This is a genomic window from Actinomadura scrupuli (genome assembly GCF_050971785.1).
Classification (GTDB): domain Bacteria; phylum Actinomycetota; class Actinomycetes; order Streptosporangiales; family Streptosporangiaceae; genus Actinomadura_E; species Actinomadura_E scrupuli.
This window is the reverse complement of the sequence record NZ_JBPCCU010000012.1, coordinates 1-112216: the sequence shown is the minus strand read 5'-3', so window position 1 is coordinate 112216 and position 112216 is coordinate 1. Positions and strand designations below refer to the sequence as shown.

The 112216-nt window shown below is 69.6% G+C and carries 102 protein-coding genes, 2 tRNA genes and 1 pseudogene; 49 read left to right on the top strand and 56 right to left on the bottom strand.

The window, feature by feature from the left end; genetic code table 11:
* The first annotated feature begins 19 nt into the window (after nucleotides 1-19).
* On the top strand, nucleotides 20-418 hold the full coding sequence (locus ACRYCC_RS38295; RefSeq protein ID WP_433818972.1) for a hypothetical protein: 399 nt from the start codon (nucleotides 20-22) through the stop codon (nucleotides 416-418).
* A gap of 181 nt (nucleotides 419-599) precedes the next feature.
* On the opposite strand, the gene ACRYCC_RS38290 is transcribed toward ACRYCC_RS38295, so the two are convergent.
* Nucleotides 600-1562, bottom strand: a complete 963-nt coding sequence (locus tag ACRYCC_RS38290; RefSeq protein ID WP_433818971.1) for an NAD(P)H-dependent flavin oxidoreductase — start codon at nucleotides 1560-1562, stop codon at nucleotides 600-602.
* Between the two features lie 265 nt (nucleotides 1563-1827).
* Here ACRYCC_RS38290 and ACRYCC_RS38285 point away from each other — a divergent pair, with 265 nt between their 5' ends.
* A complete protein-coding gene (locus ACRYCC_RS38285) occupies nucleotides 1828-3495 on the top strand; it encodes a serine/threonine-protein kinase (protein ID WP_433818970.1) in 1668 nt (555 codons plus the stop codon).
* 337 nt (nucleotides 3496-3832) lie between these two features.
* On the opposite strand, the gene ACRYCC_RS38280 is transcribed toward ACRYCC_RS38285, so the two are convergent.
* From ACRYCC_RS38280 to ACRYCC_RS38270, 3 genes are all read right to left on the bottom strand, one after another.
* A complete protein-coding gene (locus ACRYCC_RS38280; RefSeq protein WP_433818969.1) occupies nucleotides 3833-4285 on the bottom strand; it encodes a hypothetical protein in 453 nt (150 codons plus the stop codon).
* A gap of 739 nt (nucleotides 4286-5024) precedes the next feature.
* Entirely contained in the window at nucleotides 5025-5642 is a 618-nt protein-coding gene (locus ACRYCC_RS38275) for a TIGR03086 family metal-binding protein (protein ID WP_433818968.1), read from the bottom strand.
* A 175-nt stretch (nucleotides 5643-5817) separates the two neighbouring features.
* Nucleotides 5818-6420 (bottom strand): TetR/AcrR family transcriptional regulator, encoded by a 603-nt coding sequence (locus tag ACRYCC_RS38270; RefSeq protein ID WP_433818967.1) that lies wholly within the window; start codon nucleotides 6418-6420, stop codon nucleotides 5818-5820.
* Between the two features lie 27 nt (nucleotides 6421-6447).
* On the opposite strand from ACRYCC_RS38270, the gene ACRYCC_RS38265 reads away from it, so the two are divergent.
* Together ACRYCC_RS38265 and ACRYCC_RS38260 are read left to right on the top strand one after the other, a co-directional pair.
* Nucleotides 6448-7188: an SDR family oxidoreductase gene (locus ACRYCC_RS38265; RefSeq protein WP_433818966.1), complete on the top strand. Its 741-nt coding sequence runs from the start codon at nucleotides 6448-6450 to the stop codon at nucleotides 7186-7188.
* A gap of 69 nt (nucleotides 7189-7257) precedes the next feature.
* Nucleotides 7258-7683, top strand: coding sequence for a pentapeptide repeat-containing protein (locus tag ACRYCC_RS38260; protein WP_433818965.1), 426 nt, complete (start codon nucleotides 7258-7260; stop codon nucleotides 7681-7683).
* Nucleotides 7684-7823: 140 nt separating this feature from the next.
* Here ACRYCC_RS38260 and ACRYCC_RS38255 read toward each other — a convergent pair whose 3' ends face one another.
* The 4 genes from ACRYCC_RS38255 to ACRYCC_RS38240 all read right to left on the bottom strand — a co-directional run bounded on the left by ACRYCC_RS38255 (nucleotide 7824) and on the right by ACRYCC_RS38240 (nucleotide 10476).
* Nucleotides 7824-8345, bottom strand: a complete 522-nt coding sequence (locus ACRYCC_RS38255; protein ID WP_433818964.1) for a YcxB family protein — start codon at nucleotides 8343-8345, stop codon at nucleotides 7824-7826.
* A gap of 66 nt (nucleotides 8346-8411) precedes the next feature.
* Nucleotides 8412-8534: a hypothetical protein gene (locus ACRYCC_RS38250; RefSeq protein ID WP_433818963.1), complete on the bottom strand. Its 123-nt coding sequence runs from the start codon at nucleotides 8532-8534 to the stop codon at nucleotides 8412-8414.
* A gap of 58 nt (nucleotides 8535-8592) precedes the next feature.
* Nucleotides 8593-8665 (bottom strand) — tRNA-Glu (locus ACRYCC_RS38245).
* Nucleotides 8666-8751: 86 nt separating this feature from the next.
* A complete protein-coding gene (locus ACRYCC_RS38240) occupies nucleotides 8752-10476 on the bottom strand; it encodes a metallophosphoesterase family protein (RefSeq protein ID WP_433818962.1) in 1725 nt (574 codons plus the stop codon).
* 34 nt (nucleotides 10477-10510) lie between these two features.
* Here ACRYCC_RS38240 and ACRYCC_RS38235 point away from each other — a divergent pair, with 34 nt between their 5' ends.
* Together ACRYCC_RS38235 and ACRYCC_RS38230 are read left to right on the top strand one after the other, a co-directional pair.
* On the top strand, nucleotides 10511-10861 hold the full coding sequence (locus ACRYCC_RS38235) for a metallopeptidase family protein (RefSeq protein ID WP_433818961.1): 351 nt from the start codon (nucleotides 10511-10513) through the stop codon (nucleotides 10859-10861).
* 88 nt (nucleotides 10862-10949) lie between these two features.
* On the top strand, nucleotides 10950-12269 hold the full coding sequence (locus tag ACRYCC_RS38230; RefSeq protein WP_433818960.1) for an MFS transporter: 1320 nt from the start codon (nucleotides 10950-10952) through the stop codon (nucleotides 12267-12269).
* On the opposite strand, the gene ACRYCC_RS38225 is transcribed toward ACRYCC_RS38230, so the two are convergent.
* Complete coding sequence (locus ACRYCC_RS38225) at nucleotides 12229-12498, bottom strand: PspC domain-containing protein (protein ID WP_433818959.1); 270 nt, start codon at nucleotides 12496-12498, stop codon at nucleotides 12229-12231. The two genes, ACRYCC_RS38230 and ACRYCC_RS38225, sit on opposite strands and share 41 nt — an antisense overlap.
* Before the next feature lie 213 nt (nucleotides 12499-12711).
* Here ACRYCC_RS38225 and ACRYCC_RS38220 point away from each other — a divergent pair, with 213 nt between their 5' ends.
* Nucleotides 12712-13863, top strand: coding sequence for an acyl-CoA dehydrogenase family protein (locus ACRYCC_RS38220; RefSeq protein WP_433818958.1), 1152 nt, complete (start codon nucleotides 12712-12714; stop codon nucleotides 13861-13863).
* A 71-nt stretch (nucleotides 13864-13934) separates the two neighbouring features.
* Nucleotides 13935-14984 (top strand): NAD(P)H-dependent flavin oxidoreductase, encoded by a 1050-nt coding sequence (locus tag ACRYCC_RS38215; RefSeq protein ID WP_433818957.1) that lies wholly within the window; start codon nucleotides 13935-13937, stop codon nucleotides 14982-14984.
* Nucleotides 14985-15040: 56 nt separating this feature from the next.
* Here ACRYCC_RS38215 and ACRYCC_RS38210 read toward each other — a convergent pair whose 3' ends face one another.
* The 5 genes from ACRYCC_RS38210 to ACRYCC_RS38190 form a co-directional block, all read right to left on the bottom strand.
* Nucleotides 15041-15589, bottom strand: coding sequence for an HdeD family acid-resistance protein (locus ACRYCC_RS38210; RefSeq protein ID WP_433818956.1), 549 nt, complete (start codon nucleotides 15587-15589; stop codon nucleotides 15041-15043).
* Nucleotides 15590-15715: 126 nt separating this feature from the next.
* The gene (locus tag ACRYCC_RS38205) at nucleotides 15716-20806 is read right to left on the bottom strand and encodes a DNA repair ATPase (RefSeq protein ID WP_433819149.1); all 5091 of its coding nucleotides are present in this window, start codon (nucleotides 20804-20806) and stop codon (nucleotides 15716-15718) included.
* Between the two features lie 324 nt (nucleotides 20807-21130).
* Nucleotides 21131-23206, bottom strand: a complete 2076-nt coding sequence (locus tag ACRYCC_RS38200; RefSeq protein WP_433818955.1) for a flotillin family protein — start codon at nucleotides 23204-23206, stop codon at nucleotides 21131-21133.
* A gap of 32 nt (nucleotides 23207-23238) precedes the next feature.
* Nucleotides 23239-23925 (bottom strand): hypothetical protein, encoded by a 687-nt coding sequence (locus ACRYCC_RS38195; protein WP_433818954.1) that lies wholly within the window; start codon nucleotides 23923-23925, stop codon nucleotides 23239-23241.
* A 298-nt stretch (nucleotides 23926-24223) separates the two neighbouring features.
* Nucleotides 24224-24667: an SRPBCC family protein gene (locus ACRYCC_RS38190; protein ID WP_433818953.1), complete on the bottom strand. Its 444-nt coding sequence runs from the start codon at nucleotides 24665-24667 to the stop codon at nucleotides 24224-24226.
* A 162-nt stretch (nucleotides 24668-24829) separates the two neighbouring features.
* Here ACRYCC_RS38190 and ACRYCC_RS38185 point away from each other — a divergent pair, with 162 nt between their 5' ends.
* A complete protein-coding gene (locus tag ACRYCC_RS38185) occupies nucleotides 24830-25186 on the top strand; it encodes a VOC family protein (RefSeq protein ID WP_433818952.1) in 357 nt (118 codons plus the stop codon).
* Nucleotides 25187-25219: 33 nt separating this feature from the next.
* On the opposite strand, the gene ACRYCC_RS38180 is transcribed toward ACRYCC_RS38185, so the two are convergent.
* From ACRYCC_RS38180 to ACRYCC_RS38155, 6 genes are all read right to left on the bottom strand, one after another.
* Nucleotides 25220-26704 (bottom strand): HNH endonuclease signature motif containing protein, encoded by a 1485-nt coding sequence (locus tag ACRYCC_RS38180; RefSeq protein WP_433818951.1) that lies wholly within the window; start codon nucleotides 26702-26704, stop codon nucleotides 25220-25222.
* 76 nt (nucleotides 26705-26780) lie between these two features.
* Entirely contained in the window at nucleotides 26781-28421 is a 1641-nt protein-coding gene (locus tag ACRYCC_RS38175; RefSeq protein ID WP_433818950.1) for an ABC-F family ATP-binding cassette domain-containing protein, read from the bottom strand.
* A gap of 59 nt (nucleotides 28422-28480) precedes the next feature.
* On the bottom strand, nucleotides 28481-29887 hold the full coding sequence (locus ACRYCC_RS38170) for an NAD(P)(+) transhydrogenase (Re/Si-specific) subunit beta (RefSeq protein ID WP_433818949.1): 1407 nt from the start codon (nucleotides 29885-29887) through the stop codon (nucleotides 28481-28483).
* A gap of 5 nt (nucleotides 29888-29892) precedes the next feature.
* Nucleotides 29893-30240, bottom strand: coding sequence for an NAD(P) transhydrogenase subunit alpha part 2 (locus ACRYCC_RS38165; protein ID WP_433818948.1), 348 nt, complete (start codon nucleotides 30238-30240; stop codon nucleotides 29893-29895).
* Nucleotides 30237-31424, bottom strand: coding sequence for an NAD(P) transhydrogenase subunit alpha (locus ACRYCC_RS38160; protein ID WP_433818947.1), 1188 nt, complete (start codon nucleotides 31422-31424; stop codon nucleotides 30237-30239). Before ACRYCC_RS38160 ends, ACRYCC_RS38165 begins: the two co-directional genes overlap by 4 nt.
* A 45-nt stretch (nucleotides 31425-31469) precedes the next feature.
* The gene (locus tag ACRYCC_RS38155) at nucleotides 31470-32156 is read right to left on the bottom strand and encodes a CBS domain-containing protein (protein WP_433818946.1); all 687 of its coding nucleotides are present in this window, start codon (nucleotides 32154-32156) and stop codon (nucleotides 31470-31472) included.
* Nucleotides 32157-32477: 321 nt separating this feature from the next.
* On the opposite strand from ACRYCC_RS38155, the gene ACRYCC_RS38150 reads away from it, so the two are divergent.
* Genes ACRYCC_RS38150 through ACRYCC_RS38135 form a run of 4 tightly spaced genes read left to right on the top strand, consistent with a single transcriptional unit; the run spans nucleotide 32478 to nucleotide 36952 of the window.
* On the top strand, nucleotides 32478-33059 hold the full coding sequence (locus ACRYCC_RS38150; RefSeq protein WP_433818945.1) for a 2-oxoacid:acceptor oxidoreductase family protein: 582 nt from the start codon (nucleotides 32478-32480) through the stop codon (nucleotides 33057-33059).
* Complete coding sequence (locus tag ACRYCC_RS38145) at nucleotides 33052-34305, top strand: transketolase C-terminal domain-containing protein (protein ID WP_433818944.1); 1254 nt, start codon at nucleotides 33052-33054, stop codon at nucleotides 34303-34305. The genes ACRYCC_RS38150 and ACRYCC_RS38145 overlap by 8 nt, the downstream gene beginning before the upstream one ends.
* Before the next feature lie 5 nt (nucleotides 34306-34310).
* Entirely contained in the window at nucleotides 34311-35327 is a 1017-nt protein-coding gene (locus ACRYCC_RS38140; protein WP_433818943.1) for a thiamine pyrophosphate-dependent enzyme, read from the top strand.
* Complete coding sequence (locus ACRYCC_RS38135) at nucleotides 35324-36952, top strand: NAD(P)-binding protein (protein ID WP_433818942.1); 1629 nt, start codon at nucleotides 35324-35326, stop codon at nucleotides 36950-36952. The genes ACRYCC_RS38140 and ACRYCC_RS38135 overlap by 4 nt, the downstream gene beginning before the upstream one ends.
* A 40-nt stretch (nucleotides 36953-36992) precedes the next feature.
* Here the strand turns inward: ACRYCC_RS38135 and ACRYCC_RS38130 are convergent, their stop codons facing one another.
* The 5 genes and pseudogenes from ACRYCC_RS38130 to ACRYCC_RS38110 all read right to left on the bottom strand — a co-directional run.
* Nucleotides 36993-40484 (bottom strand): FG-GAP-like repeat-containing protein, encoded by a 3492-nt coding sequence (locus ACRYCC_RS38130; RefSeq protein WP_433818941.1) that lies wholly within the window; start codon nucleotides 40482-40484, stop codon nucleotides 36993-36995.
* A gap of 288 nt (nucleotides 40485-40772) precedes the next feature.
* Nucleotides 40773-41954, bottom strand: a complete 1182-nt coding sequence (tuf, locus tag ACRYCC_RS38125) for an elongation factor Tu (RefSeq protein ID WP_433818940.1) — start codon at nucleotides 41952-41954, stop codon at nucleotides 40773-40775.
* 281 nt (nucleotides 41955-42235) lie between these two features.
* On the bottom strand, nucleotides 42236-42532 hold the full coding sequence (locus ACRYCC_RS38120; RefSeq protein ID WP_433818939.1) for a YiaA/YiaB family inner membrane protein: 297 nt from the start codon (nucleotides 42530-42532) through the stop codon (nucleotides 42236-42238).
* 472 nt (nucleotides 42533-43004) lie between these two features.
* On the bottom strand, nucleotides 43005-43133 hold the full coding sequence (locus ACRYCC_RS38115) for a DUF397 domain-containing protein (RefSeq protein ID WP_433818938.1): 129 nt from the start codon (nucleotides 43131-43133) through the stop codon (nucleotides 43005-43007).
* 68 nt (nucleotides 43134-43201) lie between these two features.
* Nucleotides 43202-43429: pseudogene (locus ACRYCC_RS38110) on the bottom strand (Scr1 family TA system antitoxin-like transcriptional regulator); the annotation flags it as partial.
* Between the two features lie 308 nt (nucleotides 43430-43737).
* Here ACRYCC_RS38110 and ACRYCC_RS38100 point away from each other — a divergent pair.
* The 3 genes from ACRYCC_RS38100 (at nucleotide 43738) to ACRYCC_RS38090 (ending at nucleotide 45964) form a co-directional block, all read left to right on the top strand.
* The gene (locus tag ACRYCC_RS38100; RefSeq protein WP_433818937.1) at nucleotides 43738-44496 is read left to right on the top strand and encodes an ATP-binding protein; all 759 of its coding nucleotides are present in this window, start codon (nucleotides 43738-43740) and stop codon (nucleotides 44494-44496) included.
* A gap of 83 nt (nucleotides 44497-44579) precedes the next feature.
* A complete protein-coding gene (locus ACRYCC_RS38095) occupies nucleotides 44580-44741 on the top strand; it encodes a hypothetical protein (protein ID WP_433818936.1) in 162 nt (53 codons plus the stop codon).
* A gap of 107 nt (nucleotides 44742-44848) precedes the next feature.
* Nucleotides 44849-45964: a PQQ-dependent sugar dehydrogenase gene (locus ACRYCC_RS38090; RefSeq protein WP_433818935.1), complete on the top strand. Its 1116-nt coding sequence runs from the start codon at nucleotides 44849-44851 to the stop codon at nucleotides 45962-45964.
* A gap of 109 nt (nucleotides 45965-46073) precedes the next feature.
* On the opposite strand, the gene ACRYCC_RS38085 is transcribed toward ACRYCC_RS38090, so the two are convergent.
* Nucleotides 46074-46925, bottom strand: a complete 852-nt coding sequence (locus ACRYCC_RS38085; RefSeq protein WP_433818934.1) for a DUF6939 family protein — start codon at nucleotides 46923-46925, stop codon at nucleotides 46074-46076.
* Nucleotides 46926-47135: 210 nt separating this feature from the next.
* Between ACRYCC_RS38085 and ACRYCC_RS38080 the strand changes: the two genes are divergently transcribed.
* The 3 genes from ACRYCC_RS38080 (at nucleotide 47136) to ACRYCC_RS38070 (ending at nucleotide 49399) form a co-directional block, all read left to right on the top strand.
* Nucleotides 47136-47831, top strand: a complete 696-nt coding sequence (locus ACRYCC_RS38080) for a hypothetical protein (RefSeq protein WP_433818933.1) — start codon at nucleotides 47136-47138, stop codon at nucleotides 47829-47831.
* Nucleotides 47831-48658, top strand: coding sequence for a transporter substrate-binding domain-containing protein (locus ACRYCC_RS38075; protein WP_433818932.1), 828 nt, complete (start codon nucleotides 47831-47833; stop codon nucleotides 48656-48658). The genes ACRYCC_RS38080 and ACRYCC_RS38075 overlap by 1 nt, the downstream gene beginning before the upstream one ends.
* A gap of 225 nt (nucleotides 48659-48883) precedes the next feature.
* The gene (locus ACRYCC_RS38070; protein WP_433818931.1) at nucleotides 48884-49399 is read left to right on the top strand and encodes a hypothetical protein; all 516 of its coding nucleotides are present in this window, start codon (nucleotides 48884-48886) and stop codon (nucleotides 49397-49399) included.
* A gap of 22 nt (nucleotides 49400-49421) precedes the next feature.
* On the opposite strand, the gene ACRYCC_RS38065 is transcribed toward ACRYCC_RS38070, so the two are convergent.
* Nucleotides 49422-51725 carry a molybdopterin-dependent oxidoreductase gene (locus ACRYCC_RS38065; protein WP_433818930.1) on the bottom strand — a complete coding sequence of 768 codons (2304 nt, stop codon included), beginning with the start codon at nucleotides 51723-51725 and terminating at the stop codon, nucleotides 49422-49424.
* 223 nt (nucleotides 51726-51948) lie between these two features.
* Here ACRYCC_RS38065 and ACRYCC_RS38060 point away from each other — a divergent pair, with 223 nt between their 5' ends.
* A complete protein-coding gene (locus ACRYCC_RS38060; RefSeq protein WP_433818929.1) occupies nucleotides 51949-52560 on the top strand; it encodes a DUF1349 domain-containing protein in 612 nt (203 codons plus the stop codon).
* A 162-nt stretch (nucleotides 52561-52722) separates the two neighbouring features.
* Here ACRYCC_RS38060 and ACRYCC_RS38055 read toward each other — a convergent pair whose 3' ends face one another.
* The 3 genes from ACRYCC_RS38055 to ACRYCC_RS38045 all read right to left on the bottom strand — a co-directional run bounded on the left by ACRYCC_RS38055 (nucleotide 52723) and on the right by ACRYCC_RS38045 (nucleotide 55941).
* Nucleotides 52723-54210, bottom strand: coding sequence for a hypothetical protein (locus tag ACRYCC_RS38055; RefSeq protein ID WP_433818928.1), 1488 nt, complete (start codon nucleotides 54208-54210; stop codon nucleotides 52723-52725).
* 464 nt (nucleotides 54211-54674) lie between these two features.
* On the bottom strand, nucleotides 54675-55397 hold the full coding sequence (locus ACRYCC_RS38050) for a hypothetical protein (protein ID WP_433818927.1): 723 nt from the start codon (nucleotides 55395-55397) through the stop codon (nucleotides 54675-54677).
* Nucleotides 55398-55524: 127 nt separating this feature from the next.
* Nucleotides 55525-55941 carry a VOC family protein gene (locus ACRYCC_RS38045; RefSeq protein WP_433818926.1) on the bottom strand — a complete coding sequence of 139 codons (417 nt, stop codon included), beginning with the start codon at nucleotides 55939-55941 and terminating at the stop codon, nucleotides 55525-55527.
* Between the two features lie 224 nt (nucleotides 55942-56165).
* Between ACRYCC_RS38045 and ACRYCC_RS38040 the strand changes: the two genes are divergently transcribed.
* Nucleotides 56166-56753 (top strand): dihydrofolate reductase family protein, encoded by a 588-nt coding sequence (locus tag ACRYCC_RS38040; RefSeq protein ID WP_433818925.1) that lies wholly within the window; start codon nucleotides 56166-56168, stop codon nucleotides 56751-56753.
* A 139-nt stretch (nucleotides 56754-56892) separates the two neighbouring features.
* Here the strand turns inward: ACRYCC_RS38040 and pdxR are convergent, their stop codons facing one another.
* Nucleotides 56893-58293: a MocR-like pyridoxine biosynthesis transcription factor PdxR gene (gene pdxR / locus ACRYCC_RS38035; RefSeq protein WP_433818924.1), complete on the bottom strand. Its 1401-nt coding sequence runs from the start codon at nucleotides 58291-58293 to the stop codon at nucleotides 56893-56895.
* A 415-nt stretch (nucleotides 58294-58708) separates the two neighbouring features.
* Here pdxR and ACRYCC_RS38030 point away from each other — a divergent pair, with 415 nt between their 5' ends.
* From ACRYCC_RS38030 to ACRYCC_RS38020, 3 genes are all read left to right on the top strand, one after another.
* Nucleotides 58709-59404, top strand: coding sequence for a hypothetical protein (locus ACRYCC_RS38030; protein WP_433818923.1), 696 nt, complete (start codon nucleotides 58709-58711; stop codon nucleotides 59402-59404).
* A 94-nt stretch (nucleotides 59405-59498) separates the two neighbouring features.
* A complete protein-coding gene (locus ACRYCC_RS38025; protein WP_433818922.1) occupies nucleotides 59499-60407 on the top strand; it encodes a hypothetical protein in 909 nt (302 codons plus the stop codon).
* 53 nt (nucleotides 60408-60460) lie between these two features.
* A complete protein-coding gene (locus ACRYCC_RS38020; RefSeq protein WP_433818921.1) occupies nucleotides 60461-61360 on the top strand; it encodes a hypothetical protein in 900 nt (299 codons plus the stop codon).
* 78 nt (nucleotides 61361-61438) lie between these two features.
* Here ACRYCC_RS38020 and ACRYCC_RS38015 read toward each other — a convergent pair whose 3' ends face one another.
* Nucleotides 61439-61852 carry a winged helix-turn-helix transcriptional regulator gene (locus ACRYCC_RS38015; RefSeq protein ID WP_433818920.1) on the bottom strand — a complete coding sequence of 138 codons (414 nt, stop codon included), beginning with the start codon at nucleotides 61850-61852 and terminating at the stop codon, nucleotides 61439-61441.
* Nucleotides 61853-61937: 85 nt separating this feature from the next.
* Here ACRYCC_RS38015 and ACRYCC_RS38010 point away from each other — a divergent pair, with 85 nt between their 5' ends.
* Nucleotides 61938-62750 carry an NAD(P)H-binding protein gene (locus ACRYCC_RS38010; protein ID WP_433818919.1) on the top strand — a complete coding sequence of 271 codons (813 nt, stop codon included), beginning with the start codon at nucleotides 61938-61940 and terminating at the stop codon, nucleotides 62748-62750.
* Between the two features lie 175 nt (nucleotides 62751-62925).
* Here ACRYCC_RS38010 and ACRYCC_RS38005 read toward each other — a convergent pair whose 3' ends face one another.
* On the bottom strand, nucleotides 62926-63495 hold the full coding sequence (locus tag ACRYCC_RS38005; protein WP_433818918.1) for a TetR/AcrR family transcriptional regulator: 570 nt from the start codon (nucleotides 63493-63495) through the stop codon (nucleotides 62926-62928).
* A gap of 85 nt (nucleotides 63496-63580) precedes the next feature.
* On the opposite strand from ACRYCC_RS38005, the gene ACRYCC_RS38000 reads away from it, so the two are divergent.
* The 6 genes from ACRYCC_RS38000 to ACRYCC_RS37975 all read left to right on the top strand — a co-directional run bounded on the left by ACRYCC_RS38000 (nucleotide 63581) and on the right by ACRYCC_RS37975 (nucleotide 71046).
* Nucleotides 63581-64000, top strand: coding sequence for a nuclear transport factor 2 family protein (locus ACRYCC_RS38000; protein WP_433818917.1), 420 nt, complete (start codon nucleotides 63581-63583; stop codon nucleotides 63998-64000).
* 306 nt (nucleotides 64001-64306) lie between these two features.
* Nucleotides 64307-66067 (top strand): alpha/beta hydrolase, encoded by a 1761-nt coding sequence (locus tag ACRYCC_RS37995; protein ID WP_433818916.1) that lies wholly within the window; start codon nucleotides 64307-64309, stop codon nucleotides 66065-66067.
* Nucleotides 66024-66656 (top strand): hypothetical protein, encoded by a 633-nt coding sequence (locus ACRYCC_RS37990; RefSeq protein WP_433818915.1) that lies wholly within the window; start codon nucleotides 66024-66026, stop codon nucleotides 66654-66656. Before ACRYCC_RS37995 ends, ACRYCC_RS37990 begins: the two co-directional genes overlap by 44 nt.
* A gap of 214 nt (nucleotides 66657-66870) precedes the next feature.
* A complete protein-coding gene (locus ACRYCC_RS37985; protein WP_433818914.1) occupies nucleotides 66871-67422 on the top strand; it encodes a DUF4240 domain-containing protein in 552 nt (183 codons plus the stop codon).
* Between the two features lie 477 nt (nucleotides 67423-67899).
* Nucleotides 67900-70101: a serine/threonine-protein kinase gene (locus tag ACRYCC_RS37980; protein ID WP_433818913.1), complete on the top strand. Its 2202-nt coding sequence runs from the start codon at nucleotides 67900-67902 to the stop codon at nucleotides 70099-70101.
* 57 nt (nucleotides 70102-70158) lie between these two features.
* Complete coding sequence (locus ACRYCC_RS37975) at nucleotides 70159-71046, top strand: hypothetical protein (RefSeq protein WP_433818912.1); 888 nt, start codon at nucleotides 70159-70161, stop codon at nucleotides 71044-71046.
* Nucleotides 71047-71114: 68 nt separating this feature from the next.
* Here ACRYCC_RS37975 and ACRYCC_RS37970 read toward each other — a convergent pair whose 3' ends face one another.
* The 5 genes from ACRYCC_RS37970 to ACRYCC_RS37950 are packed head-to-tail and all read right to left on the bottom strand — an operon-like array spanning nucleotide 71115 to nucleotide 77564.
* Entirely contained in the window at nucleotides 71115-72086 is a 972-nt protein-coding gene (locus ACRYCC_RS37970) for a 3-hydroxyacyl-CoA dehydrogenase (protein ID WP_433818911.1), read from the bottom strand.
* Nucleotides 72083-73648 (bottom strand): aminomethyl-transferring glycine dehydrogenase subunit GcvPB, encoded by a 1566-nt coding sequence (gcvPB, locus tag ACRYCC_RS37965; protein WP_433818910.1) that lies wholly within the window; start codon nucleotides 73646-73648, stop codon nucleotides 72083-72085. Before gcvPB ends, ACRYCC_RS37970 begins: the two co-directional genes overlap by 4 nt.
* A complete protein-coding gene (gcvPA, locus tag ACRYCC_RS37960) occupies nucleotides 73645-75039 on the bottom strand; it encodes an aminomethyl-transferring glycine dehydrogenase subunit GcvPA (protein ID WP_433818909.1) in 1395 nt (464 codons plus the stop codon). Before gcvPA ends, gcvPB begins: the two co-directional genes overlap by 4 nt.
* A 45-nt stretch (nucleotides 75040-75084) precedes the next feature.
* The gene (locus ACRYCC_RS37955; RefSeq protein WP_433818908.1) at nucleotides 75085-76197 is read right to left on the bottom strand and encodes an ATP-NAD kinase family protein; all 1113 of its coding nucleotides are present in this window, start codon (nucleotides 76195-76197) and stop codon (nucleotides 75085-75087) included.
* Nucleotides 76194-77564 carry an aminotransferase gene (locus ACRYCC_RS37950; protein ID WP_433818907.1) on the bottom strand — a complete coding sequence of 457 codons (1371 nt, stop codon included), beginning with the start codon at nucleotides 77562-77564 and terminating at the stop codon, nucleotides 76194-76196. Before ACRYCC_RS37950 ends, ACRYCC_RS37955 begins: the two co-directional genes overlap by 4 nt.
* A gap of 182 nt (nucleotides 77565-77746) precedes the next feature.
* Here ACRYCC_RS37950 and ACRYCC_RS37945 point away from each other — a divergent pair, with 182 nt between their 5' ends.
* Entirely contained in the window at nucleotides 77747-79225 is a 1479-nt protein-coding gene (locus ACRYCC_RS37945; protein ID WP_433818906.1) for an NAD-dependent succinate-semialdehyde dehydrogenase, read from the top strand.
* A 13-nt stretch (nucleotides 79226-79238) separates the two neighbouring features.
* Here the strand turns inward: ACRYCC_RS37945 and ACRYCC_RS37940 are convergent, their stop codons facing one another.
* The 8 genes from ACRYCC_RS37940 to ACRYCC_RS37905 form a co-directional block, all read right to left on the bottom strand.
* On the bottom strand, nucleotides 79239-79598 hold the full coding sequence (locus tag ACRYCC_RS37940; RefSeq protein WP_433818905.1) for a (2Fe-2S)-binding protein: 360 nt from the start codon (nucleotides 79596-79598) through the stop codon (nucleotides 79239-79241).
* Nucleotides 79595-80536, bottom strand: a complete 942-nt coding sequence (locus tag ACRYCC_RS37935) for a dihydrodipicolinate synthase family protein (protein WP_433818904.1) — start codon at nucleotides 80534-80536, stop codon at nucleotides 79595-79597. Before ACRYCC_RS37935 ends, ACRYCC_RS37940 begins: the two co-directional genes overlap by 4 nt.
* A 42-nt stretch (nucleotides 80537-80578) precedes the next feature.
* Nucleotides 80579-81799, bottom strand: coding sequence for an NAD(P)/FAD-dependent oxidoreductase (locus tag ACRYCC_RS37930; protein WP_433818903.1), 1221 nt, complete (start codon nucleotides 81797-81799; stop codon nucleotides 80579-80581).
* Nucleotides 81796-83265 carry an FAD-dependent oxidoreductase gene (locus ACRYCC_RS37925; protein ID WP_433818902.1) on the bottom strand — a complete coding sequence of 490 codons (1470 nt, stop codon included), beginning with the start codon at nucleotides 83263-83265 and terminating at the stop codon, nucleotides 81796-81798. Before ACRYCC_RS37925 ends, ACRYCC_RS37930 begins: the two co-directional genes overlap by 4 nt.
* A 3-nt stretch (nucleotides 83266-83268) precedes the next feature.
* Nucleotides 83269-84120 (bottom strand): ABC transporter substrate-binding protein, encoded by an 852-nt coding sequence (locus ACRYCC_RS37920; RefSeq protein WP_433818901.1) that lies wholly within the window; start codon nucleotides 84118-84120, stop codon nucleotides 83269-83271.
* 58 nt (nucleotides 84121-84178) lie between these two features.
* Complete coding sequence (locus tag ACRYCC_RS37915) at nucleotides 84179-84907, bottom strand: amino acid ABC transporter permease (protein WP_433818900.1); 729 nt, start codon at nucleotides 84905-84907, stop codon at nucleotides 84179-84181.
* A complete protein-coding gene (locus ACRYCC_RS37910; RefSeq protein ID WP_433818899.1) occupies nucleotides 84907-85677 on the bottom strand; it encodes an amino acid ABC transporter ATP-binding protein in 771 nt (256 codons plus the stop codon). Before ACRYCC_RS37910 ends, ACRYCC_RS37915 begins: the two co-directional genes overlap by 1 nt.
* A 67-nt stretch (nucleotides 85678-85744) precedes the next feature.
* Complete coding sequence (locus ACRYCC_RS37905) at nucleotides 85745-86701, bottom strand: VOC family protein (RefSeq protein ID WP_433818898.1); 957 nt, start codon at nucleotides 86699-86701, stop codon at nucleotides 85745-85747.
* 310 nt (nucleotides 86702-87011) lie between these two features.
* On the opposite strand from ACRYCC_RS37905, the gene ACRYCC_RS37900 reads away from it, so the two are divergent.
* From ACRYCC_RS37900 to ACRYCC_RS37880, 5 genes are all read left to right on the top strand, one after another.
* Complete coding sequence (locus tag ACRYCC_RS37900) at nucleotides 87012-87902, top strand: TIGR03619 family F420-dependent LLM class oxidoreductase (RefSeq protein WP_433818897.1); 891 nt, start codon at nucleotides 87012-87014, stop codon at nucleotides 87900-87902.
* The gene (locus ACRYCC_RS37895) at nucleotides 87899-88654 is read left to right on the top strand and encodes an SDR family NAD(P)-dependent oxidoreductase (protein ID WP_433818896.1); all 756 of its coding nucleotides are present in this window, start codon (nucleotides 87899-87901) and stop codon (nucleotides 88652-88654) included. The genes ACRYCC_RS37900 and ACRYCC_RS37895 overlap by 4 nt, the downstream gene beginning before the upstream one ends.
* Before the next feature lie 7 nt (nucleotides 88655-88661).
* A complete protein-coding gene (locus ACRYCC_RS37890; protein WP_433818895.1) occupies nucleotides 88662-89435 on the top strand; it encodes an SDR family NAD(P)-dependent oxidoreductase in 774 nt (257 codons plus the stop codon).
* A 50-nt stretch (nucleotides 89436-89485) separates the two neighbouring features.
* The gene (locus ACRYCC_RS37885) at nucleotides 89486-90331 is read left to right on the top strand and encodes an IclR family transcriptional regulator domain-containing protein (protein WP_433818894.1); all 846 of its coding nucleotides are present in this window, start codon (nucleotides 89486-89488) and stop codon (nucleotides 90329-90331) included.
* 239 nt (nucleotides 90332-90570) lie between these two features.
* Nucleotides 90571-90642: transfer RNA gene (locus tag ACRYCC_RS37880), tRNA-Lys, on the top strand.
* Between the two features lie 298 nt (nucleotides 90643-90940).
* On the opposite strand, the gene ACRYCC_RS37875 is transcribed toward ACRYCC_RS37880, so the two are convergent.
* From ACRYCC_RS37875 to ACRYCC_RS37865, 3 genes are all read right to left on the bottom strand, one after another.
* Entirely contained in the window at nucleotides 90941-91120 is a 180-nt protein-coding gene (locus tag ACRYCC_RS37875; RefSeq protein ID WP_433818893.1) for a hypothetical protein, read from the bottom strand.
* 56 nt (nucleotides 91121-91176) lie between these two features.
* Nucleotides 91177-91410 (bottom strand): hypothetical protein, encoded by a 234-nt coding sequence (locus ACRYCC_RS37870; protein WP_433818892.1) that lies wholly within the window; start codon nucleotides 91408-91410, stop codon nucleotides 91177-91179.
* A 177-nt stretch (nucleotides 91411-91587) separates the two neighbouring features.
* Complete coding sequence (locus tag ACRYCC_RS37865) at nucleotides 91588-91761, bottom strand: hypothetical protein (protein ID WP_433818891.1); 174 nt, start codon at nucleotides 91759-91761, stop codon at nucleotides 91588-91590.
* A 115-nt stretch (nucleotides 91762-91876) separates the two neighbouring features.
* On the opposite strand from ACRYCC_RS37865, the gene ACRYCC_RS37860 reads away from it, so the two are divergent.
* Both ACRYCC_RS37860 and ACRYCC_RS37855 read left to right on the top strand, forming a co-directional pair.
* On the top strand, nucleotides 91877-92656 hold the full coding sequence (locus ACRYCC_RS37860) for an aminotransferase class IV family protein (protein WP_433818890.1): 780 nt from the start codon (nucleotides 91877-91879) through the stop codon (nucleotides 92654-92656).
* A gap of 42 nt (nucleotides 92657-92698) precedes the next feature.
* Complete coding sequence (locus ACRYCC_RS37855) at nucleotides 92699-93676, top strand: SUMF1/EgtB/PvdO family nonheme iron enzyme (RefSeq protein WP_433818889.1); 978 nt, start codon at nucleotides 92699-92701, stop codon at nucleotides 93674-93676.
* 696 nt (nucleotides 93677-94372) lie between these two features.
* On the opposite strand, the gene ACRYCC_RS37850 is transcribed toward ACRYCC_RS37855, so the two are convergent.
* The 3 genes from ACRYCC_RS37850 to ACRYCC_RS37840 all read right to left on the bottom strand — a co-directional run bounded on the left by ACRYCC_RS37850 (nucleotide 94373) and on the right by ACRYCC_RS37840 (nucleotide 99007).
* Nucleotides 94373-94819 (bottom strand): DUF2750 domain-containing protein, encoded by a 447-nt coding sequence (locus ACRYCC_RS37850; protein WP_433818888.1) that lies wholly within the window; start codon nucleotides 94817-94819, stop codon nucleotides 94373-94375.
* Nucleotides 94820-94859: 40 nt separating this feature from the next.
* Nucleotides 94860-95585 (bottom strand): hypothetical protein, encoded by a 726-nt coding sequence (locus ACRYCC_RS37845; protein ID WP_433818887.1) that lies wholly within the window; start codon nucleotides 95583-95585, stop codon nucleotides 94860-94862.
* Nucleotides 95586-96013: 428 nt separating this feature from the next.
* Nucleotides 96014-99007, bottom strand: a complete 2994-nt coding sequence (locus ACRYCC_RS37840) for a tetratricopeptide repeat protein (RefSeq protein ID WP_433818886.1) — start codon at nucleotides 99005-99007, stop codon at nucleotides 96014-96016.
* A gap of 440 nt (nucleotides 99008-99447) precedes the next feature.
* On the opposite strand from ACRYCC_RS37840, the gene ACRYCC_RS37835 reads away from it, so the two are divergent.
* Both ACRYCC_RS37835 and ACRYCC_RS37830 read left to right on the top strand, forming a co-directional pair.
* Complete coding sequence (locus ACRYCC_RS37835) at nucleotides 99448-99576, top strand: hypothetical protein (protein ID WP_433818885.1); 129 nt, start codon at nucleotides 99448-99450, stop codon at nucleotides 99574-99576.
* A gap of 188 nt (nucleotides 99577-99764) precedes the next feature.
* Nucleotides 99765-100292, top strand: coding sequence for a hypothetical protein (locus ACRYCC_RS37830; RefSeq protein ID WP_433818884.1), 528 nt, complete (start codon nucleotides 99765-99767; stop codon nucleotides 100290-100292).
* Between the two features lie 41 nt (nucleotides 100293-100333).
* Here the strand turns inward: ACRYCC_RS37830 and ACRYCC_RS37825 are convergent, their stop codons facing one another.
* Complete coding sequence (locus ACRYCC_RS37825; RefSeq protein WP_433818883.1) at nucleotides 100334-101176, bottom strand: SAM-dependent methyltransferase; 843 nt, start codon at nucleotides 101174-101176, stop codon at nucleotides 100334-100336.
* 117 nt (nucleotides 101177-101293) lie between these two features.
* On the opposite strand from ACRYCC_RS37825, the gene ACRYCC_RS37820 reads away from it, so the two are divergent.
* Nucleotides 101294-103855, top strand: a complete 2562-nt coding sequence (locus ACRYCC_RS37820) for a molybdopterin-dependent oxidoreductase (RefSeq protein ID WP_433818882.1) — start codon at nucleotides 101294-101296, stop codon at nucleotides 103853-103855.
* Nucleotides 103852-104793, top strand: a complete 942-nt coding sequence (locus ACRYCC_RS37815; RefSeq protein ID WP_433818881.1) for an FAD binding domain-containing protein — start codon at nucleotides 103852-103854, stop codon at nucleotides 104791-104793. Before ACRYCC_RS37820 ends, ACRYCC_RS37815 begins: the two co-directional genes overlap by 4 nt.
* A gap of 377 nt (nucleotides 104794-105170) precedes the next feature.
* On the opposite strand, the gene ACRYCC_RS37810 is transcribed toward ACRYCC_RS37815, so the two are convergent.
* A complete protein-coding gene (locus tag ACRYCC_RS37810) occupies nucleotides 105171-106331 on the bottom strand; it encodes a hypothetical protein (protein WP_433818880.1) in 1161 nt (386 codons plus the stop codon).
* Between the two features lie 673 nt (nucleotides 106332-107004).
* Nucleotides 107005-107244, bottom strand: a complete 240-nt coding sequence (locus ACRYCC_RS37805) for a hypothetical protein (RefSeq protein ID WP_433818879.1) — start codon at nucleotides 107242-107244, stop codon at nucleotides 107005-107007.
* Nucleotides 107245-107704: 460 nt separating this feature from the next.
* Between ACRYCC_RS37805 and ACRYCC_RS37800 the strand changes: the two genes are divergently transcribed.
* On the top strand, nucleotides 107705-108652 hold the full coding sequence (locus ACRYCC_RS37800; protein WP_433818878.1) for an alpha/beta fold hydrolase: 948 nt from the start codon (nucleotides 107705-107707) through the stop codon (nucleotides 108650-108652).
* An 85-nt stretch (nucleotides 108653-108737) separates the two neighbouring features.
* On the opposite strand, the gene ACRYCC_RS37795 is transcribed toward ACRYCC_RS37800, so the two are convergent.
* Nucleotides 108738-109334 carry a TetR/AcrR family transcriptional regulator gene (locus ACRYCC_RS37795; RefSeq protein ID WP_433818877.1) on the bottom strand — a complete coding sequence of 199 codons (597 nt, stop codon included), beginning with the start codon at nucleotides 109332-109334 and terminating at the stop codon, nucleotides 108738-108740.
* Nucleotides 109335-109509: 175 nt separating this feature from the next.
* Between ACRYCC_RS37795 and ACRYCC_RS37790 the strand changes: the two genes are divergently transcribed.
* The 5 genes from ACRYCC_RS37790 to ACRYCC_RS37770 all read left to right on the top strand — a co-directional run.
* Nucleotides 109510-110253, top strand: coding sequence for a hypothetical protein (locus tag ACRYCC_RS37790; RefSeq protein WP_433818876.1), 744 nt, complete (start codon nucleotides 109510-109512; stop codon nucleotides 110251-110253).
* Nucleotides 110250-111029 carry a hypothetical protein gene (locus ACRYCC_RS37785; protein ID WP_433818875.1) on the top strand — a complete coding sequence of 260 codons (780 nt, stop codon included), beginning with the start codon at nucleotides 110250-110252 and terminating at the stop codon, nucleotides 111027-111029. Before ACRYCC_RS37790 ends, ACRYCC_RS37785 begins: the two co-directional genes overlap by 4 nt.
* Nucleotides 111026-111625 (top strand): cytochrome c oxidase subunit 3, encoded by a 600-nt coding sequence (locus tag ACRYCC_RS37780; protein ID WP_433818874.1) that lies wholly within the window; start codon nucleotides 111026-111028, stop codon nucleotides 111623-111625. The genes ACRYCC_RS37785 and ACRYCC_RS37780 overlap by 4 nt, the downstream gene beginning before the upstream one ends.
* 3 nt (nucleotides 111626-111628) lie before the next feature.
* On the top strand, nucleotides 111629-111937 hold the full coding sequence (locus ACRYCC_RS37775) for a cytochrome C oxidase subunit IV family protein (RefSeq protein ID WP_433818873.1): 309 nt from the start codon (nucleotides 111629-111631) through the stop codon (nucleotides 111935-111937).
* A 78-nt stretch (nucleotides 111938-112015) separates the two neighbouring features.
* Nucleotides 112016-112216 (top strand): PucR-like N-terminal domain-containing protein (locus ACRYCC_RS37770; protein WP_490885260.1); only part of this gene is annotated, 201 nt, incomplete at its 3' end.

Below are 112216 nucleotides of genomic sequence, written 5' to 3'. Positions count from 1 at the left end.
CGGCAAGGAGTCGATTTTAGTGCGTACACCCCTGATGAGGATCGTCGGCGTCGGTGCCCTCACCGCGGCGCTGGCACTGTCCGCCACCGCGTGTTCAGGCGGCGGAGATAAGAAGGCGGCCTGCGACAAGTTGCAGAAGACGATCGCGGATGTCGGTCGTAAGGGCATGACCCAGATCAATGATCCGGCTGGACTGGCTCAGACGTATGCAGAGGCAGCCGGCACCTTGCGGCAGGAGGGCAAGGAGGCCGGCGACGGTGACGTCGAGAAGGCGGCGAACCACGCCGCGACGGCGCTCGAGACGATCGGCCAGCAGGTGAAGACGGCGGCGAGCGGTGGCAGCACCACACCACAGATGCCGAATTCGTCGGGTCTGATCAGTGCCGGTATTGAACTGAAGTCCGCCTGCGGAGGCTGACCGCGCGGCCAGGGCCGGTACCTTCCGGTACCGGCCCTGTTCATGCACCAATGCCCACCTGGATCGGGGCTCAGTTCATTGAGTCAGGAGCTATGAACTCGAGCGGAAGCTGGAGCCCGAGCCGGGTGTAGATCTGCAGTTGGTCGTAGTGGACGCGCTGACTCCTGATCGACCGTTCGGGTCATCGCCTTCCCGCTCGGGCCAGCGCGTCCTCGGCCTGGGCGGCGAGGGTGCCGACGAGATCGGCTGCGGAAGGCCGGTCGTTGATGAGATCGATGGCTTCGCCGGCCCACACCGGCAGCGGGGGTATCTCGCCTTGCGTCACGCCCTCTTGGTAGGCCTGCTTGGCCTGGGGATCGGCGGCGAGTTCGGCTTCCCTGCCGCGCCATTGATCAAGGAAGGGGTGGCCGAGGGTGCGGGCGGTGTATCTCGACGGCCACGCCGAGCCTCGGGCGATATCGAGCACACGGCTGCGCTCGGTGTCCTCCCCGCGTCCCTCGACGATCGCCGTGGCGGTCGAGGGGGCGACCAGGGCCTCGGTCGTGGACAGAAAACGGGTACCGATGAGCGCTCCGGCGGCCCCCAGAGCCAGGACGGCGGCCACGCCGCGGCCATCGGCGATCCCGCCGGCCGCCAGCACCGGCACCGGGGCGGCCAGGTCCACCACGACCGGCACGAACGGCAACGTCGACCGCCCATGCCGAGCGCCATGCCCACCGCTTTCGGTCCCCTGCGCCACGATGACATCGGCGCCCAGGTCCACCGCCCGTCTGGCCTCCTCCAGATCGGTGACCTGAACGATCAGCGCCGCACCCGCCCGGCGGATGCGTGCAGCGAACGGGCTCGGGTCTCCAAAGGACAGCATCACCGCCCCGGGGCCGTACTCCAGCGCACGCTCGACCACCTCGACATCGATCGCCCAGGTCAGGAAGCCGATACCCCAGGGCCTCCCGGTGCACTCGGCAACGATTGGCAGCTCGCGGGCCAGCCAGTCCCGATCCCCGTTTCCGCCGCCCAGCAGCCCGAGCCCTCCGCCGCGCGAAACAGCCGCCGCCAGCGCACCACCGGCCGACCCGCCCATCGGCGCCAGGACTATCGGGTGCCGCACACCGAACAACTCCGTGAATGCCGTCGACAACGCCATGACCGCAATCATCACCCCTTGCCGGCGTACGCGGCCATCAGACAGGTCAACAGGCCACCGACGCCGAGTGGCACGGAGATCTGCCGGCCTCCCTGGAAGGGACGCGGATCAGCCGGTGCCTCTCAGCGGCGATCTCGGCCCTTCGATCACCAGCCGGTGCCGTAATACGCCGCCCCTATGTACCCGAAGTGTGTCGGAACGTGACGTCTCTCTGCAAAGCTGCGCTATGTGGGGTGAAACGGTTGGCACGGGGCGAGGGAGAACAATGGCTGAATGGCGGGTGCCGGGGTTCGTCGAGCTTCGGGAGCTCGGTGCGGGGGGTCAGGGCCGAGCGGTGTTGGTGCGGGAGGAGCGGTCCGACCGCCCCGCCGTGCTGAAGTACGTGCGGTACGCCGGTGATCGAGATGCTCTGGACCGGTTCCGTCAGGAGTCGGTGTTGCTCAAGCGGGTGCGGTCTCCGTACGTCGCCCAGTGGTTCGGGCACTTCGAGGACACGGCGGACGCGGCGATCCTGATGGAGGCCGTGGACGGTGTCTCGTTGCGCGACGTACTGGCCGAGAAGACGAGCCTGACACCCGAGGCGGCGTTGGCGATCCTCAAAGGGTCGTTGCTGGGGCTCGCCGCGGCCCACGCCGTAGGGGTGGTGCACCACGACTACAAGCCCGCCAACGTCGTCGTCACCGGCGACGGCCACAGCAAGCTCATCGACTTCGGGATCGCCGCGCTGGCCGGCAGTTCGGCGGGCGGCTCGGGTACCCCGCCTTACATGGCGCCCGAGCAGTGGGAGTCCAACGTCGCGACCCCGGCCACCGACGTGTACGCGGCGACCTGCGTGTTCTTCGAATGCGTCACCGGCCGCCAGCCGTACCTCGCACCCAGTCAGCCGATGCTCAGGTACGCGCACGCCAGCGCCCCGATACCCGTGGAGACCGTGGACGAGGCGCTGCGCCCGCTCCTCACCCACGGCCTGGCCAAGGCGCCGGAGGAGCGTCCCGCGAGCGCGGCGGAGTTCGTGGCCGAGTTGGAAACGGTGGCCACCGCCGCCTACGGCACCGACTGGGAGGACCGCGGGATTCGAGCGCTGGCCATCTCCGCCGCCGCGCTGGCCGCGTTGTTCCCACTCGCCGCCCTCACGCTCTCGATCGGGGGTGCGGCATCCGGAGGCGCGGGTGCCGCCGGGGTGGGCGCCGTGAGTGCCGCGGGCGCGGGCACCGCGGGTTCGGGAGCGGCAAGCGCGGGCGGCACCGTCGCCGGCAAGTCGTTGCTGGGCAAACTCACAGGCGTGAAAGCCGCCGTCGCCGCGGGGACCACGGCCGTCGGCGCCGCCGCAGTGATCGCCGCCGTCGTCGTCGCGGCCCCCACCAAGAAGGCTTCCGCTCCCGCGCCGACCCCGGCGGCGTCGATAGTGCTGCAGTCCTTCAGCTACCAGACCATGAAGCTCCGGCTGCCCCAGACCTGGAAGACGACGACGCTCACGACCGGCACCACCATCGACGACCAGGTCGGCATCAGCCCCGGCAACGGCTGCCGGATCGTTCACTACTGGCAGACGGGCTGCCCCCATGTGAGGATCATGGGATCCAAGAGCATCGACTTCTACTTCGGCGACGGCACCCCGTACGACACCACGCGCGGCGGCTACTTCCCCGCAGGCGGCATCATGCAGTGCCCGGGGACCAAGCTGTGGATGTACGGGTCGTCCCTCATCAACGGACGCTCGACCTGGAAGGCGGTACAGGTCGGTGGCCGCGAGGCGCGCTACTGGGAGTTCCAGGTCCCCTGCGGGCCGAAGATGCCCACCGGGACCGAGGACAAGGCCACCCTCACCTTCACCCAGCGCGAGTGGTATCTCCCGCAAGCCAAGATCCTCGTCATCACCAACGGCCCGATACCCGGCTGGGACGCCATCCTGACCGCCGCCCAGTGGACCTGACTCGCCACCCGAAAACCCGCCACATCTGCGTCCGGTCTGGGCCATCGGCCCGTGTCAGACGGTGGCGAGTGCTTCGGTGGGGGTGAGGCGAGCGGCGCGGCGGGCGGGGTACAGGCCCGCCAGGGCGCCGATGGCGACGGGGGCGAGTGCGCCGCCGGCGATGGCCTGGCCGGGCAGCGCGAGTGGCCAGCCGCGGTAGGTGGCGAAGCCGAGGCAGACGGCCAGGCCGACGAGTACCTCTCATGAAGGTCGTCTAAAGGCGGGCGCCGCGCGGCAGAGGGATAACCCGTGATCCCGGCCGCCGCACGGCACATTCCGCCTGAGCGGATGAGTGACTTCAGAAGGTCCAGCACGCCGAGTAGGGGCCTGGGAGGATGTTCGCCGGAATGAAAAGGATCCACTCCCAGGGCAGGAAGTAGTGGATCCTGCAGTACGGGGCCCACCCGTCGACGTACGGGCCGAGCACGTCCCAGCCGAAGGTCGGGCCCGACGCGGCGAGCGAGGAGATCGCAGCCTCCGGCGCCCCCTTCGCGCGGAGCTGGGCGGTGATCTGCTCACGCTGCGCCGGCGAGAGCTTCGTGCACGTCTTGTGCACCGTGACGGTACAGACCGGTTCGGACTTGACTGCTGCCTCGGCCGGGACGGCGCTCAGCGTGAGCGCCCCGGTCAGCGTGAAGGCCGCAGCGATCGAGGCCACTCGTGAGATCACCTTGCCGCGATGGCAGGCCGCGAAGGACATCCGAATCTTGTCGGTGGTCATGAGGGTGATCAGGAATGCTTTCAGTCGCACGTGGTCTCCTACGAGATCGTTTCCTACGGCTCATCGGGGGTGCGCCAGGTTCGGCCTTGCTGTCGTGGGGGTGGGACCGCCGTCTCGCGAAGGACGGTCAGGATGGGGGTGCGCACCGTCTGGGTGGGATTTCGGCTCTTCGGGTGTTCGGGAGACACCCAATGATGAACACTAGCGTTCTTGGATCTCGAAGGCCAGTGTAAGAGCGGCCTCTGGAACTCAGGTGACGGTGGATGCGGTGGGGACCGAGTGAACCGCCCGCCCTGACCACACCGATGTGGTGATCTCTCCTGGCCCCTATGAAGCACCGCGACTGGGCCCCGTTTTCGACAGGTGGCCATCGGAGATTGCGGAGATTCAACCGTTCCGGAGCGCCGTGGCCAGCCGCGCCTCGGCACGTTCCCGCTGCTTGTAGAGCGTCTTCGCAGGAGTCGCGCAGCCGCGGGCGCAGTCGGCCATCGGTACGCCCTCCAGCCGGGTCGCTTTGATCAGGCAGCGACGGAGGCGTCGGAACCATCCTCAACTCACGCATGACGGCGACTTGCGGCTACCGGCGTTCGATCCGCAGTGCCCTGTCCGACCCGTCAGTTGGCCATCTGCCGTTGGCGGCGTTCCCGACTCCCGGGTGCCCACCGTTTGAGCATCCTTCAATTCGGCACGAGTACGCGTCGCTCACCCCTGAAAGACCGCCGACCGATCGGCACTCTTACTGCGGCATGAGATGACGTGGGTTGCGCTCTCACCGGCCGCGTTCGGGTGTCCTGCCCATGCGGTGCAGCAGTCGTTGCTGTTCGGACGCCTCGTCGGTGGGCACGCCCTGCGGGGCGGCGAAGAACCGGTGAGTCGTGTCGACGTCGGTAGGGGTTTCGGCCAGGCCGGCGTAGATCTCCTCGAGATGGTCGTTGATCCAGGTGATCAAGCTGAGGTCGAGGCGGTCATCGGCACCGATGGCTCGTGCGAGATCCCACGTGTGAACGGTGCTGTCAGTTGTCCTCACGGCCAGCGCCTGCCGCCCGGCCACCTTGCCCAGGGGGTAATCGAGGACTCTGTCCAGAGCACCCGGCTCGGCGAACGCCGCGGCGCACACTCGCACCGAACGTTCGTACGCACCGACCGGGTCGGTGCCGAGCGCGTCGGCCTCCCGCAGCCGTAGGAACTCCGTCCTCGCGCCACCGTGCAGCAGGCTCACGTAGTTGAGATTCCCGCGCGCCATGTGGTTGACCAACTGCCGCACGTTCCACTCCGTACACGGAGTCGGCCAAGCCCATTGCTCGGACCGCACCGCCCGTAGTCTCCGCTCGAACTCCGCACTGGCCAGCACGAACCGATCAACGAGCCCTTCGAGAAAGTCACCCATGCAACGCAGCGTGCCCGTCACCGGCACCCAGGGCTGGCGGAAACCGGACATCACATAACGTTCATCCGCACCTCGGCACGGGCGATACCGCCTAGACGATCAAGACTGTCGGAGGCCGGTCGCGCGATCTGCGACATGACCGTGCCGCACGGACGGCGCCCGCGGCGCATTCGCTTCAGGGGCGGTGTGCGCGGAGACCGTCGACGAGGATCGACAGCAACCGCGGCCCTCGCGCGTCGAGTTCGGCGTCGTCCAGCCGCGACAACCAGCTGATGAGCACGATGACGTCGCGGGCTTCGGCGTCAGCGCGGACGCTGCCGACCGAGCGACCGGCGGCCAGCAGCAGTTCCACCGCCTCGCCGATCGGGCCGAGGCTGTGGGCGGCGAGGTCACGCCACGTCGCCGCCTCGATGGCGGCGAACACGTCGCGTTTGATCCGGGCGTAGGCGGCCACGCGGTCGAACCACGCCGCCAACGCATCCAGCGGCTGGTGAGTTGCCAGCAGACGCGGAGTCGCGGCAACCAGATCTTCCACCTCACGGCGGTACACCTCGGCGAGGAGGTCCTCACGTGTCGGGAAGTGCCGGTACAGCGTGCCCTGCCCGATACCGCAGGCCTTGGCGACCGCGTTGAGCTTCAGCTCTCCCGGCTCGTGCATGAGATCGCGTGCCGCTTGAAGGATCCGTTCGCGGTTGCGCTGTGCGTCCGCACGCCGCGTTCCGCCGCTTTTGACAGAACCGGACACGTGTCCGCTAAGGTCGTCGGTATAACCGGACATGTGTCCCATTCTAGCTGGAGGTTCTGCATGACCATTCACGGCAAGGTCGTCGCCATCACCGGCGCCAGCAGCGGAATCGGTGAAGCAACAGCTCGCCACCTGGCCTCACTCGGTGCGACCGTCGTCCTCGGAGCCCGTCGCACCGAGCGGCTGGACCGGCTCGTCGCCGAGATCGAAGCCGCCGGCGGCACGGCGGCCGCCACGCGCGTGGACGTCACCCATCCCGACGACCTCCACTCACTCGTCACCATCGCGGTCGAGCGCTTCGGCCGGCTGGACGTCCTGGTGGGCAACGCCGGGATCAGCAGGATCAGCTCCATCGCCGACCTGGACGTCGAGGGGTGGTCGGCGATGGTCGACGTGAACGTCAAGGGGATCCTGCACGGGATCGCCGCGGCCCTACCGGTGTTCCGCCGTCAGGGCAGTGGTCACCTCGTCACCGTCGTCTCGACCTCCGGCCTGAAGATCGTCCCCACCCAGGCGGTGTACGCCGGGACGAAGAACGCGGTACGCACCCTCCTGGAGGGCCTGCGACAGGAGAGCACCGACGGGGTCCTGCGGACGACGTCGATCTCCCCGGGCTACGTCCGCACCGAGCTCATCGACAACGCCGTCGACGATCCGACCGTGCGCGAGCAGGCCAGGCAGAACATGGCCGAACTCGGCATCGACCCCACGGCGGTGGCTCGGGCGATCGCATTCGTGATCGACCAACCCGACGACGTCGAAATCGGGGACCTGACCATTCGACCGACTCGCCAGGGCTGAGTGACCCACTCATCGGCATGCGAGGGCGCCTCCAGTCGAGACGATTCTCGGGATGAGGAGCCTGGCACGATGGCGGTCATGTCCCACGAGGCGACGCCGAAGCAGATACTGGGCTTGCTTCCTTACGGCGCGGCCGTCAAGCGGCAGGTGTTCGATGGGCAGGATCTGGCGTCGGTCCGGACGCGGCAGTTGCGGTTCGACCGCTGCTCCTTCGTTGGAGCCGACCTGCGCCACGCGACTCTCGATGGATGCTCGTTCAAAATGTGCGATTTCCGAGGAGCCGACCTGCAGGGGGCGTCGTTGCGAGGTGTGAGCCTCGCCGGCTGCGATCTTCGTGAGGCTGATCTGCGCGACGCTGACCTCACTGGGGGACGTCTCGGATTCGTCAACACCGGCGTCCACCCGTATGGCCTGACCGACGTCACCGGTGCCGATCTCGGGGGTGCTGTCCTGCATGGTGTCCAGGTCGACCAGGTCATCGGATGGGCCGAGTAGAAGAACGACCTGCCACCTGGCTTGCCAGGGCTTTCCTGAGCGGCTGTCGAAAACCGGGGTGCCGGGCGGTGTTTCAAGGATGCATGGGATCGGGTGACCCCCCGTCGGAGGGTGTTCGATCTAGGCCTGATTGCTCTGGGTCACGCTCGGGTGGAGTTCCGGTCGAGGACGGCTTGCAATCGGTCGAGGTCCGCCGGTGTTGCGGCGCCGCGCTTGGGAAGGACGACGAAGCCGATGCCGTGCTTGTCGGGCGTCATCAGTACGAACAGCTCATCCGTCTCTGCATACCGGGTGAGCATCGGCCACTGGTACCTCGTCTCGGTATCCCGTGAGGTCACCCGCACCCCGCTGGTGTCCACGATGGCCTGGAATTCCCCCTGTGTGGCGACCATCCTGTATACGCGCCGCCCTCGGAGCGTAGGAAGCAGCACATACATACCGATGAGCAGGGCCAACCCCGCGAGGCAGCGCACGGTCGAGCCGGGCTCCCTCGACCCCGTAAGGTTCGTGACAAGAACGCCCAGCACAATGATCGCGCCGGCCAGGAGAATCCCGTTCTGTAGCCGTCCAGACGGGGTGGCTCGCATCCGCGCGCGGATCGCCCCCACCGCGTCCGCGGTCGTCGGCAGGTAAGCCAACTCCACTGCGCTCGTTTCCTGCACGGACACTCTCCCGGTTTGTCGCGCTGCCGAGCCGCGATTGTAACGGGACCATTGGACGGGCCCGCGCTACGCCTTGTTGAGCCGTCCGATCGGCACGCCCGAAGGGACCGGCACCCACGCCGCACGCCCGTAGGGCGCGCCGGAGCGGGCGGCTGCCTCGGCGCGCAGCGCCGTCGCCTTGATCTGCATTTGAACAAAGCAGAGGCCCAGGCAGAGAACATTCTCTGACCTGGGCCTTCGTAAGCCGTGCCCCCAACGGGATTCGAACCCGTGCTACCGCCTTGAAAGGGCGGTGTCCTAGGCCGCTAGACGATGGGGACCTTGGCACTGACCCTCGGAAAGCCTCCCTGAGGGCGCCTGACAAGCATAGGGGACAACCGGCGCGGGTACGAAAGCGATTTGCCGTCTATCGGCGAGACAGCGCTGACGAGAGGGACGAGCTGACCGGCGGGAGCGACGCACCCGCCGGCGCCCCCGGCACAGGAGCAGCAGGCGCAGGAGAGCCAGGCGCAGGCGAGCCGGACGCACCCGGCGAGCCGGAGCCGGGAGAGACAAGGCCAGGGGAGCCGGAGCCCGGCGAGCCGGAGCCGGGAGAGGGCGAGGACGGGGTGGGGGTCGGGGGAGGCCCCAAGGTCCGGTCGGGTTGCTTCTCCAGGGTCCGCTCGATCTGGGCCGAGGTGAGGCCCAGGCCGCCCAGGCGGAAGTCGTCCCAGCCTTGCAGGCGGTGGGTGGACCGGTTGAAGTAGAGGATCGACAGCTCGATGGGGGTCGGCTGCTCGCCTTCGAGGCCGCGCAGGCCCGCACCGCCGGTGGAGCCCTGCACGAAGAGCCGGGTGCCGGAGGGCAGCAGCCGGGTGGAGCGCTGGTGGGTGTGGCCGGAGAGCACCAGCGGGGCGATCCCGTCGAACGCCTGCCCCTCGGACGGGTCGTGGGTGAGGACGACGTCCGGGGTGACGCGGGCGGCGTGCAGGCCCGCGGCCAGCCGGGAGCCGGTCTGCGCCATGGTGGAGGCCGCCACGCCGTCGTCTCGGGTGGTCTTGTCGGGGGTGAATCGCGGGTCGCCGACGCCCCAGATGCGGAGCCCGCCGACCTCCTTCATCGTGCCGTCCAGGACGACCGCGTTCTTCTGCTGCCCCACGGCGGCCTGGATCGAGCGGGAGTCGTGGTTGCCGCGGATGAAGACGTACGGGACCTTGAGCGAGGCGATGTCGTCGGCGAACCGCTCTTCCGGTTTGGAGCCGTGGTCGCTGAGGTCGCCGGTGTCGATGACGACCTGGATCTGGAACTGTGCGGCGATCGAGCGGATGATGCTCCACGCCACCGGGTTGAGGTGGATGTCGGAGACGTGCAGGACCCGGAGGGTCGTCGGATCGGGCTCGTACGTCGGGAGCGTGGAGGTGGCGGCGTACAGCCGGGAGACGTTGCCAACCAGCTGGGCGAGCTGCACCCGGTACTCGGAGAACTTCCGGACGATCGTCTTGGCGTCGCCGACGACCTGCGGGGCGTTGGCCAGGAGGCCCGTGTAGCGCGGCTCCACGACGGACTGGGGGTTGAAGGTGGCCCCGGCCAGCCCGCCGACGATCACCATGCCGAGCAGCGCCGATCCGCCGGAGAGCAGGGCGGCCCGCCAGGAGCGGAACATGACCATTCCGGCGAACAGGGCGCAGACCACCCCGAAGAGCGCGGCCCGGAGGGTGAGCAGGATCAGGCCGTGCCGGACCTGCCCGGCGACCGTGTCGGTGAGCCGGTCGAGTTCACCCGGGTTCTCGATCAGCCGGCGGGACGGCTCGGGGCGCAGCTGGGCGACCTGGGCCTGGAGCCGCAGCGGTCCCCAGTGGCTGTTGAGCCGCAGCGTGCCCAGCGGCGGGATCTCGATGACCGTGCCGCCGTTCCAGGACGGCCGTACGGACATCGCCACGTCGGCCGGTCCCACCGGGGTCTGCACATGGCCGCCGAGCAGCATGCCCACCCAGCCGCCCAGCAGGCCGACCACCATCACGGTCAGCATGCGCAGCGACCGCACACCGGACAGCCTCGTCCACACCCGGCGCGGTACCCGGCAGACCGCCCGGAGCCAGGCCGGTAGCCGGATACGACCGCGGATCCACTCTCGGGTCCGTCCGAACGCCACAGGGCCTCTCCTTCTTGATTGGCGGTAAGTAAGAATGTCTACCGTGATCGACGTGGATCGGCAGGAGTTCGAGGACCTTGTCGCCGAGGCCCTCGACACGATTCCGCCCGAGCTCGCCTCCCATATGAACAACGTGGTCGTGGTGGTCGAGGACGAGTCTCCCGAACCCGGCTTGCTCGGGCTCTACCGCGGGGTGCCGCTCACCGAGCGCGGCGACTGGTACGCGGGGGTACTGCCCGATCAGATCACCATCTACCGCAACGAGATCCTGAAGGTCTGCGAGACGTTGGACGACGTCGTGGCGGAGGTGCGCGTCACCGTCGTGCATGAGGTCGGGCACCACTTCGGGATCGACGACGATCGGCTACATGAGCTGGGTTGGTAACTCCAGAAGGTCACGTTACTGCCACTGAGCGTGATTTCATTGAGGGGAGACCGCCCGATGCCGGGCGGACGTGCCGAGTGGAGCATGCGTGATCAGTGGAAGGCATCGGCGGCCCCCCGAGGAACAGGCGACCTATCGCGAGGTCTTCGCCGTCCGTGAGTTCCGTTCCCTCTGGCTGGCGCAGGCGCTCTCCTACATCGGTGACCAGCTGGCCCAGGTGGCTCTCGCGGTCCTGGTCTACCACCGTACGGGCTCGGCGCTGCTGACCGCGATCACGTATGCGCTGACCTACCTGCCGCCCATCCTCGGCGGACCGGTGCTGTCGGGGCTGGCCGACCTGCTGCCGCGCCGCCGGGTCATGATCGTGTGCGACCTGCTGCGTGCGGTGCTGGTCGCGCTCATGGCGCTGAAGGCCATGCCGTTCTGGGCGCTGTGCGGGCTGGTGTTCCTCACGGTGCTGCTGGGCGCGCCGTTCACCGCCGCCCGTGCGGCGCTGATGCCGGACATACTCCACGGTGACAAGTACGTTGCCGGTTCGGCCATCAACAACATCACCCACCAGGCCACCCAGATGCTGGGCTTCCTGGTGGGGGGAGCGCTGGTGGGCGCCGTCGGCACCTACGAGGCGCTGGGCATCGACGCGGTCACCTTCGCGCTGTCGGCGGTGATCCTCATGCTCGGGCTGCGTCGGCGGCCGGCGCCCGCGGAGTCCGGCGGGGAGATGATGTCGCTGTGGCGCAACACCCGTGACGGAGCCCGGCTGGTCTTCGGGGATCCGCTGCTGCGGTCACTGGTGTGCTTCGCCTGGCTGTGCACGTTCTACGTGCTGCCCGAGGGGATCGCCGCGCCGTACGCCGCCACCTTCGACAACGACCCGGTGACGGTCGGGTTACTGATGTCGGCGATGCCCACCGGGATGGTGATCGGGGCTTTTCTGTTCAGCCGGTTCGTCCGGCCCTCGAACCGCATCCGGGCGATGGGCTGGATGTCGATGCTGGCCTGTGCCCCGCTGATCGGGGCGGCGCTGCACCCCCCGCTGTGGGGGGTGGTGGCGCTGTGGGCGATCTCGGGAGCCGGCAGTGCCTACCAGCTCGCGGCCAATGCGGCCTTCGTGGCGGCCGTGCCCCCGTCCGGCCGGGGGCAGGCGTTCGGTCTCGCCCAGTCCGGCATCCTGGCCGGTCAGGGACTGGGCATCCTCGTGGGGGGAGCGGCCGCGCAGGTTCTGGGCCCGGAGCCGGTCGTCGCACTGGCGGGGGTGACCGGGCTGTCGGTGGCGGCCATGCTCTCCATGACCTGGACCCAGGTGCGCGGCGGTCTCATCGTCTCGATGTACGAACCGACTTCGAAACAGGAGACGGAGGCAGAGGTCAGGGGGTCTTCTGCGGGGTCTTCTGCTGCTGCTTGTTGATCAGCTCCTGGACGATCGAGGTGTCCTTGCCCTCTTCCGGGACGAGCAGCCAGCCCAGGGCGTAGACCAGGATGCCGGAACCGCCGAGGAGGGTGAAGACGGCCAGCGCCAGGCGCACGATGTTGGGATCGATGCCGAGGTACTCCCCGGTGCCGGAGCAGACCCCGGCGACCATGCGGCCTTCGTGGGTGCGGACGAGTTGCTTGCTGGGGCCAGATGTGGTGTTCATGCCTTTGATCCTGCCCTGGCCGGGTCCGCTCCACCATCGGGATTCCCCCTGAGCCGCCCCTGAGAACCGCCCCTGAGACCCGGCCGCGACCACCCTGAGCGGCTCCGAGCCGGGCCGTACGGCGTGGAAGCGGCCGGGGGCAGGCGCCTGAATCGCGGCACGGTACGAAGTCGTACCCTGTCACCGAACCGCCCCGGCGCGAAGGGAACCCGCATGGACGTGCTGCGTATCGACGACCGGCTCACCGACGAGGAGCGGATGATCCGCGACACGGTGCGCGCCTTCGTGACCGACAAGGTGGATCCGCACGTCGCGGACTGGTTCGAGACCGGCGCCTTCCCGGCCCGCGAGATCGGCCTGGAGCTGGGCCGGCTGGGCCTGCTCGGCATGCACCTGGAGGGGTACGGCTGCGCCGGGATGGGCCCGGTGGCGTACGGGGTCGCCTGCCGCGAGCTGGAGGCCGCCGACTCCGGGCTGCGCAGTTTCGTCTCCGTACAGGGCTCGCTCGCGATGACGGCGCTCTACAAGTACGGCTCGGAGGAGCAGAAGCAGGAGTGGCTGCCCCGGATGGCCACGGGCGAGGCCCTCGGCTGCTTCGGGCTGACCGAGCCCGACCACGGCTCCGACCCCGGCTCGATGCGCACCCACGCCAAGCGCGACGGCGGCGACTGGGTGCTCAACGGCGCCAAGATGTGGATCACCAACGGCTCGGTCGCCGACGTGGCGATCGTGTGGGCCCGCACCGACGATCGCATCCGGGGCTTCGTGGTGCCCACCGACACCCCCGGCTTCTCCGCGCCGGAGATCCACAAGAAGCTGTCGCTGCGCGCCTCGGTGACCTCGGAGCTGATCCTGGAGGACGTGCGGGTGCCCGGCTCCGCGCTGCTGCCGGAGGCGGAGGGGCTGCGCGGGCCGCTCGGCTGCCTGGCCGAGGCGCGGTACGGGATCGTCTGGGGCGCGATCGGGGCCGGCCGGTCCTGCTACGAGGCGGCGGTGTCGTACGCGAAGACGCGTGAGCAGTTCGGCAAGCCGCTCGGCGCCTTCCAGCTCACCCAGGAGAAGCTCGCCTGGATGGAGGTCGCGCTCGGCCAGGCCGGGCTGGTGGCCCTGCACATCGGGCGGATCAAGGAGAGCGGGAAGGTGACGCCGCAGCAGGTCTCCTTCGGCAAGCTCGCCAACGTACGGGCGGCCCTGGACGTGGCGCGGCAGGCCCGTACGATCCTCGGCGCCAACGGGATCACCCTGGAGTACCCGGTGATCCGGCACATGAACAACCTGGAGAGCGTGCTGACCTATGAGGGAACCCAGGAGGTCCATCTCCTGACGCTCGGACAGGAGATCACCGGCGTCTCCGCCTACCGGTAGACGACCGATCCGGGGCGCCGTACGGCCTGCGATCGCCGTTCCGGCTGGTGCGGCGGGCTATCGTGAGTCGCATGACCGATCTACGCGACCTGTTCGGGGTACCGATCATTCAAGCCCCGATGGCGGGCGGCGCGTCCCGGCCGGTGCTGGCCGCGGCGGTGTCGGCGGCGGGCGGGCTCGGCTTCCTGGCCGCCGGTTACAAGCGGGCCGAGCAGGTACGCGCCGAGATCACGCAGACGCGGGCGCTGACCGACCGGCCCTTCGGGGTCAACCTCTTCGTGCCGGCCGGCGCCACCGCCGCCGCACCGGCCGTGGATCTGGCGGCGGTGGGCGCCTACCAGGACCGGCTGGCCCCCGAGGCCGCCCGGCTGGGCGTGCCCCTGGGGACGCCGACCGGGGACGACGACGACTGGGACGCCAAGCTGGCCGACCTTCTCGCGGATCCGCCGGCCGTGGTGAGCTTCGTCTTCGGCTGCCCGTCCAAAGAGGTGATCGAGGCCTTCCAGGCCAAGGGCGTCTTCGTCATCGTCACCGTCACGTCGGCGGCCGAGGCCGTCCAGTCGGCGGCGGCCGACGCCCTGTGCGTGCAGGGCATCGAGGCGGGCGCGCACAGGGGCACCTTCACCAACGACCCCGAGACGGTCGATGAGGGCACCGACCTGCTCAAGCTCCTCGCCGAGGTGCGCCAGGTCAGTGACCTTCCGCTGATCGCGGCCGGCGGGCTGGTGCGGGGCGCCGACCTCGCCGGGGCCCTGGCGGGCGGCGCCACCGCCGCTCAGCTGGGCACGGCCTTCCTGCGCTCGCCGGAGAGCGGCGCCAGCCCGGCGCACAAGGCCGCGCTGGCCGACCCTCGTTTCACGGCCACCGCGCTGACCCGGGCGTTCACCGGCCGGCCCGCCCGGGGGCTGGTGAACCGTTTCCTGGCCGAGTACTCACCGCTCGCCCCCGCGGCCTACCCGCACATTCACCACCTGACGTCGCCGTTGCGGCGGGCCGCCGCTCAGCGCGAGGACCCCGACACCATGGCCCTGTGGGCGGGGCAGGGCTTCCGGCACGTCACGGCCGATCCCGCCGCCGTCACCGTCGCACGGCTGGCCGGGGAACTGGCCGCCGCCCGCTGAGGCCGCCCGCTCGCTGATGCTCCCGTCCGCCTGCTGAGGCCGCCCGCGGGTCGTGCCTAGACGGGCTGGGCGACCTGGCCGAGCTTGCGGAGGCGGATCGCGGCGGCGATCAGCGTCGCGCCGAAGAGGATGGAGAACAGACCGATCAGCCAGACGATGGCGAGGGCCCCGGTGGCGGGCCAGACCAGGACCAGCACACCGAAGATCACCGAGACGGCGCCGCTCACGATGTAGAGCCACTCGCCCTCGATCTCCTTGCGCATCCGGATCGCCGCGACGATCTCGAACGCGCCGGTCACGATGGCCCACCAGGCGATCAGCAACAGCAGGACCAGCCCGGTGATGTGCGGCCAGAACAGGGTCACCAGACCGAGCAGGACACCGGCCACGCCCACGACCGCCAGCCAGACGCGGGACCGGCCGCCCTCGCTCTTGAAGGCCGCGCCGAGGGCCAGGACGCCGTCGACGAACGCGTACGCCCCGAAGAGGATCACCAGCACCAGCAGGGTGATCCCGGGCCAGATCCAGGCCAGCAGACCGAAGATGATCGCGCACACGCCGCGTACGGCGAGCATCCACCAGTGGCGGCTCAGCTGTTCCAACATATGTCTGTCCTTGCCCCATCCGTCCCGGGGCAAGACCAAGCCACCGCACCGGCTCCGTAAAGCGGCTATATCGCCCGAGGCGGCGCCGCATGCACGGAAGACCGCTGTTCCGGGGGTGGAGGACGGTCATCTGTCGGACGCCAGCCGGCCGGCGGCACGGGTGATGGCGGTCTCGACCGACCCGACCCGGTCGGCGAGCAGCCCGACGGCACCGACCGCCCGGCTCACCGGGTCGTCCTGCGCACCGCCGAGGGCCTGCGCCCGGACGAAACCGGCCTTCACCTCGGCCCACCGCCCGGCCTGGCCGGGAGTCAGCGTGCCCCGCAGCTCGGCCAGCTTGAGCAGGTTGGCCTCGGCGCCGGAGGTGAGGGTCTGCGCCTCGCCCAGATAGTGATCGTCGATCATGGCTTCGAGCTCGGCGTCGTTCATCACCGGGACGATCCGTTCGGCCAGCTTGTTCATGTTGCGGTAGGAGCCCTGCAGCTGGAAGGGCGGCTCGGTCCGGGACGCCTCCGCCTGTGCCGCGGAGGCGATGTAGGCGCGGTTGGTGGCGAGGACGATCTGCTGGACCCGCAGCAGCTTGCGCAGCACGGCCAAGATCTGGTCGAGCTCGACGGCCGAGTAGGGGTGCGCGAGCTGGTCGGGCCGCACGGTCTGGTCGCCCCCGGCCAGCCGGACCAGCAGCTCGATGTCGCCGCGCTCCCGGGTCGACAGCGGGGCCAGGACGGGATTGGAGGTCAGCGCGTTCTCGACGTAGCTCAGCGAGAACAGCTCCTCCTTGCCGGACAGCACGTCGCCGAGGTTCCACACGTCGGCGCGGTTGGCGAGCATGTCCGGGATGCGGAAGCGATGACCCGACTCGGTGTAGGGGTTGCCTGCCATGCAGACGGCGAACCGCTTGCCGCGCAGGTCGTAGGTCCGGGTGCGGCCCTCCCACACGCCCTCCATCCGGCGCTGGGCGTCGCACAGCGAGATGAACTTCTGCAGCAGCTCGGGTGAGGTGTGCTGGATGTCGTCGAGGTAGAGCAGGACGTTGTTGCCCATCTCCAGCGCGAACGAGATCTTCTCGATCTCCTGGCGGGCCGTGGCGTTCGGTGCCTCCGCGGGGTCCAGCGAGGTGACGCCGTGGCCGAGCGCCGGTCCGTTGACCTTCACCAGCACCAGGCCCAGGCGGCTGGCGACGTACTCCATCAGAGTGGTCTTGCCGTAGCCGGGCGGGGAGATGAGCAGCAGCAGGCCCATCTGGTCGGTGCGCTTGGCGGTGCCGGCGGCACCGAGCTGCTTGGCCAGGTTGTCGCCGATCAGTGGCAGGTACACCTCGTCGAGGAGCCGGTTCCGCACGAACGCGCTCATGACCTTCGGCCGGAACTCCTCGAGGCCGAGGCGCCGCCGCTCGCGGTCGACGAGCTCGGTGCGCTGCCGCTGGTAGGCCCGGAAGGCGGGCACCCGCTCGGTCCGGAACCGCCGGGTCCGGGCCAGCAACTCGTCGATCCGCAGCTCCAGGCGGCGCTGGACGATACGCGGATGGACGCCGAGGAGCCCGTCGGCGGTGGCGGTGAGGGTGGCCGGCGACTCGTACCGGGGCAGGCCGCCCCCGCACAGCTCGATCGCCACCGCCTCGGGCAGGTCCGCGGACGACGGCCGTACGCTCCCGTCCCCGGGGCCGCTCGCGGCGAGGTAGGAGCCGAGGTAGGAGCCGAGCCAGGCCTCGACCAGCTGGTGCCGGGCGGCCAGATCGTCGCCGAGCGCCCGCAGGTCGTCGTCGAACCGCCGGCGGGACTCGGCCTGCGGGCCGCCCAGCGCGCGGTCGAACCCCTGGAGCAGGGCCCTGGCTCCGGCACTGGTCACGAACCCGGGCCGGTCGCCGGCCAGCTCCTCGAACAGGTACTCCCCGGCGAGCCCCGCCTGACCCGCGAGCCCCGCCTGACCCGCGAGCTCACCGGGCCGCAGGCCGGAGTCGCGGAGGAAGGCGGTGACGTCGGAGCCGAGCTCGGCGCACAGGGCGTCGACCGTGCTGGAACGGCCGAACGCGGAGCGGGCCCGGGCCAGCGAACCGGCCCGCGTGGTCCAGGAGGCCCGGGCCGCCTCGTCGGTCCCGTACATCCAGAACAGCTGAGCCGCGGCGCGCGCGTCAGGGGGGTAGCGCAGCAGCCCCGCGCCGGTGTGCAGGCGCAGCAGCACGGCGAGGATCACGGCCGCGTCATGGTCGTGTACGCCGCGCTCGTATCCCTCGTCGTACCGGGCCTCGGCGGCGCGGCGGACGATGCCCTGCAGGCCGCCGTCCTCGGCCGCGGCCGCGCGCAGCGCGTCCAGCGAGGGGGCGGCCTCACCGGTGCCGGTGCGGGCGTCTGCTTGCGTCTCGGCTTGGGTTTCGGCCTGTGTCTCGGCTTCGGCGAGGATCGAGGCGGCGAGGTGCTCGGCGCGGTAGACCTCGGCGGACTCGGAGATGAGCAGCTGGTCCCAGTACGGCCGGGTGGCCTCGAACGCCTCGTCGAGGACCGGCGCGCGGTAGTCGGTGCCGGTGAGCGCGAAGGCCATCCGGCCGTCGTGCGGGACCAGCGTGAGGTCGACGGGCTGGGTGTTGACCGCGAAACGGTGCCTGCCCAGCCGGATCGTCCCGCCGCCGTCGTCGTAGAGATCGACCTGGTCGCGCAGCGTCCGGCCGGCCTCCTGGCGGGCGGTCTTGACCTTCCCTTCGAGCTCCTCGGCCCGGACCACGTCGCCCAGCGAGCGCAGCTGGTCGGCGACGGCGCGCAGCTTGACCACCATCGGGTCGGCGGCGAAGTAGGTGTTGACCTCGTCGAGCGAGCGCAGGCCGGCGACCCGGCGCTGCAGGCCCGCCAGGATCCGGGTCGCGGAGGCGGCCAGCCGGTCGGCCTTGCGCGCCCGCTCATCCAGCAGGGCCTGCTTGCGCGCCGAGAACGCGTCGTAGATGCTCTCCCGCTTGGCCGTGAGCTCGGCCAGCCGGTCGCCGCCGGGGCCGGCCCCGGCCTGCGGGTCCTCGGCGTCGAAGAAGCGGGTCTCGAGGTTCTCCAGTTGCAGCATGAGCCGGGCCAGCTGCTCGTCGCAGTGGTCGGGGGTGTCGGCCAGCGCCAGCGCGCCGGTGACGGACTGCCCGAGCAGGGCGAACTCGGCCGCGAACTGGGCCTGGCCCTCCCGCGCGAGCAGTTCGCGCCGCCTGACGTCCAGGATGGCGCGGGCCCGGTTGACGCCGCCGAGCACCTCGCCGATCCGCTCCAGGATGCCGGTGCGCACGGTGGCGTCCGCGATCTCCACCGATCCGACGATCTCGGTGACCAGCTCCAGCCCGGACGCCTGCTCGGTGAGCCTGGTCACGATCGGGGTGGCGTCGGCGACGGTGCCGATGGCCTCCGCCTCGGCGACCAGCCGGTCGACCTCCGCACGGTAACCGGCGAAGGCGTCCTCGCCCCGCAGGAAGGCGATCGCGCGCTGGGCGGCGGCGTCCAGCTCCGTGCCCAGCTCGGTGGCGAGCGCGTCGATCCGGGCCTCGTCGGCGTACCGCAGCTCCCGCAGCGTCACCAGGCGGCCCTGGGCGCGGCGCAGCTCGGCCAGCTGGGTCACCCACGCGTCGGCGGTCGCCGGAGCCTCGGCCCGGGCCAGCCGGATCATCGAGGTGATCCGGGCGTCGGCCTCGTCCACGGCGGCCGCCGCCTGGGCGGTGAGCGACTGGACCTTCTCGAACTCGTCCAGCATCTGCTCGGCGGTGGACCGCACCGCCGACAGCGGCGTACGGAGGTCGTCGAGGTCTCGCTCGCCCAGCCAGTGGTAGTGGTCGAACACCCGCGACGCGCTCGAGATGAGGGACTCGCAGTACCTGCCCTGATGCGCGGTGCTCAGGGTGCCCATCTCGTCGACCATCCGGGTCACCGACAGGGCGTCGGAGATGCCGCGCACCAGGTCGGCGTTGCCGATCCGCTCCAGCGGTCCGGTGCCGGTCGGCTGGGCGGCGGCGTGGGCACCGGAGACGTACGGGGTCTGCCACACCTGCATGGGGTGCACCCGGGTGGGCTCCCCGGCGTCGGCGCGGAAGGCCACCATCGTGCCGTCGTCGAACAGCGAGTAGCCGTGGCAGGTGATCGGGTTGGTGATCTCCTTGCGGATCAGGTTGTAGGGCAGCAGCAGGTACCGCCCGGCCTCCCGGGCATGGAAGACGTAGAGCACGTCCTCGCCGTTGACGGAACGGATGACCTGCTCGTACTCGAGCCTGTCCACGTCGGCGTCGAAGGTCTTCACCGTGCCGGTGGCCAGGTAGTAGCCGCCGGGGAAGATGATCCCGTGGTCCTCCGGCAGGCGCTGGCAGGCCTGCCCGATGCCGTCCAGCCGGACGACGCTCTTGGTCCGCGTGTTGAACACCAGGTGGCGGCGCTCGGTCTCCTTGTACGGCAGGATCCGCAGCAGGATGAGCGAGCCGACCCGGGCGTACTGCACCTCGGCGTCCGCGAGGCTCTGCAGCGGCTCGGCCACGGGCTCGGCGTAGATGCCCTCACCGGTCTCGGTGTTGTTCTCCACCTTGATGGTGAGGTCGCCGCCGATCGTCTCGACGAACAGCTCGTCCTCGATCGAGATGTGCGGGTGCCGGCCCAGGACGTGGTCGTCCCGGGTGGTCTCGGTCCACACGAAGTCGTGCGACGGCGGGAAGACATGGTCCTCCTCACCCCGCGCGTCCTGGTACGTCACCGAACCGTCGGTGGCGATGGCCCAGCGCAGCACCTTGGCGTCCTCGGCCAGCAGGCCGGTCTGGAAGACGGCCAGCAACTTGCCGTCGGTCCGCCGTAGCTGCAGGAGCCGGGTGTCCTGGTAGTAGCGGTAGAGCTCGGCGAAGTCCCGCTGGAACTGGGCGTCGCGCAGCAGCCCCGGCAGCTCCCCGTCGACGGCGTCCTCGAACCGGAAGGCGTCCGCCTCCCTGCTGAACCGGTGCAGGGAGAACACGTCGTCCACGGTGGTCTCGGGCTTGAGCCCGATGAAGACGTTGTAGCCGAACAGCATCAACCCGCCGACCGACACCACGTCGCGGGGGACGCAGTTGTGCTCGGTGCGGATCCGCTCGGTGCCGATCAGGCGCAGCTCGGCGCTGCCGAAGACCTCCAGGCGCCGGGCGTTCAGCGTCCCGGCCCGGCGGGCCAGCTCGGCGGCCTGCTCCGCCAGCCGTGCCCGCAGCACCTCGTAGGTGCCCGCGTCCAGCCCGGCGCCGGCCACCCCGCCCGTCTCGCTCTCCGCCGCCCCGCTCCCTGCCGTCTCGCTTCCTGCTGCCCGGCTCTCTGCCGCCCCGTTCCCGCCGGTCACGGTGCCGCCCGCCGCGGTCTCGCCCTTGCGTGCCGCGGTGCCGCCCGCCCCGCTCCCGGTCGCGCCATCGCGTGCCGCGGTGTCCCCCGTACCGGCTCCGGCTCCGGTCTTCGCGGTGTCCGTCACGTGCGCTCCTCGTCCAGCCCCACCCCTCCGTGATCATGCAATCGTTCGACGATTGATTGCGTGATCACGGAGGGTGGACGGGGGTGGTGGGGGTGGGGGGTCAATGCTCGGTCACTTCTCGATGACGGCGAGGGACGAGACGGCCGAGTCGGCGACGCCCAGGCGCTCGGCCGTGTCCAGCAGCTCCTGCATCTTGCCCGCCTCGGAGCCGCCCGCCTTGATCCGCTGCAGCAGCAGCGCGGACAGGGTCAGGTTCTTGACGTCGTCGGTGTTCACCGCGCCGAGCAGATGCGACAGGTCGTCGGGGAAGCTCCGCGACCCGTTCAGCCACGGCCCGGCCAGCGTCTGCCCGACCTCGGAGTGCTCCATGAACCCGTCGACGCTCTTGCCCATCCCGATGGCGCCGACGACGCGGTCGAAGAACATGGTGTCGCCGCCGACGATGTCGATGTCGGCCTTCTCCAGTCCGGAGGCCAGCACGTTCGCCTGGGCCTCGGCGACCTTGCGCTGCGTGTCGAGGCCGGCCATCCGGATGTCCTTCTCGGCCTCCAGCCGCAGCCGGTACTCCTCGTGCAGCCGGGTCGCGTCGCCCATCGCGGCCATGGCCTCGGCCTTCGCGGTGAGGCCCTCGGCCTCGCCCTTCAGCTTCTCGCGCAGCGCGTCGGCGCCCGCGAGCGCCATCTCCCGGCTGACGATGGCCTCGGCGCGGCCGACCTTCTCCGTGGCCTCGGCGGAGGCCAGCCCCTTCTCCCGGTTCACGACGGCCTCGGCCCGGCCGAGCTTCTCGACGGCGTCGGCGTTGCGCTCGCGTACCTGCACGTCGGCCAGCCCGGCGGCGGCCGCCTCGGCCTGCACGCCCTCGGCCAGCCGCAGCTTGGCCTGGGTGTCGAGCTCGGCGGTCTGCTGACGCGCCTCCGCCAGCAGCAGCGACTCGCGGGCCTTGAACTTGGCCGCCTCCTCGGCCGCCTCGGCTGCCTTGATGTCCTTGACCAGGTGCTCCTGTGCCTCGGCCTCGGCCTGGATCACGATGGACTGGCGCATCCGCTCGGCCTCTTCGACCGTCCGCAGGCGCTTGATGCTCTCCTCCTGCTCGGCGACCGTCTTCTCCACCGCGATGCGCTCGCGGATCACCTCGGCGATCGACCGCTTCTCGCCCTCGACCTCCTTGTCCTTGGAGATGCTCGCCAGCTGGGTCTCCCGCTCGCGGGCGATCACCTCGAGCATGCGGTCCTTCTCGATCCGCTCGGTCTCGACGGCGATGACGCGTTCCTTGTTCTTCTCCGCGACGGCGATCTCACGGTTGCGGTTCTCGGTCTGGATGCCGAGCTGCTCATCGGTCTTGATGTGCGCGGTCTGCGACTTGAGCCGCTCCTCCGCCTGGACCCGGGCGATCTCCGCCTCCTCGCGGGCCCGTACGGTCTCGATCTCGCGCTTCTTCTTGTTCTCGGCGTCGGCCTGCCGGCGTTCCAGTTCGAGGATGGCCTCCCGCGCGTCGACGTTCTGGCGGGTGATCTCCTTCTCCTCGGTCCGCTGGAACTCGTTGGTGCGGACGTGCTCGATCGCCGTCAGCTCAGTGATCTTGCGGATGCCCTGCGCGTCGAGGATGTTGGACGGGTCCAGGCTCGACAGCGGGGTCTGCTCGAGGAAGTCGATGGCGGCGTCCTCGAGGTGGTAACCGTTGAGGTCGGTGCCGATGATCTGGATGATCCGGTCACGGAACTCGTGCCGGTGGGTGTAGAGGTCGACGAAGTCGAGCTGCTTGCCCACGGTCTTGAGGGCCTCGGCGAACTTGGCGGCGAACAGCACCTGCAGCGTGTCCTCGTGGCTGGCCCGGTCGGTGCCGATGGCCTGCGCCACCTGGATCACGTCCTCGACGGTCTTGTTGACCCGGACGAAGAACGTGATGCGGATGTCGGCGCGAATGTTGTCCTGGCAGATCAGACCCTCTTTGCCGGTCCGGTGGATCTCGATGGTCTTCACCGAGATGTCCATCACCTCGGCCTTGTGCAGCACCGGCAGCACGATCGCCCCGGTGAAGGTGACGTCCACCTTCTTGATCTTGGAGACGATCAGGACCTTGCCCTGCTCGACCTTGCGGAAGAGCCGGGTGAGGGTGAAGAACGTGCCCAGAACGATGAGCAGCACGACGGCGAGGAGTACACCGATCCCGGTGGTGATGGCATCCATCAAAGGTCTCTCTGTCTGTGGGCAAACATTGATCAGGGGGTCGGACGGCGGTCGGGGTCGAGTTCGGCGTCGTACGGCGTCACCCAGAAGAATCGGCCGTCGGCGTCATATTCAAAGATCAGAGCCGTACTGCCTGATTTGAGAGGAGAACCGGCGATCTGGTTCCCGTCCTTCTCGGCGGAGGGGGCCATCTGCCGGACCTGGATCACGGCCGTCGAGCCATCCGCCGCCCGGACCTCGGCCTGGCCGAAGTTCAGGTCGACCCGCCCGGTCCGGATCACGCACATGCGGCCGATGAAGTCGTTGCGGGAGGGCTGCTTCTCGTCCGGCATCATGTAGCGCAGCGGCCGTACCAGCTGACGGGTGGCCAGCCAGGCGACGATCGTGGCCACCACGAGCACCGCGACGGACAGCCCGGTGCGTACGTCCGCGGCCGATCCGAAGTGTTCGAGCAGCGCGTTGCCCAGGAGCCGCCGGTCGATGAGCACGCCGCCGACCAGGCTCAGGAACCACGCCAGGGCGATCAGCGGTGAGAACGCGACGATGAACGGAACACCGCCCAGCCCCAGCCCCGCCAGCAGCCCGGTGCCGGGGTCTCCGTCGGCGTCGAGATCGGTGCCCCCGAGCAGGACGAGCAGCCAGTACCCGATGACCACGATGAGGAGGAAACTGAAGATCACGGCCGGAAAGCCGAGTGCGGTATGGAGGAACTCGTGCATCGCCCCGTACAGCCCTCCCCGTATCGGCCCGGGTCTCCCCGTGAGGCCGAAATTGGATACTACTCTCCTATATCTCCCTTAGAACAAGGGGATCGGATCCTGGTTCCGTCCTAGCAGCGAAAGCCGAACGGCGTCGGTTCCACGGGGTGGCGCACCGTTGCTCATGGTGTGACTTCCGCCGGCAGCGGGGACGGCCGGCGCCTTTCAACGCCGTTGTTCGGCGGCAGGTCGTCCGTTCACCACTGGGTTCATCGCCGGGTCCCGGGTCGGGCGGTACGACACCGGTACGTGCCTTCGATCAGGGGCGGGATTTGCAGCGTCGTTTGAGGCCTTCGGCCTCCAGGGTGACGTACCGGCGAGCGAGCCGGCCGGCGAGCAGCCCGGCGAGCGGTGCGAGCACGCCGGTCTGGTCGAGGACGAGCCGTACGGTGGAGTGACCGTCCGCACGCGCGATGATCTGGTGGTCGCCGGTGGTCGTCAGACCCGGTGCCGTCGCCGCCCAGGCGAACGACCGGCCCGGCTCGTACTCGGTGACGGTGTAGACGGCCGGCGGGAGCCTGGGCTGCCGCACGCGCACTGTGCTGCCGACGCCGAACGGCCCGTCCTCCAGGCGGCGCACCAGGGTCATCGACGGTGTCCAGTCCGGCCAGTGCTCCACGTTGGCCAGCACCGCCCACACCGCGTCCGGCGCCGCGTCGATGCCCACCTCGATCTCGTACCGCACGGACACCTCCGGAGCCACCGCCGATCTTCCTCACCGTCCTATCAGCCCCGCTCCGGCGGCACCACCCTTCGACCGTCCGCGCGCGGACGGAAGAGCTGTCGTAGCCTGCAGATCAGTATTCGCGAGTCAGCCCTTCTGAGGGTCGAACCTGACATTTCGTCGGCGAACGATAGAGGGAATATGATCAACGGCACGCATGTGATCATTTACAGTCGGGATGCGGATGCCGACCGGCAGTTCATCCGCGACGTGCTCGGCTTCGCCGGCGTCGACGCCGGCGGAGGCTGGCTGATCTTCAAGCTGCCGCCCGCCGAGGTGGGAGTGCACCCCACCGACGGGGAGGGGAAGCACGAGTTCTACCTGATGTGCGACGACCTCGAGTCCACGCTGGCAACGCTGACCGCGAAGGGAGTCGAGGTCTCCCAGCCGATCAGCGACGCGGGCTGGGGTGTGCTGGCGTCGATCAGGCTGCCGAGCGGGTCCGAACTCTCTCTCTACCAGCCACGTCACCCGGTGGCATACGACCTCGATGACTGAAACGCCCGCGGTGGGTACCGTGAACGCCGGTGATCACGGACCACGGGCGCGGTCGCGTCCTGCCCAGCGGGGACGGGGTCTGCGGATGGAGTAGCGCCACCGGCCGGTCCTGTCACGAGTCACCGTCACCCACTCGGAATGGGCGTATTTCAGCCGGTTATGGAAGGCGCATGCCGGGGCTAAAAGGTCGATATCGGTTGTTCCGCCATCGACCCAGTTGAGTACGTGATCGAGCTGGCAGAACCGCACCGGGATGTCGCACTCATCACTGGCACAGGTCTCGTACAGCGCCTCCAGTGCCATTCGCTGGCCGGAGGTCACGAGCCGCACCCGGCGCCCGAGGTAGAGCGGAATTCCGTCCGGTCCGAGGATCAATGTCGAGATGCCAGCGTTGAGAGCGATGATCCGGGCCTGCTCAGGTCGTATCGGCGTGCCGTCCGCCAGCCGTGCCGACACTCGCGCGTCCTCCAGCGGCCATCTCGGACAAGGCACGGCACCGGCCGACCGGGAGAGCGGTGGCTCCCCGCCGTTACCGGCGCACGCGTCAGCACCGGCGGCCCACCGCGGCAAACCGGCTGCCTCTCCGCCACCGGTGCCCGAGCTCAGGTCGAAGACGGGGGCGATGGCCTCAGCGCCGTCCGGGGCCGCAGTTCGAGGGGCGACCGGGCCGGCACCACAGTGGGCGCCCGGAGCCCCAGCAGAGCCGTGGCCGGAGCGGGAGCTCTGACCACGGCCCCCGGTGAGCTTGATGACAAGGGTGGCGTTCCAGTTGGAACCGCCGCCGGAGAGCATCATGCGCAGCGCGTCCGCCATCCGCTGGGCGTGATCGCGGTCGTCCTCGGGACCCGAGGGCTTCGCCAGCGGGCCGAGCCGGTCGTTGACGAGTGCGAGCAACTCGGGGTCGAACCAGCCCTTGACCGCTCCGGCGCCGCTCAGCGACTTCGACAGCCGCCACCAGGAGCGATCGCCGCGCCGGGCGTCTTCGCCGGGGTCCTCCGTGCCGTCCCGTTCAGCGATCACGTCCTTGATCCGTGCGCCGAGCTTGGCGACCTTGGTGGCCGAGAACCCCTCGGCGACCATGCCGAGTAACAACTCCTCGGCCTTCGCACAGTCGGAATCGGACAGGTGGGCGACCGCGTCGGCGATCGTCGCCGCATGGCCGAAGGACAGCTTCTCTGCGGCGAGCATCTCGGTGACCCGGGGCAGCCGGGGTAACTGCCGGGCCAGCGTCAGCCGCTCGTCGGCGCGGCCGTTGCGCATTCCGAGCGCGACCTTGAGCCAGCCACGGGTCCCGGCGTAACGCTGCGCCGCCGGTGCTGCCGCCGCGTCGGCCACCGCCACCATGCCGGCCATCGCGGCCTCACCCAGATCCAGCCCCGCCGCCAGCCGCTCGGCCAGCTCCATCGCGGTGATCGGGCAGTCCGGAGCGGGACGCTCTGCCAGCCGGCCCAGGGCGGCATGGACCAGCTCCACCAGCTCTCCGGTGGAAGCCACCTCCAGCTCCGCGAGCGTCCGCATGCCCCGAACCTATGCGGCCCCACCGACATTTATCGAACGTATGATCGATTCGAGAATCCACTCCGGCAGATGCCGGTCAGCCGAGCTCTTGGACCCGTCCGTCGGCGACCTGGAGGCGGCGGGTGACACTGACGGCGTCGAGCATGCGGCGGTCGTGGGTGACCAGCAGCAGGGTGCCCGGGAAGGACTCCAGGGCGGATTCCAGCTGCTCGATCGCCGGCAGGTCGAGGTGGTTGGTCGGCTCGTCCAGCACCAGCAGGTTCACCCCGCGGGCCTGCAGCAGGGCCAGGGCGGCGCGGGTCCGCTCGCCGGGGGACAGGGTCGCGGCGGGCCGCATCACGTGGGCGGCGCGCAGGCCGAACTTCGCCAGCAGGGTACGGATGTCGGCCGGGGTCAGCTCGGGCACCACGGCGCCGAAGGCGTCCAGCAGTGCCTCGTCGCCCAGGAACAGCCCCCGGGCCTGGTCGACCTCGCCGACCACCACGCCCGCGCCCAGCGACGCGTGCCCCTCGTCGGGGACGACCCGGCCCAGCAGGGCGGCGAGCAGCGTCGACTTGCCGGCTCCGTTGGCCCCGGTGATCGCCACGCGTTCGGCCCAGCCGATCTCCAGATCGACCGGGCCCAGGGTGAAGGCGCCGAGCCGTACGACCGCGGAGCGCAGGGTGGCCACCACCGCACCGGCGCGCGGTGCGGCGGCGATCTCCATCCGCAGCTCCCACTCCTTGCGGGGCTCCTCGACCACGTCGAGACGCTCGATCATCCGGTCGGTCTGACGGGCTTTCGCGGCCTGCTTCTCCGTCGCCTCGGCCCGGAACTTACGGCCGATCTTGTCGTTGTCGGGGGCCTTGCGGCGGGCGTTCTTGACGCCCTTCTCCATCCAGGCCCGCTGGGTGCGCCCACGGGCCTCCAGCGAGGAGCGGGTGTCGGCGTACTCCTCGTACTCCTCCCGGGCGTGCCGGCGGGCGACCTCGCGCTCGGCCAGATAGCCCGCGTAACCACCGCCGTAGGTGTTCACCTGCTGCTGCGCCAGGTCCAGTTCGACCACCCGGGTGACGGTCCGGGTCAGGAACTCGCGGTCGTGGCTGACCAGCACCGTCCCGGCCCGCAGCCCCTGTACGAAGCGCTCCAGCCGCGAAAGGCCGTCCAGGTCGAGGTCGTTGGTGGGCTCGTCGAGCAGGAAGACGTCATAGCGGCTGAGCAGCAGCGACGCCATTCCGGCCCGGGCCGCCTGGCCACCGGACAGCGACGTCATCGGCTGGTCGAGGCCGATCGCCAGGCCCAGTTCGGCGGCCACCTCACCGGCCCGGTCCTCCAGGTCGGCTCCGCCCAGGGCCAGCCAGCGTTCCAGCGCGGCCGAGTACTCGTCGTCGGCGCCGTCACGCCCCTCGACCAGCCCCTCGGTGGCGGTGTCCAGGTCGCGCTGGGCCTGCGCCACCCCCGTACGCCGGGCGAGGAAGCCGGCCACGGTCTCACCCGTACGGCGCTCGGGTTCCTGCGGCAGGTAGCCGACGGCCGCCGACGAGGGACTGAGCTGTACGGAGCCGTCCTCGGGGGCGATCAGCCCGCCGAGGGTCCGCAGCAGCGTCGACTTCCCGGCGCCGTTGGCCCCGACCAGGCCGATGACGTCACCGGGGGAGACGACCAGGTCGAGCCCGGAGAACAGGGCGCGATCGCCGTGCCCGGCGGCGAGACTCTTCACGACAACAGTGGCACTCATAGGAGGTCAACGCTATCCGGCCGCTTCAGGTGATCTCGCGGCGATGCCGGGCCCGGCCGTCAGCCGACGAAGGTGCGGACCGCGGCGATCACCTCGGTGAGGCCCTGCTTCGCGTCGGTGAAGAACATGCCCGTCCTCGGGCCCGTGAAGAGCTCGTTGCCGATGTCGGCGTAGCCGTGGCCCATGGAACGTTTGATGACGATGACGCTCCTGGCCTTATCGACGTCGAGGATGGGCATTCCGGAGATCGGGTTCCCGGGGCGGCGGGCGGCCGGATTCGTGACGTCGTTGGCGCCGATGACCAGGGCCACGTCGGCCTGGGGGAACTGCGGGTTGATGTCCTCCAGTTCCCTCAGCCGGGGGTAGGGGACATTGGCCTCCGCGAGCAGGACGTTCATGTGCCCGGGCATCCGGCCGGCGACGGGGTGGATGGCGTGGCAGACATCGACGCCACGGTCTTCCAGCAGGTGCGCGAGTTCGGCGAGCTCGTGCTGGGCCTGGGCGGCGGCGAGTCCGTAGCCCGGCACGATGATCACTCTCCCGGCGTAGGCGAGCTGGATCGCCACATCGTCGGCGGTGACCGTGCGGACCGGGGCGGCGGTGGCGTCGGCCACCGGCCCGCCGTCGCCGGTGCCGAACCCGCCGACGATGATGCTGATGATCGACCGGTTCATGGCGTCCGCCATGAGTTTGGTGAGGATGGCGCCGGACGCGCCCACCAGGGCGCCACCGATGATGAGGACGAGTTCGCCGAGGACGAAGCCGGCCATCGCGACCGCGGTGCCGGTGAAGGCATTGAGCAGTGAGATCACCACCGGCATGTCCGCGCCACCGATCGGCAGCACCATGGTGACGCCGAAGGCCAGCGCGGCGAACGAGAGGACGAGGAGCGGGGCGGAGCTCGCCGGGTCGGCCACCAGCCAGATGACGCCGGTCCCGAACATCGCAGGCAGCGCGAGGTTGACCACCCGCGCGCCCCGGAACACGATCGGCCTGCCGGGCAGCAATCCCTGGAGCTTGCCGGCGGCGACGAGCGAGCCTGCGAAGGTGACGGCACCGATCAGGATGTCCAGTGCCGCGGGCACGGTGGTCCGCACAGGCGGCCCGCCGGGCCCGGCCCGCAGCACGTCGTCGATCGCGAGCAGTGCCGCGGCGCCCCCGCCCACGGCGTTGAACAGGCTCACCAGCTGCGGCATCGCCGTCATCTGGACCGACCGAGCCAGGTACAGGCCGGCGGCGGATCCGATACCGGCCGCGACGATCAGCACGATCCAGCCGGTGGTGCCGATGGCGCCGTCCTCGACCAGCAGGGCGGCGGTGCCGCCCACCGCCACCGTCATGGCGGTGGCCGAGAGCAGGTTCCCCCGGCGGGCGGTCGCCGGTCGGTTCATCAGGTGCAGGCCGAGCACGAAGCAGGCGGCGGCGCCGAGGAGGAGGTAGCGGACGAGGGTCTCGGTGGTGCCCATGACGTTCAGCGCTCCGATCGGTCGGCCGCACCGTGCCCGGCCGGCTGGGAGCCGGTGCGGGACGGCTCGGTGCGGTGGGGGCGGAACATGCGCAGCATGCGGTCGGTCACCACGTATCCGCCGACGACGTTCATCGCACCGAAGGCGACCGCGACGAAGGCCAGCACGTAGCCGACCGTGTCGTGGGCCGCGGCGGTGATGAGCATCGCCCCGATGACGACGATTCCGTGGATCGCGTTGGCGCCGGACATCAGTGGCGTGTGCAGGGTGGCCGGAACCTTGCTGATGACCTCGAAACCGAGGAGCAGGCTGAGCACGAACACGGTGATGGCGGTGAGCAGGTCGATGCTCATGTCGGACCTCCGGTGCGGGGTTCGCCGTCGAGCAGCCGGGCGACGGCGGGGTTGACGACGGCACCGCCGTGGGTGATGACCACTCCGGCCTGGATCTCGTCGGCCGGATCGATCACTGGGGCGCCGTCGTGCATCAGGTACGTCAGCAGTGCGCTGACGTTACGGGCGTACGCGGTGGAGGCCGCGGTGGGCATGGTCGCGGGCAGATTGCCGGCACCGATCACGGTGACCCCGTTCTCCAGCACTGTGGTGGTGTCGGGTTCGGATCCTTCGACGTTGCCGCCCAGCGCGCCCGCCGCCGTGTCGAGGACGACGGATCCGGGTCGCATGCCCTTCAGTGCTTCCGCGGTGACCAGTACCGGCGGGCGCCTGCCGGGGACCCGGGCGGTGGTGATCACCACGTCGAAGTCGGCGACGCGCTCGTCGAGCGCCTGTTGCTGAGCCCGGCGTTCGGTGCCGGTCAGTTCCCTGGCGTACCCGTTCGTGCCGGAAGCAGTTCCTGGTGCGGCGAGGTCGAGGAACCGGGCACCGAGCGAGTGGACCTCCTCCCTGGTCTCGGGGCGGACGTCGTAGGCCGTGACGACGGCGCCCAGACGGTGGGCGGTGCCGATCGCCTGGAGCCCGGCCACGCCGGTGCCGAGGATGAGCACCGCCGCGGGCCGCATCGTCCCCGCGGCCGTCGTCAGCATCGGGAAATAGCCGCCGTACGCGCCGGCCGCGAGCAGGACGGCCTTGTAGCCGGCGATGTTCGCCTGGGAGCTCAGCACGTCCATGGTCTGGGCCCGGCTGAGCGTTCGCGGCACCATGTCCAGGCTGACCGCGGTGACGCCCTGGCGGGCCAGCCGGCGGACGAGGTCAGGGCGCGAAAGGGGCTCGAGCGTTCCGACCAGCAGTTGCCCGGCGCGCAGCGGGGCAGGGTCGGGCGGCCCCACGCAGACGATGATGTCGGCTCGCTCGTAGAGCTCACCGGCCGGCACGATCGTCGCGCCTGCCTTCACGTACGAGTCGTCGTCGAACCAGGCCGCCTTGCCGGCGCCGGACTCGACGAGGACCGCCGGCTCCGTGCCGTCGCCGCCCGCCGGTCCCGGCATCGATCGCAGTCGTACGATGGAGTCGGGGACCAGGGCCACCCGGCGCTCACCGGGTGCCCGCTCCCTGACGACCCCCACCGTGCTGGTTCTCATGTCATGTCCTCGTCTTCCGGTTGTCCGGCGGCACCGTCACCGGGTTCAGGTGCGCAGTGGCGGCCGGGCGGATCCGGCGTCCTCCGGGGAGGTGAGCCGCCCGATCACGTCGACGACGCCGTCGGTCGCGGCGGTCATCCGGATGGCCAGCGGGATCAGGCTGTCCACCTCGAGCTCGCCGGTCAGCGTCACGACGCCCTTGTCGACCGTCACCGTCAGGCCATCGGCCTCGGGGTCGATCCACAGCAGGCGCTTGAAGACCTCTTCGACGATCTCCTTGCGGATCTCTTTGTCCGGGCGTATGAACACCCGAAGCAGGTCGCGGCGGCTGACGATGCCGACCAGACGCATCTGCTCGTCCACCACCGGCAGGCGCTTCACCCGGTGCCGGTCCAGCATCCGTGCCGCCTCCACGACCGTCGTCCCCGGCCGGACGGTGATCGCGGGAGCGGACATGATCTCGCCCGCCGTCGATCCCTGGGCCTTGGCCCGCGATAGGCGGTCATGGCGGCTCTCCAGCAGCCGCCGCCGGTCGTCGTCCTGCTTGTGCTCCTCCTTGGCCAGCAGGTCGGCCTCGGAGACCACGCCGATCACCCGATGCTCGTCGCCGATCACCGGGAGCGCGCTGATACCGCGCTTGGCCATCATGGTGACGATGTCCTTGAAGTCGGCGTCCTCGTAGGCGCTCACCACCGCCGTCGTCATCACGTCTCGTACGGTTCGTCGTCTCATCGCGTCAGCCCTTCCTTCTCTGCGCGGCGGTGCTCGCCTGGTTCGGCCGGCCAGGTACCCGACGGTCGAGGTGGCTCCGGTGTGCTCCTGGCCGGCCTGTCTGCAACGTTCGCCCATTCGGCCGGCCCGGCGTAGGTGCGGAGGTCCCATCCGCCGGTGACATCGGTCCCGGTGGTCGCGGCAGGCCGGTCCCTCGGGCGCCTGGCCGAAGGACGTCCCCGCCACCCGGGACGTTCGCCCCTGCTGCCGGCACGTGGTGCCGGGTTAGACAGGTGGCGACCCCGCGGCGACCGGCGGCGACGAGAGAGAGTGAGGCCCGCGATGTTCCAGGTACGCGTCCATGGGCGAGGCGGCCAGGGAGTGGTCACGGCGGCCGAGCTGCTGTCGGTCGCCGCGTTCCTCGAGGGCCGGTACGCCCAGGCGTTCCCCACCTTCGGCTCGGAGCGCACCGGCGCCCCGGTCGTGGCCTTCTGCCGGATCGACGACAAGGAGATCCGGGTCCGGGAGCCGATCATGCGGCCGGACGCCCTGATCGTCCAGGACGCCACGCTGCTGCACCAGGTCGACCTCTTCAGCGGGTTGAGCCCGGACGGGTACATCCTCATCAACTCCGCCCGCGGATTCGGCGGCCTGGGGCTGGGGGAGTTCGCCGGGAGCTTCCGCCGCGAGCGCCTGCTGACGGTGCCGGCGACCGAGCTGGCCCGCAAGCACCTGGGCCGCCCGGTGCCCAACGCGGTGCTCCTCGGCGGCTTCTCCGCGATCAGCGCGGTGATCTCGCTGGAGTCCGTACAGGCGGCGATCCGCGCGAGGTTCCCGGGCCCGGTCGGCGACCGCAACAGCGCCGCCGCCGCCGAGGCCTTCGAGTTCGTACGTACCGAGATAGGGGAGTCGGCCGATGCTTGAGCAGACCGAGGGTTCGCGTGCCGTCGCCAGGGCGGTGGCGCTGTGCCGCCCCGAGGTGATCTGCGCATACCCCATCTCGCCGCAGACGCACATCGTGGAGGCGCTCAGCCGGCTGGTGAAGTCCGGTGAGCTCGCGCCCTGCGAGTTCGTCAACGTGGAGTCGGAGTTCGCCGCCATGTCCGTGGGCATCGGCGCCTCCGCCGCCGGCGCCCGCACCTACACCGCCACGGCGAGCCAGGGGCTGCTCTACATGGTGGAGGCGCTCTACAACGCCTCCGGGCTCGGGCTGCCCATCGTGATGACAGTGGCCAACCGGGCGATCGGCGCTCCGATCAACATCTGGAACGACCACAGCGACTCCATGTCGCAGCGCGACTCGGGCTGGATCCAGTTGTACGCGGAGACCAACCAGGAGGCACTCGACCTGCACATTCAGGCATTCAAGATCGCCGAGGAGCTGTCGCTGCCGGTGATGGTGTGCATGGACGGCTTCATCCTGACGCACGCCTGCGAGCGGGTGGACATGCCGTCGCAGGAGCAGGTCGACGCGTTCCTGCCGCCGTACGTACCGCGCCAGGTCCTGGACCCGGACGACCCCGTCTCGATCGGGGCCATGGTAGGGCCGGAGGCCTTCACCGAGGTCCGCTACCTCGCGCACGCCCGGCAGATGCAGGCCCTGGAGCTCATCCCGGCGGTCGCGGCGTCGTTCGCGGAGGCGTTCGGCCGGTCGTCGGGCGGGCTGATCAGCACGTATCGCTCCGAGGACGCCGAGACCGTCGTCGTGGCGCTCGGCTCGGTGCTCGGCACGATCGAGGACGTCGTCGACGAGATGCGCGACCAGGGGGCACGGATCGGCGTGGTCGGCATCACGTCGTTCCGGCCCTTCCCGCTCGACCAGGTGCGCGCGGCCCTGGGGCATGCGCGGCGGGTCGTCGTGCTGGAGAAGGCGCTGGCCGTCGGTATCGGCGGGATCGTCTCCGCCAACGTCAGGATGGCCCTGTCCGGGATCCAGTTGCACGGCTACACCGTCATCGCCGGCCTGGGTGGCCGGGCCATCATCAAGGACTCGCTGCACCGGCTCTTCGCCGACGCCGTCGCGGACGAGCTCGAACCGCTGACCTTCCTCGACCTGGACCGCGAGCTGGTCGAGCGGGAGCTGCGGCGCCGCCGCGAGACCCGCCGGTCGGGGCCGACCGCCGAGAACATGTTGCGCGACGTGGGCGTCGTCGCGGCCAGGATCGGGTGAGACAGATGCCAGTACAGCCCATCAGGTTCTACCAGACCGGCAGTTTCGTGGTCGGGAACCGCCTGCTGGAACCCGGCCGGCGGTCCGTTCAGGCGGACATGGAGCGGACGAACTCGCTCAACTCCGGGCACCGTGCCTGCCAGGGGTGTGGTGAGGCGCTCGGCGCCCGCTACGCGCTGGACGCGGCGATGCGCGCGACCGGCAACCGGATGGTGGCCGTCAACGCGACCGGCTGCCTGGAGGTGTTCTCCACCCCCTTCCCGGAGACGTCCTGGCAGGTGCCCTGGCTCCACTCGCTGTTCGGCAACGCGCCGGCGGTGGCCTCCGGCGTCGCCGCGGCGATGAAGGTCAAGGGCCGTACCGACGTGCGGGTGGTCGCCCAGGGCGGCGACGGTGGCACGGTCGACATCGGCTTCGCCTGCCTGTCCGGCATGTTCGAGCGCGACGACGACGTCCTGTACATCTGCTACGACAACGAGGCGTACATGAACACCGGGGTTCAGCGCTCCGGTTCGACGCCGCCCGCCGCCCGCACCATGACGACGCAGGCGGTCGGCGCGGAGCCCGGCAACGTCTTCGGGCAGGGCAAGAACGTGCCGCTGATCGCCATGGCGCACGAGATCCCCTACGTGGCCACCGCCACCGTCGCCGACCTGCGTGACCTGGAGTACAAGGTGCGGCGCGCCATGGAGTTCCGGGGCGCGCGCTACCTGCACGTCCTCGTGCCCTGCCCGCTCGGCTGGGGCAGCGCGTCCTGCGACACGATCCGGGTGGCCCGGCTGGCCAAGGAGTCCGGGCTGTTCCCGGTCTTCGAGGCCGAGCACGGAGAGGTGGTGGGCGCCTCCAAGATCCGCCGCAGGGTGGCCGTCGAGGAGTATCTGAAGCTGCAGGGACGATATGCCCACCTGTTCGGCGACCCGCCCCGTACCGACGTCATCGCGCGGATCCAGGCGATGGCCGACCGTAACATCCGCCGGTTCGGGCTCCTCGATCCCGGATCCGCCGAGGAGGAGTCCCGATGAAGGACAAGCCGTTCGCGATCACGCTCGACGTCGGGTCGAGCCTGGCCAACAAGACCGGGGCCTGGCGGACAGAACGCCCCGTCTACCAGGACCGGCTTCCGCCGTGCAACAGCGCCTGCCCCGCCGGGGAGAACATCCAGCAGTGGCTGTTCCACGCCGAGGACGGGTCGTACGAGGACGCGTGGCGGCGGATCATGGTCGACAACCCGTTTCCCGCGGTGATGGGCCGGGTCTGCTACCACCCGTGCGAGACGGCCTGCAACCGGGCGCGGCTCGACGCGGCCGTGGGGATCAACTCCGTCGAGGCCTTCCTCGGCGACGAGGCGATCCGGCGCGGCTGGACCATGCCGGTCGAGGCCGAGCCCTCGGGCAAACGCGTGCTGGTGGTCGGCGCCGGTCCCGCCGGGCTGTCCGCCGCCTACCACCTCACCCGCCTGGGCCACGCGGTCACGGTCGCCGACGCCGGTACGGCTCCCGGTGGCATGATGCGCTTCGGTATCCCGCGCTACCGGCTGCCACGTGAGGTCCTGGACGCCGAGGTGCGGCGCATCGCCGACATGGGCGTGCGCCTGGAAATGGGCCGGAAGGTGACCGACCTGCTCGCCGAGATGCGCGACGGCGGCTTCGACGCGGTCTTCCTCGCGGTCGGCGCGCAGATCGGCAAGCGCGCCTACATACCGGCCGGTGACTGTGCCCGAGTCCTGGACGCGGTCTCCATGCTGCGCAGCATGGAGGGCGAGGAACCGCCGCTGCTGGGCCGGCACGTCGTGGTGTACGGCGGCGGGAACACCGCCATGGACGCCGCGCGCACCGCCCGCAGGCTCGGCGCCACCGACGCGGTCGTCGTCTACCGCCGGACCCGCGAGCGCATGCCCGCACACGACTTCGAGGTGGAGGAGGCGGTGGAGGAGGGCGTGCGGATGAAGTGGCTGTCCACCATCGCGCACGCGGACGGCGACCGGATCACCATCGAGAAGATGCGGCTGGACGACTCGGGGTTCCCGCAGCCCACCGGGGAGTTCGAGGAACTGCCGGCCGACTCGGTGGTGCTCGCGCTCGGCCAGGAGGCGGACCTGTCCCTGCTGGACGGGATTCCCGGAGTGCAGCGGGCCGGCGGCACGGTGCGGGTCGGCGACGACCTCATGACGGGTCATCCCGGCATCTTCGCCGGCGGTGACATGGTGCCCGCGGAACGCACCGTCACGGTCGCGGTCGGACACGGCAGGAGGGCGGCCCACCGGATCGACGCGTGGCTGCGCTCGGTGACGTACGAGGAGGGCGAGCCGGCCGAACCCGCCAGGTTCGACCTGCTCAACACCTGGTACTACGCCGACGCGCCCGCCACCGAACGCCCCCGGCTGGACCTGGCCCGCCGTGGCTCGACCTTCGACGAGGTACGGGGCGGCCTCGACGAGTCGAACGCGCTCTTCGAGGCCCGCCGCTGCCTCTCCTGCGGCAACTGCTTCGAGTGCGACAACTGCTTCGGGGTCTGCCCCGACAACGCCGTGATCAAGTTGGGTGCGGGCAAGGGTTTCGAGATCGACTACGACTACTGCAAGGGTTGCGGGCTCTGCGTCGCCGAGTGCCCGAGCGGTGCGATCACGATGGTGCCGGAGGAGTCGTAGGGGCGGACATCTCGGGGCGAACATTTCGGCGGCGCACGCCTCAGGGCACCGCCAGGGCCGGGCTCAGGTTGCCGCCGTCGTCGACGGCCTGCACGGTCACGGCTCCGGCGGGCACCGGCAGGGTCTGGACGGAGCCGGCGGGGACGGTGGCGGGGACGGTGGTCGTACGGCCGCCGGCCGTCACCAGGTAGGAGGTGACCCGGCCGGCGTACCAGTCGTCACCCGGGGCGGTGAAGGTCAGCGCCGTCCCCTGGCGGGCCGGACGGCGCAGGACGCCGGGCGGGCGGGTGTCCAGCCCGTAGCGCCCGGTGCGCCACTCGTCGTGGTGGTAGGTCCACCATTCGGTGTTGGACGCCGCCGTGCCCGGGGTGGACCACGCGAACAGATAGCCCTCCCGGGTCATGGTCACCAGGTCGGTCCTGCCGTCCGCGTCGAGGTCGCCGGTCGTGGGGGACCAGATCGTCCAGCCGCCGGTGAAGTGCACCGTGGTGCCGGTGGCGGAGCCGCCGGGGGAGAAGGCGTGCAGGGTGGAGGTGTCCCCGCCGTCGATGACCTCGGCCTTTCCGTCGCCGGTGACGTCGGCGACCACCGGCGCGCCGAGGAAGCCCAGGCCGGTCCGCGCCTTCGGGAATCCCGGCACGGGCAGCGAGGTGGCCGCGTCGTAGCCGCGCTCGTAGTTGCCGACCCCGACCCCGCTGCCGGGGAAGAGCAGGGCGGCCGCCAGCGAGACGCCGCCCGAGCCCGCCTCGGTGTAGCCCAGCCGCCCGAACAGCCCGAAGCGCCCGAAGGCGCCGGTGGTGGTGAAGGACGCCGGGATGTCCACCGGCAGGTTGCCGTTGAGGACGGCCTTCGGTGACAGGCCGGCCGCCGGGTTCTCCAGCGGCCCGTAGTTCTTGAGGATCCTGCCGGTACCGGAGATGAGGTAGGTCGGCGCGAACGACGGACCGGTGGCCACCTCGTCCTTGCCGTCGCCGTCCACATCGGCCACCACCGGCTGGTTGACCGCCTCGGTGACGAACTCCTGGGCACTGCCGTAGAACGTCATGATCGACGACATGCGCACCGGCCAGCCCGCGACGGGGCTGCCGTCGGCGTGGTAGGCGAAGGCGTGGTTGGCGCCGTAGAACTGTTCCCCGCCGCCCTTGCTCTCGGAGTACTGCGAGCGGACGACGATCTCCGGCTTGCCGTCGCCGTCCAGGTCCGCCACCGCGGGGGTGGCGTCCAGCTTCTGGTCGTTGATCTTCACATACCCGGCGGCCGGCGCCGCGTCGATGCTCACCTTGACCGGCCAGCCGGGCAGGTCCGACCCGTCCGGCCGCCAGGCGTGCAGGCGTCCGTCCCAGCCCGCCTGGACCACGTCGAGCCGGTGGTCGCCGTCGAGGTCGACGAGCACCGGAGCGGCGGTCGCGCCCCGGGCGGGCAGCCGGGTGTAGTCGAGCGCGGGCCGGGGGATCGGTGGTCTCGTCACGCCGGTGTCGAGCGTCTTCGGCCAGCCGGACAGTGCCTTGCCGCCGGCGTCGAAGGCGTAGGTGCGGCCCGTCGTGCTGGTGACGACCACCGCGAGCCTGCCCTGGTGGGTGAGGTCGCCGATCGCCACCGGCGCCAGCACCGGCTCGTGACCGGGGTCGATGCCGGGGTAGGCGCGCTGGGGAACGGTCGGCCGGGTGGTCACCGGCCAGCCCGGCAGCTCCGCGCCGCTCACCGCGTCACGGGCGTGCACCCGTCCGTCCGCGTCGCCGTAGACCAGCGCCTGCCGGCCGGTGCCCTGCAGGTCGGCCAGCGCCGGCTGGCTCTCTCCGCTGGTCCCCGTCCTGATCGGGAAGCCCGCCCGCCACGACGGGTCGTGGTGGACGGCGATGGCGCGGCGCTCCTCGCCCATGCGCCCGGCCTTGTCCCAGACTCGCAGCCGCAGCGTCACGGTGTACTGCTCGCTGGCCGACAGCGCCTTGTCCTTCGACTGGGTGTACTGCGCGGCCCACACCGAGCGCGGCACCTTCGTCAGGTCCAGCGTGCCGATCCGGCCGTCGTACGCCGAGGTGCCGGTGCCCGAGCCGCCCGTGCGGAAGTCGGAGTCGGCGGGCTCGATGCCCGGTGCCCACTGGAGCTCGTAGCGGTAGCCGGGCGAGCGCGGCGCGGCGACATGCCCGGTGACCTCGACCGAGGAGGTACGGGTCGGGTCGTACAGGGCGTACCAGTCGGGGCTGGAGATCCAGCCGACCGGCGGCACGTCGCCCCGCGAGATCGCCCGCAGCGCCTTGGTGACGTTGGGTCGTCCGTAGCCGTACTGTCGGTCCCAGCCCGGCTTGCCCGGCCAGGGCAGCGACGGGTCGTCGATGTCGCTCGCGGTGGCGCGCAGCACCTGTACGGCCTCGGCGTTGGTCAGCGGTCCGCCGGTCTTCAGGCCCGTCCCCGGGCCGGTCTTCAGGCCGTACGACATCAGCAGCCCGAAGACGCCGCCGGTCGTGGGGGTCGACTCGGAGGTGGAGCCGCCGGTCGTGGCCACCGAGAACATCGCCTTCGCGCCGTACGAGGTCAGGTCGGACCGGGTCCGGAAGGTCGTGGTCAGCGTGTTGGCCAGCGGCGCGGGCACGCCGACCGTGTTGGCGACGACCCCGTTGCCGGGGATCACATGCGGCCAGTACATGCCGCCCTGGTGGTCGGTGGAGTCGAAGTCGTTGCTGGACTCGACGATGACCACACCGTCGTGCCACAGCTTCTCCACGACCTGGCGCGCGTACGAGGAGTACCCCAGGTCCGCGGTGGTGCTGACGATGACCTTGGCGCCCATGTGCGCCGCGTACAGCCAGGCCTGGGCGAGGTCGTCGGTGCGGTCGAGCGCCTCCTGGCCCGCCCGGATCGGCAGGATCCGGCACTCGGGGCAGATCCCCGCACCGCCGACGCCGTTGTCGGTCTGCGCCGCCAGCGTCTTCATCTGCCCGTTGGCGTGGCCGTAGGTCGCGTCGTAGGTGGCCGGGTCGTTCTGGCCCTCGTAGAAGTCCCAGCCCGCGACGTCGTCGGTGAACCCGTTGTGGTCGCCGTCGGTGCCGTCGGAGAACGCGACGATCAGGTCCTCCGGATCGATCCGGCCGTTGCCGTTGGCGTCGCGCACCTTGGGGTCGGCGGCGTAGTCGGCCGCGGTGACCGCCCCGTCGCCGTCACGGTCGTACCCGGCCGAGCCCGCCGGCCTGGGCAGCTCTCCGGTGTTGAGATAGACCTTGTCGGCCAGTTCGGCGGCGTCGCCGTTGTGCCAGTTGATGCCGCCCTCGACATAGGCGATCACCACGTCGGGTGAGCCGGTGGTGTAGTCGCGCCAGGCGGTGTCCACCGACATGCCCGAGGCGTTCTCCGGGTCCCTGGCGCCCGGAGTGCAGCGCGGCATGAACGAGTAGAGATTGTGCTGTTCCCCGTCGGGCACGTTGCGGCACTCACCCGGGGCTTCGGCCGGGGCGTACGACGGGTCGTTGGGCGGGCCCTGGGGGAACCCGGCCCGAGCGGCGGCGACCGGGCCGCACATCACGAGAAAGGCGGCCATCACAGCGCACATCCACCGCATTCACGTCTCCCGCGACCGCGTCTGACCGTGATCCGCGCCGGCCCGGAGGCGAACTTCGTGACCCGGTACGAACACGATGTACGAACGTGAATGTGACTCAGGTTCGCGGCGGAAGATAGGTGACTGACCCCATGTGGTCAACGAGCCCTGGCAGGTTTACCGCCCCCGGGACAAGGTGTAGACCCCACCCACCCCTCCGTGATCATGCAATCGTTCGTCGGTTGATTGCATGATCACGGAGGTTGTCGGGCCGGTGGGGGGCGGCCCTCAGCCGAGCAGGGCCCGGACGGTGCCGGCGCCGACCGTACGGCCGCCCTCGCGGATCGCGAAGCCCAGCCCCTCGGTCATCGCCACGGCCTTGCCCAGGTCGACCGTCATCTCGACGGTGTCACCGGGCAGCGCCATGCCGCCCTCGCCCAGGTCCACCCCGCCGACGACATCGGTCGTCCGGAAGTGGAACTGCGGCCGGTAGCCGGTGAAGAACGGCCGGCTGCGACCGCCCTCGTCGGCCGTCAGCACCCGGACCTCGGCCTGGAACCGGGTGTGCGGCCGGATCGAGCCCGGAGCGGCGATGACCTGACCGCGCCGGACCTGGTCGCGCTTGACCCCGCGCAGCAGCAGCGCCGTGTTGTCCCCGGCCTCGGCGTGGTCCATCCGCCGCCCGAAGGTCTCCAGCCCGGTGCAGACCGTGGCGAAGCCCTCCGCGAGGCCGACCACCTCGACCGCGTCGCCGACCCGGACCGAGCCCTGCCCGACGACCCCGGTCACGACCGTGCCGCGACCGGTGATGGTCAGCACGTTCTCGACCGGCATCAGGAACGGCCGGTCGGTGATCCGCTCCGGGATCGGCACGTACGCGTCGATCGCGTCGAGCAGGTCACCGATGCGGGCCGCCCAGTACGGGTCGCCCTGCAGGGCCAGCAGCCCGGAGACCCGGATGACCGGGATCTCCTCGCCGGGGAACCCGTACTCGGTCAGCAGGTCGCGGACCTCCAGCTCGACCAGGTCGAGCAGCTCGGTGTCCTCGACCATGTCGGCCTTGTTGAGGGCGACCACGAGGTGCCGCACGCCCACCTGGCGGGCGAGCACCACGTGCTCACGGGTCTGCGGCATCGCACCGTCCTGCGCGGACACGACCAGCACGGCCCCGTCGATCTGGGCCGCACCCGTGATCATGTTCTTGACGTAGTCGGCGTGACCCGGCATGTCCACATGGGCGTAGTGCCTGGTCGCGGTCTCGTACTCGACATGCGCGATGTTGATGGTGATGCCGCGGTCACGCTCCTCCGGGGCTCGGTCGATGCCCTCGAAGGGGATGGACGTCGCCAGCCCCCGCTCGGCGAGCACCTTGGTGATCGCCGCGGTGAGGGTGGTCTTGCCGTGGTCGACGTGACCCATCGTGCCGATGTTGAGGTGCGGCTTCCTGCGCTCGTACAGATGCTTGGCCATGATGTCTCCTCGCTACGTTTCCTGCGGGAGAACCGAAATGCCGACCACCCTCCTCCGTGGGTTCTCGAAGGCGGGACGGAGGAGGGTCAGAGTCGCAGGCCGCCGGCGGGTGCTGCTGCCGAGACGGCAGCCGGCACCGCGCCCGGCAGAGCTGCGAGCTCTGCGAGCGAGAGGATGCCGGCCGCGGTGAACATGGCTCAGATGGTACGGATCGGGCGCGCAGACGTCGACGCATTTTCCGGCGACCGTAGCTCGGGTCTCTGGGTCTCCGGGTCTGCTGGTCAGATGCCCTCCACCCGGAAGGGGTCGTGCTCGGCGAGCAGCTTGTCCAGCCGGGCCTTGTCGACCCGGCTGACGACCGCGTCACTCTCCTGCTTGTCGCGGACGCACTTGGCGAGGGTGAACGTTGAGGTGATGACGTAGAGGAGACCCAGGGCGAGGAAGGCCCGCACCCAGACGTTGACCGGGAGGTAGATGACGCCGATGGCGACGGCGAAGCTGGAGATGGCGAACGAGATGACCGCCTGTACGAAGAACGCGGTGGTGCTCTTCGGCTGAACCTGGGGAGAGGTGCTCATGTCCCGACCCTCGCAGGGCGGAACCGCCGGCGCCTGAGTAGCCGTACTCGACCGGCGACTCATCCCGCCTGAGTACCTGGTCGGGCCCGCCACAACACCGATCACGGCCAGGGCGGGGCTGTCCAGGGCAGGACCGCGACTCATGGCCAGTGCGGAGCGCGAGGGCCATGGCCTGGGCGGGCCGTGCCGTTCACGGCCAAGGCGGGGCTGTCCAGAACTGGGCCGTGGTGGATGCTTCTCGCTTTGCTTTGCCCTGACCACTCCCGCGCGGCCTGTGCACAGCCCGACGACCCGAGGCCGCGTATCAGTGGTCAGGGCAAATGCGCGGGAAGACGTGACCGGCCCTACGGGTCTCGCGCTACAGACCTCGCGCTACAGGAACGGGCCTGGCGCCGCTGCTCCAGAAGGTAGTGATCCGTTTTACCGCGGCCGTGGAGGTCCCGGCCATGGGTGGGCGTTCAGCTGGCCCGCCTTACAGGTGGTCGTTCTTGATCCTGTGGAGGAGTGCCGAGAAGCGGTCGGGCCGGAGGGTGAGGTGTCCGAGACCGGGGTTCTTGCTGTCGCGGATGCCGATGTTCCCCAGGACGTGGGCCACTTCCACGCAGTCGGTGTCATCGAGTCCGGCACTTTCATGATTTTGAAGGATCCGGTGAGCCCCAGGTGGGCGCCCATTGTCTTGGGGACCACTCGCAGGGCGATGTTCGGAAGTTCGGAGAGCTCCAGCAGCCGGAGAAGTTGTTCTCGCTGGACATCAGGGCCGCCCACCCGCCATTCGAGGGCCGACTCGGCGAGCAGGACCCAGATCAAGGGTGGATCGTCTTTCGTCAGGATGCGCTGGCGCTCCATTCGCTTGGCGACCTGCCTCTCGACATCTGTCGATCCGGCCGACCGGAACAACGCTCGCGCGTAGTCCGGTGTCGGCCCGCCTCCCAATGAGAGACAGTCTGCCGGGCGGCGTTTGTGATCTCGCCTACCCGGGCGCAGGAGAATCCACGCTTCACCCGGAGTGAGTGCAGGTGGACGGCGATAAGGTTCCAGATCGACGCTCGTGGATCCGGGACTCTCTGAGCTTCACGGGGGGTGCCTCGCGATCGTCGGTGTCTCTAATCGCTCTGTAGTCAATGGAAACTCTAAGTCACCAATGCAGGCTGTGACCTGGAACAACGGAATTCATTGGTTCTGGGGAGCGGGTCACAATGGGGTGGATGGTGACTGGTAAGGCTGCTGATATCGCCGCCGGCGGCGTCTGCTCCTGGCAACTGCCGCCGGACCCGAGCTGCGCGCAGGCGAGCCGGTCCCTGATTCGTACCACCATGACCACGCTGGGCCTCGACGCCGAGCTCATCGACGCCGCGGTTCTGGCCGTCAGCGAGCAGGCGACCAACGCGCTGCTGCACGGCACGCGTACGGAATCGTACGAGCCGGTGGTCCCGGCCGAGTTGTGGGTCTGGGCCCGTACCGCGCCGACGCCGCAGCTGGTGGTGGCGGTGTTCGACACCGGTCGCGATCAGTGGCCCGGGGTGGGCGACGGTGAACTGCTGGACGAGCACGGCAAGGGGATCGGGATAGTCGCCGCCGTCGCGCAGGCCTGGGGCACGCATCTGTCCCGAGCCCGGCTGAGCCCGCGCCGGGAGCCCGGCAAAGTGGTCTGGAGCGCCTTCGGGCTGCCCGGCCCCTGGCCGGACCCGGGATCGTTCGCCCCGCCGGGCCGTACCGCCCGGCACCTGGCCACGCTGCTGAGTGCGCGGGGAGCCGAGGGCGTCGGCCACCGGGACGAGCGCGGCGTGTCCCTGGTGACCGTCCCGCTCTCGCGGGGTGGTGGGCTGAACATCTGGATCGAGCCGAAGCGGTGCACCTTCACCGATACCGACGGCACCCGCGTCCAGCGGCTGGTGATCGACATCAGTGACCTGGCGGAACATCTCGTACGCCGGATCGAGGAGGACCGCGCGCGCTCGGGGTGACCGGGACGCGAGCTTTCATCCCTCGGGGCACCCGCGCACCGTGGCCCGGCACGAGAGCCGCACGACCGTGACGGCGTCCGGTCGTGTTCACCGGGACTGACGATCACGGTGACCGGCCCTGGATCCGGTCGGCGGCGTACGCCGATCACCCCGGACCGGTGCTGATCACGATCACCGCGGTCGACGCGGCCGGAAACGAGTCGACGGCGAGCAACGGGCAGACCGTGACCACCCAGCCCTGCTGATCGCAACCGGAGGCCGTCCACAGACGAAAACGGTACGGTCACGCCTGAGCGCCGGCGAAACCCGAGCCCGTCCCCGCTCGTATGTAACAGTGACGAGGGGTGAGTTCATGAGACGACGCTTGACCATCGCCATCGCGACCGGTGTGACACTGCTGGCCGCAGGCTGCTCTTCGGCCGAATCCGACGGCGCCGCGCGGACACCGGCTCCGCTGCCCACGACCGCGCGGCCCGGTACGACCGGGCAGGCCGGCGCCGCCCGGCTCGGACAGCCCCGGCAGCTGGCCACCGGGCTCGAGGTGCCGTGGGCGGTGGCGTTCCTGCCGGGCGGCGACGCCCTGGTCACCGAACGCGAGAGCGCCCGGCTGCTACGGGTGACCCCGCAGGGCAAGGTCTTCCCGCTCGGCACGGTGCCCGGGGTGGCGCCCGCCGGTGAGGGCGGCCTGCTCGGGGTTGCGGTGTCGCCCACCTACGACGCCGACCACCTCGTCTATGTGTACTTCACCAGCGCCTCGGACAACCGGATCGTTCGCTTCGCCCTGACCCGCACCGGCATCGGGCGGCTGGAGAACCTGGTCACCGGCATCCCGAAGGGCACCATCCACAACGGCGGGCGGCTGGCCTTCGGCCCGGACAAGATGCTGTACGCCGGGACGGGGGAGACCGGCGAGAAGGGGCTGGCCCAGAACCGCGGCTCACTGGGCGGCAAGATCCTCCGGGTCACTCCGGAGGGCAGGCCCGCGCCCGGCAACCCGTTCGGCACCCGCGTCTGGACCTACGGCCATCGCAACGTACAGGGGCTGGCCTGGGACGACAAAGGGCGGATGTACGCCACCGAGTTCGGCCAGAACCGCCTGGACGAGATCAACCGGATCGAGCCGGGCCACAACTACGGCTGGCCCGAGGTCGAGGGCGTCGGTGGCCGCGGCAAGTACACCGACCCGCTGCTGACCTGGGCGACCTCGGAGGCATCACCGTCCGGGCTGGCCTATGCGGACGGCTCATTGTGGGCCGCGGCGCTGCGCGGCGAGCGGCTGTGGCAGGTGCCGCTCACTCCCGAGGGCTCGGTGGGCCGCCCGGTGGCCCACTACCAGGGCACGTACGGGCGCTTGCGCGCGGTCGCCCGGGCCGCCGACGGATCGCTGTGGGTCACCACCAGCAACCGGGACGGTCACCTCACCCCGCGGCCCGGCGACGACCGGATCTTCGTCATCCCGGTGAGCTGAGCCGAGTGCGGCGACCGCGTTTCCGCATGCCGGACGAGGTCACGAGCGCCTCCAGAGTGCAGCCGGCATGGGCCGGGCCGTCGGGGCGGTTCAGCGGCAGCGATCGAGGTCAGCGGCAGCGATCGAGGAGGGTGTCGATCGCCTCGTAGGGGGTGGTGAAGAAGACGGTCGTCGGCAGCGGGTACGGCTCTTCGCCGCCGCTCCAGGTCGGACGCGTGATCGCGTACTGCGAGGCCGTGAACGACAAGCCCCAGGGCTCGTTCTCGTGGACCCGGATGAGGACGTCGTCGCAGCGGCCGCAGGTGAACCAGGCGACGGCCGCCAGACCGGTCAGCGGGTGGCCGAGGCCGATCTCCCTGGTCAGCTCCTCCTCCACCGCCGTGCCGCGGTCGGTGCGCTCGACCAGCCGCAACGGCGCGTCCTCGGCCGCGCTCTCGCAGGAGGCCAGCGGACCGGCGAGCACGTCCCAGGTGCCCCACTGCTCGGCGAGGGCGGCGAGTCGTGCGCGAGCGAGTCCGGTGATCGGCACCCGGCAGTCGAGCAGGGCGGAGACCAGGGTCTCCAGAGCGCCCTCCTGCTCTCCGATGTCCCAGAAGTCGGCGGGTTCGTCTCGGCGCTCGACAGGCAGGAGCCCGACGATGTCCCGGAACCCCTCCCGCTCGTCGAAGGGCTCGGTCGTCCGGTCGCGCTCCAGCATGTCGGGGCTCCTCTTACCGCTCGTCCGCTTGGCCGGGTCGACGTCGGCGGCCTCGAACACCTTCAGCGCCTGCCAGATGCCTTCGACCGACTGGCTCGCCGCGCCCGGTGAGAAGGGAACGGGGATGCCGCCGTGAGGGTAGAAGGGACTCAGCCGCACCCAGGGCTCCGGCGCCCTGGAGGTGACGTCGATGACCACCGCGCCCGGATGTGCCGTCGCGATGGCCGCGGGCGAACGACGCCTGCTTGCCACATGCATGGTCATCAGGACGGTTCCGTCCGGTGGACCCCCGGCTTTCTGCCCGGAGCATCGAGCCGGCGGGTCCGGCGGGCTCGCCGGGTTCGGAATGGTTCCGCAGCACTGCGCAGCAATGTCACGGGCGCGACCGTAGCAGCGCCCACCGACATATCCGCCCACAGCCAGGCTGGGGCGAAAGCGACCAATAATCCGGGCTCCTAGGGGGAATCAGTGGCCATGCGGACAAACCGGTCCTGTGTATTGCCGGCGTTCCTGCTGATCATCACTTTGCCGATCTCGATCTTCGCCGGGGTATTGGTGCTGACCAGGACGAACCCCTTGAAAGAGGGCGATGTGGTGATCGGAACGGCCGCACCCCGGGGTGCGGGAGTCACGTTTCCCGCGCTCAAGGACGGCAAGATCCTGGCCGCGAACCAATGGCCGGACGCGTGCTCCTTCGTGGACGAGGAGGAGATCAAGTCGATCTTCCCCGGTGTCAAGGACATCGAGCAGGAGCGGCGCTGGATCCACAGCGTGTCGATCAAGGATTTCGCCGCGGACCCCTCGTGGAGGGAGAGTGCTCGCTCCGAATCCGGCCAGTGCCTCTACAGCATGCGTCTGCCGGGCGAGGTCTACCATGCCACCCAGTTCTGGATCCGTATCGAGAGTGTGGCCGACCCCGCGTTGATCGCCGCTTACTACCGGCGTGTCGCACCGGCGGTCGACACCGGCCAGGGCTCGAAGGGCGCGGATCAGTGTGCCATCACCGGGCAGGCGCAGGGCGACTGGTTCTGCCGCAAGGGCCCGCTCCTGTTCACCGTCGGCGGGCAGACCACCGTGACGTTCAAGGGCAGACCGGCTCCGGCCCCCTGGTTCTGGCGCGACGACGTCCTCCCCGAGTTCGTACAGACCATCACCGCGAAGATCAAATAATGGGCCAGAGTGCCGGCGGATTCCCGAGTGCCCGGTTGCTGGTGGTGATGCTGCTGCTCGCGCTGTTCCCGATGGCGTGCGGCATGTCGCGGCTGTCGATCGTGGACAAGGAGACGTTGGTGGTGGGGGTCCGGCCGGACCTGCCCGGGCTCGGCCTGCGGCTGCCGGACGGCACGTTCGAGGGGTTCGACGTCGACGTGGCCCGATATCTGGGCGGCCGGCTCGGAGCGCGCGTCCGGTTCGTCCCGGCGCTCGCGGCCGACCGGGAGCCGCTGCTGCTGTCCGGCAGGGCGGACCTGATCCTGGCGACCTTCTCCGTCACCCCGGAACGTAAGACCAGAGTCGCCTTCGCCGGGCCGTACTACGCCTCGTACCAGGACATCCTGGTGCGGTCGGACGAGCGGAGGATCCGGGGCGTACGAGATCTGAAAGGCCGCAGGATCTGCGCGGTGCGGGGCTCCGACACGGCCGAACGCGTGGTGGAGGGGCGGAAGGTGGCCGCCGTGGTGGTCCCGGCCGCGGACTACGACCAGTGCGTGACCATGCTGCGGAACGGCGCCGTGGAGGCCATCACCACCAACGACGTGATCCTGGTCGGCCTGATCCGACGGGAGGGCGGCATGCGGCTGGTCAACGCCAAGTTCGGCGAGCAGCGGACCGGCATCGGCATACGGAAGGGCGATCTGGACGGGTGCGAGGCCCTCAACCGGGCCATCATCCGGATGTACCAGGACGGCACCGCCCGCAGGCTCATGCAGAAGTGGTTCGGCGGCACCGGCCTGGACCTGTCCGTCATCGACGTCCCCCAGTTCGAGGGCTGCGACTGACCATCGGGTGTTCCGGAGGGCGGGGCTCCTTCCCGGGGAGGAGACCGGCTCCCGCCGGCAGGGGGTACGGACTGCCCGGCGAGGGGAGGCGGCGGTGCCGCCGTCCGGGCGATCGTGGTCGGCATGAACAGTTCCCGGGATCGCTCCCCATCGTTCGCCCACCCGGCAGGGGCCGGCCGGGCACCGCTCAGGTGGCGCGCGGGCGGCGGCACCGCCGATGACCGTATGCGCGTCAACCGAAGGACCGCCTACGCGGCGTTCACGTGGGTGATGGTCTTTCTCGCCTGGCATGTCGTCTGGGCCGTCACCGGCCTGGAGTTCCCCACGCCGTCGGATCACCAGGGGACCGAGCGTGTCCTCGCGGAGCTGTCCACGGCGGTCGTCCTCACCATGGTCGTCGTCGGGATCCTGGTGCCGGTGGCCCTCGCCCGGCCGTGGGGCCGCCGGATTCCGCGCTGGATGCTCGTCTCCGCCGCGTGGGCGGGGTGCGTGCTCCTCGGCGGACGCGGGCTCATCGGCGTGGCCGACAGCCTGGGCCGCGCCACCGGGATCCTGCCCCGGGGGCTCACCGGGCTGACGACCGCACAGGTCATGGGGACCGGGCATCCGTCGGCCTGGGCGTTGTTCGCCGGCGGCGCGACCGACGTGCTCTTCGTGATCGGGGGCCTGGCGTTCGGTCTCGCCGCCCTCGGCTACCAGCGGCTCTCGCCGGCCCGCACCGCCCGGTCGGCCACCGGGTGAGGAGCCCGCGTACGGACCCGGCTCATCGTCCCGGGGCCACCGCCGGCTCCAGGACCTCGAGCCGGGCGGGGACGTGCTTGTGCCACGGGGTGCCCGCCCACTCGTCGCGGTCCTCGGCGGCGGTGAGCTCGTTGGGCGCGATGCCGGTGACGACCGGCGTGCCGTCCGGGCCGGGGACCGACAGGCCCAGCCCGTTCGGCAGGGACAGATGGCCCGGGCGCATCCGGTCGGTGGGCTCGACGGTGACCTCGGCGCTGCCACGCCGGGTGGTCAGCCGTACCCGGTCGCCGGCGGTCACGCCGAGCCGTTCCGCGTCCGCGGTGCTCATGTGGAGGGCGCCGCCGGGGTCGCGCTTGCGCCAGGCGGGATCGCGCAGGATCGTGTTGGCGGTGAAGGGCCGGCGTTCGCCCGCGGACAGCACGTACGGCCAGTCCCCCTCGGGCTCCGGGAGCGGCCGGTCGGCGACGGCCGCGACCTGTGCGAGGAGCTCGGCGAGGTCCAGCTGGATCCTGCGGCCCTTCAGCCGGGTCCACGTCTCGTCCTGCTCGTCATCGGTGATGACCACGCCGTGCGGTCCGGCGAGGATCGCGTCGAACAGGCGATCACCGGCTTCCAGGCCCGTACCGTGGCCGGCGCGTGCCACCCCGGCGGGGTTCTCGAAGGCGCACCGGTGGGCGGCGGCCCAGAGTACGGCCGCGGCCGCGGCATCGCCGGGCAGGGTCGGGCCGAGCGTGCGGTACAGCAGCACCGAGACCAGCCTGGCGAGACGAGGCTCGGCTGCGACCGTCTCCTGGAAGGCCTTGGCGAACTGCGCACGGCCCTGCGCCGCCGCCTCCCGGAGCGGGGCGTAGTCGGCTTCGCCGAGCGCTCCGGCGGCCTCGACCAGGCGGGCGTGGATCTCCGGCTCGGGCATGACGCCGTCCGGCGCCGCCAGGACCGGGTGGCGCAGGTGGAAGACGTTGCGTGGGAACTCGAAGTTGAAGAAGGTCGCCTCGTACTTCTCGTACTGGGTGGGTGCCGGCAGCACGTAGTCGGCGAGGCGGGCGGTCTCGGTCATCGCCACGTCGATGACCACGACCAGTTCCAGGGACCGGAGGGCCTCGCGCATCCGGGCCGAGTCGGCGACCGAGTGCGCGGGGTTGCCGCTCTCGACGAGCATGGCCCGGTAACGAGCGGGATGGTCGGTGAGGATCTCGTCCGCGATGACGTTGCAGGGCACCAGGCCGCTGATGATGGGGGCCTTGACGACCGGGCTCCTGCGGACCTGCTCGGACGGCAGCCCGCGGTCCCGGGCGATGGGCACCAGGCTGGAGAAGACGTACTGTGCCCCGCGCTTGCCCAGGTTGCCGGTGAGCAGCCAGACCAGCTTCTCCACGTAGCTGACCAGCGTCGAGTCCTTGTTCATCTGCACGCCGAGGTCCTCCAGGACCGCGACGGAGGAGGCGCCGGCGATCCTGCGGGCGGCGGCCCGCACCAGGTCCTCCGGCACCCCGGAGACCTCGCAGTAGCGGTCGACCGGCACACCGCCCAGGACGGCCCGTACGGCCTCCAGCCCGTCGGCGTGCTCGGTCAGCCATTCGGTGGCGATCAGGTCCTCCTGGACCAGGACCGCCGCCAGCGCGGTGAGCAGATAGATGTCCGTGCCGGGCCGTACCTGCAGATGGAAGTCGGCGAGCTCGGCGCTCTCGGTGTGTACCGGATCGATCACGATCATGGACCGGGCGGGATCCTTGGCGATCTCCTTGAGGACCGAGCGTGCCCGCGGGAAGCCGTGCGACTGGTACGGGTTCTTGCCGACGAACACCGCGACCTCGCAGTGCTCGATGTCGGCCCGGTGCGCCGCTCCGAGCATCCGGGCGCTCACCCAGAAATCGCCCGTCTTTTCCTGGGCCAGCGCGCTCGAGCGGTAGCGCGCCCCGAACGCCGCCAGCGTGGCGGACGAGTAGGCCCCGCCCAGATGGTTGCCCTGACCACCACCGCCGTAGTAGAAGATCGACTCTCCGCCGTACGCCTGCTGGATCCCCTTGAAGCGTTCGGCGATCTCGCTGATCGCGGTGTCCCAGTCGATCTCCTCGAACGTGCCGTCCGGGCGGCGCCGCAGCGGCCGGGTGATCCGGCCGGTCCGGCCGTTCTGGTAGTGGTCGAGGCGCAGGGCCTTGTTGCAGGTGTACCCCTGTGACGAGGGGTGGAGCCTGTCCCCGCGGACCCGGTCGAACGACCGGCCGTTCTCGCCGATCAGGATCTCGACTCCGCAGTTGCACTCGCACAGGATGCAGGCGCTCGACCGCCAGTCACCCGTGGTGGTCCGCTGCCCTGACATCGCCATTCGGATCTCCCGGCTCCCCGAGCGACCTCGGTCACTCGTCGGTGATACGGCGCCGCCCGCCCCCTACCAGAGTGAGTTGCATTACAAAACTATATGGTGACGTGCGGCTGCGCCACCCCTGGCGGATCGGACCCGTGCTGAACCGCTCCCGGCGTCCCGGGGGTTCTGGATCTTCACGACCGGGCACTGGCGGCTGTCGGGAGAGATCAGTACGTTCGTGGCCGTGACCGGATTCGTGGTGGTGCCAGGTCTGCCCGTTCCCTTGCGCCCGGCCGGGGAGCCGGCCGGCTGGGTCTTCGACGAGGTCTCCGGAGCCTTGACGGTGACGGCAGGGCCGGGCACCGACATGTTCGTCGACCCGGCCGACGGCACGAGCACCGTCAAGGCCCCGCGCCTGGTCGCCCCCGTCGAGGGCGACTTTCAGCTGAGCGCCCGGGTCCGGGTCGGCTTCGGCCATGACTACGACGCCGGTGTGCTCCTGCTGTACGCCGACGACCGGCACTGGGCCAAGCTCTGCTTCGAGTACTCACCCCAGCACACGCCCATGGTGGTCACCGTCGTCACCCGCGGCGTCTCCGACGACGCGAACGCCTTCACCGCCGACGGAGACGAGATCCTCCTGCGCGTCTCCCGCCTCGGCCGGGCCTACGCCTTCCACGCCTCGGCCGACGACGGCCGTTTCTGGCGGCTGGTCCGCTACTTCGACCTCGACACCGCAGCCACGGTCGAGGTCGGCTTCGAGGCGCAGTCGCCCACCGGTCCCGGCTGCCCGGTGACCTTCGACCGGATCGGCCTTCTGCCGGCCCGCCTGGCCCAACTGCGCGACGGAAGCTGATCGCCTCAGCGCTTGGTCCGCGTGTAGCGCCACAGCGCATGGCGGCGGAACCGCGGCCCGGGCAGCAGCCGATCGGCCGTGTCCCTGTGCGCCACCGCACCCCGAGGCGCCGGCCCCGCTTCAGGTGGACACTTCATCGAGTCGAGCGGTGGGTATCCGGGATCAGGTGCCCAGCAGTTCGTGCAGAGGCCAGCCGTCGGGGTCCTCGACGATCCTGAGAGCCAGTTGTGCCCTCGTCGCGAGATCGAGTGGGCTGATCTCGGTGGCCGTGTAACCGTGGGCGATACGGTCGAGCGCCGCACCAACGAGAGGCCCGGCCGTACGCAGAGATGCGCGCAGCGCCACCGACCTGGTCGACCCTCCGTGGAGCACGATGTTGCGTTGACGATAAAGGCGCCGCAACGCACCTCGGAGGTAGCCGTTCACCCGTCCCAGAGTCCTGTACGGGTGTTCCACCAACTCGCTCATACGGCGGAGCGCGGCCAGGTCAGGTGGCGCGATCTGGGGTAGTGGCACACCTGAATTGAGCCACCGGACCAGGATTCGGACTCGATCCCGATTCTCGTCCCCGACCGATGCCAGTTCCAGGCAGAGCCTCGTGTCGGCGGACAGCACCTCCTTTCGATAGCTGAGCGCGGTCAGTTCCGCACGCGGCCATCCCGCCGCGACGAGTGCCGCGGCGCGATCCGCTGCAACGGCCCGGCCCTCGTCCCGATCCGCCTCATCGGTGTCGCAGAAGAGCAGGGACTCCAGCGATGCCCATGCGCCTGCGACGGCGGTGCTCGGCGAGCTTCCGGTCAGCGGCGCGGCCAGTTCGAGCGCGTCATCGATCCTGAACCCGTCGGCTTCGGCGACAGGCGCATCGAAAAGCACACCTGCCTTCTCCAGCGCACGGATGCTCACAGCCTGGTCACCTCGCTCGAAGTCCTGGGGCTCGGCCACTCCCGTGATGAACAGCTTCGGGTGTGCGATCAGGTCCCGGGAGCCCCGCAGATAGCGAACGCGGTTGCGTAACCGATCGAAGACTTCGGTCATCTCGAGTGCTGCGGAGTAAGGGTCTCGGGCACGGACCCGGAAGGACAGCCCGCCGCTGTTCCTGATGGAGGTGTGCTGAGGAAAGTCCGTCGCCAAGAGAGCGCTGACGGTCTCCTTCGACAGCCAGCGCGCTGATTTCGAGGCGACGTCCGCGGCGGGCACCTTGCCCTGGAGAAGCACGAACCCAGAGAACTCCCGCTCGCCCTCAGCCTCCATCTCGATGAACAGCCCGAGCAGATCCTCAACGCTGCCGGCGCCGCCGAGCCGTGACTTGATCTCTCGTCGCAGGTGAGCGGGATGGAGGCCCTGATCGAGCATATGGGCGGCGACACATCGCGCGGCGCGTTCCATGTGCGGCTCACGTCCTTTGACGATGAGCGCTTGCCAGCGTGAAAGGTATCCCTCGGCGACCACATCGGCCAGCAGGCTCAATGTGCGCTGTTCGCGGGTACCCGGCTTCACCGGGCGTCGGCAGATCTCATGCAATTGACGGCGCACCAGCCCATCTCCGATGGCCATATCCGCGCCGAGACGTGGCAATAGGGATTCCTGGGAATACCATGAGGTCGCTGCGGCGGACAGGACACGCCTGCCGACCCAGTCGGCGGCCTCCACGGCCTCATGTAGTGCGAGGACCGTTCCGAGATCCCAGAGCCGGCGATGCCAGGGCTGCCAGGGTTCCAGCAGTTCACAGACCCGGGCTCGTAAGAGCTCCCCGTACCGTGCCACGCTGGATCCTCCAACTGCTTCCCGCGATTTGATTGCCTGCCGGCGGGGCATGACCTATGGTGAGGAGCGAACTTAGGCCGGGGAGCCGCCCATCACGGGCCGCTCCCCATCGCCTTTTATGGAACTGATCACGCTCATACGTCAGCTGTTCAGCAGTCAGTTTGGGACAGTCTCGCAGGCTCCGCCACCAATTTTGGAATACCTGCTCTACTACTAGCGACATATGCGGACAAATGCTCTGCCCTTTCTCGCGGCCGCTTCCCTAGGCTTCGGGTCTCGACGTCGCGAGCCCTCGGCGAGACCGTTTGCCGAAGCGACCACGTACTCACCGAGGCAGCGCAGTCATCCGGCTACCCGGCGATCTCAGAGGCCGGGAGGGTGTCGTAGGTCTTGTAGGAGTAGTGGACCCGGATGGCCAGGCTGTTGGCGCCGGACGGTGAGGGCAGGCCGAAGCGGCGGTCGAGGAGCCGGGCGGCCGGGCCGCAGCCCGAGGCCCTGGGAACGGTGAAGGTGGTGTCGGTGCCGTCCATCCTGCGGATCGGCGGGTCCTGCGAGACCCACACCGCGCTGCCCGGCACCAGGGAGAGCCCGATCTTGATCGGCTCCGCATTCGACCCCAGCGTGCACCGGCCGCCGAGCAGGGGACTGACCAGGCGGAACTTCAAATCGATGAGGCCGCCGGGGGTCAGCAGGTCGGCGCTTCCCGCGGATTCGGGTCGGATGCCCAGGGGGAGGCCGAGCAGGCCGCCGGGCACCCGGGTCGTCCGCCCGTGCAGGCCGCTGAAGATCTGGCCCGAGGTGCCGTCGGGCAGCGGGCCTTCCGCGTGGGTCATGGCGGTGATGGTGAACGGCGTCGTGGCCGCCTTGCCGATCTTGACGGTGCCGGAGGCCACGTGCACCTCGCACCGCCATTTTGCCCGGTCGAGGCCCGCGGGGATCGGCGGGCAGTCCCGGTAGTCGAAGGTGGGCATCGCGTCAGCGGCGGCGGGGGGCTGCGCGCGGGCCATGGTGGGCCACAGCAGCACGGCCGCTGACGCGATACCGGTGGTGAGTGCGATCGACGTTGTCCGCATCGGACCGTCCTTTTTCTCGGAGGGGAACCAAACGCTCCAAGGTTCTAAGGACGGCTGCTCCGCCGCGATCAGGCCACCCGGTCAGATGATCAGGGGGATAACCCGACAGGCAACGTCGAGGGGCCGGTCAGGCGTCGGGGTCCGCCGGCTTGACCTCCTGGACGAGCCAGCCGTTGCCGTCCGGGTCGCTGAAGGACAGGAACGTGCCGTAGCTGCGCCGCTCGGGGTCCGGGCCGGGTGTCTGACCGGCCGGGCCGAAGTGGAAGGGCTCGCCGACGTCGGTGCCGCGTTCGGCGAGCTCGGCGCGTGCGGCGTCGATGTCGGAGACGATGAGGTGCAGTCCCTGGAGGGTGCCGGCGGCCTCGGTGTTGCGCATGAGGGCGATCGAGCACGCCGAGCCGGGCGGGGTCAGCTGTACGACGCGGAAGTCCTCGCCGGCGCGGTGGTCGACGTCGAGGTGGAAGTCGGTCTGCTCCAGGTAGAAGGCCTTGGCGCGATCCACGTCCGAGACGGGCACCACAATGAGTTCGAGCTTGTAGTCCACGATGCGATCTCCTTGGCATGTTCAGGTGGGGGTCACCGCTGTTCTGAGACGTACAACGTCGACCCGTGTGGAGACTCATCGGTCAGAGATGAAGATCTTTCGTCCGCTTGCGGCAAGGTCCCCGAAGACGGTTCCGCGCCGCTGTCGATTTCGGCGGTTCCTGAGTGTCGTGGAGGTAGAAGGAGCCGGCAAACGCGGCTCGAGTTCCACGTGGAGGCACTGGTATGAGGACGCTGATCGTTTCCGAGTACGTGACCCTGGACGGTGTGATGGAGGCCCCGGGCGGTGAGGCCGGCCATCCGCACACCGGCTGGGTCATCGACTACGAGGAGTCCGAGCAGATCGAGTACAAGCTGCAGGAGGTGCTCTCCGCCGAGATCCTGCTCATCGGACGGGTGACCTACGAGAGCTTCGCCGAGGCCTGGCCGGGCTATACGGGCGAGTTCGCCGACAGGATGAACGGCATGCCCAAGGTCGTGGTGTCCAGCACCCTGACCGATCCCGCCTGGAACAACACCACGGTGCTGCCGGGCGACGTGGTCAAGGCGGTGACCGAGCTGAAGGCGCAGGACGGCGGCCCCATCCTCGTCGCCGGCAGCAAGACTCTGGTCCACACCCTCCTGGACAACGACCTGGTCGATGAGCTGCGGCTGATGATCTTCCCCGTGACCATCGGTTCCGGCCTTCGGCTGTTTCCCGAGACGACCAAGAAGGCGCCGTGGAAGATGACCGCCACCCGGACGTTCCCCTCCGGCGCCCGGGTCGACACTTACCATCCGTGGACGGTGGCGGCGGACACTGACGACCGTTGACCTCATTCCGGCAGGCAGCGTCCGTCGGTGACCGAGGTGGTGAGTGCCTGCCGTCAGTGCCCTCTGGATTCCATGGGATCGCCGCGGACGGGGTGAGCACCGCGCATCGGCGCGTGCCGTCCTCCCGATCGGTCTGCCGTCACGTCCGGAGCGCATTGATCAGTGCGTCGAGGGCGTTGCCGTAGGCGTGTTCCGGTGGGGTGGCATAGCCGATGGCGATGCCGAGCGGAGCGTCCTCCGGCCGGTCGTAGAAGGCGGCGATGCCCTCGACGGCGACCCCGCACTCGGCCAGGCGGCCGAGGATACGGGCCTCCGGAACGCCGGTGCCGGGAAGCTGGAGGACGGCGTGCAGGCCTGCGGCGATCCCGGACAGATGCCCGTGCGGCAGATGCCGGGACACGGCGTCGCCGAGGCGGTCTCGCCGGCGACGGTAGCGGGTTCGGCAGCGGCGCAGATGCCGGTCGAGTTCACCGGTGCGGATGAGCCGAGCGAGCACGAGCTGGTCGATGACGCTGACGTAAGCCTCGTCCCAGCGCATGGACGCCCGTAGCGGCGCGACGAGGGCGGCGGGCACGACGATCCAGGCGACGCGCAGGCCGGGGGCGATGGTCTTGCTGGTGGTTCCGGCGTAGATGACGCGGTCGGGGGCCAGGCCCTGCAGCGCACCGACGGGCTGGCGGTCGTAGCGGAACTCGCCGTCGTAGTCGTCCTCCAGCACGTACGCCCCCGTCGTGCGGGCCCACGCCAGCAGCTGTGCCCGGCGGGCGGGGCTCAGGGTGACGCCGAGCGGGAACTGGTGGGCAGGGGTGACGGCAACGGCGTTCTCTCCGGTGAGGCGGTCGACGACCAGCCCGTCGGAGTCCACGGGGATGCGGGTCACCCGGAGCCCGGTCTCCTCGGCGAGAGCGGGATAGTCGGGCAGGAAAGGGTCCTCGAAGGCGATCGAGGACGCCCCCTGCCGGCGAAGTGCCTGGCAGACGAGCCGGAGGGCATGGGTGTAGCCGGCGCACACGATGATGCGCTCCGCGGTGGTCACCACGCCGCGGACCCGGCCGAGGTACTCCGCCAGCGCCTGTCTGAGCTCGGCGTCTCCGGCGGGGTCGCCGTAGCCGAACGTGGTGTGGGGGGTGGCCTGCAGAACCTGCCGGGTCGCCGCGAGCCATTCCCGCCGGGGGAAGGTCGACAGATCCGGGAGGCCCGGTCTCAGATCCGCCTCCGGCACGGGTGGCAACGAGCTGTGCGGCGACTGCGCGATCTCGGTCGCCGGTGCGGCCGGTTGATCGGCCACCCGGATACCCGACCGCGGCCGGGATGTCAGGTATCCCTCGGCGACGAGCTGGTCGTAGGCCTGCGTGACGGTGCCCCGTGCGACGCCCAGATCCCGGGCGAGCGTCCGCGAGGAGGGCAACGGTGTGCCCGGCGACAGCTGACCGCCTCGTACGGCGTCGCGCAGCGCGTGTTCCAGACCGGTCCGCAGGCCGTGTGCGGGGCCGAGCCGCAGGTGGAGGTCCAGCCCCAATCTGGACCACTCATCTTCCATGGATCTGGACTATATCGATGAGCCAGATCATTCGTAGCTTTCCTGGTATGAGACACATCGCCACGGCCGCCGGCCTCACCACCTATCTCCTGGGCCCTGCTCCGCGCTCGGCCACGGGCACGGCCAACCCCGAAGAGGTCGCGCTCGTAGCCCTTCACCTCCATCGGCGATCACGGCGCCCTCGATGGAGACGACGTCCCCGTGAGAGCCGCTCGGCCAGGCCTGTTCGCGCCGACTGTCCGGATGCTGGATAGGGATGGCCGATAGAGGCCGGGCCAGGCGTGGCGGTCGTCGTTGAAGCCGTACGGTGCCGTGAGCTATTCGTGTCGAGAGCTCGCCGGTCCGTTCCCGCTCCGTGATCGGGAAGGTGGGCCGCGTTGACCCGACCTCCGATGCGCGAGTGGAGCGGTAGCCGATGTCGAGGGCGCAGGACGCGGCGGCCGCGTTGCCCGGTGTCATACGGCTCGCCGAGGAGAACGCGTCGGCGCTGAGACGGGCGTTCCGGATCCTCCATGACGGGGCGCTGGTCGGCCCCGCGGCCGACACGCTCTTCAAGGGGATGTTCGGTCGGCACCAGCTCGTCCTCAGTGCTTTAAGCGGGGCGTTCGGCCAGGTCGAGCGGCTCGCCGCCACGGCGACGCCCCCGCCGAAGGTCGCTTCGCCGCGCTTGTCCGGCTCGCCGTCCGCGCCCCGTAAGGCCGCCGGTGAACGCAGCGGCGATCCGGAGCTGCTGTATCAGCTCGGGGTGGAGCTGGGCCGGGCCTGGCGGTCCTGGGAGGACGCCGGTCGCGCTCTGGCCGGCGTACTCAGCCGGTTGGGGCTGACCCCGGAGCACGGGCAGACGATCAGGCGTACGGGTGGGTGGCTCGCGGCGCAGAAGGCCGACCTGGAACGGCGCCGTGACGAGTTGCTCGGCGGCGACGGCGACCCCGGGCTTGGCGGCACACCGACGGCGGCCTTGCCCCAGGTGGAGGCGACCGGGTCGGCGAAGGCACCCGGCTCCACGTACAGCCTCAGCCGCGGGTTCGACCTGTGGTGGAACCACTACCTGCCCGGCGGCCCCTGGAGAAGGGTCTCGGCACCGATGGAGCCACGAAATCGGTCGAAATGATCGCTGAAGCCTTCGCTGAGTGGAAGTTGAGTCCACATCCCCGGCCCATCGCTTCGACGATCGGTAGGTTCATCGACGAGAACTTCAAGGGGAAATGATGGTGTCGATCGTCAGGCCCGCATCGATCTGCGCCGCGTGCACCCGTCTCAAGACCCTGCCCAATCCTGATCACGATCCCGGCGGTGAGTCTCCGTATACCGCGTTCATCCGCTTCTGTGAGGCGTTCCCCGACGGCATACCCGACGACATCGATCTAGGTGGGTTCGATCACCGGCTGCCCTACCCCGGCGACCACGGGGTTCGCTTCGAATTCGAGAGCGGCAAGGAGCTCCTCCTCAAGGGCTATGAGCGAGAGGTCGCTCCGGCTGTTAGAAGACGTGACATAACCGGCAGCGCGCAGGCATGGGCTCGAGAGGCCGCTGAGCTCAGACGCCGTCGACTGGCCGTGGTGGAGACCTTGCTCGACGCGGTGTTGTCCGTTCCCGTGCGGAGCGATGGCAGTTTGGCAGTGTGGGATCTGGAGGACTCGCTGTGGCTTCCGGTCTCGACCGCCGGAGAACTGTCGCTCGAATGGCAGGAGTCGGATGATCTCGCTGGATGGCAGATATTCTCCCTGGAGCGACTCGCCGCCCTCCTGCCCGAGGATGCCCTGCTGTACGTCGATGAGCGTGGCCCGCTCCTGCCAGCGCGAGACCTTGTCAGGGTCAGCCGCACACTTTTGCGAACGGCCCGCGCCCTCCGGGCCGGTCATGTGACCGTGGCGGTGCTCGCCGAGGAGTTCCGGCACGCCACTGTCTACCGCCAGACCTCGCAGACCTCGGAGCTGGTGCCGCTGGTCGGCACTCAGCAGATCCCTGTGTTCAGCTCGTTGCTCGGCCTGTCGATCTTTGCAGGTGAGACCACCTGGGCTACCTCTCTGGGACAGGAAGTGCTGGACCTTCTACCGGACGGTCATCAGCTCATCCTCGATCCCGGACAAGCACATGAGAGACGGTTGATCTAGTACAGCGCCTCGTGGCCTGGCCCACGCCGAACCCAGCGCAGGAAGGGGGGAAGATGGTGTCGATCGTCAGGCCTGCATCGATCTGCGCCGCATGCACTCGTATCAAGATCACATCTAACCCCGATGACGATGGACGGTCGCCATATACCACATTCATTCGCTTCTGTGCTGCCTTCCCAGAGGGCATCCCCGATGACATCGATCTAGGCGGTTTCGATCACCGGCTGCCTTACCCCGGTGACCAGGGGATTCGGTTCAAGTTCGAAGAGAGCGACGCGATTCTCCTCGGTGGTTACGAGAGAGAGGTCGCGCCGGAATGGCGAAGGCGTGATGTCACCGACAGCGCGAGGGTCTGGGCACAGAAGTCGGCAGAGCTCAGACGCCGTCGTCTGGCGGTGGTGGAGACCCTCCTCGACACGGAGCCGCTCATCCCCGTACTTGAGGACGGAACGCCGGCCTTGTCGGACGTGCTGGACCTGACCTGGCTGATGGCTTCGACGACCGGGCGGTTTCCGCCGGAGAGGGAAATGCCCGACGACTACGTGGGTTGGCAGCCGATCTCCGTAGACCAGCTCATCTCCAGGCTGCCGAAGGACGTCCACTTGTATGTGGATGAGCAGGGTCCGCTGATTCCCGTCCGCGACCTGCAAAAGGTCAGCTTCGCACTCTTGCGGGCAGTTCGCGGCCGACAAGCCGGCCAGGCCGGCCCGGAGATGCTGGCCGAGGAGTTCCGGCACTCCACCATCTACCGTCAGACCCGGCAGACCTCGGAGTTGGTGCCGCTGACCGGCACTCAGCAGGTCCCTGTGTTCAGCTCGTTGCTCGGCCTGTCGATCTTTGCGGGCGAGACCACCTGGGCCACCTCTCTGGGACAGGAAGTGCTGGACCTTCTACCGGACGGCTGCGAGCTCATCCTCGACCCCGATCAACCGCATGAGACACGGTTGATCTAGTGCTGCCCCGCAGAGATTCGTTGAGGGGTTGATCAAGTTCCCCCCGCCATAGTCGGCAAGGTGCTGGAACCCGCTTGTTCACCGGATTCCGGAGTTGGGATGTTCGGTATCCCATTCTTGGCGTGCTTGCGCGATGGCGTCGCGGTGTTCTGCCGACCAGTCCGTGAGGGCTTTGACCAGATACGTAAGGCTGTGGCCCATCGTCGTGAGCTCGTAGTCGACCTGCGGGGGCACCGTGGGGTGCACGGTCCGGGTGACCAGGCCGTCGCGTTCCAACCGGCGCACGGTGAGCGTCAGCATCCGCTGGGAGATACCGGGGATGGCGCGCTGTAGCTGTCGGAAGCGGCGGACGCCCTGGGCCAGTTCGACGATGACCAAGACCGACCATTTGTCGCCGATCCGGTCGAGTACCTCGCGGATCCCGCAGTCCTCGTGCTCGTCGCCGCAGCTGACAACGGGTTTGGCGGTTACTCCGGTGTGCCCCACTGACATGGAAATGCCTCCTTACGCTCCCTGGCGCAATACCGCAGGATGATCCCGGTTACGGAAGAGAACCTACTGGAACGGGAAGACCCTGATGATCCTGGTTACCGGCGCCACCGGCGCCCTGGGCACGCTGATCGCCGAGCGGCTGTCCGACCGCGACGACACCGTCCTTGGAACGCGCGAACCTCAGCAGCTCAAGGCCCCGCTGCCGGTCCGCCGCATCGACTTCGACGATCCCGGCACCCTCGCCGGGGGCTTCGAGGCGGTGGCTGTGCTGCTGATGATCTCCGCGGGCTACGGCGAGGATGACACCGTCATAGCCCGGCACGGTGCCGCCATCGCCGCCGCAGAGAAGGCCGGTGTGGGGCATGTCGTCTATACGAGCCTGACCGCCGACGGCGATCATCTTCCCTACGCGCTGGCGCACCGTTGGACCGAGCGGCGGCTCCAGGCGAGCACCATGGACTGGACGATCCTGCGCAATGGCCTGTACGCGGAGTTGCTGGGTGGTCTCGCGGCGCCGTCGGCCGACGGACGGATCACTGCCTCGCTCGGCGGGGGCCGACTGGCCGCCGTTGCACGGGCGGATCTGGCCGATGCCGCGGCACGTGTGACGGTGGAGGCCCCGGCTCACGCGGGGCGCATCTATGAACTCGTCGGCGAGCAGGCCATCGGCGGCGCCGATCTGGCCCGCGCGCACGGCCCGCACGTCGTCTATGAGCCGGAGACCCTCGCCCAGGCCCGCGCGCGCATCGCCGCTTCTGGCGCCGAGCCGTTCCAGGTGCCGATGCTGGTGGGCACCTACTCCGCCATCGCGGCCGGGTTCATGTCCCGCACTGGCGGTGATCTGCGTCAACTGCTGGGACGCGCACCCCACTCCGCGCTCGCAGCAGCCCTCGCATAGCCCCCACAGCAACCAGTCCGCGCCGCCAGGAAAGTGCCGCCGTTCTCCGCGATCAAATCGGCGCCCGCCGGTGGGGGCATGGTCAGCCGGTTGGTGTCGAACACCGACACCACCAGTTGCGGTGCCGGGTGAGTACGGGTCCAGATCCACAACTCGGGCCCTGTGATGGGCTCGATCAGCCGTCTGCGTGGGTGAGAGAGCGCAGGCAGGGGCGTAGGAGTTCGATGATCTGCTCTGGGGGCGCGTCGCGGAGGTCGTCGAACTTGAGGAGATGCCGGCTGACGACCACGCCGATGAGCGTGGCGCTGATCAGTGCCGCCCGCACGTCGGCGTCGTCGGTGGGGATGGCGCTGCTGAGTTGTGCCCGGTAGCGGGCGGACCCTTCGGCTGCGGCCTCGGAGGCCCCGGCATGGGTGAGCATCGAGCGCAGGACGGCCAGTGACGCGATCGGCTCGTGCACCAGCGAGTCGGCGAGTTTAGCGAGTACCTGTTCGGTGACCTCTTCCGGGGTGCCGCCGACGGGTTGGGCGGGTTCGGCGTGGGTGGCCCGCTGGAAGAGCTCCCGCTTGGAACCGAAGTAGTGCATGACCAGGCCGCCGTCCACTCCGGCGGCGGCGGCGACGGCCCGGATCGTGGTCTGGTCGTATCCCGACTCGGCGAACAGGCGACCCGCCGCGGCGAGGATCCGCGCTTCGGTGTTGCGGCGTTGCTCTGCCCGTGACAGGCGCGGTCTGGGCTCACTCACGGACTGATTCTACGGGTGTTGACCCATACCTGATTTTCGTTCTACATTCGTTCAATCAACAGTCGTTGAACGAATGGAGCCTCCCATGGGCCTGGCGACCCCCCGAGACGTCATCACGCGCAGACGGAGCCTGATCCTGGAGCACGACCTGAACGGCTTCGCCGACCTGTTCGCGGCAGATGGGGTGCTCGAGTTGCCGTTCGCGCCGCCGGGCATGCCCACGCGGCTCGAGGGCCGCGAGGTGATCCGCAGCTTCTCGGCCGGGTCGGGGACGTCGCTGATGCGGATCGAGGATATGTGGGCCACGCAGATCTACCAGACCACCGATCCCGAGGTGCTCATCGTCGAGCTCGAGACCAAGGCGGTGGTGGCCACGACAGGCGCCCCGTTCCAAGGCACGTCCGTGCAGGTGTTCCGGATCCGCGACGGCGAGATCCTGTTGTTCCGCGACTACTGGAACCCGCAAGGCCTGGCGCGGGCACTCAACAAACCTGATCTGACTTGATGTGTTGACCGATGATCACCAAGATCGTCGCGTACGATGCCGCTTTGAAGTGAACGACCCTCCGGACTCCATTCGCGCAGGTAGCATCGTGGATTCGTCTCGTGCAATGGCGTCACGAACAGGCGATCGGCAACTTTAGTCATCTCGGTAGCATGTTCTGGTTCTGGTGGGTCCGTGGTCTTGATTAGGTCTGGTGGATCTGATTGTTCGGCGGCAAAATGAGCGTTTTATATGCGTTCAGCGGTTTGCGCCGCGGCACGGGTGTGCACCGCCGGACGAGTGGCCGTTGATCCACGGGGGTGGCGGATGGCGAGTCCCGAAGCTGCGGCGAGAGCGTTGCTGGAGGTGGCCAGGCTGGGAGAGGAGTACGGCTCCAGGCTGGACGGGGCGTACCGCCTGCTGGATGAAGGGGCGCTGGTCGGCCCTGCCGCTTATGCGCTGTTCACTGGGATGAGCGAGCAGCATCGCGCGGTAAGAAATGCGTTCTTGGATGCGTTCGACCAGGTGCACCGGCTGGCCCGGCGTGCACAGCCGCCTACGAGCGTTAAGCCCCCGTACCTCCGTCATCCGCCGCTGGGATTGGTGCCCGCTGCAAAGGGAGTACTTTCCGGGAGCCCGGAGCAGCTGAACCTGCTGGCCGGTGAGCTGACCCGCACCGGGCGGGGATGGGAGGAGGCCGGCAAGATCCTCGGCGGGATCCTCGGCAATCTGGGCCTGAGCCGTGGCCCGGGGATGACGATCGGGCGAGCCGGGGCGTGGGCCGTGTCGGAGAAGCGCGACCTCGATCGGCGCCGCAACGAGCTGCTCAAATCCGATGAGGGCGGTGTCTTCACCAAGGTGGTCCAAGGGCCGCTGGACGCGGTGATGATGGCGACTCTGGCTGAGCGGGATCCCGCGCTGGCTGCTCGCCTAGAAGGGGCGGGGGTGAACCTGTCCCAGATCCCCACTGGCTCGGCGACCGATGTCAACACCTGGTGGAAGACCCTGACCGCCGAGCAGCGGGTGCTGTACATCCAGGCGTTCCCGTCGCGCATCGGCTGGACCAACGGTGTTCCTTCGGCCGACCGCGACAAGGCCAACCGGCTCACCCTGACCACCAGGCTTGCAGAGCTGCAGGGCAAACCGGCCGGTCGGCTGACCATATTCGAGCAGCGCGACCTCCGGCGCTTGAAGAAGCTCGACCTGAAGCTCAGGGCCATTGCTGCGGACGGGAAACCTGTATACCTCCTCGGCTTTGACTCCACGACCGCAGGACCGTGGGATGGCTACGGCCAGCAAGGCGGGCCACTCGCGGGCGAACTCCCGAAGATCGTGGTCGACGGTACCCCGGGGCCGGATGGCCGGGTGATCGTCGCGATTGGCAACCCTGATACGGCCGCCCATACCGGTGTCTATGTGCCTGGCACGACCACTCAGCTGGACACGATCGCCGGTGACATCGACCGGGCGGAGAATTTGTACAGCAGAGGGCAGCGGTATTCGCCCGGCCAGGTATCGGTGATCACGTGGTTGGGTTATGACGCGCCTGATGCCATCGTCAAGGATGCCCCTGTGGACAAGTACGCATCTGTCGGGGCCCCCGAATTGGACGGCTTTGTCAAGGGGCTGCGAGCGGTACAAGGCCAGGGGCATCGCCACCTCACGGCGATCGGGCACAGCTACGGCTCGACCGTGATCGGCGTCGCGGCCAAGGGCGGTGGCCTCCACGTCGACGACATCATCGTCGCCGGCAGCCCTGGGATGCATGTCCCGCACGCCAGGGACCTGCATATTGACCCCGATCACGTATGGGCGGAGAAGGCCGAGGGGGATCCGGTCCCGGACATTGGCCGCTGGGGCCACGGAAGACCGGACAGGGCAGCGGATCCGCTCTATCCGCTGGTGCCCTCCGACCCGGAGTTCGGCGGCCATCACCTGACCACCGACACCCACGGGCACAGTGCCTACTGGGATCTGAACACCAAGAGCCTTGAGAATCAGGCGAAGGTCCTCACCCAGACCAACCAGAATGCTGATCCGTCCGATGACCCGGAGCTTCAAGACCCGCCTCGAGTCGCCCGGAACTAGCAGATCGAGGCTCGCAGAGATGATCCGACGATGGAGACTCCTCGTACCTGAAGTCGTACTGGCGGTGCTACTGACCAGCTGCATGCATGGAGGGTCGACCCCGCACGTGAATCCCAACGAGAAGCTACCGTTCGCTCGCCCTGAGGCTGTGGCCGCACTGCTCACCAAGTACAGAAAGGAGATCGAGGAAGGGCTCGGGCTGGGTAAACCGCTCATCGACCCGTCCGTCACTCCCAGCCCCTGCGGAGACGAGACGCGAGCCAGGAAGGTGAAGGGCGAGAATTCGAATCTGGACTCCTGGTATGTCGACTACAGCCCCTACTCCGAGGTCGTCATCGCCTACGTCAATCTCACCTCGAGAGATCAGATCGGGACTGCGATCACTCATCTACGGGACAGCCTGCAGAAGGCTGGTTGGAAGATCATCGAGTTCAATCCCGATCATGGTCAGAAGGCGGCGGAACTGGCAGCGGAAGCACCAGAGGCCGGCTACGGAACCCGCATTGAGGGCGTCACCACAGACCCTCGTCAGCCTCGGATCGGCGTCGACATCTCCTCACCCTGCCTGCGCCACCCGGACGAGCAGTAGAAGTGATCCATCCAGAACGCGCGGACAGTCCCCTGCCCGGCCGGTTCGGCTCACCGGACCGGCTGCGCTGACCCAGCCGTAGGGGGATGGCCTTTTCGGGCATCGGTCGACGATTTGCCACAGGCCTGGATCGACAGGGCAATCTACTCGGGACAACGGTCCGGCTGCAGGCAGCTGGTGACCGCCGTACGCGTCTTTACTGGGGGTGGCCGAGGTGGACGTCGACACGTGGTGGGGCTTGATCGAGCGGGCCCGGGCTCAGGTGGGGGAGCGCGCCGACGACCGGGACTCGCCGGACGACCCACTGGTGAATGCCCTGACCGAGTTGCTCGTCGCGCTGGAGCCTGAGCAGATCATCGCCTTCAAGCGTCGGTTCGGCGAGGTGTCGGGCTCGGCCTATCGGTATCCGCTGTGGACGGCGGCCGAGCTGATCGAGGGCGGTTGCGGCGACGATGGCTTCATGGACTTTCGTGCCGGTCTGATCCTTCAGGGGCGTACGACGTTCGAGTGGGCGGTGGCCGATCCCGACTCGCTGGCCGGGCTGCCCGTGGTGATCAGGATGGCCGGTGACGAGGGCGGCTGGATCGGTTGTGAGGCCATGAACTACGCACCGCGCAACGCCTACGCCCGGAAACTCGGCGAGACCGGCTCCTTCGACGCGGCACTGAGCGGGCCGCGCCCGCCCCGGCAACCGTCGGGTGAGCACTGGACCTCGGAGGAGCGGACTCGGGAGCGCCTTCCCCGCCTCTCCGCGCTGTTCCTGTGACAGAAGCAGGTTGAAAGCCGCCGTTGATCCAACTGACGTCCACGGATCTTCGCAAGGCGAATAGTGGCGAGCCGTCGCGGAGGGCAGGTGCTTCGCGGAGTCCGGCTGCTGAATCCACGGCGCAGCACCCGCTCGGCAGGTCGAAGACCCCGAGAAGGGCATGGGACCACCCTCAACGGACATTCCCCTGCTACCGGACGTCAACGGCTCGCCAGGACAGACCAGGTCGTACTCGACATGGCATCGTTCCTGTCCGTCCTTTGTGTCCGAAACTGTGTGCGTATTAATACCCTTATGGCTAAGGGTTGCAGAGAGGTATTTGATGGGTTCTACTAGCTATGCTCAGCGTTGGTGTAGTTGGTAATGGAAATGACGTTCTAGATCGGGCGGTATTCGAGATCTTGGTCGCGGGGACCCGGCCCTGAAATCGATCATTATCTGCAGCTTTCCTGGGGGATACAAATGAGTACCTGGCGGTTGGACGGGTTTTCTGAGATCGGGGAGCTCGGTTCAGGAGCACAGGGACGCGTGGTGCTGGCCCGGCGCGGAGAGTCGGGCCCGTTCGTGGCGATCAAGTACGTGTTCGACACGGGCCAGGGGGACACTCGCATTCCCTCCCAGCGTGAGGCGCAGATTCTGTCGTCGGTGGACAACCGGCACGTCGCCCGCCTGCACGGACTGGTGGAAGGCCCCAGCGGCGTGGCGATCGTCATGGAGGCCGTCGAGGGCGTCTCCCTGGACAAACTGCTGCGCGAGTACGGTGCGCTGGAGCCGGAAGCCGCTCTGCTCGTGCTGAAGGGGTCCCTGCTCGGGCTGGGTGCGGCGCACGCGGTGGGCGTGGTGCACCGCGACTACAAGCCCGCCAATGTGATCGTTCAGGCCGACGGCGTCAGCAAGCTGATCGACTTCGGGATCGCCACGCCGTCCGGGGAGCGGTCGCTGACCGGTACGCCGGCGTACATGGCACCGGAGCAGTGGAGCGGCGAACCGGCCACTCCCGCGACCGACGTGTACGCGGCCACCTGTGTGTTCTTCGAGTGCGTGACGGGGCATCCGCCGTACGCGGGCGACAACCAGATGGCGCTGATGGTCCAGCACACCACCGCCGCCCCGCCGGTGGTCCAGGTGCCCGAGCCGTTGCGGATGCTCGTCGCGCACGGCATGGCCAAGGAGGCGGTGCAGCGCCCGCCCGGAGCGGCGGAGTTCCTGGTCGAGCTGGAAGCCGCCGCGGTCGAGGCCTACGGCGAGGACTGGGAGCGCCGCGGCCTCATCCTGCTCGGCGCCGGCGCCGCGGCCCTGGCGGCACTGTTCCCGCAGGCAGCGGCCACCGGCGCGGCCGGTACGACCATCGCCGGATCGACGCTCGGCGAGAGCGTGATGGGCACTGTGGGCACGGTCAGCCGTGAGGCCGTCCGGCTCGGCCGTCCCCGGCTCCTGGCCACCGCCGCCGTGGCCGCCGTCGCGGTCGTCGCCATCGCCGCGGTGGCCCTGGTGCTCACCAAGCAGAGCAGGCCGATCGCCCTCACCAGGCCGGGAGCGTCCGCCTCCCCGTCGGTCCCGACCCCGGCTCCGACCGCGACGGCGTCCCCGGCCGATTCCCCGACCCCGGCCGTGACGCCTACCGCGACCCCGGCCGTGACGCCGACCGAGCCGTCTCCGTCTCCGTCCCAGCCGGCGCCGTCGCCGAGCGACGTCGTACCGGCCGGGAACCCGACCACGGGACCGCCGGCCACGAACGGGACCACCCCGCCGGTGGTCCAGGCCTGTCCCCGGCTGACGCCGCCGGCGGGCTCCTTCGGTTCCCTCCAGGTGAAGCAGACGGCGACCGAGTCCTTCTCCTTCCCGTGGAACCCCTGCTACAGCGCGGCTGGCATCACCCTCCGGGGCGATCCCGCGTTCAGCCGGCAGCTGACCGCCTGCCCGCCCGCGTCCGGTACGGGCACGTGCCGGATCCAGGTGACCTTCGCCCCCACCTCCTCGGGCACGCACCAGGCGACGCTGGTCATCCCGGACAAGACCGGTGCCGACGCGGTGACCATCGACCTCACCGGTGTCGCGGAATCCACCGACTGCTTCCCGTACACCTCGGCCCGGGACATCGGTGAGGTGCCGGTGAACACCACCAAGCAGATGAGCTTCACCTACCCGTGGCGATCGTGCGACGCGGTGGAACAGATGCGGGTGGTGGACGAGAGCGGTCAGTTCACCGCGGCGCTGTCGGACTGCCCCCCGCCGGCCGGCACCGACCAGTGCTCCTTCACCGTGAGCTTCACCCCGAGCGACGCCGGGCCGCAGTCCGCGACCATGCTCATCCCCAGTGACACCGGCGGCCAGGCGGTGCGGATCACGCTGACCGGGACCGGGACCGGAACAGGTGAGAACACGGAGGTGGCGACGTCGGCCACCCCGGAGCCGGCGGTGACCAAGCCGGTCCTCGGCGTGTCCGAGCCGCCCTCGTCCGACCCGCAGCCGTCCACCGGGCCGTCCACGTCCGGGCCCGTTCCGCAGCCGTCCAAGCCCAAGCCGGTGCCGTCCACGTCCAAGCCCGATCCGGAACCGGCCGGGTCGAAGCCCGACCCGGAGCCGCCCACCTCCAAGCCCGACCCGGAGGTGAGCACCCCACCCGGCTCCGAGGCGGACGTCGCACCCCAGTCCAAGGCGTCCCCGACCGCGCCATGAGACGGCCATGGCCGAAACCTCCAAGACGGCCGCCGCCGCCAGGCCCACACTTGACGGATGGACATCGATCTGGCCGCGGCCGCGGCCTTCATGGCCACTCACGCCCGGGTGCTCGACCGGCGGCGCTTCCAGGCGCTCCTGGGGGAGTGCGACCCCGCTGCCGTACTGGCAGCCCTCGACGGCTACCGGAACGCCGACGGCGGCTACGGCTGGGGGCTCGAGCCCGACCTGCGGTCGCCGGGCAGCCAGCCCGGGGCGGCGCTGCACGCGTTCGAGGTCTTCGAGGAGATCGGCCCCGCCACGGCCCCGCAGGCCGTAGGGCTCTGTGACTGGCTGTCGTCGGTGTCACTGCCGGACGGCGGCCTTCCGTTCGCGCTCCCGGTAGGCGGCCCGGCCGGTTGCGCGCCGTTCTGGGCGCAGGCCGACCCCACGGCGTCCTCGCTGCAGATCACCGCCATCGTGGCGGCCAACGCCCACCGGGTCGCCGCCCGCGACCCCGCCGTCGCCGCGCACCCCTGGCTCGCCCAGGCCACCCGGTACTGCCTGGCCGCCATCGAGGCGATCGACGAGGTCCCACACGCGCTCGTCCTGGCCTTCGCGATGCGGTTCCTGGACGCGGCGCACGACACCCACCCCGAGGCGTCCCGCCTCCTCGATCACCTGGGCGCGTACATTCCGGCCGGCGGGCTGATGCACGTACAAGGCGGGCTGGAGGACGAGATGATGCGCCCGCTCGACTTCGCACCCGCCCCCGACCGCCCGGTGCGGGCGTTCTTCACCCCGGAGGCGATCTCCGCCGAGCTGCGGCGGCTGGCCGGCCGGCAGCAGGACGACGGCGGCTGGTCCGTCGACTTCGCCAGCTACTCACCCGCGGCCGCACTCGAATGGCGCGGCTACACGACGGTGCGCGCCGTGTCGATCCTGCGGGGCGACTCGCTCGCCTGACCGGTCGTCGTCCACAGCGGGTACGGCCCGTACAGGGAAGGCATGACATCCTGGCCGGGGGTGACGGCTCACGCGAAGCCGTCGAACAGGCCGGGGTCCTCACGCCGGGCCTGCTCGAGCCGCATGAGCGCGCGGTCGCGGCGGCTCACATGCGCGGCCCACTCCCGGCTCGGCAGGATCTCGTGCACGCTCGACGCCACCTGGGCCACCAGGCCGGGCGTCCACGGATCGTGCTGTCCCCGTTCCGCTCCCATGCGGGCGTACGCGGGGCCGAGCAGCTCGGCGTGCCGCTCGATGCCGCCCCGCGTGTTCAGCTCCGCGGTCGCGAACGGCCCGAGGACCGACCAGCGCCGGCCCAGCCCGGAGCTGACGACGCGGTCGATGTCGGCGGGTGTGGCGATGCCGTCCCGGACGAGGCAGTAGGCCTCGCGCAACAGCGCGCCCTGCAGGCGGTTGAAGACGAAGCCCTCGTTCTCCTTGCCCACCAGCACGGGCACCATGCCCGCGGCGGACAGCAGCTCCCGCGCGCGGCGGACCGTCTCCGGGTCGGTGAACGGCGCGGGAGCGAGTTCCGCGATCGGCAGGAGGTACGGCGGATTGCCGGGATGTACGACGAGGCACCGCGCCCGCCCGGCGAGCCCCTCCGCGAACCGGGAACAGGGGATCATCGACGTGGAGCTGGCCAGCACCACCTCGGGGCCGGTGCGCCGGTCGAGCTCGGCGAACAGCTCCCGCTTGACCGCGAGCGACTCGACCACGCATTCCTGGACGTACACCACCCCGTCGAGCGCCTCGCCGAGGTCGCCCGCGACGGTCACCAGACCGAGCACGGCGGCGACCTCGGCCCCGACGAGGCCGAAACCGTCGAGCTCGCCCAGCCGGCCCTCGATCTCGGAGAGCGCCGTCGCGGCCCGATCGGGGTCGGCGTCGTACAGCCTGACCGGGTGACCGGCCCGCGCGAACACGATCGCCCACGCCGCGCCGATGCTGCCCGCGCCGACGATCCCGATGGCCGGCGCGGGCGGCGGCTGCTCGCTCACGGCGCGACCCCGGCGGCCCGGTCTGCGTTCTTGCGCCGGTAGGCGCGCCACGTCGTGGCCCAGCGGGACGGGTCGTCCAGCGACGATCCGTCGATCTGCGCCACGACCTGGTTGTGCGGCGCCGACTTGACCATCGCGGGGTCGTTGCGCCCTTCCTCCATCACGTGCGCAAGCACGTCGATCCAGTAGTCGATGTCCTCCAGCGACCATCCCTCGCCGGCCTCGGGCGTGAACGGTTCCGGCACGATCCACGGCTCGTGGCTGAGCCAGAACGCGTCGACACCGAAGTCGGTCATGCGGTTCTGGATGTCGGTGGCGGTGACGCCGGTCTGCTCGGTGTACTCGCCGAGGCTGAACCGGGTCATCTCCAGCCGCCGCAGGGTCAGGTGGTCGAAGGACTTGGTGACGCCGGGGATCTCGAGCAGCCGCGACTCCATGTAGTTATTGGCCAGCACCGAGAGGTCGGCCGCCTCCCGGATGCCGTCGGCCCCCATCGCCAGCAGCCACGAGTATGCCTTCACGACCTGGGGCAGGTTGCCGAGGAACTCGCGCACGCGGCCGATGCCCGACTCGTTCTCGCGCCGCTCGTAGCCGGAGTCGGTCTGGAACACCAGCGGGCCCGGCAGGAAGCGTTCGAGCTCGGGGCTGCAGCCGTAGGCGCCGACGGCCGGGCCGCCGCCGCCCTTGGGGACGCCGAACGTCTTGTGCAGCATGAACATGCACGCGTCGAAGCCCAGCTCCGCCGCCCGGACGCGCCCCATCACCCCGTTGAAGTTGGCGTGGTCGTAGAAGCACAGGCCACCGGCCTCGTGCACGACGTCGACCCACTGCTTGATGTGCGGGTTGTAGATGCCCATGTCATCCGGGTTGTTGATCATCAACGAGGCCGTACGGTCGCTCACCACGGCCCGCAGCGCGTCGAGCGAGGGGTAACCGTCTCGTTCGACGGGCAGCGTGATGACGTTGAATCCGGCCGCCGCGGCGGTCGCCGGATTGCAGGGGTGGGCCTGCGCGGTGGTGATGATGTCGCGCCGCTGTCCGAGCTCACCGCGTGACTCGTGGTAGGCGCGCGTGACGCACGCATGCAGGTAGGCGGCAGCGGCCCCGCCACCGGCCTGGAAGACGAACCGGCCCATCCCGGAGAGCTCGCGCAGCATCAGGTCGAACCGGTGGACGATCTCGAGCAGCCCCTGCACGCTGCTGTCGTCCTGGTGCGGGTGGACCTCGGCGACCTGGTCACGGGCGGCGAGCAGCTCGTTGACCCGGGGGTTGTACTTCATCGTGCACGTGCCGAAGAGGCTGATCCCGATCATGCCCATCGTCTGCTGCGACAGGCGCAGGTAGTGCCGCAGCACGTCGGGTTCGGACGCCTCCGGGAGTGCCGGCGGCGTCGCGCGGCGCATGCCGGGCGGCAGCAGGTCCTCCACGCCGGTGCCCTCGATGGGACGGGGCGGTACGGTGCCGCGGCGGCCGGTCGCCCCCTGCTCCATGATCAGTGGCTCGTCCCAGACCGCGGCGTGGTAGCGACGCGTGATGCCGTTCGTCCCGTTCGTCTCGTTCATGCCGTGACCGCCTCGTGCAGGGCGCTGACCAGCGCGGTGATGTCGTCTGCCGTGTGGATCTCGGTGACGCAGTAGAGCGCCGCCTGGCCGAGCTCGGGGAAGTCCGCCGAGAGGTCCTTGCCGCCGAAGACGCCCCGGCCGCGCAGCACGTCGTTGATCGCCGCGACGGACCGGCCGGTGCCGTTGAAGTCCACGACGAACTCCTTGAAGAACCCCGAGGTCCAGAGGATCCGGACTCCCGGTATCTCCCCGACGCGCCGGGCCGCGTACGCGCTGTTGCGCACGATGGTCTCCCCGAGGTCGGCGAACCCCCGCGGTCCCATCAGGGCCATGTACACGGCGTTCACCACCGCCCAGAGGTAGACCGAGTTGCCGGTCCAGTCGTTGCCGTCCTCCCGCGACCCGTACGAGGACTGGTGGAACAGCGTCATGCCGAACGCGCGCTCCCCGGGGACGATCGTGTCGCACAGGCTGACCTGCAGGGTCGGGTACTCGCGGGCGTAGCGCTCGTCGTCGCGGGTGGCGATGAAGCCGCCGACGCCGCCGCCGGCGTTGAGGTGGACGCCGAGGGGCTGGGTGGTGCCCACGACGATGTCGGCGCCGTACTCCGGCGGCGGCATGAGCACACCCAGCGAGATCGGGTCGACTCCGACGATCGTCTCGGCGCCGCGTTCGCGGGCGAGCCGCGCCACGGCGGCGGCGTCGGCCTCGATGACGCCCAGGAAGTTGGGGGTCTCCAGGTAGACGGCCGCGGTCGCGTCGTTCACCTTCGCGGCGAGGTCGGCCAGGTCCACGCGGCCGGTGGCGGGGTCGTGCCGGACGACGACCACGGTGATCGGGTCGTTGCCCTCGCCCGGGCCGCAGTAGGTCCTGATGACCGCGAGCCGCTCGGGGTCGAGCGTGCTCGGCACGATCACCTCACGCCGGCCGGTGAGACGTGCCGCCATCCGCACGGCGTGACCGGCCGCCGCACCCCAGCTGTAGACCGGCAGGCCGACGAAGTCCATGCCGACCAGTTCGCCGAGCTGCGAGGCGTACTCGAACCAGGCCTGGTTGCGGCCGTGGTCGGACGAGGGGGTGCCCCAGACCGGGGTCAGGAACTCGCTGCGCGAGGCGATCTCGTCGCAGACGGCCGGCACGTAGTGCTGCCAGCACCCGGCGCCCAGGAAGTTGAGGTTCTCGGCGCAGCTGTCGTTGCGGTCGAGCAGCCGCCGTACGTGCCGGCGCACCGTCGACTCGGCCTGGATCCCGGCGTCGAGGGCGATCGGCTTCGCCGTGAGGTGTTCGGCGGGGATCTGCTCGAACAGCTCGTCGACGGCCGAGATGCTGATCGCCCGCATCATCGCGCTCTTCGCCTCCGGCGTCGAGTTCGGCATGTATGGATGTGCCATCACGGTCCCTTCTGTGCACATGCTCGTTGGGGCTGCTCGTCGGGGTCAGGCCACGATCCGCAGGACGGTGCTCCTGCCCCGCCCGGTGCGCACCTTGCGGTAGCCGGTGAGCGGGGTCGCCGCCTGTTCGTCACCGACGTCGATCCGCAGCGTCGGAGGGTCGAGCGCGGCGACCTTGCCGCGCGCGGCCAGGATCTCGAGGTTGCCGGTGCCGACCGCGTCGAGCACGGCGGCGCTGATCTGCTGGTTGCCCCGCCCGAGCAGGAAGCCCTGGCCGCCCACGACCCCGAGCACCAGCGTCGCCGGCCGGTGCCGCCGGAGCAGCGACAGCAACTCGGTCTCGCTCGCGTCGGCGGCGAGCAGCCGCCCGCCCAGCACGGCGTCGACGCCGAGCAGTGACGCGGGCAGCCCCAGCGCGGCGTTGACGTGCGCCACCGTGGTGCCGGGACCGAGCAGGTAGAGCCGGTCGGCGGGCATCTCGCCCGCGACCTCGCGCCCCAGCGCGACCAGGTCGGCATCGTCCGTCCCGGTGCTGAACGCCTTGGCACGCTGCAGGGAACCCCTGGCGTTGGGCACTTTCGCGACGCCGAACATCCGGGGTGCGTCGCCGTCGGCGAGATCGACCACCTCCGCGTCGACACAGCCGGCCCGGGCGGGATCCGCGACATAGGCGGCCACGGTCTCGCCGGCGGCCTCCGGCCCGGTCGCGAACACGCCGGAGTGCATCTTCACCCCGGACGGCACGCCGAGGACGGGTACGGAGGTGCCCACCACGCCGACCACGTCACGGGCCGTGCCGTCGCCGCCGACGAACAGCACCAGCGAGACGCCGGACTCCGCCATCGCCCGCACCGCCTCGCGCGTGTCCGCCGCCGTGGTGGGCCCGCCGCCGGTACGGCCTCGCAGCGTCCGGACGGTCCAACCGTCGCCGGTCAGGTGGTCGGAGCCCATCGGGCCCTCGACCGTGAGAACCGGCACCTCGGGCGCGAGCCGGTGCAGGCGGTCCAGCGCGCGGCGCGCCCGGTGCGGCGCCACGACGCTCGCGCCCCGGCGCAGGGCGGCCTCCCACGCGGAGCCGTCCGTGCCGTGCAGGCCCACCCGGCCGCCCATACCGGCGATCGGGTTGACGACGAGGCCGAGCCACGGGGTCGCGGTCATGGCAGCAGGCGAAGCTCCGCCGCGACGTCGTCCAGGGCCCGTCTCGTCACCGCCGCCATCTCGTCGATCTCGGCCTCGGTCACCACGAACGGCGGCGAGAACGAGATCGTGTCGGCGGCGGGGAGGGCGCGGGTGATGACGCCGAGCTCGCGGCTGCGCCGCACGACCGCGGCCGCCACCTTCAGCTGCGGGTCGAACGCCGTCAGCGGGTCCGTGGAGCGGGCGAACTCGACCGCGCCGAGCAGGCCGTAGCCGCGTACCTCGGCCACCAGCGGGTGGCCGGCGAACTCGGCCCGCAGCCGTTCGGCGAGGTGGTCGCCGCGTGCCTTGGCCTGCGGCATGAGCCCGTCACGCTCGATGATGTCGAGGTTGGTCATGGCCGCCGCCGCGGCCAGCGGGTGCGCCGAGTAGGTGTAGCCGTGGCTGAAGACCCCGTACTTCTCCGAGCCGCCGGCGATCACTTCCCACACGGCCTCGGAGACGATGCACGCCGACAGCGGCATGTACGCCGAGGTGATGCCCTTGGCGACGGTGATGAGGTCGGGTTGCAGGCCGAAGACCTCCGAGCCGAAGTTCTCCCCCGTACGGCCGAACCCGCAGACGACCTCGTCGGCGATCATCAGCACGTCGTACCGGCGCAGCACTTCCTGGATCGCGGGGAAGTACGAGGCGGGCGGGACGATGACCCCGCCGGCGGCCTGGACGGGCTCGGCGATGAAGGCCGCGACGGTGTCCGGCCCCTCCGTGAGGATCAGTTGTTCCAGCTCGTCGGCGAGCGCCTGCACGAACTCCTGCTCGCTCTGCCCCGCCTCCTGCTCCCACAGCCGGTGCGGTGCGCGAACGAAGTGGACCATCGGCAGCGGCAGGTCGAACCCGTTGTGCATGCCGGGCAGCCCGCACAGGCTGCCGGACATCACCGTCACCCCGTGGTAGCCGCGGCTACGCGAGATGATCTTCTTCTTGGCCGGCCGTCCCAGGACGTTGTTGTAGTACCAGACGAGCTTGACCTGCGTGTCGTTCGCGTCGGAGCCGCTGTTGCCGAAGAACACCTTGGACATCGAGCCCGGTGCCATCGCGATGAGCCGCTGGGCCAGCCGCGCGACCGGTTCGTTCCCCATGGACGCGAACGAGTGGTAGAAGGCCAGCCGCTCGGTCTGGGCGCGCAGCGTCTCGGCCATCTCGGTGTTGCCGTAGCCGATGTTGACGCACCACAAGCCTGCCAGCGCGTCGAGGTAGGTCCGGCCGCGCGTGTCGGTGAGCGTCGATCCGTGCCCCTCCACGATGGTCAGCGGTCCGGTCCGCTCGTGCTCGCGCAGGTGCGTGAAGGGGTGGAAGAAGAACTCTTTGTCGATGTCCTCGATCGTCATGGCGCCTGCATCCGTCTGAATCGGTGTCGGGTGGGGGAACGGGTCGGGGGGCCGCGACCGCGCTGTCAATGTAGCAATAAATGGCCGCTTGGCGTACTGTTGCGCGCTATCCGGCCACCCGGTGGTCGGGTGAGTGCTAATTCGTCGGATTTGCCGGGTATCCGGGCATGGAGGCAGACGCCGTGAACTCGACCTTCGACCGCTCTCGGCTCCGCGATGCGGACCTGCTGCGGGAGGACCTCTTCATCGACGGCGCCTGGGCGCCCGGCTCGGCCGGCACGCGCACCGACGTGCTCGACCCCGCCACCGGCGCGGTCATCGCGCGCATGGCCGACGCGACCGAGGCGGACGTGCGGCGCGGCGTCGAACGCGCGCAGGCGGCGGCTCCGGCCTGGGGCGCGATGACCGCGACCGCCCGCGCACGGATCCTGCGCCGCTGGTACGACCTGATCGTCGCCAACGCCGACGACCTGGCGACGATCCTCACCGCGGAGCAGGGCAAGCCGTTCGCCGAGGCGCGCGGCGAGATCCTCTACGGCGCGGGCTTCGTCGAGTGGTACGCCGAAGAGGGCAAGCGCATGTACGGCGACGTCATCCCGACGAACGTGGCCGGCCGCCGGCTGCTCACCCTGCGCCAGCCGGTCGGCGTGAGCGCGGCCATCACGCCCTGGAACTTCCCGTCGGCGATGATCCTGCGCAAGGCGGGCCCCGCCCTCGCGGCCGGCTGCCCGATGATCATCAAGCCGGCCGAGGAGACGCCGCTGTCGGCCACCGCGCTCGCGGAGCTCGGCGCCCGGGCGGGAATCCCGCGCGGTGTGCTCAGCGTCGTGGCCGGCCCTCCGGCGATGATCGGCGAGATCCTGACCTCGGACCCCGCGGTCCGCGCGCTGAGCTTCACCGGCTCCACCGAGGTCGGCAAGCTGCTGATGGCGCAGAGCGCGCGCACAGTCAAGAAGGTCGCCCTCGAACTCGGCGGCAACGCACCGCTCATCGTGTTCGACGACGCGGACCTGGACACCGCGGTCGCCGGTGCGATGGCCTCGAAGTTCCGCAACGCCGGGCAGACCTGCGTGTGCGCGAACCGCATCATCGTGCAGTCCGGCATCCACGACGCCTTCGTCGCGCGGTTCCGTACCGAGATCGAGGCGCTGACCGTCGGCAACGGCTTCGACGAGGGGTCCGAGCAGGGCCCGCTGATCTCGCAGGCCGCGGTCGAGAAGGTGCGGCGGCACATCGGCGACGCCGTCGAGGGCGGGGCCACCGTCGTCAGCGGCGGCGGCCCGCACCCGCTGGGCCGCACGTTCTTCGAGCCCACGCTGCTCACCGGGGTACGGCCCGGCATGCTGGTGGCCCGCGAGGAGACGTTCGGCCCGGTGGCCGCCGTCATCGAGTTCGGCACCGAGGACGAGGCGGTCGCCATCGCCAACGACACGCCGTTCGGTCTCGCCTCGTACTTCTTCACCACCGACCTCGGCCGGATGTGGCGGGTCGGCGAGGCCCTCGAGTTCGGAGTGGTCGGGGTGAACACCGGCCTGATCTCCTACGAGGGCGCGCCGTTCGGCGGCATGAAGGAGTCCGGCGTCGGCCGCGAGGGCTCGCGGCACGGCATCGACGAGTTCACCGAGCTGAAGTACCTGTGCATCGACGGGCTCGGCGGCTGAGACGCCGGCCGGCTCAGCCGCCGGACGCACGGCCCGGGCCATCGCCGGGGGCCTCGCCGCCCGCCCGGCGGTGGCCGGGGCCGTCCTGGCGGGCGACGTCCATGCCGTCACGGACCCAGGTGACGCAGGCCCGGGTCCCGGGCACGCCGTCGACGATCACCAGGCAGTCGAAGCACACGCCCATCCCGCAGAACACCCCGCGCGGTTCGCCGTCCGCCGTGGTCCGGGTGGACAGGTCGCCGTCGGCCATCAGGGCCGCCGCCACGCTCTCGCCCAGATAGGCCGGCGTGGGCCGGCCGTCGACCGTGATGGTCACCGCGGGCCCGCGTTCGAGGCCGCGCGGCACCGGCAGCCGGGGTCGCCTGATCTTCACGACCCGGACCCCTCCGTGAGCAGGCCCTCCTCGACCAGCACGGCCCGCATGGCGCGCAGGCTCGCCGGGTCGGTGACGGGCAGGCGCGGCCGGCGGACATGCCCGGCCGGCTGGCCGAGCATGGTCATCAGGGCCTTCAGCTGGCTCTGGTATGCGCCGTAGTGGCCCGCCCAGCCGCCGGGCAGCCAGAGCTTGGGGAAGAGCCGGTCGCCCGCCACCGCGTGCGCGTACGGGCCGTCGAAGTCACCGCGCCAGTACGACTCCCAGAACTCGGGGTCGGGACGTCCGTGCAGCGAGCCGCCGCCGACGGTGCCGTCCCCTCCCTCGGTGCGCAGCACCTCCAGGCCCCGGACGCTCATGTACGGGCCGAAGACGCGCACGCGGTCACGTACCCGGCGCGAGGTCTCGAAGAACTGGTCGGCGTCGGGAGTGCTGTCCTTGATGGCCACCACCTGGTCGATGTCGGCGAGCCGGTCGGCCAGGTCGGGGCCGATGTCGACGCCGCTGCCGTGCGGCCAGTTGTAGATCGCGATCGGGCCGTCGACCGCCGCGTCGAGGTCCCGGTAGAACTCGATCACCTCGTCGGGGAACAGCTTCGCGTACGGCGGCGGGGACGCCAGCACGCCGTCGGCCCCGGCCGCGAGCGCGTGGCGCGCGAACTCGGCGGTCTGGGCGGCGGTGTAGGCGGTGCAGCCGACGAGCACCCGCATCCGCCCGGCGGCCTGCGCGACGGCGCTCTCCGCGACCGTCCTGCGCTCCTCCGCCGTCTGCGAGAACCACTCACCGCACGTTCCGTTGACCACGATGCCGTGCATGCCCTCGTCGGCGTAGTGGTCCACCAGCGCGCGCAGGGTGCCGAGATCGAGGTCACCCGACTCGGTGAACGGGGTGACGAAGGCCGGGTAGTACCCCTGCCAGTCGACGTCGTTGCGGTCCATGACTTCTCCATTCCAAGCGTGGTGCCGTACTCGCGGCCTGCGTCAGGCGGTCGTGCGATCCAGCGCGTACCTCTCGGGAAAGGGCGGGGCGTCGGCGGGTGAGACCATCCGCTCGGCCAGCCGGCGGGCGAGAAGGGGGCTGAAGGTGAAACCGGTCGAGGAGACGCAGGCGTGGAATCCGGGGACGCGCTCGGACTCGCCGACGATGGGGGAGAAGTCGTCGGTGAACACGATCACCCCGGACCAGGTCCGTACGACGCGGACGTCCGCGAGCGCGGGCACCACCGACACGGCCACCGCGGTGCTCCCCGCCGCGCTGTGCCAGCTCGTCGGGTAACGCCTGGGGCGGGGGGCCGCGGGCGAGGGCCAGCCACCGCCGATGATGAAGGTGTTCTGCTCGGTCTGCTTGAGGGTGAGCCGGCGGCCGATGTGCTGCACCATGGGCGTGAGCAGCCGGGGCCGCGGCTCGGTCACGTTGACGTGCAGGCCCTCGCTGCGCACGGGCAGCCGCAGGCCGACCATCGCGGCCGGTTCACCGGACCAGGCCCCCGCGCAGTCGACCACGCGGTGGGCGTCGATCGTGCCCGCGTCGGTGTGGACGGTGAACCGCCGGGCGCCGCTCCCCGCCGTCACGTCGATGCCGAGCACCTCGGTGTGGGTGCGGATGACGGCGCCGTGCTCCCAGGCGCGCAGCGCGTACAACGGCGCGACGACGAGCGGGTCGGCGTGCCCTTCCAGCGGGCAGTAGGTCGCTCCGACGACGGTCTCGGCCAGGAAGGGGGCGCGCGCCCGGAGCTCGGCGCCGGTGACGACCTCGGTCTCGATGCCGGCCAGCCGCTCCAGCTCGTGCTTGTCCCGCAGCGTCCGCAGCTGCTCGGCGGTCTCGGCGACCATCCAGCCACCGGTCAGGTGGACGTCCACCGGCCCGTCGAGTTCCGCGCCGAGCTCCTGCCACACCGCGAACGCCTCGAGGCTGAGCCTGGCCTCGGCCAGCAGCCGGGCGCGGTCCGCAGCGGTGCCGTGACCGGACAGCTGGTGGATGGCCAGCTGCAGATGGAAGCTGCCGGCGTTGGTGCCGGACGCCTCCCGGTTGAGCTCGCCCCGTTCGACGAGCGTGACCTCGACGCCGGCCTTGGCGAGGTGGTACGCCATCGCCGCGCCCGCGATCCCGCCGCCGATGACCACGACGTCGGTGCTGGACGGCAACGGTGCGCCGCTGCTCTCGGCGGACACCCATCGCCGGGTGGCGAGCGCGTCGGTCACTGCTCCCCCGTCCCGTCGCCCGCGTCCTCGGGGAGGAACAGGGTCGGGCTCTCGATCGAGTGGTCGGCCAGCGCGCTGATCGGCACCGGCCGCACCGGCATGCGGGGCGTGGCGAGTGCGATGTCGGCGACCGGGTGGCCGTGCCGCCGCGCGATGAGCGAGGCCACCTGGCGCTGGCAGTTCCTGCCCTGGCACGGGCCCATCCCGGCGCGAGTCAGGGCCTTCACCACGTTGATGTCGCCGGTGGACTCGATCGCGGGCGCCAGGTCGCGCCCGCGTACGGTCTCGCAGCGGCAGATCACCGTGTCGTCGGTGGACAGCTCGAAGATGCCGGGCCCGACCCGGTACAACCGGGTGGTCGCGGCGTTCAGCGCGCGGCGCCGGGCCAGCCGGTGCCGGGCGGGCGCCGCCGCCGCGCGGGCCTCGTCCGGGCTCATCGCCCCGGCGTCCATCGCCGCCGCGAGACCGGCGATGCGCCCCTCGTCGATGGCGACGAAGGAGCCCTCGACACCGGCGCCGTCACCGGCGGCGTAGACGCCGTCGACGGTCGTCCGGTGCCACTCGTCGCGGCGCACGACGTGGCCGCCGAGGTCCTCCTGGTAGTCGAAGTCGCAGCCCGCCAGCCGCATGAGCTCCAGCGACGGCACGAATCCGTACCCGACGCAGAGCACGTCGGCCTCGACGCTCTGCTCGCTGCCGGGGACGACCCGCCAGTCGGCGTCCACCGCCGCGTGCACGACCCGCTCGACCCGGCCCTCGCCCTCCGCGCGGACCACGATCCGCCCGTACCGCAGGGGGATCCGGTGTCTCAGCAGCAGGCCGCGGTAGCGCGCGGCGTCGCGCAGGAGCGCCAGGTTGCCGCGCGCCGCTCTCGCGAGGCCCAGGAGGTCGCCGGCTCGCGGCGCCGGACCGGCCTCCAGCGCCGCCACGATGTGCGCGCCGTAGTGCGCGAGCTGCGCGGGGAAGGCCAGCGCGACCGGGCCTGAGCCGGCGAACAGCATCCGGGTCCCCGGCAGCACCCGCTGGGTCTTCGCCAGGGTCTGCAGCCCGCCCGCGGTGATCACGCCGGGCAGTGTCCAGCCGGGGAACGCCACCGGCCGGTCGTGCGCCCCGGGTGCGAGGACCATCCGCGGTGCCGTCACGGTGTACGCGGCGGATCCCTCGGTGACCAGGACCGCCTCGCGCCCCTCGACGGCGACGACGCTCGTACGCGGACGCACGTCGACGCCGGTGCCGTCGAGGGACTCGATGAGGGCTCTGCCGTAGCGGAACTGGCGGTCCATGGCGGCCGGGTCCGTGACCGTGAAGCCCGGCCCCGGCTGCTTGTAGATCTGGCCGCCGAGGGTGGGGCGTTCGTCGGCGAGCACGACGGACAGGCCCGCCGTGCTCGCCGCCAGGGCGGCCGAAATGCCTGCCGGACCACCTCCGACGATGAGGAGGTCAGGATCGCTGTCGCGGCCGCCCATGAATCAGCAGCCCGCCGGCATGGCCGGGGCTTCCGGCACTTCGAAGTCCTTCTTGTACAGCTCGGCGAGCGAGCCGTCGCTCTGCGCCTTGCACAGGAAGGCGTTGAGCTTGGCCGTCAGCGTGCTGTTGCCCTTCTGCACGGCCCACGAGCCGTACGAGAGGTCCAGCGGCTGGGGCAGCTCGGCCTTCTTCACCTGGCCGGGGTTGCTCTTCTGGTACTGGGCGAGGATGTAGTCCTCGAGCACGCTGCCCTGCGCGCGTCCCGTCGCCACCTGGAGCAGCGCCGCGTTCTGGTCGCTGAAGGTCGACACCTTGGCCTGTGGGAAGGACTTCTTGGCCAGCTGCTCGCCGGTGGAGCCCTGCAGGGCCGTGATGGTCTTGCCCTTGGCGTTGTAGCCGTCGATCGTCGCCGGGGAGGTGTCGTTCTGCCGCACCGCCAGCACGCTGGTGTACGGGACGTAGGGCCGGGTGAAGTCGATGACCTGCTTGCGCTCGTCGGTCGCGGTCAGGCCCACCGAGACCAGGTCGAACTTCTTGCTCTGCAGGCCGGGGATGAGCCCGTTGAAGTCGAGGTTCTGGATGTCGAGCTTGACGCCCAGGCTGGTGGCCAGCTTGTTGAGCAGGTCGACGTCGTAGCCGGCCGGCTTGCCGGCGGCGTCGAGGTACATCTCCGGCTTGAACTGCAGGTTCATTCCCACGGTGAGGGTGCCGGCCTGGTTGAGGCCGCTGTCGCCACCGCCCTTGTCGGAGGAGGACGACCCACCACAGGCCGCGAGGACCACGGCGGACACGACGGCGACGCCCGCCAGCGCCGTGCGTCTCACCGCCGGCCACGACTTCACACTTTTGAGCATGGGCTTTCCTCTTTCGATGCTTTCGAGCTGAAAGGCGAGGTTGGGAGGGGGTGAAGCCTCATGAACCGAGGTCGGTCATGAGCTGTTTGATGCGCCGTTGCTGACGAGAGCGCAGGACTTGTGAGATGGCGCCGCGGGGCGGGCTGGCGTAGGCGCCCTCGATGAGGCGGAACACCAGATCGATGACGAAGGCGGCGAGTACGTAGATCGCGGCGGCCGCCGTGTAGAGCACGAAGGGTTGGAACGTCTGGGACACCTCGTTCTGGGTGACCCGGACGACCTCGAGCAGGCCGATGACGGTGAAGGTCGAGGTGTCCTTGACCATGCCGATGTACATGCTGCCGATGTTCGGCAGGGCGATCTTGATCGCCTGGGGCAGGATGACCGAGCCGAACACCCGGATCGGCCGCATGCCCAGCGCCTGCCCCGCCTCACGGTGGCCCTTCGGGATGGCACTGAGCGCCGACCGGAAGATCTCCGCCATGAACGCGCTGTACAGCAGGGACAACGCGATCACACCGGCCTGGAAGACGCTGAAGTCCACTCCCACGGCCAGCGAGACGCCGAAGTACACCCAGATCACGCTGACCAGCGCCGGGATGCCGCGGAAGACGTTGATGTAGAGGGCCGCGAGGAAGGAGAACGGCTGCCGTGACATCCGCATGACGGCCAGCAGCAGGCCGCCGGCGATCGAGATGATCACGGCGACGAACGACACCCGCAGCGCGACCAGCAGGCCGCTCAGCAGGGCGCCGTGGTTGTCCCAGATGAGTCCCCAGTCGTACATCAGCGCACCGCCAGGATGAACTCGCGGGCGCGGGGGCTCGTGCAGTTCTCGAAGAACCCGCGCGGTCCGCTCTCCACGATGAGCCCGTCTTCCATGAACACGTTGAGGTCTCCGATCTCCTTGGCGAAGCCCAGCTCGTGGGTGACCACGATCATCGTCATCCCGGCCTCGGCGACCTCTCGCATCGTCTTGAGCACCTCACCCACCAGCTCCGGGTCGAGCGCGGAGGTCGGCTCGTCGAAGAGCATCACCTGGGGGTCGAGGGCCAGGGCGCGGGCGATGGCCACGCGCTGCTGCTGGCCGCCCGACAGCTGCTGCGGGTAGTGGCCCGCGCGCTGCAGCAGCCCGACCCTGCGCAGCGCCTCCGCGGACTTCACCTGTGCGTCCGCCCGCTTGAGGCCGCGGACGGACCGCAGCGGCAGCGCCACGTTGTCCAGCGCGGTGAGGTGCGGGAACAGGTTGAACTGCTGGAAGACCATCCCGACGGTGCGGCGCAGTTCCAGCGCCTTGCCCCGCTCGGTGACGCGCTCGCCGGGCAGGCCGGGCCCGTACTCGGTGCCGGCGACCTTGAGCGAGCCCGAGGTCGGCGGCTCGAGCATGTTGATGCTGCGCAGCACCGTCGACTTCCCCGAGCCGGACGGCCCGAAGATCACCACGTGCTCGCCGGAGAAGACCTCCAGATCGATGCCGCACAGGACCTCGAGGTCGCCGAACGACTTGCGGATCCCGCGCAGCTCGACGATCGGAGCCGCCCTGCCGTCGGCCCTCATCGGCCTGCCTGCCCTTCGCACGAGCGTTCATCGCGTGGCCGGGCCGCGCGCCGCTGGTATGAGTGGTTCACGCGCGGACCTCCGTGACGCACACGTACAGGTCGTCGGGGTCCTGGAAGTACGCGTAGCGCCAGGTGGCGCCGCCGCCGAGGTCGATCGTGACCGGTTCGCCGACGAGGGCGATGCCGGACGCGGCGAGATGCTCCAGCGCGCTGTCGAGGCACCGCGCGCCCACGGCGAACTCGAAGGTGCCCAGGTGCCCCCACTCGCCGCGCATGTCCGGCGACGGCGGGAAGTGCTGTACGGGTTCGAGCGCGCCGCCGAACGGGCTGGTGAGCAGCATCATCCGCTGGCGCGGCGGCGTACGCGGGTGGAACCAGGGGTGCATCGGCTCGAAGTAGCCCTCGGACTCGAACAGCTGCCCGGTGAAGCCGAGCCCCTGGTAGAAGTCGCGGGTCCGCTCGATGTCGGCCACCCCGAACGCCACGTGGTTGACGCCCTGCGGACCGGGCTCGACGGGCCAGCCCGCTTCGAGCGTCGACCACTCGATCAGCTCGATCTTGGCGCCGTCCGGGTCCGCGACGTAGGACAGGCCGCAGTGGGTCTGGTACGGGGGAAGGTCGGCCTCGTTCGGCTCCATCAGCCCCGCGTGCCCCCGGGCCACCAGCTCGCGGTAGAAGTCGCTCTGGTGGTTGACGTGCACGCAGACCTCGCAGATCCCGGGCTCGCCCCACGCCTGCCCCTCGGGGGCCGGTGGCGGGGTGCGATCGGTGATCTGCACCAGCTTGATCGACGCCCGGCCGAGGACCGTGGGGTTGTGGGTGCGGAGGAAGACCACCCGCGCCTCGGTGCCGCCGTGCCCGGTGACCGCGGTCAGTCCCGGCAGGGACCCTGTGTAGTCGAAGGCGACGTCGGTGAACCCCAGTTCGGCATAGAACGCCAGCGACGCCGTCATGTCGGACACGCCGATGCCGATGTGGTCGAGCCCCATCAGCGTTCCATGTCTGCGGGTGGTGTTGACCATCTGTCCCGCTACCTCCAGGCGGTTTGACCAGCTCAAACGTCGGCGCAGTCAGGCCCGCCGATGCATTTCCGGAGATGCTCGCATATCGTTCTGATGGGCGCAAGACGTACAACGAACCTCATAGCGAGCAATTGTGCGCTTGACGCACAGATTGACGGGTCGTTAGCATCGCGGCCATCACGCTGTCCGATGTCGCTCGGTGTCACCGCCGGAGCAGCTCCGTGTCGGCTCGACCAGGCGGCACCCGGCTCCTCGCCGGATCCGCGCGGACCCGGGCCGGGTACGGGCGGTAGAGAAAGGTCGTTGTGCGATGACCATGCGGATCGGCGTCAAGCTGCCCCATACGGGGGCCGGGGCACCGGCGTCGTCCCTGGCCCGGCGGGCGCGCGACCTGGAGGCGGCGGGGTTCGACTCGCTCTGGGTCAGCGATCACGTCGTGCTGCCGGAGGTCATCGAGTCGCACTACCCCTTCGCGGCGGACGGGAAGGCCACCTGGCCCACCACGACCCCGTACCTCGAGGCGCTCGTCTCGCTGGCCGCGGCCGCCGCGGTCACCGAGCGGGTACGCCTCGGCACCGCCGCGCTCGTCCTCCCGCAGCGCAATCCGGTGCTGCTCGCCAAGCAGGTCGCGAGCATCGACGCGCTGTCCGGGGGACGGGTCGCGCTGGGCATCGGCGCGGGATGGCTGCGCGAGGAGTTCGACGCGCTCGGCATGCCGTTCGAGGACCGCGGGGCTCGCATGGTCGAGTGGATCACGTTGTTGCGCGACTGCTGGACGGGTCGTCCGGCAGCCCATTCCGGCGCCCACTACCGGCTACCGGCGGACACGCTGGTGCTGCCCGCACCTGCCCACGCCGTTCCGCTCTACGTGGGCGGTCATTCCCCCACGGCGCTGCGGCGCGCGGCGCGGCTCGGTGACGGCTGGCTGGCCCAGCAGGCGGTGCCCGCGCTCGATCCACCCCGGCTCGCCGATGAGATCGCGAGCATCCGCTCGACCGCCACGGCCGCCGGGCGGGACCCGTCGGAATTGCAGGTCGTGCTGCGGCTCGTCGAGTCGGCCGGCCGGGCCGGCGAGGTCGCCCAGCGGATCGGCGAACTCGGCCGGGCCGGTGTCGACGAGATAATCGTGGACGCCGACCCGCTCACCGAGGACGCCGGCGCCGTCCACGAACTGCTCCGCGACGCGGCGAGCGCCCGATGACCGGCACCCTGCTGGACGGCCGGCGAGTGATCGTCACAGGTGGCGCGAACGGCATCGGCGCCGTCGTCGCCCGACGCTTCGCCGAGATGGGCGCACGCGGCGTGGTGCTCGACCTGGCGGGCGCGCTCACCGGCGCACCGCCCGAGGAGTGGCACATGGTGCCGGTCGACGTCCGGGACGAGGACTCGATGCGGGCGGCCGTCGCCGAGTCGGCGCGGCTGCTGACCGGCATCGACGCGGTCGTGGCCGCCGCGGGCGTGGTGCCGTCCTGGCAGCGCCCCGCGGAGATGGACCTCGCGGACTTCGACCGGGTGCTCTCCGTCAACGCACGCGGCGTCGCCTGCACCATCAAGCACGCCGCCCCGCTGCTCGGACCGGGATCGACGATCACGGTGGTGGCCTCGCTGAACTCGTGGCGGGGAGATCCGAACATCGCGTCCTACGTCGCCGGCAAGCACGCGGCGCTCGGCATCGTCCGGTCGACGGCACTCGCGCTCGGACCGGAGGGGGTCAGGGTCAACGCCGTGGCCCCGGGCCCGATCGCCACCGACGCGCTGCGCTCGCGCATGGCGTCCCGCCGGCAGACCACCGGCCTGCGGGTGGACGAGGCACTCGAACAGTCGGCGCGTGGGACCTCGCTCGGCCGGATCGCCACCGCGGCCGAGGTCGCGGACGCCATCGCATTCCTCACCAGCCACCTGTCGTCGGGCATCACCGGTCAGATGCTCAACGTCGACGGCGGAATCCTTTAGGAGTCAGGTGCTTCTCGACCAGAACGCGCTCGCGGGCCGCACCGTGCTGCTCACGGGCGCCTCCCGCGGCATCGGAGCGGTGACCGCACGCGCACTCTCGGGTGCGAACGCCAACGTCATCGCGCAGTACCGCACGCAACGCTATGGCGCCGAGCGCGCCGTGGAGACGCTCCCGGACGACCAGAAGCTGCTGATCCAGGCGGAGCTGGGCACCCCGGCCGCCGCGCGCGACCTGTGGCGTTCGGCTCTCTGCTGGGGCCGGCCCATCGACGTCCTGGTGCTCAACGCGGCGGTCAACCCCGACACGCCCGTCGACGGCCCGGACGAGGTGTGGGACGCGGGGTGGCAGGAGGCCCTGCAGGTGAACGTGATCGGTGCGGGCGCCCTGATGCGCGAGGCGGTGCGCTACTTCGCCGCGCGAGGCTCCGGGACGATCATCGTGCTGTCGAGCTGGGCGGCGGAGCAGGGCTCGCGGATCGCCGACCTCACCTCCTACGCGGCCTCCAAGGCCGCGATCCGCAACCTCGCTCAGACCTTCGCGCGCAACTACGCACGGCAGGGCCTGCGGGTCTACGTGCTCGCCCCCGGCGTCGTCAACGCCGGCATGGCGATCGCCGGGCAGGACGACTCCGCACAGCAGGCGGTCGCGGACGGGCTGGCCATGGGACGGATGGTCGAGGCCGACGAGGTGGCCTCGCTCGTGGCCTTTCTCGCCACCGACGCATGCCCTAGTCTCACGGGGGCCACACTGGACGTCAACGGTGCTTCGTACATCAGATAGACAGTCAGCGGGCCGTCGTTCGGTCCCCCCGTCCGCCAGGAGGTCATCACGTGGCACGAGTCTCACCGTCCGTTGATCCGGAGAACGGCGGCGAGCTGGACGACCGGCCCGCAGGTGACGACGAACGTTCACGCGACTTCGTCCGCTCCCTGGAACGCGGTCTGGCGATCATCCGGGTGTTCAACGCCGAGCGCCCGTCGATGACGGTCTCCGAGCTCGCTCAGGAGGCCGGGCTGACGCGTGCCGCCGTCCGCCGCTTCCTGCTGACGCTGTGCGAGCTGGGCTACGTCTACGGCAAGAACAACCGTTACGAGCTCACCCCCCAGGTTCTGGAACTCGGCTACTCCTACCTGTCGGCCCTGTCGTTCCCGGACATCGCGCTGCCACGCCTGGAGAAGCTGGTCGCCGAGACGTCCGAGGCGAGCGAGGGATCGATCCTCGACCGCGGCGACGTGGTCTACGTCGTACGCGTCCCCGGCCCCGCGCTGATGACGATCTCCGTCAACGTCGGAGCCCGGCGTCCGGCGAACGCGACCGCGATGGGACGCGTACTGCTGGCGAACCTGCCACCCGCCGAGCTCGAGGAGCACCTGCGCACGTACGAGCTGACGCCGGCGCTGCCCCGGACCATCACCGATCCGGACGAGTTCCGGGCCGAGCTCCGGAAGGTGCGCGAGGAGGGCTACGCCCTGGTCAACCAGGAGCTGGAGGTCGGCCTGGTCGCTATCGCCGTACCGGTCCGCGACCGCATGGGGCGCGCCCGCGCGGCGATCAACCTCTCGACGCACATCGGCCGCAAGTCGGTCGAGGAGATGCGGGCGCTGGTGCCGATGGTGCAGGAGGCGGCCGCCGACATCGAGCTGGGCCTCAGCCATTCGCTCAACTGGGCCGACTGAAGCGCAGGAAGCCCGCTCGTGTGCCGTTGGGCCCGGGGCCTGGGGCCTGGGGCTCGCGGCACGGGGCGGGAGGCATGACCGGCATCGCGGTGGGCTCGTCCTGACCGAGCTGCACCCGGGGTCGCCGTCGAGCGGGCCCGCCGGGCCGTCGGCGCTCTGACGCGCCGCGACCCACCCCCGTGGCCTCGCCGGTAATGCCGTGGGGATCACTGGTCCGATCTCGGTATGCTTCATTCTGCGGGCCGTTAGCTCAATGGCAGAGCTCCGGACTTTTAATCCGTTGGTTCTGGGTTCGAGTCCCAGGCGGCCCACCGAGTACGACTGGCAATCCGGCCCGTGACCTGGGAAGACGTCCTCCTGGCGAGATCGGCGCTGTGCAGCCGTATGCCGTCGTGGGCAGCCGTCTGGAGGCGTTCCCGGAACATACACGGAATGATCTCGGGGGAGTTTCCACAGGTCAGGGCCCAAAGAAGCGAGGCCCCAGGATTCCCCGGGCCTCCGCATCGTAGGTCGTGGTCATGTCGTCAGCGCGTCCTCGATGCGCTGGTCAGCGATGTCGTGTACGTGACCGTTGACCATGAGGCGGTGATCCGCCACACCCTCGGGCCTTCACGAGCGCGGCCAGGGCCAGGTACTCGCCGAGATGATCGCCTTGCGGAGCTCCGCCGGGTTGATCGCCTCCACTAGACGTCCGCGTTCGCCCGCCGGCACGAACGCCCACCATGAGCGGGTGGCCTTCCCGTACCAGGCCACGACCCCCGGAAACGATCCCGTCAGATCACGCATCATCGCGCGGAGCGGCTCGTCGGTGATCTGGCGTTCCGGTGGAACAGCCGGCCCCACCATCACGAACCCGGCCCCGGCTCGCCGGAGGTCTGCCGCTGTTGTTCGTGTACGAATGCGGCGATCCGCCGAGCCGCGCCCTCGATGTCCGAGACCGGATGCCGATTCCCGGCCGCCGTCCAGACGAACTCCGCGCCCGACGTGCTCACGAGCACATAGACCCCGACACCCGGAGGCGCCGCCGGGTCGGCGTTGACGGTCAGACTCGGGATGGCGTCGCGCAACTGCACGCTCACGCCGAGCGCCGTCAACGACCTGCAGAGATCACCAAGAAGCCTTGCGTGCGACCCTCTGTAGTTCTCATTCATCGCCCCGACCCACTCTCGTGGAGGCGAGACCGGTGTAGGTGGGGCCACGACCGATACCGGGGGGCATCTCGGCCGCCCTCACCACCGCACCGGCCCCGCAGCTCATCACGCCGCCGCCCGCCCCGTACCGGCGCACAACGCGCAGTTCTCCAACGCCACCGGTTCCGGACCCGTCGAGTCACCGGGCGGCACGACGATCAGCCTCCGGCGAGGCAGGATGATCTTCTTGCCTCGGCCGCCGCACGAAGGGCATTCCTCGCGGGGTCGTTCATCGCTCATGCTTCAAGGGTCCAATGCCACAAGAGGCATTCCCATGTACTGGTGCCGCCTTAGCACTGAACTTTCACTGCACTTCGGTATAGGAGCAGATCATGAATGGTGTCAGACTGGACTCATGGCGGAACTCAACGGCGTACCTGTCGCACCCGAAGCGCTTCAAGCGCTGGGCCTCACCAACTACGGCCACTTCACATCCATGCGCGTCGACAATCAGCATATTCGCGGGCTCTCGCACCATCTTGACCGGCTTGTCCGTGATTGTCGGATGCTGTTCAATGCCGACCTGGACAGGGACACCGTCCGGGAATTCATCCGGCACGCGATCGCGGAGGAGCAGGGTTCGTTCACCGTCCGGGTGACGGTCTTCGACCCAGCGCTTGAACTCGGTCACCCTGGCGCCCCCGCCGAGCCGAAGGTGCTGGTCACCACCCGCCCCGCCATCGCCTGGCCACCGGAGCCGATGCGCGTGCAGACGACCAAGTACCGCCGCGATCTGCCAGAGGTGAAGCACATCGGACTGTTCGGCGCCCTGTGGGGTCGCCGGAATGCCCAGCTCAACGGTTACGACGATGCGCTTTTCATCGACAGTGGCCTGTTCATCTCCGAAGGCGCCACCTGGAACATCGGGTTCTTCGACGGAGAACGCGTCATCTGGCCGGACGCCAACACTTTGCCCGGCGTCACCATGAGACTGCTCAAGCAAGTCCACGAGCACACGGTCACAGCACCTGTGAATCTCCGGGACGTGCCCGCGATGCAGGCCGCATTCGCCACCAACACCTCAGTAGGCGTACGGGCGGTCACGGCGATCGACGGTATTCAACTGCCCGAGGATCATCCGATCTTCGATGCCCTCCGCAAGGAATACGAGGACATCCCCGCCGAAGAACTCTGACCCGTCCACGCCATATCCGCCGTTCATCTGAGGAGACTCCGCATGACATCGCCCACCGTTCAAGTCTGGTCCGGCCGAGAAGTCCGCGCCTTACGCGAAGCCAAGCGCATGAGCATACGAGCGTTCGCCGCACACCTGGGAATCAGTGAACGCATGGTCTCCAAGTGGGAGGCCGGCGGGGAGAGCATCCACCCCCGCCCCGTCAACCAGCACGCCCTCGACTCATCCCTGAACGCCTCCAGCACCGACGTACAGACCAGGTTCGCCGGCCTGGTCGGCGCCTCCCTCACGGTCATCCCCCCACGGGAGCCCAGCGACAACGAGGAACAGCAGAACGTGCCGTTGCCCACCGACGAGCAACACCAAGTGCGCCACCCCATCGACGGCAAACTCATGACCCTCATCGCTGCAGGCGTCTTCCTGCACGGCCCCGACAACGAACCGCTCTATCTCCCGGCGTTCTACATCGACGTCTTCCCCACCACCAACGCCGACTACGGGCGCTTCACCGCAGCGACCGGGCACACCGCACCCCAGCACTGGACCAAAGAAGGCGGACCACCCGACATCCTCTTCGATCACCCCGTCGTCTTCGTCACCTGGCACGACGCCTCCGCCTACGCCGAGTGGACAGCCAAGACCCTACCCAGCAGCCAGCAATGGGAGAAAGCCGCCCGCGGAACCCGAGGCGACGTCTACCCCTGGGGAAGCCAGCTCACCCCGGCAAAATGCAACGTCCGAGAAGGCGGCATCCGCAACACCACCCCGGTCGACCGCTACCACAGCGGCGTCAGCCCCTACGGCGTCTACGACCTGTGCGGCAACACCTGGGAATGGCTCTCCACCGAATCCGAACCAGGCCGCCACGAGTTGAAAGGCAGCGCCTTCACCAGCCCCTTCCACCGAGCCACACCCTCAACCTTCAACGACGCATCCACCGACATGCTCGACGACGACACCAGCTTCCGATGCACCACCCCAGCCGAAACCATGCGCGCACTACTCAAAATGAGCGGCTAAGGAGTCACTCGGCCAGGATGTGCAGTCCTTCTGCACTGCCATCAAGGCGACCTGCAGACCGGGCCGTACCGGCGGCCGACCGCCCACAGGACGAATACCGGGTTCGAACAGCCGGTGGCGCCCCTGGCCGGTTCCCGACCTAACGGGGGACCGCTCGCGGGGCCGCGCGACGGGCCATCGCGCGCAGGCAGGTGCCAGCCCGTCCGCCGACAAGGCGACGAGGCCACGCCCCCGCGCAAGTCCGGAAACTTCCAGTTCAAGCGTGCAGGCCATCGCGTGCGGCGTGGGCGCCGGTCCCTACGCGCCGTGCCCGGACGGCCGGGTCAGCGCCGCCGCCCGACCAATCGCAGGTCAGTCGTACATCGGAGGGCCGACTCGATCAGCGGCGGCAGCCGCTTCAGTCAGCCATGCCGCGACTCCTCTGGCTTCGTCCGGAGTCAGCAGAGCCGTCGCACTCGCATCCCCCTCAGCAAAGGCCACGAAGAACCCCTCCGGCACACGCAAGGTCACCGTCACCGCGGCGTGCAACCTGCCCGCCCCGCCGAGCGGAACCAGCGCCCCTGATCATCACCTCCATGCCAGCAGCGAGTCCGTCGCTGTCTTCCCATACCGTCTGCGGTGCATCAGCCATCCGCGCATCTTGCCGGAGCCAACCCCTTACGCCTCCGGCGGGGCCGCTGACTCTGAGATGGGGGATCAAGCTCCGTTGCCGGAAGGTCTGTCAGGGGTTGAGGTGGAAGCCTGGCGAGCCGTACGCGGCGCGCGTTCCGATACCGCTGTGGGATCAAGGCCAGCGGACACTGACTGAAGGCGATTCAACACCTCGGAGACCGTGAAGTCCCAGCCGCGGGCGCGTGGGCCACTCCAGTTCACCCCTATTCCTAGACCGTCGTTTCGAAGGTCGGGCAACCAGCGGATCCACTCGGCCAGCGGAATCGCTGCCGCACGGAAGCTCGCGTAGGCGGGACAGATCTCAACGATCCGCGCGGCCCGGGACTCCAGTGACCAGAAGGGCATGGCCAGCTCACCACTCCCGCCTTGAAAAGCCGGAAAACCCTCGTCGTCCCGAACCCCCCACACCCTCCGTTCGCGAGCGACCTCCCGGAAGAAGGCACTCGCCTGCGCTGCGCTCTGTGATCCCATGAGCTCCTGCCAACAACGTTGCCGGGACAGAAGGCTGGGATCATAGCGTCGGTCGATAGGCGTCTCCGAAGGGTCGATGACCGCCCATGGGAGCATCTCCGGCCGCCTCCATAAGCCAAGTGACCAGACCTGTCATATCGAGGGCGATGATCGGCATGTCCCCTGCCAGGCCGAAGCTATCCCAGCCGGTGGCATAGCACCGGCCGACTCTGGTGGGGTGCAGGTCGATCACGACGTGGGGGGCAGTGGAGCTTCCGGTGCCGTCATCGGCGATGACATGGCAGGTGGTGCTCAGATCGTCGGGATGGTCGGCAGCGATCTGCTCGGCCTGTCGGTCCCCCAGCAGCCGTGGCCCGGCGGGAAGAAGCTGTTCGCCGCTGCTGACACGCCAGGGGAACTCCGAGTCCCGAAATAGCGTCAGGCCGCCACACCGGCTGTAGAACTCGGCGAGGCCCGCCGGGAGAGTCCGCTTCGGACCGAACGACGGCATGCCAGCGGCCGGATGGACACGGCAGTTCGTCCGCCCCGCCACAATCGCCAGTACGGCGTCGAGGTCGTTGTTCAACGTTGACACGACGTCATAGTGACAGGTCCTGGGGCCTAAGAACCCGCAGGTCAGCGAATCACCAAGGCAGCCGCCAAGATCATGCCTCCCGACCGGCAGGCACTGCTTGCCTGCGGCAGGGGACTTGATATCAAGATCCGGAAAATATACGGAATGATCATCTCTGTCGACACGGATGCGCGCGGTTGCCGTGCAGGTCACGGCCCCTGTATGCCCGCGATGCAGTGATCCACTTTTAATCCGTTGGTTCTGGGTTCGAGTCCCAGGCGGCCCACCTAGTCTCACCTGGTCAGATACCCCACGGCGCCGCTCGGGGCCGGTTGTTCCGTCCGGTTTTTCGGGCGATCTGCTGACGGACTGCAGCCATCGGTCCGCGCAGGCCCCCCTGACAAGCCCGCCTGCTCGGGTTACCTCGCAACAGCGGATTTTCCGCGTCCCACCAGGTCTCCGTCGTGAGCCCGTGTGCCAGGTCACGATTCCTGGTGATCCTTACCTTGCCTCTGGTGTCTGTGGTCCGCGCTCAGGGAGGGGACACCGTGACTAGTACGGCTCGGACTGATACCCGCAACATGAGCGTTCAGGTCTCTGATGGCGGACAGCACCGACCAGATCACTGCAGCCTGGCAACGTTATGGAGGGGAGAAATATGACGGGTCAGTGCTCCAGGGACCGGCGATGAGCCCGCCCGGTTCGAGCCCATACCAGTGCAGGCGTGCGGCGTCTTCGGCCTTGTCCGTCTCCTCCAGCAGGCTCTTCGCTCGCTGCCGGGCAGGGAGGCTGCCGGGGCCATCATGGTGGTCGCCGGTTTCGGCGGCACGCAGGAAGAGGTTGATCGCTTCCTCGGCTTCTCCTGCTTGTTCTAATACCTCGGCCTGCTGGTAGAGAGCGTGGTGGTCGCCGGTTTCGGCGCGGGTGTGCAGCCAGGTCAGTGCCTGCTCCCTCATTCCCTTCGCCGTGAGTAGCTCGACTGCTACGTCCTGGGCGTCGGTGTCGCCGGTTTCGGCGCGGGCCTGTAGCCAGGCGAACGCCTCCTCCACCCCGCCCGCCTCTTCCAGCACGGCGGCCACCTGGTCCGGAGGATTGAGGGGGATGCTGGCTTCGGTGCAGGACCGGACCCAGGCGTGCAACTCCTCGGTCCGCCCCGCCTCCCGCATCTGGGCGGCCGTCTCTCTCAGGGCGTGGTGGTCACCGGTTTCGGCGTAGGCCTGGAGCCAGACGAACAGTTGCCGGGTCTGGCCCGCCTCCCGCATCCGGGTGCACACGTTGCGTATGCGATGCCGCGCCTGCAGACCTCTTCTACGGGTCTTGTCGGTGCGGTTCTTCGCCGCGTGCTGGTAGGCGGTGATGGCCTCCTCGATCCGCCCGGTCTCCTCCAGCAGCTCGCCCGCCGACTCCCACGCGTAGCCGAGGCCCGCTGCCCCGGCATGCTGAAAGGAGGTGATCGCTTCGTCTACTCGCCCTGCTCGGTGCAGCAGCTCACCCGCCAGGGACCATGCGGTGGTGGGGGTGCCGGCCCTGGCGCGGTCCTGGAGCCAGGCGAGCGCCTCTTCGAGTCGGCCCTGCTCGTCCAGCACACGGGCGGCATGATCGAGGCCGTCGGGGCAGCCGGTCTGGGCGGCGTGCTGGTAGGCGCTGATCGCTTCGTCGACCCGCCCGGTCTCCTCCAGTAGCCGGCCTACCGACATCCATGCCTTTGCGAGGCCGGCCTCCCCGGCGTGCCGGTAGGCGGTGATCGCCTCGTCCTTCCGCCCGGCTCGACTGAGCAGGGTGCCCGCCCTCGGCCAGGCATCAGGAGTGCCGGCCTCCCCGGCTCGCTGGTAGGCGCTGATCGCTTCCTCGGGTCGGCCCGTCCCACGGAGCAGGTCGCCCATGGTCGACCAGGCTCCAGGTGTGCCCGCCTCGGCGCATTCCCGTAGCCAGACGAGCGCTTCGTCGACCCGGCCCTCCTTCTCCAGCCACCAGGCCGCCCGGGTGAGAGCGACGGATGCGCCGGCCTTGGCGCGGTCCTGGAGCCACCCGATCGCTTCCTGTGTCCCCATCACTTCCATCAGCAGTTCCGCGGCATTCGAGGTCGTCAGAGGGGAGGGGGCGGTGCCTTCGGTGGAGTTGAGTATCCGCTGGTAGCAGGCGAGGGCCTCCTCGGCCTTGCCCATGCTCTGCAGCGCGCGGCCCGCCCCCAGCAAGGCTTCGTCGGTGGCGTCCTCGGCTTCGACGACATGCTGATAGGCGGTGATCGCTGGACCGGACCATGCCACTCTCGCGGTCAGCCTGCCCACGTTGCTCCAGGCGTAGGCGCTGCCGGTCTCGGAGGCAGCGGCGGCATAGAGCATCAGTGCGTACCGGTCGAGGCTGCGGTGCTCGGCTTCGTCGGCGAGGTCCGACAGGTGCTCGGCGCGGGCGTGGTCCACCAACGCGTCCCAGATCTCGGCTGGAACGGACAGGTTCCAGCGGGTCGTGCGCCCGTACTGCTCGAGGTAGTCGGCGAGCCTGTAGTGGGGCTGACCGTAAGGTGCCTGGCCGGGCCTGGGACGGATGAGAGTGAGGGGGCCGGGGACCCCACGGCACGCGGTGCCGGTGTAGGTCAGCGACTGCTCGAGCCAGTCGTCCTCCAGCATCTGCCATTCGTGATCGTCGAGATGAGCGGGTGCGGCCGTCTCCAGAAGCGATCGGGGTAGGGCGGGCCCATGTCCCAGGCGCCGTACGTCCATCGCAGCCTCGATCAGTGCTGTGGCGGCGGGTGGGGCGTTGCGGTGTCGCTCCAGCAGTGCGGGGGCGCCTGCCAGGAACTGGGTGATCCTGCCGTCCTCGGCCTGGGCGCAGGCATGAGCGAGGCGGGGATCACCGGTGGCCGCGGCTCGCAGGTCGTTGAGGGCGGTGCCGGTGAAGGCCCCGGGGACGGTGATGCCGGTGCCGCCGGTCAGCAGAGCCCGGGCCTGCGCGTGCGGGTCGACCTGCTGATCCGGGGGAGGGGCGGTGGTCAGGACGGACCAGTATTCGGGCCAGAGAGTGCCCAGCACCAGCACCGGCCCACGGGCGGGGTCGCGCACAAGTTCGCGTACGCCGGCCGCGACACGTTCACCGAGGGGACCGGTGGGAGTGAGCAGGTAGTGCTGCGCCTCGTTGAGCCAGATCACCGTACGAGGCCCGACTCGGCCCAGCGACTCCAGCACGGCCTCGGGGCGACCAGGGCTGATCGGATGCCACAGCCGCCACCCCGGCGGGAGCCGGTGGACCGTCTCCCAGCAGGCCCGCGTTTTGCCCGTTGACGAACCGCCCACCAGTACGGCGACCGCACTGCGGCCACTCACCGCCCGTGCCATCACCTCCTCCAGCCGCAGGTCATGCTCCCGGGAGACATAGGGCGGCAGGACGGGCAGCAGCCCGCCAGGGGGTGCGGCCACCTCGATCGGCCGATGCACCTCCAGGTCGAAGGGGTCGCTCAGCTCGATGACCAGCCGGCCGACCGGGCGGCCGGGGGCATCACCCGCCGAATCCGGCTCTCCCTGAGTGGCTGGGGCTTCATCGGCGATTCGGGTGCGTGCCGGCTGAGCGGCGTCGATCAGGTTCATCCAGTATCGGCGCCCCGGAGCCGGATCACCCGCCCAGGTGCTCCACACCCGCACCAGCGCCCACACCTTGTCGGCATCGCCCGAACGAGGTACCTGCGCGCGTAAGGGGTCGGCAGGCAACCATGAACTGATCCGGCGGCTGTCCACCTGGACCCCGTACGGTGCCCGGCCGGCAGTGACGGCGGCCTCACGCCGAGAGCAAGGCAACGGCGGCCGACCGGCCTTGCGAGCGGTCACCGCTCGGTGTTCCAGCGCCCGCAGCGCCTCGTACAGTCTCCGCGCCGGATCCTGCATCTGCGGCCCACCTGCCCCGTCCCTGCCCGCGTCATACCGGCTGCCCGCTATGGAAACCGCGGGCACAGCCTTTGACCTGGAGCCTAGAACCAAATGCCCCGCATCGCCCGCCTACTCCCACGATCAATCCCCGTATCCCGCAGCCTTCTGCCACAAGCCCCGGGAGCTTCCTGGGGAACATCGTCGAGGGGAATCTCGCCATGAAGGCCACGACCAAGCGCACCCTGCGCCGGCTCGGCCAAGCCGCCATGTACAGCGCCGTACGGGCCGGAGCCGCCGCCGCCGGTACCGCTGGCTTCACCGCCCTGATGTGGTGGATCCACCACTGATGACAGCTACAAGAGGCACCTGCCCGTACGGCTGCGGTGGGATCCCGGGCGGGGTCGAGCACGGAGTTGGTTGCCTGCGCACAAGGCCCACCTGGTACCGGCCGAACAGGGTCCATCAGTATGGGAACGCCGGGCCGCTGTGCGTTACCCTGCGCCGAGCAAGATCACGCCATGTCCCGGAGGCGCGCATGACACCGCAGGGCGAGGCCACGCTGGCCCAACTCGGCTCTCTTCCGGCTCACGTGCGCGCGGACTACCTTCGCATCCTCGAGACGGCCGTACGGGTCGCCCCGAGGGGCTGGACCCGTCGTAGGGGTGTCCGGCTGCAGTGGATCACACTCCATGGCGACGACGATGACGTCGTGGTGCGGGTCGAGAGGACCGGCTACGGCGAGTTGAGCAGGTACGTCGACTGGGACGGGCCACGATCCCACCGCTCTCTTGCCGGCGCAGTGCATCACAAGCTCGGAACGGATCAGTGCGCCGCCCTGGTCTATGGGAGCTCGGTCGACTCGCGCACGTGGGGTTGGGTCGTCCCGCTCCTGGTCGGAGCAGGGCTGCCCAGGCTGGACACGGCCGTGATGGTCGATGTGGAACACCGCACGGGGGCCCGATCGACTTTCTACTTCCCGATCGAGTTCCGGCGCAGGCTCATCCGGCGGTTGCGGTTCGAAGAGGACGTGCACGCGATTCTGCGCCGCGCAAGGGACCTGTGAGCGAGTGTCCGGAAACGCGGGTCACCAGTCGCCGGTGCGGACTAGGGTTTGCGGGCGACACCGGCGACCGCCAGGCGCAGGACCGGGTGGTCATCGCTGGACGGCACACCCGGTTCCGGACGCCACTCGGTGACCGGCACGACACCGGGATCGATCAGTTCCAGCCCGTCGAACATCTGCTCGACCTCCTTGACCGGTCGGAACTGGCCACGCCCCATGCCCTGGCGCAGGGCGGCCTCGGCTGCGGCCGCTCCCGGGTCGTCGACCTGGATCAGATGGTGGATGAAGACGTAGGAACCCGACGGCAGGGCGTCCCGTAGCCGGGCGACCAGGCCCGAGGGGTTCTCCTCATCGGTGATGTGGTGCAGGATCCCGCAGAGCAGCAGGCCCACCGGCCGGGTCAGGTCGAGGTGGCCGGCCAGCGCGGGATCGGCGAGGATCTCTTCTGGCCTGAGCAGCTCGCCGTTGATCGCGATGGTGCCGTCGTCGCTGGTCAGCAGGGCCTCGGCATGCGCCAACACGATCGGATCGTGATCGACATAGACCACGCGAGCCGCCGGGTCGATGGCCTGCGCGGTCTCGTGCACATTCCCTGCCGTCGGCAGGCCCGATCCGATGTCGATGAACTGCCGGACCCCCGCCTCGGCCGTCAGGTGCCGCACCACCCGGCGCAGCACGGCTCGCTGCGCCTCCACACCGATCCTGATCTCAGGCAGCGCCTGCTTGATCTGGTCGCCGACCGCCCGGTCGGAGGCGAAATTGTCCTTGCCGCCCAGCAGATAGTCATAGACCCGGGCGATGCTCGGCCGGTTGACATCGATGCCCACGACGGCCCAGTCCTTCGGCGCGGCCGTCTTCCACCAGCGATCCTTCCGCTCCGCCATCACGTCTCCTCACAGTGCCGACCGAGATGCCAAAAAGATCCAGATCAGCCCCACTGTAGTGATCAAAAATGCCATCATGTCCCGGAACGCCGGTGATTTCTGGCTGAGGAGCGAGCGATGAAGTTCACCGTCAACGGGAATCCGGTATCGGTGAACCCGGGTGCCGACGGCACCACCGCTCAGGTTCTGCGTGACTCGCTCGGCCTGACCGGGACCAAACTCGCCTGCGGCACCGGAGTGTGCGGCGCGTGCACCGTGCTGGTCGACGGGACCCCCGCGGTGAGCTGCCTGACTCCCTGTTCGACGTTGGAGGGCCGCGACCTCACCACCGTCGAAGGGCTCGGCGGCACCCATCCCGTGCAGCGTGCCTTCGCCGCCCACGACGGGCTGCAGTGCGGTTTCTGCACTCCCGGCTTCGTGGTGGAGGCAGCCGCGTTCACCGACGCCTGGCGAGCCGCGCACGGCGATACGGAGCCCTCCCGCGCCGAGATCGCCAGGGCGATGGCCGGCCATCTGTGCCGATGCGGGGCGTACGCCGGAATCTACGCCGCGATCGCCGCGGCCTGCGCGGGCCGCCACGACGGGCCGGCCGAGACCGCGCCGCCGCGGGTCGAGGCGATGGAGAAGATCACCGGCCGGGCCGTCTACACCACCGACGTGCGCCTGGACGGGATGCTCGACGGCGTGATCATCCGCTCACCGCACGCGCACGCACGGGTCATCTCAGTGACCGGGCCCGCGCTCCTGGTGGAACTGCTGCCTGCGGACCGGACGGTACGGTACGTGGGCCAGCCGGTGGCCGTGACGACCCGGGAAGCGGCGGCGGAGGTCGAGGTCCGGTACGAGACGCTGCCCGCCGTGCTCAGCTCCGAAGAGGCGCGGCGACCGGACGCGCCGGAGATCTATCCCACCGCCGCGTCCCGTAAGAGCGCCCCGCGCAGCAACGAAGGGCCGCCGGCGCCGGCGAAGTGGGCCGGGAACCTGCGCGGGCCGTCCTCGATGAGCTGGCGGGCGGGGACCGCCGTGCGCCGGATCGACCAGGCCCGCTCCGATTCGGTCGAGATCCTGGTGACCGCGGAGTACACCACCGCGGCCCAGTCGCACACCGCGATGGAGCCGCATGCGTCGGTCGCCCGCTGGGACGAGCACGGCGGCCTTCACCTGCACATCTCGACCCAGGCCATCGGCCGCGTCGCGGAGCAGGCGGTGGCACGCTGGGGGCTGAAGCGCGACCAGGTACACGTCTACGCCGAGCACATCGGCGGCGGGTTCGGCGCGAAGGTCAACCTCACCTCCGACGCCATCGCCGCGGCCGAACTGGCCCGCGCCGCCGGCGCGCCGGTCAAGGTGGTGCTGACCCGGGCGGAGGAGCTGGTGGACGGCGGCAGCCGCCCCGGTACCCGGACCGAGCTCTCCCTGCTCACCACCGCGAACGGGGATCTCGCCGCGCTCACCATGGACGTCTACGGCGACGGCGGAGTGTCGATCGGCACGAACGTGGCGACCCACGCCCGGCTCATGTACGGCAACGCGCCCCGGCGGCTCCGGGACTTCGACGTGCTCACCAACCTCCCGCCGGGCGCGCCGTTCCGTGGTCCTGGCATCCCACCCGCGTTGTGGGCTCTGGAACAGGCCGTCGACGAGGCCGCGTACCGGCGCGGCGAGGACCCCCTGGAGCTACGCCGCCGCTGGGACGGCAATCCCAAACGGGCTGCTCTCTACGACTGGGCCGCCGCTCTTGCGGTCTGGAAGGACCGGGGGGCTGCCGGTGCCGCGAGCGGCCGGTTCCGGCGCGGGGTCGGGCTGGCGGTGGCCAACTACCTGTACTTCCTGGACCCGGGCACCGAGGTCGAACTGACCGTCGAGGACGGGGTGGTGGTGGCTCGCACCGCGACCCAGGACATCGGCACCGGCAGCCGCAGCGTCATCGCCGGGGTCGTCCGGGAGGAACTCGGCCTGCCACCTGAGCAGGTCCGGGTCGAGATCGGCCGGACCGGCACCGTCCACGGCCCGGCGGGAGCCAGCAGCTGCGGCACCCCCTCGATCGGACCGGCCGCCCGCGACGCCGCCCGGAAACTCCTCGCCGCGCTCCCCGCGGGGATCGACTCCCTGATCGAGTCACCCGGGGACGTGGCCGGACTGCGGGTCGTCGGCGGGCGCCGCCGGGATCGCCGCGGCTACGTCACCCCCTTCCCGCTCAACCACTTCCACATCGGACGGGGCTTCTGCGGCGCGGTCTACGTCACCGAGGTAGAGGTCGACACCCGGCTGAGGGTGATCCGCACCCTCTCGGTGCACGCCGGTATCGCCGCAGGGCACATCTACCAGGAACGGCTCGCCCGCAGCCAGTGCGAGGGCGGCATCATCCAGGGCATCGGCTATGCGCTGCACGAGCAGCGGCAGATCGATCCCGGCACCGGGGCCGTGCTGACCGGCAACCTCGAGGACTACCGGATTCCCGGCATCGCGGACGTACCCGAGATCGACGTGCACTTCCACGAGGACGGCTGGGATCACGTGACCGGCCGGGGCGTCGGGCTCGGTGAGCTCTCCACTCTCGGGGTCGCGGCCGCGATCGGCAACGCGGTGCACGCCGCCACCGGCTGGCGCCCGCACGACCTGCCGATCCGTCTGCCCGAAGGTCTGCCAGAGGGTCTGCCCGAAGGGATGCAGCAATGACCAGTGTCACGGCGATCGCCGAGAGCGGCGCGGTGGTGCTGCGCGCGGGCGGAACCGACCTGATGGCCCTGCACGGCCTGGGACGTTCCACCGGCCCGTACACCGACCTGCGCGGCGTCCCGGAGCTGCGCGGCATCACCTGGGGAGCGGACGGATCCGCCGCCATCGGCGCCATGACGACCGTCGCCGAACTCGCCGCCGACCAGCGGCTCGCGGCGGCCTTCCCGGTGCTGACCGCGGCGGCGGCCGTCCTGGCGACGCCGCAGATCCGCGCGGCGGCCACGCTCGGCGGAAACCTGCTGCAGCGCAACCGGTGCTGGTACTTCCGCAATCCGCTCTTCTCCTGTCATCAGACCGGCGGAGACGGCTGTCCCGCCCGGTCGGGTGCGCACCCGTTCGCCGTCGTGATCGACCAGAGCCCGTGCATCGCACCGCATCCCTCCTCACTCGCCGTCGCCTTGCTCGCCCACGAGGCCGGGGTGCGAGTCCACGGCCGCGGCTCCCTTCCCGTCGGCGACCTCTACGGGGACGACCCCGGCCGCGATCACCTGCTGGAGCCCCGCGAGGTGCTGCTCGGCATCGATCTCCCGGCGCCGCGCCCCGGTGAGCGGGCCGCCCACCAGCGGACCGGATACGGCCGGGCCCAGGGGGACTGGCCGCAGGCCGAGGTCGCCGTCCGCCTCGTCCTGGAGGACACGACGATCGTCTTCGCGGCGGTGGCGGCCGGCGGGATCGCCCGCACGCCACTGCGCCTCACCGAGGTCGAGGAGGCACTCGTCGGCCGCCCCGCGACCGCGGAGACCATCGAGGCCGCCGCGGCGCGCGCCGCCGGCCGCTGCACTCCGCTCCCGCACACCATCCGCAAGGTCGCCGTCCTCGAGGGCACCCTCCTCGAAGCCCTGGAGCGCTCTCTCCGCGGCGAAAGCGGACAGCCATGATCAGGCGCGCATATCTTTGAACCGTCGGCGTTTCGAATGCGCCAGGAAGTGAACTGGTGCGCGATCGAGCTCGACAAAGGGATCTGCCTGATGACCCACTGGTGACGGACGCCGCACGCCGTTCAGGACCAGGGTAGAAGAGCTGGACAATGGCACCTTGGCTGACCAGCCAGGACCACGGAATAGCTCCGGAAGAATGCCAGCGCCCCATCCGTACTGGTCGAGGAGCATCCCCGCCGGCCTGCCCGAGGATGTTGACCACCGAGGCGGTGCGAGTTCGCCGTCTACGCACCGACAGCGCCCCGGTGGAGGGTGGCCTGGCCCTAGCTTGGACAGGTCACCAACGTCGGCCCTCGATGAACCGATCTGCGGCCGCCTCACCCAAGCTGGGCTCTGTGCACCAGCTTGATCTTGGGATTGGTCTTCAGGCCGGAGACGACGTACGTACGGACGCGGCCGTCCGGGGTTACGGTCCACAGGCCCGGAGCGTCCTCGGAGCCGAAGTCGGCGGCCTCCAGGGTGGAGAGGGTGGTCCCCTTGTTCCACTTCGCGGAGATCGCGTACTGCTTGTAGGAGATGGAGCCGGTGGAGTCCCCGTTGTTCTTGACGGTAAAGCCGTCCCATAGGTAGAGCTGGCCGGTCGACTGCTTCCGTAGATACATGGCCGTGCCGGAGGCCGTCTTGGTCGTGGCCAGTGTCCAGTTCTGCCAGTCAGCCGTGCCGTCCGGCGTGTTTGCCGTGATGGTCAGCTGGGGCGCACCCAGGAGGAGGATGTCTGTGGCCCGCGACTCGAAGTAGGTCAGGTGGTAGCCGTTCTGGTCGCTGCCTGTGATCGTAATCAGATCATCGAGATGGCCCGGCACTCCTTCGGCGTTGTAGGCATTCGCAAGCTGGAGCGGCCAGTCCCCGTTGCTGTCGGCGAGGTAGTCGCCCGAGGCGCTGAAGTTTCCAGCGATCGGGTCCACCACCGAGCCGTCCCCGCTACCGGAGAGCAGGCTTCCTCTGCCTCGATATGTGCCGGAGGGGACGTAGAACAGGAAGTCCTGGAACCCATCGCCGTAGTAGTAACCGGTGATGACCTGCCCGCCGTCGAAATCGCTAGGCGCGGCATCGGTGTTGAATCCCGCTCCCAGCGCTCCAATGTTTTTGGCGGGCAGCCTTAGCCCGCCACGGCCGTCTCCCGTTCCGGGTACAAGCCACATGCCGGACGGCAGGCCCGGCGTCCCCCCGGTGGTCACCAGGTCCGGGATGCCGTCACCATTGATGTCCTGGGTGGCCGCCGGCTGCGCGGCATCTGCGCGGAACCGTTCGACGGTGGCGGTGCTTGCCGTACCATCCGCCGCGATGCCGGTGACGCTGAGCGTGCCCGCCCGGCCGGTCGGCGTCACCGTGATCTTCGCCGTTCCGTCCACGGCGGCCATTGCCGTCGCAGGCGCACCGTCGTTGACCTGGTACCGGTAGCTGACCGGAGTGCTGCCCGTGCCCGGCGAAAGGGTGAGCGGAATCGGGACCCCGGTCGTGAAAGGTCCGCTCACCATACCGACGTAGTAGGCGGGCCAATTGGGACCCGATACCACCGGAGGCCCCACGATCTCCGCTGCGACCCCTGGCTCGGCCAGTGCCAGACAACACGCCAGGGCGGTCCCGAGGGCGCCCAGCCGCCGGAGATGTGCTCGGTTCACGGTGCTCCTAAGAGAAAATGATCAAGACACGGTGACCATAGTCGCTGACCACGCCGCGGGCCCAGGTCTCATGTGGCAGGAAGCGGCCATTTCACCCGTCGGTGGGAGCGGCCCCGATTCATAGGCCAGACCGTCGGCAAGACCCAACGGCCGGTGGCCCACAAGGTCAGCGCGGGATATTTACGGGATGGCCGCCCCCACGAACGTGGCCCAACGAGGCGTCCGCTCAGGTGAGCGCCCTCTCACCGCCGTAAGCGCTACTCGATGCCTACACCGATACTCGACGCTGCCGAATTAGGCCGTTGTAGATCAAGGGCGGCGGCGCTTCGCGCCCGCCGCCTCGGCCGCCCGGTCCCGCCGCTACGGGCGTGGGCGCTGTCTTCCCATACCGTCTGCGGTGCATCAGCCATCCGCGCATCTTGCCGGAGCCAACCCCTTATGCCTCCGGCGAGGGCCTCTGACTCCGAGATGGGGTATCAAGCTCCGTTGCCGGAAGGTCTGTCCGGGGTTGAGGTGGGGCGGTTCCTGCCTATTCGGCTTGATCAACGGCCGTGACACGTACGGTGCCCTCTTGGACTATTACGCGCACCGGCCGTCCAAGGATGTGACCTGCTCGGCTCGCGGCACGCTGCCCAAAGCGAAGTTTGGTCTCCTCGCTCACCGCCAGGTCAGTGTCCTTGAAAGTGACGACCGCCTCACCAGATCGACGCAGATCATCGGCGATAAACTCCGCGAAGCCCTCAAGCACATCAGCGTTCCCGTAGTCCATGAGTTCCTCCGCTAACCGCACTGATCACCAGGGTGTCTTGCCCCCGGAGATCCCACACCAAGATCCGGAACATACACGGAATGATCATCATGGCCGAAGAGAAGGCACGCGACTGCCGTGCAGGTCACGGGCACAGCGAGCCCCTGATGAAGTGATCCATTTTTGATCCGTTGGTTCTGGGTTCGAGTCCCAGGTGGCCCACCACGTCGAGCTGGGTAAACGCGCTCGAGTTGGTCCCTGTCGGCCGCTTGGTCCGTGGTCCGTGGTCCGTGGTCCGTGGTCCGTGGTCCGTGGTCCGTGTCGAGCATTGTAGGGCCGCATCACCAGGGCGAATGCCACCGCCCGGCCTGGTCGGCCCCGGTCGCCCGAGCGGGAACCGCACTCTTTAGAATGGCCCAAGTTTTTAAATAGTGTCGTCGGTGACCCGGCTGACCCGGGTGTGGACGTGGAAGGTGACTCCTTGTCAGTTGCACGGTTCACCGATGTCACGGACTGGGAGCGGCTCGGCTCCCGTCTCGTTGCGACCAACGGCATCGAACTCAATGTCGTGGAGCACGGGGAAGGCCCGCTGGTCGTCCTGTGCCACGGCTTTCCCGAACTCGGCTTCTCCTGGCGGCATCAGGTCTTCGCGCTCGCGGCCGCCGGGTACCGCACCCTGACCCCGGACATGCGCGGGTATGGCGGCAGTTCACGGCCCGCCGGCGTCGAGGACTACGACATCCTCACGATCTGCGGTGACCTGGTGGGACTCCTGGACGACGCCGGAGCCGACCAGGCCGTCTTCGTCGGCCATGACTGGGGAGCCTCCATCGTGTGGCAGATGGCGCTCGCCCACCCTGAGCGCGTGCGGGCGGTGGCCGGGGTGAGCGTACCGATCCTGCCTCGCTCGCCGGCGCCTCCGATTCCGATCCTGCGCCGGCGGCTGGGCGACGACTTCTACATGTGCTGGTTCCAGGAGCCGGGCGTCGCCGATCCCGTGTTGAACAGCGACGTGCAGCGCACCTTGCTGGCGGACGACATCCGAACCCTGCAAGGGGACGCTGACGAGCCGCTTCCCGGTCGCCCATGGCAGAGCGAGAACGACTTCGACGTCTATGTCCGGGCGTTCGAGCGCACGGGTTTCACCGGGGCTCTCAACTACTACCGAAACATGGACCGCAACTGGGCGCTCACCGAGTACCTCGACCGCCGGACGATCGATCAGCCTTCCCTCTTCCTCACCGGTGCGGAAGATGTCGTGGCGGAATTCATGCCCGCTGCGAAACAGGCGGCCATGCTGACCGATCTGCGAGGGCACATCGTGGTCGAAGGGGCAGGGCACTGGGTTCAGCAGGAACGTCCCGACGAAGTGAACGCGGCACTGCTCGACTTCCTGGCTTCGCTCGACACCGGCACGGTCACCGCGTAGCCGGGCCGGCACCCACGCGATGACCTCCGGGCCGGGCCATACCGTCATGGATCGCGGCTGGTGATCGGGCTCGGCGCGGGCCTGTTCAGCCGGGTCCGAGGCCGCGGATGAGTGCGCTGATGTCCTTGGTCAGGGTCTGGGCGACGGGTTGTTCGTCGAGACCGCTCGCGGCCCAGCGTCTGATGCCGTCCGCCACGAGTACCTGCGCGAGGCGGGCGGCTCGTACGACGTCTGTTCCTTCGGGGAATTTGCCGTCGCGCCGTGCCTGCTCGAAGGGTTCCAGGAAGAGGAAGGCGAGGTCTGCTTCGGTGGCGCCGTCGGCCAGGGCGCGTTGTTCGATGCGGTAGGCCTCCAGGACGGTCTCGAAGACCAGTTCTGGCGGGTGGTGGCGTACACCGCGTTCCAGGGTCTCGACGACGGCCTTGATCAGGTCGAACAGGTCGTAGGGGCGGGAGGCGACGGTCTGCGCGGCGAGGTGGGCGTCGCGGATCAAGAAGATCTCGACCTCTAGAAGGACGTCCTCCCTGCGGGAGAAGTACACGTAGAAGAGCGCCTTGGAGACGCCGGCGGCCTTGCAGATGTCGGTGACGGTGGTCTCTGCGAAGCCCTTGGTGCGCCACAGGGCCATGGCCCCCTGGACGATGGCGTCCCGGCTCGCGACGGAACGTGCCCGGACCGGCACCGCTCGTCCTTGACGGTGGTCACGTTCTGTATTCCGGGAGCCCATCGCCATGATCAGGCATCTTACCGCATCTGATTATTGACTACCGTCAGAAAACCGTGCCATGCTCCGGCCGTGGCAAGCTTCCTCTCTCCTGAGGAGAACCTCCCTTGCATCAGAAGAGAAAGGGAAAGGTATGCAGGTCCTCGCCGAGAAAGAGGGGTCATCGTCCGCCTCGAACCTGCGGGCGCAGCAGGTGGCACTCTGGTCGTCGCCCGTGGTGGCGCTCGTACTGCTGGTGCTGTTCGTCGCCTTCCCCGGTTTCTTTCCGCCCATGTCTCCGGAGATGACGGCGACGGAGGTCGGGGCGTTCTACCGGGACAACACCCCGCTGATCCGCTTCAGCATGGTCGGCTTCAACCTGTGCGGCATCATGCTCGTTCCGTTCTTCGTGCTGATCATGGCGCAGATGCAGCGGATGAAGAGCCAGAGCCACATCTATGCGTTCTCCTACCTCACGGCCGTCGTGGCAGGGGCGACCCTCTTCGCGCTGTCGAACATCTTCTTCGCGGTCGCCGCGTTCCGGCCCGACCGGGGCGACGACCTGGTGCAGGTGCTCAACGACCTGGCGTGGATCACCTTCATCGCGCCGATCGGGATGCTGGTCGCCCAGTTCGTGCTCCTGGCCCTGGCGATCTACGCCGACGACGACCGTACGCCGGTCCTCCCTCGGTGGGTCGGGCACTACTCCCTGCTCACGGCGCTCGCCATGGCCCCCTCGGCGGGAGCCGCGGTCTTCCGGGACGGCCCCCTGGCCTGGGACGGGCTGGTGTCCTTCTGGCTTCGCAACGGCGCCTTCGCGCTCTTCGTCCTGGTGATGTTCTTCGTGGTGCGGACCGCGCTCCAGCGCCAGGCCGGGCTGGAGGGCGTGGCGTCATGACCGATGCGACCTCCACCCTGACCAAGGGCGGCCCGGCCGACGGCGAGCCGCCGGAGCGCAGGGGCAAGCGCGACGTCTGGATCGTCTACTGGCTGTTCGCCGCCTTCTACACCGCCATGGCGGTGGGCGTGTGCCTGCTGGGGCGGGCCACGCCCCCTCCCCGCCCGGACGTCACCGACCTCCAGGTGGCGCTCTGGTTCGACAAGCACCAGCCGGGCATCCAGGTCGGTTTCATGTTCCTCCTGATCATCGCCGGAGGCGCCGCGATCTCCAACGGCATCATCGGCTACTTCATGAAACGCATGTCGTCGGGGAAGGTCCTCGCCTACGCCTACATCGCCGGCATGTGCGTGGGGGCCATCCCCGGATTCCATCTGCTGCTCATCTGCTGGCTCACCGCGACCTTCCGGCCCGACCGCCCCGCCCGGATTCTGCACATGCTGTACGACCTCGGCATGCTGTCGTACAACGGATCCCTCGGCTGCTTCACCGCCGCCTACACCGTCCTGGCGATCGCCATCTTGTACGACAAGAACCGCGTCTTCCCCAAATGGTTCGCGTACGTCTCCGTCTGGCAGGTCGTCACCGAGGTCGTGGCCACCCAGATGTGGGTCTTCCACTCCGGCGCGTTCGCCTGGAACGGCATGATCACCTTCTACATCGCCGTGGTCATCTTCGGGCTCTGGGTCGCTTGCCTCCTGCTCATCCTCAGGAACGCCGCCAACGCCGAGACCGCCCGGACGCCGGCGCTCTACCTCGCGGAGGAGGGCCGATGAGCGCTCCCGGCCACGACCTCCCCGCGACGGCCCGGCAGCGAGCGGCCACGGACGAGCGCCTGCCCGGCGACATCGACATGTGGGTGATGGTCCTCGGTGACCTGTTCTTCTTCGGCTGCTACTTCGTCACCTACATGGTCTTCCGGGCCATGTCGGTCGAGGAGTTCGCCGCCGCCCAACGGCACCTGAACATCGGTATCGGCGTCACCAACACCGTCATCCTGCTGACCAGCTCGATGTTCGCCGCCCTCGGTGTCATCGCCGTCCGGCAAGAAGCCCTAAAGAAGGCCGAACGGCTGCTCCTGGCCACCGGCGCGTGCGGCGTTCTGTTCGCCCTCCTCAAGGTGTACGAATGGCACGCCGAGATCAGCCAGGGCTACACGGTCCAGAACGAGTTCTTCAGCTTCTACTACGTCCTCACCGGCGTTCACCTCGCCCACCTCGCCCTCGGTGTCCTCATCCTCGGCATCGCAGTGCGCGAGCTGCGCGCCCCCCGCAAGCAGCGGCCCCGGATCATCGAGCAGAGCGTCGTGTTCTGGCACATGGTCGACCTGCTCTGGGTGGTCATCTTCGCCCTCCTCTACCTCATGAGGTGACCCATGACCCCACCATCCGCAGCCACCGGCAAGCCGCTCCTTCCCAAGGAGACGCGGCCCATCCTGCTCGCCTGGGTCGCGCTGTCGGCCGCGACCGTCCTCGCCTGGCTCCTCACCCCCGGAGAATCGGAGTCCTCGACGACCCTGGGCAAGGAACTGGTCGCCGCGATCGTCCTCCTCGGCCTGATCAAATGCCGCCTGATCATCCGTTACTTCATGGAAGTCCGCCACGCCCCTCGCTGGCTCCGAACCGCGACAGACGGATGGCTGGTCGTCCTCTGGCTGACGCTGCTAGGCATCTACCTCTCTTAGACGGTGCTCTCCACACCCTCCTTTCACCCCCTAGAGGAACGGCCCAGGCCGGCCGCTAAGTGATCCAGGAAGGTTGCCATGCCCCAGACGGCTGTTCATCGGTGGGTTCTTCCGCAGGAGCTGGCGGATGCGTTGCGGTGTGAGTTGGTGCAGGTCGCCGGGGAGATCGTGGAGGAGGTGCGGCGGGGTGTGCCGGAGTTCGAGCGCCGGTTGCAGGGTGGGGTGGCGGCCGGGGTCCGGTTGGGTGTCGAGCGGGGTTTGAGGCGGTTCATCGACCAG

Excerpts from the sequence above, each read along its gene's own strand:
- ACRYCC_RS38290 (WP_433818971.1), bottom strand. The coding sequence starts at position 1,562 with ATGGCGTTGTCGACGGCATTCACGGAGTTGTTCGGTGTGCGGCACCCG.
- ACRYCC_RS38285 (WP_433818970.1), top strand. The coding sequence starts at position 1,828 with ATGGCTGAATGGCGGGTGCCGGGGTTCGTCGAGCTTCGGGAGCTCGGT.
- ACRYCC_RS38275 (WP_433818968.1), bottom strand. The coding sequence starts at position 5,642 with ATGGGTGACTTTCTCGAAGGGCTCGTTGATCGGTTCGTGCTGGCCAGT.
- ACRYCC_RS38270 (WP_433818967.1), bottom strand. The coding sequence starts at position 6,420 with ATGTCCGGTTATACCGACGACCTTAGCGGACACGTGTCCGGTTCTGTC.
- ACRYCC_RS38265 (WP_433818966.1), top strand. The coding sequence starts at position 6,448 with ATGACCATTCACGGCAAGGTCGTCGCCATCACCGGCGCCAGCAGCGGA.
- ACRYCC_RS38260 (WP_433818965.1), top strand. The coding sequence starts at position 7,258 with ATGGCGGTCATGTCCCACGAGGCGACGCCGAAGCAGATACTGGGCTTG.
- ACRYCC_RS38250 (WP_433818963.1), bottom strand. The coding sequence starts at position 8,534 with ATGCAGATCAAGGCGACGGCGCTGCGCGCCGAGGCAGCCGCCCGCTCC.
- ACRYCC_RS38235 (WP_433818961.1), top strand. The coding sequence starts at position 10,511 with ATGTCTACCGTGATCGACGTGGATCGGCAGGAGTTCGAGGACCTTGTC.
- ACRYCC_RS38225 (WP_433818959.1), bottom strand. The coding sequence starts at position 12,498 with ATGAACACCACATCTGGCCCCAGCAAGCAACTCGTCCGCACCCACGAA.
- ACRYCC_RS38220 (WP_433818958.1), top strand. The coding sequence starts at position 12,712 with ATGGACGTGCTGCGTATCGACGACCGGCTCACCGACGAGGAGCGGATG.
- ACRYCC_RS38215 (WP_433818957.1), top strand. The coding sequence starts at position 13,935 with ATGACCGATCTACGCGACCTGTTCGGGGTACCGATCATTCAAGCCCCG.
- ACRYCC_RS38210 (WP_433818956.1), bottom strand. The coding sequence starts at position 15,589 with ATGTTGGAACAGCTGAGCCGCCACTGGTGGATGCTCGCCGTACGCGGC.
- ACRYCC_RS38200 (WP_433818955.1), bottom strand. The coding sequence starts at position 23,206 with ATGGATGCCATCACCACCGGGATCGGTGTACTCCTCGCCGTCGTGCTG.
- ACRYCC_RS38195 (WP_433818954.1), bottom strand. The coding sequence starts at position 23,925 with ATGCACGAGTTCCTCCATACCGCACTCGGCTTTCCGGCCGTGATCTTC.
- ACRYCC_RS38185 (WP_433818952.1), top strand. The coding sequence starts at position 24,830 with ATGATCAACGGCACGCATGTGATCATTTACAGTCGGGATGCGGATGCC.
- ACRYCC_RS38180 (WP_433818951.1), bottom strand. The coding sequence starts at position 26,704 with ATGCGGACGCTCGCGGAGCTGGAGGTGGCTTCCACCGGAGAGCTGGTG.
- ACRYCC_RS38175 (WP_433818950.1), bottom strand. The coding sequence starts at position 28,421 with ATGAGTGCCACTGTTGTCGTGAAGAGTCTCGCCGCCGGGCACGGCGAT.
- ACRYCC_RS38170 (WP_433818949.1), bottom strand. The coding sequence starts at position 29,887 with ATGGGCACCACCGAGACCCTCGTCCGCTACCTCCTCCTCGGCGCCGCC.
- ACRYCC_RS38165 (WP_433818948.1), bottom strand. The coding sequence starts at position 30,240 with ATGAGCATCGACCTGCTCACCGCCATCACCGTGTTCGTGCTCAGCCTG.
- ACRYCC_RS38160 (WP_433818947.1), bottom strand. The coding sequence starts at position 31,424 with ATGAGAACCAGCACGGTGGGGGTCGTCAGGGAGCGGGCACCCGGTGAG.
- ACRYCC_RS38155 (WP_433818946.1), bottom strand. The coding sequence starts at position 32,156 with ATGAGACGACGAACCGTACGAGACGTGATGACGACGGCGGTGGTGAGC.
- ACRYCC_RS38150 (WP_433818945.1), top strand. The coding sequence starts at position 32,478 with ATGTTCCAGGTACGCGTCCATGGGCGAGGCGGCCAGGGAGTGGTCACG.
- ACRYCC_RS38145 (WP_433818944.1), top strand. The coding sequence starts at position 33,052 with ATGCTTGAGCAGACCGAGGGTTCGCGTGCCGTCGCCAGGGCGGTGGCG.
- ACRYCC_RS38140 (WP_433818943.1), top strand. The coding sequence starts at position 34,311 with ATGCCAGTACAGCCCATCAGGTTCTACCAGACCGGCAGTTTCGTGGTC.
- ACRYCC_RS38135 (WP_433818942.1), top strand. The coding sequence starts at position 35,324 with ATGAAGGACAAGCCGTTCGCGATCACGCTCGACGTCGGGTCGAGCCTG.
- ACRYCC_RS38130 (WP_433818941.1), bottom strand. The coding sequence starts at position 40,484 with ATGGCCGCCTTTCTCGTGATGTGCGGCCCGGTCGCCGCCGCTCGGGCC.
- tuf (WP_433818940.1), bottom strand. The coding sequence starts at position 41,954 with ATGGCCAAGCATCTGTACGAGCGCAGGAAGCCGCACCTCAACATCGGC.
- ACRYCC_RS38120 (WP_433818939.1), bottom strand. The coding sequence starts at position 42,532 with ATGAGCACCTCTCCCCAGGTTCAGCCGAAGAGCACCACCGCGTTCTTC.
- ACRYCC_RS38100 (WP_433818937.1), top strand. The coding sequence starts at position 43,738 with ATGGTGACTGGTAAGGCTGCTGATATCGCCGCCGGCGGCGTCTGCTCC.
- ACRYCC_RS38090 (WP_433818935.1), top strand. The coding sequence starts at position 44,849 with ATGAGACGACGCTTGACCATCGCCATCGCGACCGGTGTGACACTGCTG.
- ACRYCC_RS38085 (WP_433818934.1), bottom strand. The coding sequence starts at position 46,925 with ATGACCATGCATGTGGCAAGCAGGCGTCGTTCGCCCGCGGCCATCGCG.
- ACRYCC_RS38080 (WP_433818933.1), top strand. The coding sequence starts at position 47,136 with ATGCGGACAAACCGGTCCTGTGTATTGCCGGCGTTCCTGCTGATCATC.
- ACRYCC_RS38075 (WP_433818932.1), top strand. The coding sequence starts at position 47,831 with ATGGGCCAGAGTGCCGGCGGATTCCCGAGTGCCCGGTTGCTGGTGGTG.
- ACRYCC_RS38070 (WP_433818931.1), top strand. The coding sequence starts at position 48,884 with ATGCGCGTCAACCGAAGGACCGCCTACGCGGCGTTCACGTGGGTGATG.
- ACRYCC_RS38065 (WP_433818930.1), bottom strand. The coding sequence starts at position 51,725 with ATGGCGATGTCAGGGCAGCGGACCACCACGGGTGACTGGCGGTCGAGC.
- ACRYCC_RS38050 (WP_433818927.1), bottom strand. The coding sequence starts at position 55,397 with ATGCGGACAACGTCGATCGCACTCACCACCGGTATCGCGTCAGCGGCC.
- ACRYCC_RS38040 (WP_433818925.1), top strand. The coding sequence starts at position 56,166 with ATGAGGACGCTGATCGTTTCCGAGTACGTGACCCTGGACGGTGTGATG.
- pdxR (WP_433818924.1), bottom strand. The coding sequence starts at position 58,293 with ATGGAAGATGAGTGGTCCAGATTGGGGCTGGACCTCCACCTGCGGCTC.
- ACRYCC_RS38030 (WP_433818923.1), top strand. The coding sequence starts at position 58,709 with ATGTCGAGGGCGCAGGACGCGGCGGCCGCGTTGCCCGGTGTCATACGG.
- ACRYCC_RS38025 (WP_433818922.1), top strand. The coding sequence starts at position 59,499 with ATGATGGTGTCGATCGTCAGGCCCGCATCGATCTGCGCCGCGTGCACC.
- ACRYCC_RS38020 (WP_433818921.1), top strand. The coding sequence starts at position 60,461 with ATGGTGTCGATCGTCAGGCCTGCATCGATCTGCGCCGCATGCACTCGT.
- ACRYCC_RS38015 (WP_433818920.1), bottom strand. The coding sequence starts at position 61,852 with ATGTCAGTGGGGCACACCGGAGTAACCGCCAAACCCGTTGTCAGCTGC.
- ACRYCC_RS38010 (WP_433818919.1), top strand. The coding sequence starts at position 61,938 with ATGATCCTGGTTACCGGCGCCACCGGCGCCCTGGGCACGCTGATCGCC.
- ACRYCC_RS38000 (WP_433818917.1), top strand. The coding sequence starts at position 63,581 with ATGGGCCTGGCGACCCCCCGAGACGTCATCACGCGCAGACGGAGCCTG.
- ACRYCC_RS37995 (WP_433818916.1), top strand. The coding sequence starts at position 64,307 with ATGGCGAGTCCCGAAGCTGCGGCGAGAGCGTTGCTGGAGGTGGCCAGG.
- ACRYCC_RS37990 (WP_433818915.1), top strand. The coding sequence starts at position 66,024 with ATGACCCGGAGCTTCAAGACCCGCCTCGAGTCGCCCGGAACTAGCAGA.
- ACRYCC_RS37975 (WP_433818912.1), top strand. The coding sequence starts at position 70,159 with ATGGACATCGATCTGGCCGCGGCCGCGGCCTTCATGGCCACTCACGCC.
- gcvPB (WP_433818910.1), bottom strand. The coding sequence starts at position 73,648 with ATGAACGAGACGAACGGGACGAACGGCATCACGCGTCGCTACCACGCC.
- gcvPA (WP_433818909.1), bottom strand. The coding sequence starts at position 75,039 with ATGGCACATCCATACATGCCGAACTCGACGCCGGAGGCGAAGAGCGCG.
- ACRYCC_RS37955 (WP_433818908.1), bottom strand. The coding sequence starts at position 76,197 with ATGACCGCGACCCCGTGGCTCGGCCTCGTCGTCAACCCGATCGCCGGT.
- ACRYCC_RS37950 (WP_433818907.1), bottom strand. The coding sequence starts at position 77,564 with ATGACGATCGAGGACATCGACAAAGAGTTCTTCTTCCACCCCTTCACG.
- ACRYCC_RS37935 (WP_433818904.1), bottom strand. The coding sequence starts at position 80,536 with ATGGACCGCAACGACGTCGACTGGCAGGGGTACTACCCGGCCTTCGTC.
- ACRYCC_RS37925 (WP_433818902.1), bottom strand. The coding sequence starts at position 83,265 with ATGGGCGGCCGCGACAGCGATCCTGACCTCCTCATCGTCGGAGGTGGT.
- ACRYCC_RS37920 (WP_433818901.1), bottom strand. The coding sequence starts at position 84,120 with ATGCTCAAAAGTGTGAAGTCGTGGCCGGCGGTGAGACGCACGGCGCTG.
- ACRYCC_RS37915 (WP_433818900.1), bottom strand. The coding sequence starts at position 84,907 with ATGTACGACTGGGGACTCATCTGGGACAACCACGGCGCCCTGCTGAGC.
- ACRYCC_RS37910 (WP_433818899.1), bottom strand. The coding sequence starts at position 85,677 with ATGAGGGCCGACGGCAGGGCGGCTCCGATCGTCGAGCTGCGCGGGATC.
- ACRYCC_RS37905 (WP_433818898.1), bottom strand. The coding sequence starts at position 86,701 with ATGGTCAACACCACCCGCAGACATGGAACGCTGATGGGGCTCGACCAC.
- ACRYCC_RS37900 (WP_433818897.1), top strand. The coding sequence starts at position 87,012 with ATGACCATGCGGATCGGCGTCAAGCTGCCCCATACGGGGGCCGGGGCA.
- ACRYCC_RS37895 (WP_433818896.1), top strand. The coding sequence starts at position 87,899 with ATGACCGGCACCCTGCTGGACGGCCGGCGAGTGATCGTCACAGGTGGC.
- ACRYCC_RS37875 (WP_433818893.1), bottom strand. The coding sequence starts at position 91,120 with ATGATGCGTGATCTGACGGGATCGTTTCCGGGGGTCGTGGCCTGGTAC.
- ACRYCC_RS37865 (WP_433818891.1), bottom strand. The coding sequence starts at position 91,761 with ATGAGCGATGAACGACCCCGCGAGGAATGCCCTTCGTGCGGCGGCCGA.
- ACRYCC_RS37860 (WP_433818890.1), top strand. The coding sequence starts at position 91,877 with ATGGCGGAACTCAACGGCGTACCTGTCGCACCCGAAGCGCTTCAAGCG.
- ACRYCC_RS37855 (WP_433818889.1), top strand. The coding sequence starts at position 92,699 with ATGACATCGCCCACCGTTCAAGTCTGGTCCGGCCGAGAAGTCCGCGCC.
- ACRYCC_RS37850 (WP_433818888.1), bottom strand. The coding sequence starts at position 94,819 with ATGGGATCACAGAGCGCAGCGCAGGCGAGTGCCTTCTTCCGGGAGGTC.
- ACRYCC_RS37835 (WP_433818885.1), top strand. The coding sequence starts at position 99,448 with ATGAAGGCCACGACCAAGCGCACCCTGCGCCGGCTCGGCCAAGCCGCC.
- ACRYCC_RS37830 (WP_433818884.1), top strand. The coding sequence starts at position 99,765 with ATGACACCGCAGGGCGAGGCCACGCTGGCCCAACTCGGCTCTCTTCCG.
- ACRYCC_RS37825 (WP_433818883.1), bottom strand. The coding sequence starts at position 101,176 with ATGGCGGAGCGGAAGGATCGCTGGTGGAAGACGGCCGCGCCGAAGGAC.
- ACRYCC_RS37820 (WP_433818882.1), top strand. The coding sequence starts at position 101,294 with ATGAAGTTCACCGTCAACGGGAATCCGGTATCGGTGAACCCGGGTGCC.
- ACRYCC_RS37815 (WP_433818881.1), top strand. The coding sequence starts at position 103,852 with ATGACCAGTGTCACGGCGATCGCCGAGAGCGGCGCGGTGGTGCTGCGC.
- ACRYCC_RS37810 (WP_433818880.1), bottom strand. The coding sequence starts at position 106,331 with ATGGTGAGCGGACCTTTCACGACCGGGGTCCCGATTCCGCTCACCCTT.
- ACRYCC_RS37805 (WP_433818879.1), bottom strand. The coding sequence starts at position 107,244 with ATGGACTACGGGAACGCTGATGTGCTTGAGGGCTTCGCGGAGTTTATC.
- ACRYCC_RS37790 (WP_433818876.1), top strand. The coding sequence starts at position 109,510 with ATGCAGGTCCTCGCCGAGAAAGAGGGGTCATCGTCCGCCTCGAACCTG.
- ACRYCC_RS37785 (WP_433818875.1), top strand. The coding sequence starts at position 110,250 with ATGACCGATGCGACCTCCACCCTGACCAAGGGCGGCCCGGCCGACGGC.
- ACRYCC_RS37780 (WP_433818874.1), top strand. The coding sequence starts at position 111,026 with ATGAGCGCTCCCGGCCACGACCTCCCCGCGACGGCCCGGCAGCGAGCG.
- ACRYCC_RS37775 (WP_433818873.1), top strand. The coding sequence starts at position 111,629 with ATGACCCCACCATCCGCAGCCACCGGCAAGCCGCTCCTTCCCAAGGAG.